Source organism: Bradyrhizobium cedriense (genome assembly GCF_054602315.1).
Genome location: NZ_JBTSWB010000010.1, coordinates 227,741 through 342,364 on the forward strand (window position 1 = coordinate 227,741; position 114,624 = coordinate 342,364).

Consider the following 114,624-nt stretch of genomic DNA (forward strand, 5'->3'; position numbering starts at 1 on the left):
CTGTTTTAGCCGTCTGTCTCTTGCTCTTTATCGCTGCGCTTATACAGGCTGAACAGCAAAGGTGGATGGGCGTCACAGCGCTATTTGCAACGGTGTTTGTCCCGATGACTATCTTTTTGGACCGCTACCGCCGCTCCGTAAAGGCGGTGTTTGATCCTGATAGGTTGACGGCCCGTATCTCTCAAGCGCTATCGACAGCATTCACTGAACTGATGCAGTGCAGGGCCGTGTGGATAGTAGAAGCTGAAGGTCGGACAACGGACTGGAAGCGTAACGCGGGCGCGACAGGTCTAAACAGGCGCAAATTGACATCGCTGCGCTTTGGAAAGCCTGATTGCCTTCGTGGGAGGGCAGCTCTTCCAACGTTTCGTGTCGGCTCTGATCAAATCTATTTGCTGCCGGACGCGGCGCTAATAGTGGTGAAGGGAGCGATCGCGTCCGTTAGCTATCAAGAATTGGAGTTCTCAAGCAACGTTGTACGATTCATTGAGGAAGAGCGTGTTCCTTCCGATGCCACCGTTGTTGATCATACGTGGCGTTATGTAAACAAGTCCGGTGACCCCGACCGTCGCTTCATCAACAATGCGCAACTACCCGTCTGTCTCTACGGGGAACTGACGTTTCACTCGGCAGGTGGCTTGAACTGCAAGCTACAGATATCCAGCGCTCACGCGGCGGAGCCGCTTTACCGGATGATCGAGACCCTGAAGCGCACTCTGGTCGAATTGCCGGCACCCATCACTTACATCAAGACGGCAAAGCGTTGGCCCACCATTGTGTTACTTTCGTCATTTGTATGCGTTGCGCTGATTCAAGCGAGCTTTCTTCAGGGCGATGTTCGTACCAAATTTGCGAACTCAGGCTCTCTTGTCCCCGCAAACGAGAAGCAGCCTTCGGTGTCCCCGCAATTCAGTCGTCAAGAAGCGGAGCCGCCACCAAAGATCACTATGACGAACCCTGCGCCCGAAAAGCAAAGCGTACCACTTGGTTTGAGCCCATCATCTGCACAACCGGATTTACCACCCCCCAACAGCACCCCAAACAATCTCCTGCCGACCCTTGATCTAGGTGAGCCGCAGAACGTGCTTTGGCTTCAATCGCGCTTGAGGGAACTTGGATTTTTGCGCGGCCCAGCGAGGGGTTGGGATTCATTTTCCCGGTCAGCCCTTCGCGATTTCAAGGCAACTAACAATCTCGCTTTGGACGACAGGTGGGACACGCAAACACAGGAATTGCTCGCCTTGGGACCAGCATTGCGGGTCGAACAAACCTTTGTCGGATCGTGGTCCGAATCGGTTTGCGACCCTGGTTCGAAGCCTGACCTTTTCATCAATTCGCGTCGGGCAGTCTCATCTGCCGGCGGTGTTTGTGAGTTTTTGAACATAAGAGCGGCGGCGTCGAGCTGGAGCGTCGCGACTTCGTGCTCTAATGCGGGCGAAAAATGGAAAGCGACCGTCCAGCTAGCCGTGAGTGGAGATAAGCTCGTCTGGATTGGCCGTGATGGTACCCGCACTCAATATGCGCGGTGCCAATGAAATTGTGCTCACAGAGAAATCTGGGGAGGCAGAGAGTTGGTGAGGCGACGCAACGGGATGGCTGTTTGAAGATGCCGAAGGTCACACACCTGAAGGAAAATGTAATGAGACCGCTTCTTGTGCTAGCCGTGCTAATTTCGAGTGTGGCCTCTGTTCGAGCCGAAGATGCGCTCAGCCGCATCGATGTCATCACTAAGTCTGCTCGGGACATGATGCCTGCGATGCCTTCAATGCCATCCGTCTCGATCCCATCGATTCCGGATCTGTCGCTGCTTGATTTTTCCGAGACGACCGGCAGGCTCATGACCGAGTTCAATACCTTTACGCAGCAAATCAGCGACGCGCTGCCGGTCCTCGAGCAGATGGGTTACGAGGTTACGACTTTTAAAGTGACGTGGGGACTTCCGCCAAAGGCCAGATTGCGGCTGAAGTCGAACGGCAACGCGGACGTCCAGAAGGTGAACGCCATCGCTGCGCAGGCCACGAGCGGCGGCGCGCTGATATCTGCTCTTGTTACGAGTGCCGCGACGGCGAAACGCATTCAAAACACCATGAAGCTCGGCACCGCATACCTCGATGTAGAATTCGCTGTGCCACCTCGGGTCAATATGAAATTTGTAAGTCTAAAGACGAACGAGAAGGAGGAATTGCCGCGCGATACCGACGATTTGGAGATCAGTTGCAAATAGAAGAGTTCCTGCGCCGCATCTGGGCCATTTTGGAGAAGCCGTGTTCGACAGTGTAACTGATGGCATTAGGAAGTGGCTGATTAGCGTCTTCGCCTCAGCCGTTAAACACGCCTCCCGTCCAGAAGACCGGGCGGTTGCGATACGATGGCTCAGTCAGTCGCGGGATATTGTCGCGAGCGACATTCGCTCCATTGATAAATTCAAGCAATTGAACGAGCTCATCAACTCGCGCAAGGCTATCGTGGCAGTTGCGAGCAGTGTCTCGGAAGCCGTCTCGAACTACCGCAAATCGAACTTGCCTTGGTCGATGAAGATAGCGCTCCCTGCAACGCTCGCCACCATTCCGTTGGTCGGTGGTCATGCTGCCGGGATTGCGGCATTTGGCGGGGCACTTGGCGTCCCGGTGCTCCTGCTCATTTTTCTAGGGGCCGCCGGCATCACCTCCATCATTGAATCCGTCGTGACAAGCCCAGAGGCCCAAACGCACATTGCCGAAATTATCGACGCGATTGTTTCAGATGAACGGTTGCGTCGGACCAGCGCGCAAATGAAGGCTGCGATGAAGGAGCAGCCGATGGACGCCACCCGTTTCGCAATGCCGGTGACGGAAGTCGCGCTGCGGCAGCATTTACTCGACATGGATCCGTTCAATTTTGAACGACACATCATGAGTTTCTTTGAAAGGGCGGGACTTGAAGCGTGGACCACACGGAAATCGAACGATTTTGGCGTAGACGGTTTTGCCATCCATCCTGACGGACTAATTATCGTGCAATGCAAGCGAAATTCGATGGAAAATAAAGTGGGCCGGCCGACCATTCAACAATTCAAGGGTGTCGCCGAGGAACAAGATGCACACCGTGGCTTCATCATTACGACGTCCAGTTTCACCGAGGAGGCCATCCAATCAGCTGTGCTGACAGACAGGATCGTGCTCATCGCGATGGAGGAGCTGGTGCGTTGGCACGCAGAACCGCCTTCATTTGAATCCTTCATTTGAATTAAGTGCGCCTGCTAGCGATATTCCAGCTTAGTCGGGCTGGCCGCATTGATATTCAACTGATTGAGCAGCGATGGCAGCGGGACAACTAGGGATCGAGTCTATTGCGCAAATTTAGTTTGAGCTTGCAGGGAGGAAAACGTGAAAGGACGGATCCGCCGGCGCGTACAGGTAGAGGCCAATTTATATTTCGAATACGAAGTAGCCCCTCATCGCGCAATATTGGCGCGCCGGACTGAGATCTCGGCTAAGGATCTATCCGAGATAACTTCATCGCCCTGCCAACGAGGAGAGCACGCGATTCAAGGCCTAGAATGCGCGCTGCCAGTGCGCGCGCCGTCCGTGCCGACGGGAATGTATATTCCTTTCAAGCAAGTTCGCCTGAAGGGTCAGGTCAATCCCTTAAAGCCGCCGCTTCACGTTGAGACCGTGCTGATCGGGCGGGCGTTGGGGCAGCAGACCGGATATCTTTCTGGCGTGGGATTTCGAATACGCGATGATGGATATGTCGAGGGTGAGTTTGCCGAGGGAGCTGAGAAATTCACCTCTTTCGAGATCTTTCGAGAAGCGGTACGTTGCCGTTTGGCAAAGATGTCGGACTCGAATTCTGAATGAAGATGAGAGAGTAGTCTTGGGAGATAACGTATGAACAGGCAACTGGCTACCATCTTGTGCGCTGCGGTGTTCGGAGCGTCTTTGGTGCCTTCTGAGTCTTGGGCTCAAGGCAAGACAGTGAAGGCTTGCACCGACGAGTGGAGAGCGGACAAAGCGGGCTTTCAAGCCAAAGGCATTACCGAGAAAGCTTACGTAGCGCAGTGCCGCGCTGGTAGCGCGGCGACGTCAACTGCCGCTCCCGCGGCCCCGCCCCCAGGACCTACAACTACTGCGCCAGCTCCCAGCACGGGGCAGCCGAAAACTGCGAAAGCGTGCGTTGAAGAATGGAGGGCCGATAAAGCCGGGTTTCAAGCCAAGGGTATAACGGAAAAAGCCTACGTAGTGCAGTGTCGTGGCGGAGCTGCAATGACCCCGACTGCTGCCCCGGCGCCCGCCCCTGCGGCTCCGGCTCCTCCACCACCCTCGGCAAACGCTCCGGCCCAGGCGCCTGCGACGACTAAAAGACCTGCACAGGCTCCAGTCGCAAGAACAACTCCTGCGCCGTCGACAGGTACACCATCGGCAGCGGGCCAGTTCGCAACCGAAGCGCAGGCCAAAGCGACTTGTCCGACCGACACGGTTGTTTGGGCGAACTTGCACTCAAGAATCTATCACTTCAGCGGCACTCACAACTACGGAACAACCAAGGACGGCGCATACATGTGTGAACGAGATACCGCCGCTCAAGGAATGCGCGCCGCCAAGAACGAGCAACACCCATGAGCTAAGGAGGACGATGCGGCATTCGTCTGCGTCGTCCGTTCCACTTTGGGCGGCGAGTCAGTGTGAAGTTGCGGGGAGACGGCTCATTGGCAATACTCAACTCTCCTTCGCCGCTCATTCCTTCCGCAACGCTGATGAAGTTTGGCGATAGGTTTACGTCTTCATATGGTGCGCCGATCCTAGATGCGCCGACCGGATTTGGGCGGAATGCGCTGGCGTTCGCTGCTCTGGGGTATGATGTCGTTGCGGTTGATAATGACGTCGATCGACTTAGATCGGCCGAAAGATCAGCAGATGACATTTGCCTCTCAGCTCGACGTTCGAATGCGTGCGGCCGTGTTATTTCGGTATGCGCCGATCTTGCGTGCGGCCGGCTGCCTTTCGCAGACGCCTCATTCTCAGCGGTCCTTTGCATCCACTACGCCGTACAAAGGATCGTTTCAGATTTGGATGCTGCGCTCCAAAACGGCGGTCACATCTACATTGAGACGTTTGGTGGACAAGGACAAAACTATCTAGAACTCCCCAAGGCAGGAGAAATTCGCGATGCGCTTAGGGGATTCGAACTGCTTTTTTACAATGAGCGGTCGGTCGGACCCAGCTCTTATCAGGCAGTGGCGGTAAGGGCACTTGGACAGAAGCGGCGCGCCTAGTGCGGCAGCCCTCCTTCCAGCTCCACCAGGATTTTCATAGTTAATCCAGTGACATATCATGGCCCTCGCAAAAATTGATCCTTTGGCGTATTGCAACTTTCTCAAAATTTGGCTCTACTGCCCAAATTGTGGACAGGGGAATGATGATGCCTCGTGGATCAAAAGCTATAATTTCTTTAGGTGCCGCCCTAGCCTCTCTCACAGGCGCGCAGGCGCTTGGAACGGAAGCGGACGCGGCTATCATCAATACTGACACAATTGTTTCGACCAACGACGTCAGTGCGGCGACCACCCAAGTGAAACCGAGCGGGCATTTCCAGGTCGGTGACGACCTCCTCGGGTTTGTGATGACCAGACAGCCCGACGGGACAATAGTTGCGCAGCATGCGTCGCACGCGTCCCATGCTTCTCACGCCTCCCACGCTTCGCATGCATCAAGCCGTTACTGACCAACGCGCTCCGAAAATTGCGATTGACGTAGATTTTGATTCGAGCGTCCAGGAGCTGGGGCCGTTGGAAGCGGCTGCGTATCGCCTCATCGGAACCGCTACCTGCCAGCTCGAAAGAGTTGGGAATCGATTGGTCTGCCATCTTGCTCTTCAAGATGGCCGCACAAGCGGCGGCTTTTCAATAATTGATGCCGACGCGCTAAAGGTGCGGTTTCTCGACCTGGTAACAGACGAGAACTTGAGGGCGCGCGTGTCGGCAAAAACTGACGGGGTGCGTAACGTCATCTTGGCGCTTGCTTTCGGATCGTTAGCCGCTTCCCAAAACGAGAATTAACACAGAGCGCTGGCTACATATGGCCCGTTTCCTCGCTGCTCAAGCGTTTGGCTCGCCAAGTGATGAGCTCGCGTTACTGCCCTTTCATTTTGAGCGAACCGGGGCTGAGCAATTCCTGGTCTCAAATATGGTGGGCGATTTCATCCGCCTGACACAGGATGAACTCAACAGGTTGGCCGATCTGAAGTTGAAGCCGGGCGACGGCCTTTACGAGAAGGCGTATGCGGCTCATTTGATTACGGGATCGCGTCAGAAGGGGCAGCAGCAGCTCTTAGCCCTTCGCCTTCGAAGCCGAATGTCATTCCTGCGCGAAGTGACGCCACTCCATATGTTTGTCGTGACTTTGCGCTGCGAACACTCGTGCCCCTATTGCCAGGTGTCGCGCCAAAGCACCGATCATTCCCGATTTGACATGAGCGAGGCAACTGCACAGCGGTCGTTGGAGATCGCGTTTCAAAGCAGGTCATCGAGGATAAAGATCGAATTCCAGGGCGGCGAACCACTTCTCAATTTTGGCCTTATCAAGATGATTGTCTCCGCTGCGCAATCAAGATCCGTGGCCGCGGGCAAGAAAGTCGATTTCGTGATTGCGACGAACCTGGCCCTGTTAGACGACGAAGTCTTGGCGTTCTGTAAGGCCAATGAAATTCTGCTCTCGACTTCCTTGGACGGTCCCGCGGACCTGCATAATAAGAATAGGCCAAGATCCGGTGGCAACAGCTATGAGCTGGCCGTAAGCGGCATCCGCCGGGCGAAAGAGGTGCTCGGAGCGGATCGGGTTGGCGCGCTGATGACCACGACCGAAGCCAGTTTGGATCGAGTTGATGAGATAGTCGACGAGTATCTGAAACTTGGCCTGGATGGAATCTTTCTTCGTCCGCTATCTCCATTCGGTTTTGCGATCAAAACAAAACAATACCATCGGTACGACGCCAGGAGCTGGCTGCAGTTTTACAAGCGCGGGCTCCGGCGAATTTTGGACATCAATCATCAAGGGATTCCATTCCGGGAATTCTACTCCTCCTTGCTGTTGACCCGCATGTTGACTGACAAGCCGATTGGCTACGTGGACCTGCGCAGTCCTGCCGGTGTCGGAATAGGAGCGCTAGTCTATAACTATGACGGTAGCGTCTTTGCTTCTGATGAAGGACGCATGCTCGCTGAGACAGGCGATAACACTTTTCGGTTGGGGCATGTGAACGAAGACAATTATCGTTCGCTTGTTCTTTCGGACAAGCTCGTCGATGCAATTTCGACCTCCTTGACGCAATGTGCGCCTGATTGTTCAACTTGCGTCTTCGAAAGTCATTGCGGCGCAAATCCCGTGCATCACCACGCGACGCAAGGCGATGCGCTCGGCATCAAGCCTCTTTCTGATTTTTGCGCTAGGCAGAAGGGAATAATGCATCATCTGCTGCAATTGCTCGACCAATCGCCCCGCGATGCGGCGATCTTGCGTCGCTGGGCCGACGCATGACCCTCCCTTTGTTCGGTACAGCCGCGCTGTGTCGCGGGCTAGAACAGCAGGCGCGATCGGTTGTTCGATTGAGGACGCTCGATGCTGAGCCTCCGAAGGCGGAGACTGATTTCATAATCGTGCGGACAGACGATGACCTGAAGCAGGCAGTTCAGAATAGCGATGAGTCGATTTTCGCCATCGATGACGGCACGGGGCGTTTTCTCTCAGCTGACCGCATGCCGCGCCGCGCGATTACTGTTTCAGCTCAATTTTCGTATCTTGGTGAAGGAGACATCATCGGCGTTCACGCTCCATCGGGCAAATTCCGAACGCTGTATAGGCACAACTCCCGCCACAACTCGTTCCTGGTGACTGAGCGATGCAACAATTATTGCCTGATGTGCTCTCAGCCGCCAAAGGATATTGATGATCGTTGGATTCTGAATGAGATACGTGAGAGCCTGCCCCTCTTAGACAAAGAGACGCGCACACTGACGTTTACCGGCGGAGAACCCTTATCCGATTGGGCCGGCTTCATCAGTATTCTTTCTCAGTGCCGCGATCAGCTTCCGAAGACAGCTATCCAAGTGTTGACCAATGGCCGCGCATTCGCAAACTCGGAAATTGTCGATGCCTGGCGGAAGGTGAACCACCCCAGCCTGATTGCGGCTATCCCGGTCTATGCGGCGGTGGATCACGTACACGACTACGTCGTGCAAGCCAAAGGTGCTTTCGACGAGACCATCCTTGGCATTTTGAAACTCAAAGACAGAGGCCAGCGGGTCGAGGTGCGTGTTGTCTTGCATGCCCAGACCGCACCAATAATTTCACAAACCTGCCAGTGGTTGGCGCGGAATCTTTCCTTCGTTGACCATGTTGCATTGATGGGGCTTGAAAACACCGGATTTGCCATCGCGAACGAGGCGAAACTCTGGATAGATCCGATTGACTATCAGGCGGCGTTAGCTGAGGCGGTAGAGTTTCTCGTCGCGGCCAATGTCAACGTGTCGGTTTACAACCTGCAGCGCTGCGTTCTTCCGCCCTCCGTGTGGCCCTACGCAGTTCAGTCTATTTCTGATTGGAAGAACGCATTTATTGCCGAATGCCAATCCTGCACCGAGAAGACCAGATGCGCGGGCTTCTTCAGTTCGGGTAGGCCTCGGCGAAGCAGAGCGATAGGTCCGATCGGTTAAGCGAAGGCTGTCTAGCGCATCGCCGTTGGGAGAGAAGCATGCGGGGTTTGAAAGCCTGTCTTGCAGGTGCCATTCTTCTTTCGACGTCAATGGTCGCATTGGCGTTCGAGAGCAGTGTCCAACTTTTCGCGGCTGAGGCGGAAGCTCAGAAGCATTGCCCGACCGACGTGGTGGTTTGGGTGAACATCCCCACCGGCATTTATCATCTCAGGGGAATGCGATGGTACGCTAACACGAATCGGGGTGCGTACGTGTGCCAGAAGGAGGGTGATCAAGCTGGATATCGTGCAACACGAAACGGACAGTGATACGCAGTTCTTAGGCCGGCAAGTCTTAGCATTGCGCGCCGAGGGCGCATCCTTGTCGTAGGAAATCCATGTTTGAGATCGTCATCAAGTATATTCTTGGAGAAGCAAAAACGCTTCGGAGTGCGCCGGCTTCCGCTCTGGTCTTGAGCTTTGGCGTGTTTGCCGTCGCTTGGGCTGCTCTGGATTGGCGGTACGCCGCTATCATAGCCAATCGCGACGGGATTATTGCGAGTCGAGACGCAACAATCAATTTGATAACGACACAACGTGATGACTACAAAGACAAATTGGGAGGAGCGTCGCCAGATCAGGCGAAATCAAGGGTGGACGCCTTGGAAAATGCAAACCAAGGTCTATCCGCAAGACTGTCTGAAATGTCGAAGCGGCTGAAGCCGAAATACCCTCTGGAAGATGATGAAAGGGAACGTCTCATTCAGCTGCTTCGCGAAGTTCCGCAGAACAGTAGATTTCACTTCAATATTTTTTGGCCGCAGCTAAATGGAAATCCGCGCAATGCTTATGCAATCGCGGACGTGTTTTCGGCGGCGCAATGGGATGTTTCGGTAAAAAGGGCAGATTCTATTAGTGGCCATGGACTCGTCTTCGCCTTTGGCGCGAGCGCCGCCTCTGATAAATCGAAACGTTCTCCCGAAGCTGTAAAGTTGATCGAGCTATTTGGCCGCGCCAAAGTTGACTGGGCGATTGACACTCTTGCCTCAGTTCCCGAGGAGGGCTTCCTCTTCATTGTGGGCGAACCAAATTAGCCGCTTCGCATCGATCGCAGCAGGTGTCAGCCGTGGCCCGCTACATGCTGGTCGACACTCGACCATGTTGCCGGACTATACGAACATGGAAGAACACACAGGCCATGTTTCTCAGACGGTATTGGGGAAGATATCGCGTTTCAGCGGCGCCGCCAGAGCTGGCGCGTATCGCACGGAACGAAGCGCAGATGGATCACCGTCCTCCAGATCGCGATCCTTGGAAAAAGTCTCCGCTGAGGGCACCATGGCCTCTATCGCTGGGGCGCAGATTGCTCCGACCCATTAAACGTGAAGCGACCTCGTCCCGTCTGGCGCGCATGCGTAGTCCTTTCTCCAGTTCACTATTTGCTCCGACAGGGCCTCCACATGCTTCAAGAGATTCTGGCAAGGTCCGGGCAGACGTCATATCCTGTCCGGCCCCATAGCAGCCAGCACAATGGGGTGCTTTCCGTGCCGCTCTCGGAAAGCTCCCTCTAGCGGAACGAACGCGATGGCGATCGTCGGTCCGCGCCCATCAGCTCCGGCCGTAAACTTCGGCACCGCCGCCGCGCGCAGGGCCGGCGGTCGGATCGACGCCTTCAGGAAGATCGACGACGAGCGAATGGGTCGTCAGGATCAGCTTGGCCACCGACACCGCATTCTCGAGAGCGGCGCAGGTCACCTTGACAGGATCCATGAGGCCGGCTTCGAACATGTCGGTAAATCTGCCGCTCCTGGCATCGAAGCCCGTGCCGGGTTGCTCGGCGACGACCCGTGTCACGATCATAGCGCCATCCTGTCCGGCATTGCCGGCGATGATCGCCAATGGGCGCTTGATCGCGTCGCGGACCAGCATCGCACCGGCTTGTGCGCCATCAACCTCCTGATCCACCAACGGATCGAGCCGCGCTACGACCTGCGCGAGGGCGGTACCGCCACCGGCCACGACACCTTCGCCACGGGCAGCCCGGGCTGCGTTAAGGCCATCTTCGAGGAGTTGCGCCGTGCGTTTTTGCTCGACCGGCGTGGCGCCGCCTGCGAGCAGGAGTGCGGTCCCGCGGGTGAGCTTTGCAAGGCGATCGGCCAGCTTGTCGCGCTCGATATTCTGCGGTGCCTCGTCCCACAGCTTCTGGACCAGTTGCCGCCGCCCGTCGATAGCCGCCTTGTCGCCATTGCCGCCCAGGATCACGGTCGCGGATGCGGATACCCTCGCGCGCGTCGCATTGCCCAGATCGGCGATCGTCACCTCCTCGATCCGGGCACCCAGGTCGCGCGCGATCACCCGGCCACCCGTCATGATCGCGAGATCCTCCATCATCGCCTTGCGCCAATGGCCGAATTCCGGCGGATTGATCGCGACGACGGTGCCGCGTCCTTGAAGCCGAGCCTGCATCACCGCCGCGATGACCTCAGGCGCGATCTCGTCAGCTACCAGCAGCAGCTGACGCCCGCTTTCCTTGAGCTGGTCGAGGATACGCAGGATCGGCTCGGCCGATGGCACTTTGTGGTCGGTCAGCAGGATCGCCGGATTGTCGAGTTCGGCGGCCAGGCTGGAACGGTCGGTCGCCATATGGTGCGATACGAATCCGCGATCGAGCACGAGCCCTTCGTCGACCTCCAGCCGCGTCGGTGAGCCCGGCAACGCATATTCGACATGGACGACGCCTTCGATGCCGACCCGCTCGAGCGCTTCCGCTATGAGCTCTCCCAGTGACGTCTCGGTGGCCGCGACGCTTGCAACCATGCGCAATTCGCCCTGACGCAGCGGCCGAGAGCCCTCTCGCAGTGCTTTGATGACCAGATCGCGGGCGTGGTCCATGCCGGCGACAACGTCGACCGCCTTGTGCGCGTGCTCGACCAGTTTCACGCCGTCCTGCACCAGCGCATTGGCGAGCGCTATCGCGGTCGTGGTGCCGTCACCGGCGATCTCATTGGTCTGGGCGGACACCTCGCGAACAACCTGCGCGCCCAGATTCTCGAACCGGCAGGGCAACTCGATCTCGGCCGCGATGCTGACACCATCGCGCGACACCAGCGGCGTCCCGATCGGGCGATCCATGATGACATTGGTTCCCTTGGGGCCGAGCGTACCGAGGACAGCGCGGGCAAGCTGGTCGACGCCGCGCGCGAGCGCCGCCCTCGCTTCGGCATCGTAAAGCATGATCTTAGCCATCAATCGTCTCCCGTGTGCGCCGCCATCCGTTGGGCGGAGCCTTGTCATTCCGGTCTGGCTAGTGGGATGGCACGCGCCGCTGGCGCGGCCGCCGGCGCGTGATCGTGTCATTCATATTGGAGCGCCTCGTCCATGTCCCCGAAGAGGATCACGGTGTTCTCGTCGATCATCACCATCCGGCCGTAATGGGTGGCGGTGGAAATCTCGAAGATGTGCGGTGTCATCTCGCGGCCGAGCGCCTCGCTGATCTCGGCCATGTCGAAGACGATCTTACCCTCGCCGTCCACGCGGATCATCGCCGGCAGGTAGGTGACCTTGATTCCGGGACGCTTTTCCATGATCTCTGCGATGCAGCGTGCCTCGACGCTGTCGTTCATCGTCACCCCGCATTGATGCGAGATGGTGCGTTCCTGGGTGATGTCCTTGAGCGGCGTGAAGAGCTGCTGCTCGGTGGTAACGGCCATGTTGTGGGTTCCTTTCGTGGCGGGATTATTCGACGGGCTCGGCGACCTGCAGCTCCGGCATCGGAATTTGCGTCGAGAAGACGCCGATCTCCGACACGATCGCCTGCAGGCGGTTGATCGCCGACGCATAAGATTCGGCGAACTGCGCCGATTTCGCCCGAGGCTGTGACCAGATGGGTTGCAGATCGAGCGCCGCCTGGGTCGCGATCGGCGAATATTTGTCAAACCAGTCCTGCAGCAGGCGCCGATTGTCCTCACCATGCGCGGGATCGCGCACGAGGGTCGCAAACAGCTCAACCGTATTGGCAAGGTTGCGCTCGTAATCCGCTTCCGCCGCTGAGATGACGGCGGGCGAGGAATAGTCGTTCTGTGCCGCCGCGACCTGCATGACGAAACCAGAGCGGAACAACTCGCCGACCAGTGGCTCGAATAGCACGTTGACGATGTAATATTGCTCCAGGAAATCCGCGGCGCCGCGTGCAGATTCCACAAGTTCGCGAGCCTTCTGCCAGATCGAGTTCTCCAGCCAATTGCGCTTGCCGGCGTCGACGTCGAAGCCTTCGATGTCGAGCGCGATCTCGCCGAGATAGAGCGTTAGATCCTGCGCCAGCCGCAGCTTGTAGGACGAGTTGGTCAGGATCGCGTTGTTGACCATTTGGGTATAGCCGTAGCGCTGCGCGCGCATCAGCGCGGTGCCCAGGCCATATTCGGCATGCTTGAAGGCACCCAGATGATCTTGCAGTATTTTCACCCACGCCTTGTCGAAGCGCCTCGGTGCGCCGGCGCGCCGCGCGTTGTCGATTACGTTCTTGATCATGCCGCAGATGGTCGACTGGCGTTGATAGTGCGTCCGTTCCCATTCCTGGTCGGGCGCGCGATAGAGGTGCCAGTCGCTGTTCTTCAGCGCGGTCCACTCCTTCGCGTATGTCGGCGTGCCGTCCCCGAAGGAAATGATCCAATTCTGGAGGAGATAGCGTTCGGGGTCCGGCTGGACGTCAACGGTGACGTCCTCGTAATGCGTCGCCCGACGCCCCTTCGGCTCGAAATAATTATAGGCTCGGCTATCCGATCCCGGAAAGGTCTTCGCGCCCGCCGCTGCGGACCTCTGCTCCTGCTCCATCACTCGTCCAGACATCGTCTTCTCCCTCCCTGTCTCTCTCTCTGTTGGGCATTCGGCCTCATGCATGGGTGGCGGGCGTGAACTTGTCGAAATACATCCGGGCCGGGTCGATATCTGCCATTTGCAGGATCGGCAGTGCGGCATCGATCATCGGCGGTGGACCGCAGCTATAGGCGTCCGCTTCCTCGGTATTCTCCATGTCGAGCAGGTGGCGGCGCAGCACGTCGTGGATGAATCCGGTTTCGCCGTTCCACTCCGAATCCGCTTCGACATGTGACAAGGCGGGAATGAACTTGAAGTCGGGCATCCGCGCTTCAAGGCCGGCGAAGACGTCGAGCGCGAACAGATCCTGCGTTGTCCGGGCGCCGTAGAAGAAGCGAACCGGGCGCGTCTCGCCGCTAGCCGCCTGGTCGAGCAGGATCGACATCAACGGTGCCATGCCCGATCCGCTGCCGACCAGGATCATCGGCCCGTCGCGCTGCTCGCGACGGAAGCAAGAGCCATAAGGCCCCTTCACCGTGATCGGATCACCGATCTTCGCCTCGCCGATCGCGGTCGAGAAGGCACCACCGGGATAACGCTTGATGATGAACTCCAGGCGATCGGGCTCACTCGGTGGATTGCCCATCGAATAGGAGCGCGTGATCTCCGCGCCATGGAGCGTCAGGTCGGAAAACTGCCCGGCCCGGAACTTCATCGGCGCGTCCAGATCGATCGCGACGCGAACGATGTCGTGCGTCAGCGGCTCGACGCTCGCCAGCGTTCCGTTGAACGCCTTGACTGCAATCGCGCGCGACAACAGGTCCTCGTCATAGTTGAGCAGCTCGACCTCGACGTCGCTATAGACGAGCGTCCGGCACAGCAGGACCTGACCGCTTTCCTTCTCCGGGTCGGAGAGCGCGAAGGTCGAATATTTGAGCATCTCCACATCCCCTGCGTTGAGGATGCATTTGCACGCGGAGCACTGCCCTTCCTTGCAGCCGTGCGGCAGGGTGAGGCCCTGGCGGAAGGCTGCGTCGAGGACGGTCTCACCTTCCTCCACGTCCATCTCGACCCCGACCGGCTCGAGGCGCACCTTGTGCACCGCCGGCCTGCGCTGAGGCGTTTCCTGTCCCATGATCATTCTCCGTGAGGCAGTCGCAGCGGATGGCGGGGGAGGCGGCGACACCACCTCCCCGGCCGCCGCAGGGGGTCAGATCCGGCGGATCTTGAAACCCTTGCGATAGTCCTCGACATGTTTGGCCCGCGCCTCGGGCGTCAGTTCGCGCAGCGCGAGCAGCGGGCTGCGGATGGTGTGGCCTCGGACATGGTCAAGCGTCCACATGTCCTTCGCCTCGAACGACATGTGCGGCTGAGCGATCAGCGTCTTGCCGTCAGGACGCACGAAGCCCATGTCAACGATGGCGTCGGCGAGATCCCAGCCGTCATAAACCTCTTCCCACTGGCGGCGGCCCGAGAAGCGGCCCATCGCCGGGGTCGGACGGCCCTGATATTCGGCGGCGAACGCTTCCTTGTGGGTCCAACGGTCGACCTCGCTGGCATAGGTGAACAGCTCGCCGTCCACCTCGTCGACGCAGAAGTCCTCGCGGACGACGCATGGCACCAGGCTCGACCAGCAGCGATGCGGATAAACGTAGCCGGTGTCGGCGAAGGTGATGATCTCGCTGCCGGGTTTGGAGAGTTTCTCGTAATTCTCCCACCAGGCGCCGAACTCGTCGTACCAGCCCGGATACTTGGCCTCGAACCATTCGAAGTCGCGCTCGGTCTGCGCCTCGATCCGCCAGAAATTCGCCCACCAGCCGGCCGAGATGGCCTGCGCGACCTTGTGGACATAGCCCTTCTTGACGATGGAATCGAACGCCTCATGGACGTCGTCGTGGTGGATCTTGATGCCGTATTTTTCGAGCGGCAGCATGTAAGTGCGATAATAGTCCTCGAAGATCCAGCGGTGCCACAGCTCCGCGTAGCTCTCCTTATTCTTGTCGCGATTCGTGGTGCCATATTCGATGATCGTGCCGATCATCGCGTCAACGAACATGTGGTTCTGCCAGAAGGAATAGCGAATATCGCGTTCCAACAGCAGATGATTATCTGGCTCCTTCAGGACCGACATCAGCATCGCATGGCCGTTGCCGATATGCCGGCTTTCGTCGCTCTGGACCGAGAGGAACACGGTCGGCAACGCGTAGTCGCCGTTGCGTGCGGCCTCCGACGGCATCGCCACAAACAGCGTGTTGGTGAACGCCGTCTCGGCGGCGACTTGGAGATAGATATTCGACGCGGTGATCGCATCGCCGGTCAGGAAGGCCTCGCCAAACTGCCGCCCGATCGTCGTCGCAGCGCATTTGCCGAACGCCTTCTCAGTGACGTCGAACCCGGCCGGATCGATATAATTCTCCATGTACCATTTCTTGAGGTTCATCTGGATGGTCGAGTGCCGGAACTCGTCCACCATCTGCATCGTGAAGCCGGTGCGCAGATGATCGCCGGGGGCGAGCTGCCCGAGCGGCGCCATTGCTCGGGCGGCCGAGATCTCGGGGAAGGGGATGATCGCCAGGAACAGCTTCATCCATTCAATCCAGCGCGGCTCGACGTTGCGGAACATGTCGCCGCGCAAGGCTGCGTCGAGCGCGCCATAGACGCGATTGTCCTTCTCTTCCTGCATGGGGAAATAGGAACGCAGCACCTGCTTCATCGGGTCGCGGGGCGACTTGCTGATCTTGTAGTCGGTCGGGAACGCCATCGCGTCCTGCACATAGGACGGGGTCCAACCCAGATCGGCGATGAGGCGCGTCGCCTCCCCGATACTGATGCCCTTCTGGCTTGTGATCTTGTTGAGTGTGAGTGCCTCGGTCATCGCTCATCTCCTTTCCCTGGCGCGGCGGGGCGTTTTGCGGTCTGGCTGTGACGCCGTGGCCCGATCATCAGCCACGCCACCCCTTGAGTCCGCTCAGCAACATGCGTGCCAAGGGGAGAAGTGCTGGATTTCCTGGAATAGGTGGAGCGGGGCGCGTCATCGATGCGACACGGCGCGCAACATCATTGTCCCGTCGGTGACGCAGATCTGTTTCGTCCACGCGCGATGCGGGACCGCCGATCGTGTTCTGCACAGAAACGACCTGTTTCCGTCACCCAAGCGCCTCACCTTCCCGCCTGGCATCAAGCATGGCATTCGCCATCGCTTCACCTCCTCCCATCAGCTCATGCCAGCCTGTATCCCAAGCGAACCGCGCGGTGACGAGATGGAGGCCTCATGCCGGTTACCTTGGTTTTGGATCATTGGCGACGCATGAGGTGAACTAAAATCGACCTCAGGACGGGAATCGCGCCAGTCGGGAGCCGCGGCGCGAACATCTCATTTGAAATTGCAATTTGCTTTTCCTTGAGCAATCGCGCGTCGCGCGATCCGAAATCCAGAATCTGGGCCGCCTTCCTGAGTAAGGACAGGTTGGATGGAGGCGTTTTGGATGCTTGCGGCGCAAGGATATATCGCAATTTCGGTCATCTATTTGGTCGTCGCCTGGGTTCATTGGCGGGTTTCAAACAATGCTCACGTTTCGACCAGCCAATCGACGGCGAACGAATCCAATGAGCAAGGAGCCAGAGAATGAACAAGGAGACCCTGATCATCTGCGCGAGTTACGCCGCCATCGCACTGATCTACTTCGCGATGGCGATTGCTCATGCACTGGGCATTTAGAAAAAGCGGGCGAGTGAGAGTGCACTCGCCGGCTTGATTGCTGTCTCTCAGGGCCGGATTTTTTCGGCATTGGTTGGCATTGGCGAGCACCGAACACTGCTCATATAGCCGAGTGCCTCGAGGTCGATGGACGAGTTAACGTCGCGATTCAATCTTGGCATCTCGATGACCTTCGATGTGGACGGCAAGGCATGAGCCAAGGAGAATGTCCGATCCTTCATTCCAGAGGCTTGAGTCTCTTGGATTGCCGGAGGGGAGAACATGACATGTCCTTCCCGATTGGCAAAGGAAGCCCGCGCAGTCTTGATCTGCAAGGCGATCTCGGAAATCTCATTTTGCCTGGTCTTGAGCTCTGCTGTGACTTCCTCTTGCTGCCTCACAAACGAGGCGACAGCCTCTGCTAGCGATTCCGAGCGCGCAGGCTTAAGCGACTGGTTGATCCAGTGCATCTCGGCAACTTCAGATCGCAACTGGAGCGAGAATACGGTCATCGTCATCGTACTCACAATGAGAGCGAAGCCAGCTATTCCAAATCCGAGGCGCAGGCACCACCGCGTCGTGAATACGCGCGCAATCGCGTTTGCAGCAGCGCCGAACTGCCCATATGGGTGGAGTTCTCCCCGAGGCTTCGGATCGCCCTGGGACTTTGCCGTCAGCTCGCGCAAGGCCTGCGGCATTTCGGGGCGCAGTCCCGCTGCTCGCAGCTCCTCTCGAATGACGGCGTCCGGATAATCGAGAACATCCGTATGATCTTCCGGCGGGTTCGCCTCAAGGCGAGCCAAGATCGCTTCGATCAGCGGTTTATCCATGTTTACTCCTCCAATTCAGCGATCTTGGTGCTAGACGGCGGCTTACGCTTGAGGCGCCAGTCGTTCCCTCCGAGCTCCAGAATGATGCGGCGCAAATTCTTCTTGAGCGCGTCCACTTTTTGAGGAGAAACACTCATCGCCTCGGCTATTTCACGCGAGGTTCTGAGGCCCGCGAGCAAATGCATCGCCACCTGGTTGGCCCCTGGGTCCTGTTGTTCGATGAGTTGCGAAAGACCCGCAATCGACAGTGCGTCGTCCTGGGTGGGACGCGCGGGGAAGCGGATCACCGCTTCATCATCGAAATCGAACAACCTTGCGCCTGGTGATCTCATCTGATCGCTGCGAATGCTTCGCATGATGCCGACGAGATAGACGAAGAGCTCATACCTTTTTAGATCAACCGTCCTGGTTGTGAAGCTCCGCGTGATAGCTTCTTGCGCCAGTTGTTCGGCTTCGTGCCGTCTGTTCGCTCGACCGACACTCATCCGATAGGCGACAGCGAGGACTCTTGGATAGAGGTCGTCCCAGTCGATGTCGTCCACCCAGTCCGGTCGTTTTTGCATTCTTCACCGCCTTGATCGAAGCATTCCAATTCCCGCCGCCAATCGGGTTGGCGAACAGCTCAATCTCATTCGGGTAGGCGAGCCTGCGGCACGTTTTCGTCGCCACCAGACCAAATAAATTCGACAAGATAAAAATCTTTGCAAAAACAGTTGCTTGTTCTTTTGGCAAGTCACTGTCGGCCCGACGTGGCGGTGATCCACGTGTTCGGCTTCAACGTGTTCAGCTATGAGCTCTTCGCGAAGGGCACCGTCAAGGAGACGCGCGAGACGATCAACCAGCCAGTCGTCATCGGCGGGCTCCCATCCAGCCGGGCGACATCGTCAGCGCGGATGATGACGGCGTGATGTTCGTTCTGACGGCGACCAGCGCCGCTGTCGTGAAAATCGCAACCGCATGTGACGAGAAGGAAGCGGGAGTCATGAAGGCACTCCTGGACGGTGGCGATAGTCTCGAGCTTTCCGGGATGAAACGGGTGCTTTCCGCCAAGAATTGCACTCGGGACTGAGACCGGGCGTTGCTTTCGCGCCGACGGCACCGGCAAGCGAGAATTGGCGGTGATGAAGGCGGTCACACGGTTTCCTCCGGCGGCAAGAGCATCGCGTATATCCTGCATCACCTGATCGGCTTCGTTTCGCAAAAATGGCCGGCCACGTCATCCTGTTGGATGGCGGGCGTGCTGTCGAAAGCCAAGAGAGACGGAAAGCCGTCCCCGCTCTCCTACCGAGCGGGGCAGGAACTGTCTGGATTAGACCATCCAGCAGGCCAGATTCACTGCGGAAGACCAAACGTGATGCATGGGATCGGAGGCATCGAAGGGCGCTTCAATTCCATCAGTTGCGGTCTTGGAAAATGCAGGCCGCTACGGGCGCAGCCGGAAAGATCGACCGAGCGCCAGGCCTGGTAACCTGGCCAATTGCCAAAGGGTGAATGGCGCTTCGGGTCTTCTCATCAGCCCCTAGGTAGCGCCGTGAAGGGGCTCAGAAGCCATCATCCTGGGCGGGAGAGCCACCAGGGAACTGACGGCAGCGGCTCTGCAAAAGACGCGTTTAGGGATCATTGACGATCCGGAAGATACGTAGACATATCAAATTGACAGCAGCTCCTATGATCTGTATGCGTATCATTTAGCTCTTGAATGATTCGAGAACGTATCATGTCGCGCGCACCGGATCCGCTCCTCAAGGACCTTGGCCTGCGCTTTCGCAAGGCGCGCTTGGCCGCTCGCTTGTCGCAGCAGCAAATCGCGCAGCGGGCCAATATCACCAGGCCTCGCTATCGGGACATCGAAACGGGCGCTGCCGCCGCCCGTGCAACCACGCTTGTCAACGTCGCACGCGCACTTGGCATGGAGATGATGCTGATCCCCCAGGCGATGGTACCCGCTGTTCAGTCGATGCTCCAGCCTGCGGATAGTGATGATGATCATCCTGCGTTCACGTCGGATATCGAAGACGAGGGAGGATCATGAGCGCGACACCCCACGCCGCAGAGCGCATCCAGTCGCTCGATATCTCGTTGAACAATCTACCGGTCGGCACCCTCGTCCGGACGCCGGGCGACTACAACGCGTTCAACCTCTTGCCTTCCTATCGGAGCTTGAACAACCCGCCGATCTTCAGCCTGTCGCTTCGATCGATCGATGGCGGCCTTCGCAGGGACCCGAAACCGATCCGCGGCGCACTTCCACCGTTCTTTGCAAACCTGCTGCCCGAAGAGAAGCTGCGCGAGGCCATGGAAAAACACCACGCCGCGTCAGTCAGGCCGGGCAACGACTTCGATCTGCTCGCAGCCTTGGGGACCAATTTGCCCGGCGCGGTGCGCGCGCTGCCAGGTGATGGCATTCCCGTTTCCATTGGTCCGGAAGCGGAGGGCAACAAGAAGGCGCGCTTTTCGCTCGCCGGCGTGCAGATGAAACTGTCGGTTATGAAAAACACGGGAAAGGAAGGCGGGATCACGCTCGCCGTGGACGATGAACAAGGGCAATACATCGCGAAATTTCCTTCGCTCACGCACATCGGCCTATCGGAGAACGAATTCGCAATCCTCGCCCTTGCGGAAGCGCTAGGAATGGACGTGCCGGCCCGCGAACTCGTCGACAGATCAGAGTTCGCCGGCATACCGGAAGAATTCAACACCATGTCCACGGGCAAGGTCCTGCTTGTCCGCCGTTTCGACCGCGAGGCTAGCGGCGCGCGCGTGCACATGGAGGATTTCGCGCAAGTGTTCGGCCGATATCCGTCCGAGAAATACACCGGCGCAGCCTATCACAACATCGCGGCAGCGCTGAACAGCGGCGTCTCCTTCGATGCAGCCATCGAATTTGTGCGACGCCTCGCCCTCACAGCGCTCACCGGCAACGGTGACATGCATCTGAAGAACTGGTCGCTGCTGTATCCCGGAGATGGCCGGACACCAACACTGTCGCCTGTCTATGACGTGCTTTCAACGATTCCCTACATCCCAAAGGACGGCATGGCGCTCAGCCTTGCCGGCGAAAAGTCGTTCAAGGCGCTGACCCAGGAGCGCTGGCGCAATTTTGCAAACCGCAGCCGCCTTCCGGAAGGGGCCGTGGTGATGGCAGTCGCTGAGACTGCGGCGGTGGCGCGCGACAAGTGGTCGGCTCTTCCGGAACGCGGTGTTGTGCCTGCGCAGGTCCTCGAGCGGATCGATGCGCATGTCGATGAAATGGCAGCCATCCTCGCGCCTTAAGGTTGGCAGGTTTTGGAAACGCACATCCCCCGATCCCGCCATCGCATAAGGGATGTTGCCGAATGCATTCGCTCACAGATTTTCCGGCCAGGCTTCCGGCGTCATGCCAATCAAGAGGCGACGGTCGTTCTCGAAGGCGATCTTCCTTCTGCGGCTGAAGGCGCCGACATTCGCCGGCGCATCAGCTCTTGCCCGATCTCGTCATCGACGTCGGCCCCGATGCGGCTGCGACAATCCTCGTCGCAACGAAGCAAGAAAATGCCGTGTCGATCGATTAGGAGGCCGCGCATCCGATTGACGGCGATAAGAACACCGCGATCCGACCAGCGAGCCGGGTGGAGACCGGCACTCGCGGCGTGCCCGGCAGCGGAAGGCGGCCGGTCCACATCGGAACGGCCGTATGCAGAAACCCGCCGAGCATCGCTGCGAGGTACCCGAACTGCATTTCTTCGAAGGGTCTCCAGCAAATACGCCAGCCAAAGTGGGATCACCACACCGGCATAGATTAACCTCAGCAGGAAGAACGCGGAAGCTGTAGGCCGTCGCGGGACCCTGGTCGTTGTGAAGACGCGGGACCGACATACGAGGCTTCCCCTACTTGGAGTGGGGGCTTGACGGCTTCCATTTTCTCGAACAGCGTTGCAAACATCTGCTCTGGCCTTGCCGACCTGCGGCACCGCCTTGGCTGGCTTGCTGTTGGTCTGCGAGCCGACCACGATCGCCGCCACGTGACTATGGCGTAATGCGGCAGCCACTTCACGCCATAGACGCCGGCCTGATCGGATTTCACGCTCATGTCTTCGCCATTTTTGCCGACGAAGGGAGCCGCGCCGTCGGGCAGCTACTTTTGATGCTCGCGGCATTGTGTCCCCTGTCGGCGGCAACGAGTTTGATGGTGTCTCGCCGGGCTCGAGTTTTGCCAGCGTCGGCTCGAACACTATTATGCCGCCATTTGAATTTTTGTTCAGCGTCCTGACCTCGATTTCGGCCGCAGCAGCGAAGCGCGTCACGGTCAGCATCGCTGCGACATCCAGAAGCAACGTCTTGTGCATCGTGATCTGCTGTCGTCTCGCGTTGACGGACTTCGACGATATCCAGGATGTCAAGAGACCGGGGCGCACGGATGGAGGGGGCGACTCAACCCGAGGTCATTGCCGGGATGAATTCGCGCCGCCCCTTGAAACGTTTGCCGGCCTTCTTAATCTTTCGGCGTCGCGACCGCGGCGATCGGGATGCTCTCGGAGGCCCGCGCATGAAGTCGGGCGCCGGACGGTGTCCGGAGCCTGCTCGTACCCATCTTGCTCCAGGGAGGAATTGGCTGTGAGATATGATTGGACTCCCCTCGGGAGGTCCGCCATCGGCTTCGACCGTCTTTTCGACGTTCTCGACGAGGTCCAGCGGACCACCGAAGAGAGCTATCCCCCTTACAACATCGAACGTCTCGACGAGAACCGTTTCCAGATCACGGTGGCGCTGGCCGGATTCACGCCGGACGAGGTCGCGCTGACGCTCGAGCAGAACGTCCTGACCCTCGAGGGCCGCAAGAGCGAGAAGGAAGAGAAGACCTACCTGCATCGCGGCATCTCGGCGCGCAATGTCAAGCGCCAGTTCACGCTCGCGGAGCATGTCGAGGTCAAGGGCGCCCGCTTCGAAAACGGACTGCTCATCATCGAGCTGCAGCGGGAGGTCCCCGAGGCGATGAAGCCGCGCCGCATCGCGATCGACGGCACCGCTGCGGGCAATGTCACACAGATCGAATCCCGCTTCGCCTGATCGGTCCCGAAAACCTGAAGCGCCGTCCTGGCCTCATGGGCATCGGATGCGACCGCGTCGTGCCTGTCGCTCCGGGCTGCCGAAGGGCTCAAGGCCCGGATGACCGTCGATGAGATCCTGGAAGCGCTCTCGCGCGCTGAACGGCGGCCCGCGGCAATTGCATGCCGGCGGCGCTATCACCGGCCCCGCGTTCGGCCACCTTGTTCCATGACCGATCGAAGCTGCCGTCCGATCCTCGCAGCAAGACGCCGCCCTTACATCTATCTGCATCGCGCAGGATAATGATCGACCCACATCGCAGGCCCTGATCAGACATTCCCGCCCGCCGAAGCCAGGCGAATCTGGCGGCGGCTCGGACTTCCCCCCACACCTCCAAGGGAGCGAGCTGGCTCAACATGATTGAGATCGAGATCGAGCGTCTTGCGCGGAAAATGCCTCTATCGGCTCGATCGATGATCTCACCCATTGCGCCGCGCGATCACCGCTTGGGAACGGCCGAGGGATGCCGGGACGCTCCCGCATCAAATGGACGTTCGCTGCAGACAAGGCCCGCGCCAAAATGGGTCGAAGCAATCCCGGCATTTCCAAAGAGTCATGGTCACTGTGCACAGGCACGCGTGCGGTCGAAGGCGTGGAGCGGTCCCTGGCTGCTGATGTCTGAAAGCAAACGCACGGCTTGTCCGAAGCTCGCCAAGCTATCGCGAACGCGACATTGCACACGGCACATCAGGGGCGATGAAGGCCGCTTTGGCGCTGGCCTCAATCCTGCAATCGCGAAGGCTGCATGTGTAAAGCGGCGTAGCAGCATCAGCAACGCAACGATTCCAGACTGCGATCAGACCCTCTGCCCGTCGCAGGGTGAGCTTCGACGCATGTCCATCTCGGTGTGCCGCTGATGCATGCGCTGTGGCGACATGCCTGAAGCAGATGTCGCACTCGGTCCCCCGAAGGACGGGTGCAAAATTTCTGTGTGTCATCAGCCTTCGTTCGATGATGACGCACATGATGAGGTGATGATGCGATTTGAAGTTCTTACCTGGGGTGCCGCAAGTGCCGCGCTCGTTGCAAGCGGAGCGGTCAATTCAACAGATCTCAAGCCGCCAGCAAAAGACCCGCCGAGACTGTGGAGCTGGAGCGGAGGATATGTCGGCGGACATGTCGGCGGGGGCTACGGCCGGACGTCGTTCAGTGATCCCTATGGCCCGTCAATTTACGGAGACGTCGTTGATACGCCTGCATTCCTGGTTGGCGGCCAGCTCGGCTACAACTGGCAGAGGGACCGCTTTGTGTTCGGCGTCGAACTGGAGGCGAGCCGTGCTGTCTCGGACGGTACAAACACCTGTCTTGCCTTTTCCAGCGTTGCTGTGATCGCAACCTGCAACGCGGGTCCAAGCGTCCTTGCCACGGGAACCGGTCGAGTGGGTTACGCTTTTGGCCCGCACGGCCACACGTTGGCCTATGTCAAAGGCGGAGCCGCTTGGCAAAACAATCGCGGCGCGATCGCCAATCACAACGAATTCCGGGAGGGGAACTTTGCCGGCTTCCCGCGGCATACGACGCGGTTCGATGACGGTCGCTTCGGCGGGACCGTTGGCGTCGGCATCGAGCAGCAGCTCACGCCCGCTTGGTCCGTCAAATTTGAGTACGACTATATGGGTTTTGCCGGCCCTCGTGTGGCGACCCCTCCAACCGTGCAGAGTCCGCCCCTTGCGATCATCCCCGCCAGCACGAGCAGTCTATCCAGCGATTATCATCTTGGTAAGGTCGGCTTGAATTATCACTTTGGCGTCGATCCGAGAGCGGAATGGGCCGATGCGCCGCTGCACGCCGCAACAACGACCGCCGAAGCCAAGCCTGTTCTATCGACAGGCGACTGGTCGCTCGAAGGCGGCTCACGGGTCTGGCTCAGCCGGGGAGCTTTCCAGTGGGACTACACAATTCCGCCCCGGTTTCCAGGAGATGAGAGCGTTCCCAGTTCCAGGCTCACCTATCAGGGGCTTGACGGCGTCTCCGGCGAGTTGTTCGGACGCCTTGACAGCCCCTTTGGGATATTCCTGAAGGGCAATATCGGCCTCGGACGCTTCAACAAAGGAAAGATGAACGATGAAGATTCGAGCATCTCAAGCTGGGCCTATTCCAACACATTATCAGGTCAGGCGAATGGACGGTTCACCTACTACACTGCGGACGCCGGCTACGATCTTCTGCGCGGCAGCACCTACAAGCTGGGCGCATTTGTCGGATGGACCTCCTACGGCCAGAAGTCTGATTCGATAGGTTGCGTGCAGACCGCCTCGCCCTCGCCGGGCCGGGCATGCGCGGGGCAGCGGCAGATCATCGGCAGTCAAGACACCAATTGGAATGCGTCGCGCATCGGACTTAGCGCCGAGGCTTTGGTGCTTGAACGCTGGCGCGTGAGCGCCGACATTGCTTACCTGCCATGGTCTGAGTTCAGTGGTCGCGACAACCATCTCCTCCGCCCAGCGACAACGTTCTACGATCAGCGCGGAGACGGTGGTGGAGGCCTTCAGCTGGAAGGGGCGCTCTCTTACTTTCTCACCAAGAATGTCAGCGTCGGAGTTGGCGGCAGATATTGGTCGATGTGGACCAGAAAGGACAGCAATGTGACCTACAACGCCAATTTGCAGGGCGAGCGAGTTCAGGAGCCTGCTCTTGCGAAATACCGCATGGAGCGATGGGGCACGTTTGTCCAGGCTTCCTACAAATTTGACTGAATCCAGTGGCTCTGCAGGGTGTTTTGACCGGTTGCGTCCGGCGGCCGTCAGATGAGCACCTGTCAGATGAGGACCTGGCAGGCTTTTGGAGTCGGTGAGGACCTTGATACGGCGAGATGTCCTGGGCAGCCTTCCGATGGCCGGCTTTAGTGCCATCTGGTGAGCCGGCGGGCCGACGCGGGAACAGTCCTGCATGTCGGTTCGGCGGGAGGCCTGCGACGCAGCCGGGCAGAGAGGTGGATAAGAGCCAGATACTGCCCCTAAATTGAAAAGCCGAAAGGCGTCCTGCGCAATCTCTCCTGACGACTGGCCGCCATGATCATGAGCAAGTGCATAACGCCTTTATTGATGCTTCTGCTGTTCGCGAAGGCGGCCCTGGCGGCAGACTGTGTCGGACAGGCCAGCGTCATTGATGGCGATACGCTGGAAATACAGGGCATACGCATCCGGCTTTGGGGGATCGATGCGCCGGAAAGCAGCCAGCTGTGCCGGGCTGCTGACAGCAATCTGTATCGCTGTGGCGCGAACGCGGCGAACCTCCTCGATGGTTTCATCGCCCGACGTCTGGTGAGCTGCACCTCGCTGTCCAAGGACCAATATGGCCGTACGGTCGCGACATGTCTGGTCGGGACTGCCGATCTCGGGGAATGGCTGGTCAGCAACGGTCTGGCGCTGGACTGGCCGCGCTATTCCGGCGGCCGGTATCGCGCCGCGCAGCGCGATGCTGATCGTTCAGGTCGCGGGATGTGGGCAGGCAGCTATGTGGAGCCCTGGCTGTACCGCGCGTGCATGCGATCGGGTGGCACACCGGCCAATTGTTCGGATGACGCGAACGCACATCCTTGAATGTGTCCTGGATGCGTCTCGGATGCAGCGAATCAAGGCCCGTGCGGCTTGGCCGGAAAATCAACAATTTGGTTCACTGGCGCGCATTGGGCGACTCGGGGTAAGCCATCGTCCTCGATCTCACGCTTGAGCAAAGGACTAAGATGGTTGCAGCTGCCCGTGAATTGCCAGCTTCAGGTTATGCGCTCGAAGTTGATGGCCGACTCAAGGCCGAATTTGCGACCAGGGATGGGGCCAAGACCGGTGCGGAAGAGCTGAAGAAGCGTTTTCCAATGCTTCGGATCCGAATCTATGACGCAGAGACAAAGACGCGAGAGGATATCTAAAGCGCAATAAGATCGGGCTGAATCGTCATCGCGCTTGAAGTTGTCGTTTGAGCCTGGTCTTCGCGCAAACGCGCTGCCGCGTTTGTCGCGAGGGAAAAGCCGCGGCACAGTTTTTCGGATTATGCTCTGGCGCTCCAGGCGCCTGGTGTCTCATCCCCACCGAGTTTGAGCGGCGTCTCCCTGCGGGACCGGGCTGTCGGCTGCGCTGAAACCCCGGCTTGGCCGGGTTTTCACCCATTCGGGCTTCCATCCCTGACGCGAAGACCGGCGCTCATCCGAGGGATCTGGCGCCGCCACGTTGCTCCTGCAACAGACACAGCGCGCCTGCAACAAACATGGAGAGTGAGAGGGCTGGCCGGGTTCGGCCGACGGGTCGGAGCTGCGAGAGAGGCTTGCAGCGCCCGTCGCGAAAGACCCGCGATGTCCAGACATCCCCAAGCGCGCACCGGCCAGGACCGGGCCACCCTTTATGACGAAATCACCGACAAGATCATCGCCGAGCTGGAGGCCGGCCGCGTGCCCTGGGTTCAACCCTGGGGGACGGAGGCTGCAAAGGCGCCGCTGTCGATGCCAAGGAACGCCGCGTCTGCCCGGCCTTACAGCGGCATCAACGTTCTCATCCTCTGGGGGGCGGTGATCGAGCGCGGCTTTGCGGGCCAAAGCTGGCTGACCTTCCGCCAGGCGCTCGCGCTCGGCGGTCATGTCCGCAAGGGCGAGCGCGGCATCACCGTGGTCTATGCCGACCGCTTCGTGCCGGCCGACGAACGGCGCCGTGCGCGTGAGACGGGCGAGGAGGCACAGGCCGTTCCATTCCTGAAGCGGTTCACCGTCTTCAACACCGATCAATGCGACGGACTGTCCGCCGACGTCGCGGCCACCGCGCCAATGCCGCCGCCGGGCATGATCGAGCCGCAGGTCGAGGCGCTGATCAAGGCAACCGGCATCGATTTCCGCATCGGCGGCAATCGCGCCTTCTATATGCCGGCGGAAGATTACGTGCAGGTGCCGCCGCCGGCGGCCTATTTCGAACCGATCAATTGGCACCGGACCGCGCTGCATGAGCTCGGCCATGCCAGTGGTCATCCTTCGCGCCTCAACCGCGATCTCGGCGGTTCGTACGGCACCCAAAAATACGCGTTCGAGGAATTGATCGCCGAATTGTGCGCAGCGTTTTCCTGCGCTTCACTCGGCATCGTGCCGACCGTGCGGCACGCCGACTATATCGGTTCCTGGCTGGACGTCCTGCGTGAAGACAACCGCGCGATCGTGCGGGCGGCCTCACAGGCGAGCAAAGCCGCGGATTATCTGCTTGGCTTCCTGCCAGCAGATAGTCCAACCGCTTCGGCCGATCGTGCCGAGCCAGATCGTACCGGGGCAGATCAGGAGGCGGCGTGAGCGGCGTTGAGCCGCCAGACAGAGGAAGAGGGCGGCGCCGAGCGCCATGACGGGTTGGAGGTCGAGAGAGAGGCTTTCGGCCGCCCGTCGTGGAGACGAAAAATGACAAAGGCAGTCCAAAAGATCACGCTGTCGCCCTCGCGTGACATTCCCTTCAACAAGCTGGTGCTGAGCCAGTCCAACGTTCGGCGCGTCAAGGCGGGCGTCTCGATCGAGCAGCTTGCCGAGAGCATCGCCCAGCGCACGCTGCTGCAAAGTCTCAATGTCCGCGCCATCGTGGACGAAGAGGGCAACGAGACAGGCATGTTCGAGGTGCCGGCCGGCGGCAGGCGTTACCGTGCTCTCGAGCTCCTGGTCAAGCAGAAGCGTATGTCGAAGACGCTAGCCGTGCCCTGCATTGTGCGCGAGGGAGGCATTGCGGAAGACGATTCCATCGCAGAGAACGATGAACGGGTCGGCCTGCATCCGCTCGATCAGTTTTGTGCCTTCCGGACGCTCCGCGACCTCGGCATGAGCGAAGAGGACATTGCCGCGCGGCATTTCGTGGCGGTGGCAATCGTCAAGCAGCGCCTGCGCCTTGCCTCGGTCTCGCCGAAGCTGCACGAGGTCTATGCCGATGACGGCATGACGCTGGAGCAGATGATGGCGTTCTCGGTGAGCGGCGATCACGCGCGCCAGGAGCAGGTCTGGGACAATGTCAGCCGGTCCGGCTATGATGAGCCGTACCAGATCCGCCGCATGCTGACCGAGAACACCGTGCGTGGGTCCGATCGCCGTGCGCAGTATGTCGGCGTCGAGGCCTACGAGCGCGCCGGAGGACCGGTCCTGCACGATCTGTTCGAGCATGACGACGGTGGCTGGCTCCAGGACGTGGCCCTGCTCGATCGTCTTGTCACGGAGAAGCTCAAGCAGGACGCCGAGGTGATCGCGGCGGAAGGGTGGAGGTGGATCTCGGTGGCCGTCGATTTTCCATTTGGCCACACCAGCGGCTTGCGGGAACTGGAGGGAACGCCGGCCTCGCTCAGCATCGAGGAGCAAGGCACGATCGATACACTCAATGCCGAGCATGACCGGCTCGAAGCCGAGTATCAGGATGCTGACGAACTCCCCGAGGCGGTCGACCAACGCCTTGGCGAGATCGAGGCGGCCTTGCTCGCGTTCGAGGAGCGACCAATGATCTACGATCCAGCCGACATCGCCCGCGCCGGGGTCTTCATCAGCATCGATTCCGACGGACGTCTCTCGGTGGACCGCGGCTACGTCCGGCCGGAGGATGAACAGGCGGTCGTCAATACTGAGCCCGGACAGGGCAGCGCAAATGTTGATGGGGACAATGCCATCGGCCCGGTGCAGCGGACCGCCATCACTGCCGGTGGCGCGCCAACCGAGCCGGCCGAGGAGGATGAGGACGATGCTGCAAGACCATTGCCGGACCGTCTGATCACCGAGCTGACGGCCTATCGAACACTGGCGTTGCGCGACGCGCTTGCCGAACATCCCGCGATCACGTTCCTGGCGGTGCTGCACAGCTTCGTGCTGGCGACCTTCTACAGGTTCGCGTCATCCGCCAGTTGCCTCGAGATCGCGGTTCACACGCCTGCATTTCCGGCCCAGGCTCCGGGATTGAAGGACAGCGCGCCGGCCAAGGCGATCGATACCAGGCACGAAGCCTGGAAGGCGCGGCTCCCCAACGATGCGAAGGAGCTTTGGGATATGCTCTGCGCATTGGACGGCACTGCGCAAGCAGCCCTGTTCGCCCATTGTGCGTCGTTCTCGGTCAATGCCCTCTCTGAACCCGTGAACCGCTATGCCCAGGGGCGGGTATCGGCTGATGGGCTCGCACGCAGGCTCGGCCAGGCCGACGTGCTGGCGCGGGCGGTCAGGCTCGACATGGTGCAGGCCGGCTGGAGGCCGACCGTCGACAACTATCTCGGCCGCGTCACCAAGCCACGTATTCTGGAGGCAGTGAGGCAGGCAAAGGGTGAAGCCTCCGCAGAACTGATCGACCATCTGAAGAAGGCCGATATGGCCAGCGAAGCCGAGCGCCTTCTCGCGGGCACGGGATGGCTGCCGGAGCCACTGCGTCTCACTGACGCCATCCAATCGGCAGACCAGGATGCAGACGCGGGTCCGCTTCCCGAGTTCCTCGCCGGCGATGAGGACGATAGCGGCACCGCAGACGACGTTCAGCCACGCGGCATTGCCGCCGAATGAATGTCCGGAGTCGCACGGCAATCCGCCGTGCGCTTCATTCGAACTTGCTTCCGAAGCCCGGCATCGCGCCGGGCTTCTCGTTTTGGACAGCGGCTGCGGCGCACTTAGAGCCTTTTCCGTTCCGATAGAATCGGAACGGGGCTCCAGAGTCTTGTTTTGACGCGTTTTCTTGGCGCGAACCGGTATCCACTTCGCTCGACAACGCTCCAAGCCTTGCCCGCGGCGTGGCCGCGTCCTCCTCATGCGGTGGAGGCAAGGGGTGAAGAGAGTGAGAGATCGGCCGGGACAGGTTTGAGCCGGTCGGGTCGAGAGAGCGCCCGTCGGCTTGAACCGTTCCCGCTCTCCTCGAAAGCTCAACTCCCATGATCAATCAGTCCTGCTCCGCGACCGCCGCGGCTGCGTCCTCCATCGCCCAGGCCGCGCGGCTTATCCTCTGTGACCTCGAACAGGGCCGGCGCATCGATGCAGCAAAGGTTCTGCGTTCCGCCATGGAAAGCGCCTTCGGCGGCTCGGATGCCGCCGGCGCCTGGCATTGGAAGGCCGCCTATGAAGCCTGTGAGGCGGCAACCGTTCTTTTCCTGCGCAAGCATGGCGCCGCCATGCGAACCAGGGCGGGATCGCCGGCAGCGCAGCTCTCGATGCTGGCCAAGGTCGCAGGCCTGCTTCCAACCCAGACGCGCAGGTCCGAAGATAGCGAGGCGTTTCAGCAATTCTCGACGCCGATCCCGCTCGGCCTTGTCGCCTGCACCGCCGCCGGCATCACCAACACAGACCTGGTGCTGGAGCCTTCGGCGGGCACCGGACTTCTCGCCATCCTCGCCGAGATCTCCGGCGGCACACTTGCGCTGAACGAGCTCGCCGAGACCCGTGCCGGGCTGCTCGACCTCCTGTTTCCAAACGTGATCGTCACGCGCTACGACGCGGCGCAGATCGACGATCATCTCGAGGCGGCTGTTGCCCCGAGTGTCGTGCTGATGAATCCGCCATTTTCGGCTCTGGCCAATGTGGATCGGCGGATGGCGGACGCAGCACTGCGCCATCTCTCCTCGGCATTGTCGAGGCTTCGTGACGGCGGTCGCCTCGTCGCGGTGACCGGCGCAAGTCTCGCCCCCGGCAATCCAGGCTGGACCGACGCCTTCATCCGTCTCCAGGAGCGCGGCCGCGTGATCTTTTCGGCAGCGATCGCAGGGGCGGTTTTTGCCAGGCACGGGACGGCGATCGATACGCGGCTCACCGTCATCGACAAGCAGCCCGCGCCGGACAGAAACGTCTTTCCAGCATCTGCAGGCATGGCGCCGGACGCAGCCACGCTGCTGGCATGGGTCCTCGAACATGTGCCGCCGCGGCTTCCGATTGATTCACCTGTTCTCGCTCCCGTCAGCTCGACTGTGCCGGGTCGGCGATCCGCTTCCGCCTCCACGATGCGTCTCTCGCCCGGTCAGCGGCTCGACCATCCGCAAAGCGTAGAGCTCACCTACCAGACGGTCGACTGGACGCCTCCGGACGGAGCTCATCTGACCGATGCCCTCTATGAGGACTACACCCTGCAATCGATCCGCATTCACGGATCGCAGCCGCATCCGACCAAACTGGTGCAGTCGGCCGCGATGGCCTCGGTTGCTCCGCCGAAGCCGTCGTACCGGCCCCATCTCCCGGTCAACCTTGCTATCGACGGCCTGTTGTCGGACGCCCAGCTGGAAAGCGTGGTCTACGCCGGCGAAGCCCATTCGGCCTTCCTTGCCGGCGCCTGGACGGTCGATGCGACCTTTGACGGTGTGGCAGCTGCGCGCGACGACGCTTCAGATGCCGTCCGCTTCCGCCGCGGCTGGTTTCTGGGCGACGGCACCGGCGCGGGCAAGGGCCGGCAGGTCGCCGGCATCCTGCTCGACAACTGGCTGAAGGGCCGGCGCCGCGCGGTCTGGATCTCCAAGAGCGACAAGCTGATCGAGGACGCACAGCGCGACTGGTCGGCGCTCGGCATGGAGCGGCTCCTGGTCACGCCGCTCTCACGCTTCCGCCAGGGCACCCCGATCCGGCCGTCGGAAGGCATCCTGTTTACCACCTACGCTACGCTGCGCACCGATGAGCGCGGCGAAAAGCTTTCGCGTGTCCGGCAGATCGTCGAATGGTTGGGCTCCGATTTCGACGGAGTGGTCGTTTTCGACGAGAGCCACGCCATGCAGAACGCCGCAGGCGGCAAGGGGGAGCGCGGCGAGCAGGCCGCCTCGCAGCAGGGGCGCGCAGGTCTGCGGCTGCAGCATGCGCTCCCCAATGCACGGGTGGTCTACGTTTCCGCGACCGGCGCCACGACCGTTCACAATCTCGCTTATGCCCAGCGGCTCGGCTTGTGGGGCGGCGAGGACTTTCCGTTCGCCACGCGCGCCGAGTTCGTGGAGGCGATCGAGGCGGGCGGTGTCGCGGCGATGGAGGTGCTGGCACGCGACCTCAAGGCGCTCGGTCTGTATGCGGCGCGTTCGCTTTCCTATGAAGGCGTCGAATATGAACTGATCGCGCATGAGCTCACCCCCGAACAGATCCGTATCTATGATGGCTATGCCGCCGCGTTCAGCATCATTCACAACAATCTCAATGCCGCGATGCGAGCGGCCAACATCACCGGCGAGACCGGGACCTTGAACGCTCAGGCGAAGTCGGCGGCCCGGTCGGCCTTCGAGTCCGCAAAGCAGCGCTTCTTCGGCCATTTGCTGACGTCGATGAAGACGCCTTCCTTGATCTGCGCCATCGAGCGCGATCTTGGGCAGGGGCATGCCGCCGTCATCCAGATCGTCTCGACCGGCGAAGCGCTGATGGAGCGCCGGCTCGCGGAAATCCCGACCGAGGAATGGGGTGATGTGCAGGTCGACATCACACCGCGCGAATATGTGCTCGACTACCTCGCCCATTCCTTCCCGGTCCAGCTTTACGAGCCTTTCACCGACCCCGAAGGCAATCTCTCCTCCCGGCCTGTGTACCGTGATGGTCAGCCCGTGGAGAGCCGGGATGCGGTTGCGCGTCGCGACCGGCTGATCGAGAAGCTTGCCTCGCTCGCGCCCGTGCCCGGCGCGCTCGATCAGATCGTCCAGCGCTTCGGCACTGACAGGGTCGCCGAAGTCACCGGGCGCTCACGCCGGATCATCCGGAAACATGACCGCCTGATGGTCGAGAACCGCGCCGGTTCGGCAAACCTCGCCGAAACCGCAGCCTTCATGGACGACCTCAAGCGCATCCTCGTTTTCTCGGATGCCGGCGGCACGGGGCGCAGTTATCACGCCGAGCTGTCGGCGCGGAACAGGCGTCTGCGGGTGCACTATTTGCTCGAACCCGGCTGGAAGGCCGATGCAGCCATCCAGGGCCTCGGCCGGACCAACAGGACCAATCAGGCGCAGCCGCCGCTGTTTCGCCCGATTGCGACCGACGTGAAGGCCGAGAAGCGCTTTCTCAGTACGATTGCGCGCCGCCTCGATACGCTCGGCGCCATCACCCGCGGTCAGCGTCAGACCGGGGGGCAGGGGCTGTTTCGGCCCGAGGATAATCTCGAAAGCATCTACGGCCGTGATGCTCTGCGCCAACTCTATTTGCTCCTGGTCCGCGGCAAGGTGGATGGTTGCTCTCTTGAGATGTTCGAGACTGCGACCGGGCTGAAGCTCGTCGACGCCAATGGCATCAGGGATGACCTGCCGCCGATCACGACCTTCCTCAACCGTCTGCTGGCGCTGACCATCGCGCTGCAAAACGTGCTGTTCACCGCCTTCGAGCAACTGCTGACGGCGCGGATCGAAGGCGCAATCGCCTCCGGAGTCTATGATGCGGGCCTCGAGACCCTTCGCGCCGAAAGCTTCGTCGTCACGCATCGGCGCACCATCTACACCCATCCCGCGACCAGCGCGGAGACACGGCTGCTCACGATCGTCCAGCGCGAACGCAACCGGCCGCTCACTCTGGATGATGCCCTCGGCCTTCTGTCGGATCGCCGCGCAGTCCTGCTGGTGAACGAGCGTTCCGGGCGCGCGGCGGTGCAAGTCCCGGCTGCGAGCCTGATGCTGGACGACGGCGACATCGAGCAGCGCGCCAAATTGGTCCGGCCCATGGAAAGCCACAATGTCCCGTCCAAGGCCATGGCCGAAAGCCATTGGATGGAGACAGACCGTGAGCACTTCAGTGCAGCCTGGACAGCTGAGCTCGAAGACGTGCCGGCGTTCACCGAGAGCACGATCCACGTCGTCGCCGGGCTGCTCCTGCCAATCTGGAAACGGCTGCCGAAGGAATCGGCCCGCGTCTACCGCCTCCAGACCGACGCCGGCGAGCGGATCATTGGGCGGAAGGTCTCGTCCGCCTGGGTCGCCAACGCGCTTTCGGGTGAGCGGCCGACGTTCGAGCCCGAGGACGTCTTCGCCGCCCTGCGCGAAGGCCGCGCGTTCGTCGAGCTCGCGCAAGGCCTGACACTGCGGCGCGTCCGCGTCATGGGTGCGCATCGCATTGAGCTTGCGGACTTCAACGACACCATGCGCGACCGCTTGCGGACCTATGGACTGTTCAGTGAGATCATCTCCTGGAAGCTGCGCATGTTCGTGCCCACCGATGCAAGCGGGGCCGGCGTGCTGGGCAAGGTGTTCGAATGCTACCCGGTCGAGCGCATCTGCGAACGCGAGGCCGCCTGATGCGGCGCGATGCTTCCGACCTGGCATGCCGCCTCGCGCGCGAGGCCGAGGCTGTGTGCCGCCACTCTCTTTCCAACCGCAAGGGCGAGGGAGGCTGCTGGCTGCCGGGCGATGTGCACAACCGGCCCGGCCGCTGCTCGTTTGTACGGCGCCACGAGTCGCGCAAGCGACCCGCCGGCATGTGGACCGAACAGGGTTCGCGGCGGACGAGCTTGCGCGTTCGCGCTTGGGTGCTGTCTCACAGGCGATTGACAGCTCTTGCGCAACCAGCTGCCAGCGCAGTCGGGGAGGTTGCGTGATGACCCGCGACGCTTCTGAACTGGCGCGCCGCCTCGCCCGTGATGCCGAGGCAGTCTGCCGCCAATACCTGTCCAATGGACGGCGCCAGGGCCGCTATTGGATCGTCGGCGACGTCCGCAATACACCCGGCCGCTCGATGTTCGTCCGGCTCAGCGGAGCGGACTCCGGTCCCGGCGCGGCCGGGCATTGGCGAGATGCTGCCTCAGGCGAACATGGCGATCTCCTCGACGTGATCCGCGAGAGCTGCGGTTTCGTCGAGTTTCGCGATGTCGCAGGCGAAGCACGACGCTTTCTGAGTCTGCCGCCCGCCGAACCGCGCCGCAGCCCAAAGCGCACACCCGTCGCCGCCGGATCGGCGGAAGCGGCACGGCGGCTCTTCGCCATGTCGCAGCCGATTCGCCGCACGCTTGTCGAGACCTACCTCGGCCATCGTGGCATCAAGGCTGTCCACGATGCGGGCAGGCTGCGGTTTCATCCGCGCTGCTACTATCGCCCGGACGACGGTTCGCCGACCGAGACCTGGCCGGCGATGATCGCTGCCGTGACCGATCTTGCCGATCGCATCACCGGCGCACATCGCACCTGGCTCGCGCCGGACGGCTCTGGCAAGGCGCCGGTCGACACGCCGCGGCGGGCCATGGGCGGCCTCCTCGGCCATGCCGTCCGCTTTGGCGCGGCCGACGACGTCCTCGCTGTCGGCGAAGGTATCGAGACGATGCTGTCGCTACGCTGTGCGCTGCCTGCCATGCCGATGGCGGCCGCGCTCTCGGCCAACCATCTTGCCGCGCTTCTGCTGCCGCCGGCGCTGCGCCGGCTCTACATCGCCCGCGACGCCGATGCCGCGGGTGACACAGCGGTCGCGGCATTGACCCATTGCGCCGAAGCAGCGGGCATCGAGGCGCTTGTCCTGTCTCCGCAGACGGGCGACTTCAACGAGGACCTGCATGCATTCGGCCTCGGCGCTCTGCGGGCGGCACTGCGCATCCAGCTCGCGCCGCAGGATGCCGTTCGGTTTATGCTGTTCGCTGATGCCGGGACGGTGTGACCGATCGACCTGCGGCGCCGCCGGCAATTGGGCAGATCATGTCGTGTTGTCGATTGTGTTGCGGACCGCAGTCGTGCCGGGTCGAGCGCTGCAGCCGGCCTTGCCCACCTCTGCCGGCATGCGCGGTGCAATGCTCGGTAGCGATTCCGAGCTACAGCGACCGCGGCGCTACCGAATTTGGTAGGTCAGCTCTGACCAAAGCAGAACAGTTGATGGTCGTCATCGACCTGCGGTTTGTGCTACGCGACGCCTGAGGAAAGGGGTATCTGATGGCGTGGGTATACATACTTCTGGCGGACATATTCGAGGTCGCATGGCCCTTCGTTTTGAAACGCTCGATCGGGCTTCCGAAATGGACAACAGTTTTGTTTGGGGTGGTCTTTGCGCTTCCGATTTTTCTTCTGTTGGGTGAATCTGTAAAGTACTTGCCGGCTTCGACGGTTTACGCGGGCTTCGCCGGAATTGCGACCGTGGGGACGGCGATTGTTGGCATTGCGTTTTTCGGTGAGAGCGCAAATCCTGCGCGCCTGTGTTCGGTCATGTTGGTTGTTGTCGGTCTGGTCGGCGTGAAGCTCTTTTCGGAATGATCTGCACTTAATATTCGTGGACGGATCATCGGCATATTCGTGGACGGATCATCGGCCATGGAGAGCCGAGGCTGTCCTTTGCTATCGATGCGCGCACATTGCGGAAGTTGACGCGCTATGGAAATCCGCATCCCGGATGACAAGAGTAGAAGACAAGAGTTGAAATGTCGCAGCCCGCAGACATCCCGGAAAAGACCCGCTTCCAGCCGGATCTGATGTTGCTGGCTTTCAAAGGGTGCATTCAACCCTGATTTGCAACGCTGTTGCTGAGCTCCTCTCGGAAAACGTCGAGGGTCCTCTCAATCCGGGTCTCTTGCGTGGTCGGTCGTCAAGGCGACGCTCGATCGATCGCAGGCGCTCGTCGGTGGTGGTGCTGACGTCGGTGCGCCGTGGCAAGTCCTGGTGTCATGTTCTGGCGTCAAGTCCTGGCGTTCAGTCCATTTGGGTTTTCGTTGCTGCCGCGTTGCCAGACGGAGTATGGATCGGCAAAAGAGAGATGCGGCCTGCAGGGCTGTGGCCATGAGCCGCCGTCCTTGCGCCGGCTCAGCGCGGTGTCGCTCATGCTCGCTCGATCCGTCGCATCGGGCGACGGTATTGCGTCAGATCGGACCGACAGCAGCGCGCACGCCGCCGCTTCCTTCGCGTTCAGGCCGGCGCAGACTGGCCTTCGCCCGCAGCGTCGCTGCGGTAGCGGCCGGTCGAGGTCTGGTAGTACTGCGCGCGCATGGCGGCCATGGCCTCGATCAACGGTCCCCACGGTGCGGGAAAGCGTTCTTCCGCCATCACCCGGTTCAGCATGCGCGTATGGCCGGCCAGCTCGTCGTTGAGGAACTCTGCCACAGGCATAGCCGGATAGCGCTGCAGCAGCAGGATCGCCACGTTGTCGGCCTCGCCGGCCGACCTGTCCTTGTCGCGCCCATGCAGATCGTTCTGCAGGCGCCCTATCGCGCAGACGAGCCGCAGGGCCTGGCGAAACGCCGGACGCGCGCGCAAGATCGCCATGTCCAGCCCCCACAGCAACGACAGGCAACAGAACACGTTCGCGTAGGCGATCGAATCGATGCCATTGTGCAGGTACTCGGCGTAGGACCAGCGTTCCGCCCCCGCCGCTTGCGCATGTCCGGCGCGCAACGCCGCGCAGTAGCGCAGGGTATCGTCGAGAAGCTGAGCATAGTCGCGACGATCGTAGGCGAGCGCGGCCAGCGAGGCGCGCAGCACAGCGCAGCCCTCGAATCCGGGGAGCGCGCACCGCACGCCCTGCGTCAGCGCCTGCTCCACCGCGGCGAGCTGCTCCGGCGCGATCAGGCCAAGGTCGTTGCAATCGTCGAGCCAGAACAGCAGCGCCAGTTCGCGATAGAACGCCACGATCAGCGTTTCGTCCTGCGGATCGCGGCCGGTGCGGGCGCTGATGTCGCGCAGGCTCGGGTGGATGCGCTGCAGGATGTACTGGCCGCCCCTGACCGCTTCCACGGCATGCTCGTCGGCGAACCCGGTCAGGGAACGCCCCCACTCCAGCACCTGCTGCAGCGCGCGTTCGGTCTGGATCATGGCGCCGCTCCTGCTCCCTCGGCCAGGACGCGCCGCCCCCAACGAAGCGCCAGCCACAACCCGGCGAGTTCGGCCACGCGCACGACCCGGGTGGGGCAAAACAGTTCCTTACCGATCCAAAGCGGCGTCTGCGGCAATGCATGCGCCGCATGGCGGGCGAGCATCCACGCCAGCGCACGCGCCACCGCCTGCGCGATGCGCCGGCGCCCTGTCGGCTCTTCGCTCCTGTCCATCACGTGCAACGAAAACAGCGCATAGGCGGTTTCCTCGAATGTGGAGGCGCGACCGGCGCCCCAGCCGCCGTCGTCGCGCTGCGCCTGCAGCAGCGCCGCCAGCGCGCGTTCGTCGCGCCACTGGGGCTTGCCTTGCGCCAGCGCAGCGACCGCATGCGCGGTGGGATACAGCCACGAGGCGTGCCATTTTTCGTTGTCCCATAGACCGTGCGGGTTGCGATGGGCCTCGACGTAGGCGCTGGTGCCGGCGGCGGGCCTTCCCAACAGTCGCAACGCATGCAGGGCATGGATGTTGGTCGACACCGAGGCGTTGCGCTCGCCGGGGAAGGTGACAAACAGCTCGCCGATTTCGAAATGGCGCAACGCATCGACCGCCGGGTCGCGGCCGGCAAGGCGCAGGACGCACAACGCGATTGCGGTGTCGTCCGCATCGGCCGCGAAGTGCACGGCCGGGCCCAGACCGCGCACGCCCAGGCGGGCGTCGAGCTGCGCGACGATCACGCGCACCGCCTCGGCGAGCGCGGGATGCGCAAACAGCCCGGCCAGATCCAGGGTGTACAGCGACCAGCATGGCTCGAACACATTGATCGGCCAGACGTTGGGAACGACACCTTCGATGCCGCTGCGCGTCGCCCGCGATGCCGCCTGCAGATACGCGTCGGCGCGCTCGACCTGCGGGGTGCTCCCCTGTGTCACGGCGTGCGCACGCCACGCGGCGGTGGCCGCCGGACTGATGCCGATGCTGCCGTCGTCATCCGGGCATGCGGTGGTCGGCGACGTCCCCCAGGCTTCCCAGGAGTGCAGCAACGGATGGCCGCTCGGCAATGTCGCCGCGGCCCCCAGCTCGGCCTCCAGCTGGCCCAGGCGCGCGTGCCGCAACGGCAACAGCGCCGGGTGGCGCGGAAACGCCACGCCGCCCGGCAAGGATGCGGCCTCGCCGCAAAGTTGCGGCAGGATCAGCTCCGCACCGATCGGCGCGTCTTCCGGCACCGCATGCGCGTAGGGATCGGGGTGGCGCTGGAGAAACCGGGTTGCAGCCTGGACTGCGTCGGCTGCGCCGGGACGAGGATCGGCACGCTGCAATGCCAGCAACGCCGCCCATGTGGGCGCATGGCGGAACAGCGGGAAGTCCGCACTTCCCCATCCGCCATCGGCCTGTTGCTGTGCGATGAGCCAGGCGTATGCGTCCTGCCGACCGGTGACGTCGCCGTAGAACTGCAGAGCTCGCGCCGTGTCGTAGACGGACGGACCGACGCTGCCGCCATCGCTCATCTCGCGCAGCAGGTGGCGCAATTCGGAAAGGATCTGTTCGGACAGCGCGTTCACGCGGGATCTTCCTTCTGCAAACGGTTGACGAGAACCAGGATCGGGCAGACGCCGTGCACGTCGCGGCCCGGCGCATGTTTGGCGCAGAGAGGACGCGCCAGCGCCGGTTCGACCCGTTTTGCGCCGTCCTCATCCAGATCTCCGCAGCAGCCTGGCTGGATGCGCCGCGCGCCTGCGCGCGCAATCCGCCCAGCGCGGAAACGCAAGTGCGCTCGTCGTGTAGCGTCGAACCGGTCTGCATGTTGGTCATGTCCTTTTCCCGAGAGACGGTCTCGGCGAGCGGCGAGCCGCCGCGGTGTTGCCGGCGTCGCGCGCGCCGGGTGCAGCAATGCCGCGCGTCGCCGGTGCCGCTGCCTCGCCACAGGGGGCGTGCGATGTCGGCTCATGAGAATCCGATGCGGATTGTCATGGACGGATGCGCGGTCGGGTAATAGCGCTGGCCCTTTTCGACGCCGCTCAGCAACCGCGGCCGTACCCCGGCCTTGTGCATGGTCAGCGCCAAGGCGATAGAGAACTGCACCAGTTCCAGCCATACCAGGTGGTAGCCGATGCAGACGTGTGGGCCGGTGCCGAACTGCAGCATGTCCACCGGCCGGATCGGCTCCGTGCGTTGCAGCCATCGCGCCAGGCGGAACTGATCAGGCGCCTCGTGCAGCAGCGCCGAGGTCGAGAAATGCAGCAGCGGGATGCACAGATCGGTGCCCGCGGGAATGCGCCGTTGGCCGAGTTGCAAGTCCTGCAGCGCGCGACGCGGCAGGACCGTGGTCGCCGGATGCATGCGCAGCGTCTCGCGGAACAGCGCCTCGGCGACCGGACATTGCGCCAGGTCCGCGTGCCGGGTCGGCACCGTCCCCACGTGTTGCGCCTCCTCGACCAGGGCGTCCCACAGCATAGGCTGCCGCGCCAGCTCGATCACCATCCAGGCCATCGTCGAGGCGGTGGTGTCGTGACCGCCCAGCAGCAGCAAGCGGATATTGGCGACCAGGATGTCATCGGAGAGCGCATCGTCGCTGCGATCGAAGGCGCTCACCATGTCGGTGATCAATCCGGTGCGCGCGGCATGCGCGCGCGCGTTGCGGACGTACTGGCGCAACTGCGTGTCGATCCAGTCGCGAGCGGCGCGACCACGCCGCAAGGGCAGTCCGGGCAGGTCGACCGGGGGCGCGACGATCAACTGCAGCAGTTGCCGGTACTTGCGATGCCATCCCGGCAGGTCCTGCGCGGGGATTCCCATCAGGCTGAAGATGAGCTTGAGCATCAGGTCGCCGGTTTCGCGCAGGATGGTGACGTCGCCGCGGTCGCGCCACGCCTGCACCCGCGTCCGGATGACGGGCGCGAACAGATCGCCAATGCCCGCCTGGGTCAGCCCCTTGGGCAGGAACGCCGCCTTGATCGCATCGCGCGCCTGCCGGTGCGCGCCGCCGTCCTGGGTGACCAACGTTCCGCGAAACAATTCTGGCGCGATGTCTTCGATCAGCGCGGAGGACACGTCCTTGTGCCGGAGCAGTGCGAACGCATCCGGATCCACGCAGGTCATCAGCTGTCCGGCAGGGCCGAAATCCAGCCAGAAGTGGCTGCCCAGCGTCCGTTCCGCGCGCCGCAGCAGGCGCGGCAGATCGCAGACGATGGCGGGAAGATGCCCGACCAGGGGAAAAGCGCCGGGCACGACCGGGATGTCGCACCGCAGCCGGTGCCGACGGTCCAGCGGGTTGAGCAAGATGTCCATCAGAGCCGCGCCGCCGTGGCCGCTTCGGCGGTGTCGCCGGCAGGCCGCGCGGCGGGGGTGTTGCCGCCGTCGGCGTATGTCGGCAGATGCGCCAGCATGCCGCCGTCGACGCACACCACCTGGCCGGTGATGAACGCAGCATCGTCGGAGAGCAGGAACGCCGCCAGCGCGGCCACGTCCTCGGCGCGGCCGACGCGCGGCAGGAGCTGGTGCCGGCGCAGATGCCGTTGCATGCACGCGTCCAGCTTGGCGAGGAGACGCTCGGTCATGATGAGACCCGGCGCAACCGCGTTGCAGCGGATCTGCGCATGACCGTACTGGGTGGCGAGCGAGGCCGACAGCATGTTGATCGCCGCCTTCGACGCGGCGTATGACGTCAGCGCGGTGTCACCGCTGAGCCCCTGGCACGACGACATGTTGACGATCGCGCCACCGCCGCGGGCGATCATCCGTGGGATGGCCTGCCGGCAGCAGAGCAGCGTGCCGCGCAGATTGGTCGCCATGGTCTGATCCCAGACCGCCAGGTCCAGGTCGAGGATCGCGCGGTCGCGCGGGGTCAGATGCATGGCGCTCGCGTTGTTCACCAGCAGGTCGACCCCGCCGAAGCGCCGCTCCGCCGTCTCGAACAACGTTGCCACCGCCTGCGCATCGGCGATGTCCATGGCCAGAGCCAGCGCGTGGCCCGCTTCGGCCGTGATCTGCGCGGTGCAGGCGATGGCCGCCGAGCCATCAATGTCGGCCACCACCACTCTGCCGTCCTCGCGCGCGATGGCGAGGGCGCATGCCTTGCCGATGCCGGCGCCGGCGCCGGTCACCACGGCCACCTTGCCTTCAAACCGTCCCATCGTGCCCTCCTGGATTGCGTTGGTCTTTCGCGGCGTGCCGCTCGGCCTCCGCCGGAGAAGCCGCGGGGTCGGCGCTGGCGCGCTCGTCGTCGCCAGCGTCGCTTTCGATGATCCGAATGGCGGCGACCGGGCACTGGCTGGCCGCGAGCCGCACGGCGGCGTGCAGCGCCTGCGGGACCGTCGCCACGCACACTTCGGCCACGCCGTCCGGCTCGCGCTGGCGAAAGGTGCCCGGCAGCGTCAGCACGCACTGCCCGGTGGTCCCGCACAGATCCTGGTCGACCACGACGCGCATCTCAACCTCCCTTCGCATGCAGCCGCACCGGCAGCGCGCGGAACGTCCTCAGGAACGCGGAGGGCTCCCGGGTCGGCTGCTCGGCCAATGCCAGCGTGGGGAAGCGCGCCTGGATCCGGGGCAGGCTCTCGGCCAACTGCACCCGGGCCAGTTGCGCACCGAGGCAGAAGTGGATGCCGTGGCCGAAGCTCAGCATGATCTTCCCGTCGGTCGACATGCCAGGACTGGTGCCGTAGAACCGCGCCGGATCGAAGCGGTCGGGATCGGCGAAGGCGTCCGGGTCGCGATTGCCGGCCGCGATCAGCACGCGCACGTCCGCGTTCTTCGGGATCACCACGCCGCCCAGTTCGATGTCGCGCTGGGCGATGCGCGGAATGGAGCTGAACATGGCGGGCGCGTCGCAGCGCAGGACTTCTTCGACGAATGCCTTCACCCCCAGGGCGTCTCCCTGCAGCCAGTGCCGCTGTTCGGGATACGCCAGCATCGCCAGGACCGCATGGTCGATGGTCGCAGCCGTGGTGGCGAAGCCGCCCAGCAGCATGCCCCACAGCATGCTGATCAACTCCGCATCCGACAGCGTGTCGGCATCGTCGTCGTGTGCGCCGACCAGCATCGACACGATGTCGTGGCGGGGATCGGTGCGCTTGCGCCGTATGAGGTCGCCGAAATAGGCCTTTACCCTGGCGCTCGCCGCGTCCGCCGCGGCGAGCTGGGGATCGCTGGCGTGCGGGCTCAGGCCTTCCAGAATGGCGCCGATGCGGGCGGTGAGCCCGAACATGTCGTCCTGGGGCATGCCGAACAGTTCGGCGAAGACCAGCATGGGCAAGGCCAGCGCGAATTCCCGATGCAGGTCCACCGCCTCCCCGCGCTCCAGCGCGCCCGCCATGCCGTCCAGGCGCGCTGCGACGATGCGCGCGATGCTCGGCCGCAGGTTGTCGATCTGGCGCATGGTGAAATCGCGCGAGACCAGCCGGCGCAGACGCGTATGCGTCGGTGGGTCCTTCATCGCGAGCGTGGACGCCAGCAGATTGAGCGACAGGCTGGTCGCCGCACGCGGGAAATAGCGCGCCAGTTCGTCCGGCGCCGGTCCCCGAAACGCATCGCCCGTGGCCTCGAGCGCCCAGGAGATGTCGGCGTGGCGGCTCAACAGAACGAGGCCCGATGCTGCGCGATGCACCGGATCGTGCTCGCGCAACCACCGCATGAACGGATACGGGTCGTGGATCCACGCTGGCGATGCCAGTTCGGCGAACGCGTCCCGGCATGCTGCCCTGGTGTCTGGCACGTCCATCTCGGTTACCTGTTGGCTGGCCGATCTGACCGGCGCGCGCCAGGCGCGCCGGCAAATTGCAGAGACGATCGCGATCGCCGGCGGCGTCCACGCATCACCAGAGCACCGGGAACTCCTCGAACCCGCCAGTGATGATCTCCTTGCGCAACTTCAGTTCTTCGGGCGCCACAGCCAGGCGCAGCGCGGGAAAGCGCTGGAAGATCGAACCGAACACCAATTTGAGTTCGAGCCTCGCCAGCGCCACGCCGATGCACTGGTGCGGCCCGGACGAGAACGCCAGGTGCGGCTTTCCGTCACGTCCGATGTCGAAGATGTCCGGGTCGTCGAAATGGCGCGGATCGAACGACGTCGCCGGCAGGCCGACCAGCACCTTGCTCTCCGCGGGAATATGCACGCCCGCGATGGTCACGTCGGTCCTCGGATAGCGCATGATGCCGTCCCAGCCCGCGCCCGGCGGGTACATGCGCAGGATTTCCTCCACCGCCTTATCCAGCAGGGATGGATCGGCGACCAGGCGTTCGCGCTGTTGCGGATGGCGGAGCATCGCCAGCAGGCCGAATTCGATTTGCGCGACGGTGCTCTCGTGCCCCGCCACCAGCATGCCCGCGGCGAGGCCAATCGCCTCTTCCTCGGTCGCGTTGCCCTGGTCGACCGCCGCGAGCAGATCCGTCAGCAGGTTGTCGCCCGGATCCTGGCGCTTGTCCCGCAACTTGCGGCGAATGTAGGCGCGCAGTTCGTCCCAGGCCAGGCGTGAGGCGCTGCGCGGGCCGCTTTCATGCTGGTGCGTCATCACCTCGTCGGACAGCCCGGCGAAAAAGACATGATCCTCGTAGCGCACGCCCATCAGCGCGCTGATGACCATGGCCGGAAGTGGAAAGGAGAGGAGGCGCCGCAGGTCGGCGGGCTGGGGCTGGGCCGCCAGTGTCTCGAACAAGTGCGCGGCGATCGCTTCGGCGTGCTGCGCTAGCAGCTTCGTCCTGCGGTTACCGAAGGCCGGCGCCACGATCGTGCGTAACCGGGCATGCTCGCCCCCCTCGTGCGAGACCAGCCATCCCGGCGAACCGAGAATCACCGAATCCGGGGTGACTGCCGCCGGCGGCATTCCCGCGGGCCGGAACGCCGCGTCGGACAGTACCGCCTTGGCCTCGTCGTAGCCTGTCACCCACCAGCCTTCGTGCCCGGACGGGAAGCGCACGCGGTGAAGCGGACCCTTGGCGCTTAGCGCCAACATCTCGGGCGAGGGCTCGATGTGATCGACGCGCCACATCGGCAGCGTCGGCAAGGGTTGTTCGGATATCAAGGGTTGTTCGGACATCAAGGGTTGTTCGGACATGGTGGCACTTCACTCTCTCAGCGATCGAAGGGCGGAAGGTGACCGGCAGCGCTGCGGGCGGCGAATGACGCAAGACGGCATGTCAACGACGTCCTCCACAGCGATGGTCAGTGCCAGATCCTCCAGCCGCACGAAGAGCGCGGGGAAGACCCATCGCAATTCCAGGCGTGCGAGCTGCGGCGCCCAGGCAGACATGCGGCCCCTAGCCGAACGGCAAATGCGGGTTGTGCCGGCGAGTGACATCGAACCTGTCGTCATCGCCACAGATCGACTGAGCATGAGGATTGGTGAAGGCGGTTCGACCGTACCGCCCGCCGACGTGTCCGCCAATATAGCCTCCGGATCAGTCCCACACCGCCGGTGACAGTTTCACGCCTGGCTCAAGGTCTGTCGCTTTGGTTGCATCGCTCGCGACGGGCGCAATTGTTGTGGCTTCCAAAAGAAGAACTCCAGATCGCATCCAACACTTCCCTGCATTTTCCCGGTCCATAACCGAGCGCCAAGTCATTGCCACAGCAAACCGCCAGGACGGACCAGACGCGAACAGCGACGCGCGCCGTGTCCGTCCCGAAGACCATCGCACTGCGATTGGTGATGATGCCGTGAACAGAGCAAATCGCGTGCCGAGGTGAATTCGCAGGCTCATCAGGCACTTCGTAGCGGCGCGTCATGTCAGGTTTCCGGCATTGCGTCTCAATGCCGACAACCGGCGCAGCAAGTGCCGACAAAGGCCTGCTCTTGCGGAAGATGCGCGAGCATGTCGTCGAATATTTTCAAGGCGGCGGTCACAAGTCAGATCGATGGTCTGTCGAGATTGCCGAGAACAGAGCAACTGTCATGCCGGGTAAGAAAATGCTGATACTCCAAGCACCAAGCATGATCACCAAGCATGATCACCACGGATGAGCATCGAATCGACGGCAATGGACGCAAAGCTGACAATCATGTGCGATTGCGCGCATTCTCAGGCGAGTTCGATCAGTTGGGATTGCTCGGCGGCAGCACACCGCGGGCTGCTTTTAGGTCCTGGAAACGGCATGACGCGAACGCCGCGTGCTGCATTTGTAAGGTGCTCGACCTGATTAGCTCGCAGATTGCTGGGTTGTCCTTCAGACTGGTCGCTCAGAGATTTGACGGTGGTCATCCGTATCTGGCCGGTGACACAATGTCCGCAACTCAACCTTTGAACCTCGGGGCTCGCACCGGCGAGGCGCACCCGTCGCCGCCATTGAAGCATTCACTGCGAATGCTCTGGTGGCACACCAATTGCTAATTGGGTCCCAGATCCCTGACCGGTCAGTCGTTCCGGTCCAAGCTCCAGTGGCGACTATCACCCATGACCAATAGCTTGAGATGTCAGCCCATCTGCGCAAGCTCTTTCGTGCAAAGGGTAAGACGAACAGACATCGTCGCCTTTATCCACCGCTAAGCTGAAGGAGTCGATTATCAAAGGTTCGAGCTTCGGCCGTCCCATCGGGCTCGACGGTTTCTCGATTAGAAAAGTGTCATGAGCCGCCGGCGTCGCCGCGTCGGCTGATGAGAATTCTCGGCCCGATTGTTGAGAGATTTGTGCCAGCGATGTTCGACGTGAAACGCCCATCTTCGCCCTCGTCGCGGCGTACGAACGGAGCTTGTCAGCGATCATCACGCGCGGCGGCGTGCCGGCGGATTTGAAGAGCTTCGTCATGAGCGGCTGCGCAGCGCGCCAGTCTCTTCGGCTTTGGATCAAGACGTCGAGGACGACGCCATTCTGGTCGACAGCGCGCCAGAGCCAATGTTGTTTGCGCGAACGAGATAACGAATTCGTCCAGATGCCATGTCGCCGCGAATAGGCGTGCGCCGGGGGATCCCGATGGGAGAACGCCTAGCCGAATTTACGTCCCCACTGAGCCACGGTTTCATCGGTCACACCAATGCCACGCGCCGCCAGCGTTTCCTCGACCATGCACCGGTAGAATCACGCCCAATTCCGGTTTTTGTCTCAAAAGTGGAGCTGCGATATGGTGTCGAGTCACCCAGCCGCTGTGGATGATGGTAGCGACGAACTCATCGAGCAGGCGTTGCGAGCCGCGATGGGTGGTGCTCTCAGTCCGGTGTCGCCGACTCATCTGCGGTCAGCGCTGGAAGCGGCAGTGTTTCCAGGAGGCGCCCGGGTGCGCCCCAAGCTCTGCTTGAAGGTCTTCAATGCATCCGGCGCCAGCCATCCGGAGCTGGCTGCAAGGACTGCGGCAGCAATCGAATTGCTGCACTGTGCCTCGTTGGTTCATGACGACCTGCCTTGCTTCGATAACGCCGCGCTGCGCCGTGGCAAACCGGCGGTACACCGGCTATTCGGAGAGCCGACCGCCGTTCTGGCGGGCGATGCCTTGATCGTGGCCGCTTTCAAACACCTAAGCCGGCAGGCTGCGCGGGCACCTGAGTTGGTCGCCCGCATGATCGAGGTGGTCGCGGAGGCGGTCGGCCCCAGTCATGGGCTGATCGCCGGACAGTCGATGGAGGTCCTGACGCAGGTCCCAATCGACCGCTATCACCATTACAAGACCGGCTCCCTGTTTGTGGCGGCGGCCACGTGCGGCGCCCTGACAGGTGGTGCTGACCCGGCCCCATGGGCGAAGGTGGGGGAACTGCTCGGGCATGCGTACCAGATCGCCGACGACATCGCAGACACGGTCGGCCGTGCCGAGGTGCTTGGCAAATTGCCTGCCGTGGACACGCAACTGAATCGACCCAATATCGTTCGCAGCCAAGGGCTGGATAGCGCAGCCGCCAAATTTTACGCCTATCTCGACCAGATAAGTGACACCATTCCTGCCGGCCCTCACAAAGGGTCCTTCGTTGACTGGCTGAACCAGGCGCTTTGCGAGGGCATAGCGGGCCCGGGAAAAGCCGGACTGATCCAACAAGCGGCGCCGGAATGCGCCCAACCTTGATGAGAAATGAGTTACAGCAACGAAATCTGGCCGTTGGTTCCATCATGGCTGGATGCGATCGACATCGAGGCAAAATGTTTCTGATCGCCGTGCTGAAGTCTCACGGGAAAAGCTGGAGCGCAGGCGCTCATTGCTCGTGCAGAAGCGCGGCTTGCGACACTCGGCTGGGTCAAAGTCAATCTACAAGTGGTCTATCCAACTCAGCCTTGCGCGCACAACTCGTGCCCGAGGACGCGCACGCGTTCACCCGCGTCCAAGGGGCGCGACGGGATAGCGCCAAGCGATTTGAACGATATCGTCATGACCGGTCATTGCGTGGGCAGCCCTTGCCGGGCACGGCCGCGCCCAGGGCCTTCTAGAGGGCGATCGGACGGCAAGCGGCCCGGCCCGGCAATGGCAGAGGCGCGGCTATTTTCCGCCGGCGCTCACGCGCCTTTGCATCGCGAAACAAAATAGCCGCGCCTCTGCCATCCTCCGCTTCGCTCCGGCCCGTCGGCCGACGCCTCCGGGTTCTGGTCCGTTCCGCCCGCCGTCTGGTGATCGCCACGAAGGCCGCGATGGGCGCGGCCGAACGGCAAAGGACCCCAAGCCATGATGACCGAACACGACGACAGCCAGTTCGAACCGCCGCACGGCTCATCACCGACCGATCATATCCTCAACGAGCTTCAGCTCTATGGCCATCGTCCCTTTCACGACGAGCCTGACCCAAGGCCGCTCCCGGAAGCCAAGGCCATCACAGGCGCGATCGCCGACATCTTTGATGCGCTGGTGGCGACCTTGAGCGACACACGGCTTGAACCCGACCTCGAAGATCTCCTCTGGTCGACCGTCAATCTCTTCCATCGCGCCACGGGCCGCATCGAGCGCGAACTCGACGACAACGAAAAAGCCCAGCAACAGAGCCAGCGCGAGCAGAATGGATCGGAGGTGCGATCGGTCGAACTGGAAAGGCTCACGGCCGAAGGCGTCACTCTGATCGAACGCCGCAACGCCATGGAGCTGTTCCGCGATCTGGCGACTGAGCAATTCGAGCTTCATGCCGGCGCGCCCTGGCGCCCCCGGTCCGGGTCATTCGTCAATCATCGCACGCTGACCTCTGCGATGATCGATAGCCGCGATTTCCTGGCAGCCAAACGTCGCGCGGACACAGAAGCGTTGCTGCCGTCGGGACCCAAGATCGCGCTCACCGGTGGACTTGATTTTGACGACGTCTCACTGATCTGGGACCGCCTCGACAAGGCCCATGCCAAGCATCCGGACATGGTGCTGCTGCATGGTGGCTCGCCGAAGGGCGCCGAGCTGATCGCCGCCAAATGGGCGACCAACCGCAAGGTTCCCCAAGTCGCCTTCAAGCCGGACTGGACCAAGCACGGTAAGGCAGCTCCGTTCAAGCGCAACGACGCCATGCTTGCAGTGCTGCCGATCGGTCTTATGCACTTTCCGGGCACCGGGATACAGGACAACCTTGCCGACAAGGCCAGGAAGCTCGGCATTCCCGTCTGGAAGTTCGGCGGCGCGTAAGCGCCGTCGCCCATTGGCGCTTCTTCGTCGAGGACCAAGTTTCGCCAGCGCAGATCAGTGAAAGATTCTCTGATGCGGCCGTATGGCACACGAGCGAAAAGCTTTGGTTGTTGTCCGATTCGACGGACGAGGCCCGTACTCGCACAGCGCTGCATTCTGCGCTATATTCTCATCGCGCCGTGGTGGTGGTGGAAGGCGCGAGCGTCATGTCTTTTGTCGCGGAGTCACCACCATGCTTATCATCGCACTCGCTCTCAATATGCTTGGCATCGGCCTGTTCTGCTGGCTGGGTCTCACCCTTGCTGTCTACGCGCTGCCATGTTTCGTTGCGCTTTCCGCAGGATTGGCGGCTGTCCACGGTGGCGCAGGCACTGCCTCCGCTGCTCTGGTCGCAATTCTTGCCGGCGCCGTGACCGTTCTCATCGGTCAAACCGCCCTGATCTGGGCTCGATCCACCTTCGTGCGCGCGGTGATTGCCGCAGCGTTCACCGTCCCGGCGGCTGTCGCGGGCTATCACCTCGCTCATGGCCTGTCGCAACTCGCGATGCCATCCTCACCTTGGCAGGATATCTTCAGCTGGATGGGCGCTCTTGCCGTCGCCGGCATGGCGTGGAGACGGATAACCAGCTTTGCCGAGCCTCCGGCATTGGGCGAGGCTTTGCTGGAGGAACATCAGTAGCCCCTCTCGGCCGAGACGCGACAGGAATGAGCCTTGGGTCTGGACGGCTCTTGGGTCTGGACGGCTCTTGGGTCTCGACGCTGAGGCTGCTCAGGTCCAGGCGTTGGTTGGGTCGACGAGCCTGAGCGAGAGATAGTCGCGGCGTTCTCGAAGGCTTTGTCACCCGGCACCTGACCTCCCGGCGGAAGGCACCAGCCAGGAGCTTCTCATCGCGGCTGGTTCACGGCAATCGCGTTCGCCGTTTTTTCGCTTTTGCGTCCAACTCTACGCCTGAGCGCTGCGACCCCTTGTGCAGCCCAACCGAGCGGCGCCACACCTTCTTCCGGGGTTGCTGTTCAGCGCACGGACCACCTGGCCTCTTGATGGCTCGATCTGGCCGAAGAGCGGCTGCGCCTCGATCGCCTGAACGCAACGCCAGCGGGGCGACTTTCTTCCCCTGGGCTACGCCCATTCCTCGCGAGGCAAGAAAGTCGCCCCGCTGGCGTCCTCCGCTGCGCTGCGGCCCGCGGGCGGGTGCGTCGTCGATCGTCTTCGGCCTGTAGATCGCCATCGAGGCCGCGGTGGTCGCGGCTCGAAACCAGCAAAGGAGAAGTAACATGGCTACCATCGGTTCTTTCAAGAAGATCGGCAGCGACTTCCAGGGCGAGATCGTCACCCTCAGCCTCCAGACCAAGGGCGTGCGCATCGTGCCCGAGGCCAACCGCAGCAACGAGAACGCCCCGAGCCACCGCGTCTTCGTCGGCCGGGCCGAGATCGGGGCCGCCTGGTCGAAGCGCTCCGAGGAGGGCCGCGACTATCTCTCGCTCAAGCTCGACGACCCCTCGTTCAACGCACCGATCTACGCGAACCTGTTCGCCGACGAAGACGCCGACGGCTTCAGCCTGATCTGGTCGCGGCCGCGCAAGAACGGCGACTGAGGTCGCCAAAAAGCCCCGCCCGGTTCGCCGGGCGGGGCTTCTCAATTCGAGGTCACTATTAGTTCGGACACATTGCAGCCGGGTCGAGCCGCTCGGCTCCCCACCGGCTATTCAGTCTGCCGCGCGTCTTTTGTTGGCACACGTGCCAGACGGCCGGGTCAAAACGGCCGCCGCCTCAACTCCTAAACTGCGCCAAGTCGATCGACGACGTCGATGGCCCGCCGCATAGCTGTGGCGTGTATGCGTTTGAATTCTTTGGACGGGCTTTCGCTTCGCCGCATATCGGCACGAGGAGATCCAGACGATCAGCATGGAGGCACGCCGCAGGGCCTTCCCAGAACCGCCCGAGGTCTGAAGGGGCGAAAGCTAAACTCTATCGATCGACTTTTTGATCTCAGCGAGTATCTGCTCGAATCTCGGCCTACCGGCGTAATAAAGTGCGCTGCTGCGCTCGTAGGCGTCGGTGTAGAGTGCGCGCGTTTTCGCGTCCCTCAAGATGAAGGCTTCGTTCTCAGCAATGTTCTGATTGTCGTCCTTGCGAAAGCGCGCCTGCTTGTGGGTCTTGTAGGCATCAGTGCCAATAAACTTCTGAACCTCAGGCCGTCGCAGCAGCTCATGTATATCGTAGTAGTGGCGCATGAATCCGACCGGATCGCTACGGTCGGCCTGCTGCTTGCGGAATTTCGTAGAGACCGTTTGCAGTTTTTCGACAAAAGTGTAGCCGGGGTCGTAGCAGGGAACCGCTTTGACTCGGTTGTCGGTGACATCCACATTGCTAGCAACGGCCCGGTCGTAAAGCCAGGAATTGATGTCTTTTGGCGTGTTTGGAGCCACGGTGTCGAAGCCGACCTCCAGCAGGACGCCTTCGCGCAGACCTTCCATGGCCTCGACGACCGTTGTGTAGTTCAGCTTGATGCCCGCGCTCCGATAGTTCGGCACATCATCGAACTCGGTGTCCCTTTCGACTGTTGGAACGCCGTCGATCCTGATCGTCTGCGTCAGCCAGTCGTAGAAGTCGGTCCGTGTCTTGATTTGCGCTGCACTGTTCTGATTCTTGCCCGATTTCACATCCCGGTCCTTCGGAGGCTCAATTAGGATATCGATATCCTCTGAAAACCGGTTGATGATCTGATGTCCCTTGGAAAGAGACGTGCCGCCCTTCAGCTGGAATGTGAAGCCAAGCTGCTGAAGCCCGTAAAGGCAATGCATGATCCAGTAGTCTTTTTCGACGAGTGCGGGATCAATCCCCTTTTCTTCCGCCACGATCCGGATCAGGTCGGCAAACTGCGGATGGTTGTGGAGGAAATCACGCGGCATTCAGTTCGTCCGCTGTCAGCACACGATCGAAGAACTTCTTCGTTCTTTCGTTTCCATAATCGCGAACCGCGCGGCGCAAGCGCCGCCGGTCGGTTGATGCCGCACGCTGCATCACCCGCTTCAAGACCTCATCTTTGGCTTCCGCAAGCTGATCGACGTTGTTGACGAGGTCGACAAGCAGAAACTCCTTCGTGAGCGACTTCGGAAAGCGCGGCTTTACGCGAAACGCGAACTTGCGGTTGCCAAGCTGAAACTCGCCGTGGCGCTTGTGATTGTAAACGACCGTCTTGTCATAGAGCTGCGTCGTTCCCACACCGAGGCTGTTGTAAGCATTGGGGGAGGCCAGCAGAAACGGATCGTTCTTGAGGAAAGCGCCGACCATTTCCTTGTCGGAAGCCGGCGCCGGGCCGAACGCGGTTTCCTTCGGATAGGCGTAAAGTCCGCCCGAAAGCTTCTTGAGCATGCCGCTCTCAACCAGCTGCTTGAGGTGCCGATCGACGGATGTCGACCAGCGGGCCAAATCCGCGCGCCGATAGGCTTGGCCGGGCTTCAGACGCTTCTTGAGGATATCGAGCTTCGTCATGGCTTGGAGTATAAGTCAGAACCGACTGTTTTTGCAAGTTATGTTATTGAAAAATCATGCAGAGATCAGATGTAAGTAATTGAAAATTCTAGTATTTTTATGATGTCGGCCTAGCGCCAGGACAATGAACCGAACTCTTGCTCGAGCTCGGTCCGGAAGGCTCCTACGTCAAAGACACAGAGCTTCCGAACGCTCGGGCGTTCGCCGGCGAGACGTCTAGCAGTTTCAAGCATCGTATGACGTGAGCGTCCCGTACATTCATGCCGCACGCGCCCATCGATCCAGCTTTCCTCACCGCCCTCGCGGCGGTCAATACTGCGATCGCAGCACTCGTGTGGGCGATCCGTCGGCGGCCGTAAATTGGCGACTTCCTGCGTATAGCCTCTCACGCAGCCATATGTGGGGTGCCTGTGTCAGGAAGCCTTTGGGCGTCCTATCCTCTCCTCCTAACCGGTCTCATTGCTGCATTCAGTCCCGCGTGCCGCCCGCTTTCGCGAGGGTGGCCGTGGCGCATCGGCCGCTATCGATGAGATATTTGATGGAGTTCTCGTAGTGCTTGCCGACACTGTAGCTGGTGGCCAAAGGTCCTCCTGTGCTCATAGCCAGGAGCTTCTCATCGCGGCTGGTTCACGGCAGTCGCGTTCGCCGTTTTTTCGCTTTTGCGTCCAACTCTACGCCTGAGCGCAGCGATCTCTTGTGCAGCCCAACCGAGCGGCGCCACACCTTCTTCCGGGGATGCTGTTCAGCGCACGGACCACCTGGCCTCTTGATGGCTCGATCTGGCCGAAGAGCGGCTGCGCCTCGATCGCCTGAACGCAACGCCAGCGGGGCGACTTTCTTCCCCTGGGCTACGCCCATTCCTCGCGAGGCAAGAAAGTCGCCCCGCTGGCGTCCTCCGCTGCGCTGCGGCCCGCGGGCGGGTGCGTCGTCGATCGTCTTCGGCCTGTAGATCGCCATCGAGGCCGCGGTGGTCGCGGCTCGAAACCAGCAAAGGAGAAGTAACATGGCTACCATCGGTTCTTTCAAGAAGATCGGCAGCGACTTCCAGGGCGAGATCGTCACCCTCAGCCTCCAGACCAAGGGCGTGCGCATCGTGCCCGAGGCCAACCGCAGCAACGAGAACGCCCCGAGCCACCGCGTCTTCGTCGGCCGGGCCGAGATCGGGGCCGCCTGGTCGAAGCGCTCCGAGGAGGGCCGCGACTATCTCTCGCTCAAGCTCGACGACCCCTCGTTCAACGCACCGATCTACGCGAACCTGTTCGCCGACGAAGACGCCGACGGCTTCAGCCTGATCTGGTCGCGGCCGCGCAAGAACGGCGACTGAGGTCGCCAAAAAGCCCCGCCCGGTTCGCCGGGCGGGGCTTCTCAATTCGAGGTCACTATTAGTTCGGACACATTGCAGCCGGGTCGAGCCGCTCGGCTCCCCACCGGCTATTCAGTCTGTCCGCGTGTCTTTTTCTTGGCGCCTGCGCCTGGCGGCCGTCTCAACAGGTCTGCTGCTTCGACTCCCAAACTGCGCGCCAGCCGGTCGACAACGTCGATGCCCGCCGCATAGACGCTGCGTTCGAGTGAGCTGATATAGGTGCGGTCAATTTCTGCTCGATGTGCCAATTCCTCCTGCGACAAGCCGCGAGCTTGTCGTAGCTTGCGCAAATTGATTGCAAGTATCCCGCGTATATCCATACGCGAGACGGCGCGTCCTTGAAGAGTATTTTTCCACGGAGTATTCTCGACAAAACGCTCGCACGGAAGCCTACAACCAAATCTTTACGCTTCTGCTCCTTCCGGCCGGCGTGTTAGAATTTGTCAAATCTGAGGCGTGGAGTTTCATGAGGAAGCCGCCGCTCGATCCCGACGTCGCCGACGCTGCCCCCGCCGATCAAGCTCTGACGGTCTATGACGAGCAGCACGTGGTGACGTACACGCGCCTTTTGCAAGCCGAAAGCGAGGGGGCCGACTGGCGGGAGGTCGCGCGAATAGTGTTGCATATCGATCCGGAGCGCGAACCTGATCGCGCGCGAAATGCATACCTGTCTCATCTTAAGCGCGCTAAGTGGGCTACTGAACAGGGACGTTTCTTGCGCGGTGCCGGGTCAAACTAGGAAAATCTAACCGGTGAAGTGTTTGTCAAGAACACGATCTTCTTCTGCTCGTTGGTGGTCACTTTAGAGCACCGCGTGGTGCCAAAGTAAGGACTTCCTACAACCCAATCGATCAGAATTATTGCAGCGCAATCCTTGTTATCCAACCGGACAAAGGGGCGTAAGCAATGCCGACATTCGACTGGCGGTCGCCGGATTCGTACAAGAGCCTACAGGACGCTGAAATCACCGACATCGCCTGGGAATTTCTTCGCCGAAACAAAGACTACCAACGCGACTACGAAGAGAACGTGAGAAACAGCCCGGACGGCGAAGTATCTCCGGAGTTCAGGAGGAGGTGGGGCATCTGCTTTCGCCCATGACCCGCAGATATCCTTCGAGGAACAGGTCGTCATGTGGGCGCCTGAGGTTTTGCCGACGGTCGTTCCAATCGCGGTGATCGCGTCGACGGTCAGTGGGGACAGCGCTCTTCGGCTGCTGCTCGATCTTGCTGCTGGCCGGGCGCGGCGTGCCTCCGATGGCTGGCACGCTGTGCTACGGATAGGCGTCGGAGAGCATCGCGTCTGGCTGAAGGATCTGCCGGCCGCCGGCGCCAATTGCGCAGTTCAATTGGCATTCGACCGCGATTTCGACGCGCGCGCCCTTGCAGCGCAGCGGCTGTGGCGCGCGATGAATGAACGCGCTGTCGGTCCGGCCTCTCACGGATTGTCAAAGCAGAAATGCGAACGGCTGTGCGCCGCCATTCAGGCGCTCGACGCCCATGACGCCGGCGGCACGTATCGGATCATTGCCGAAGCTCTCTTCGGCAAGAAGCGCATTCCCGATCGTGCCTGGAAAACGCACGATCTGCGCAATCGTACAATTCGTCTCGTGCAGAGAGGCCTCGCATTGATGCGAGGCGGTTATCGCGAATTGCTGCGCCCCAAGCACAAGAACAAATAGCCGCCTTCAATTATATTTGCGCCCAGTTGAAACCCAAGCTTCCGCGATGGGTTCTGACGGGCGGGGCATCGCTCGTAGAGGCGGCTTCCGGCGGCGACGCTTGGGCGCAGAACGCCGAACGGTGTGTGGCTGGCATTAGAAATGAGGAACGCCCCTTCTACCAGGAGCCACTCAGAACGCGTTGGCATTCCTTGGCTCGATCGATCAACTTCGTGGCCAAGCGCTTGATGATGGTCTTGTCGAGCCCCTCCGCTTCCGCGGTAGCGCAGACATCGGAGACATTGTCGGGAAGCAACTCAGCCAGAGAATTCAATCCGGCAATCATTTTGTCGGCGTCGAGGCGGGTTTCGCGGGCGAACTTCTGCCATTCGCGCGCACCAATCTGGCTAAGCTTGTACTCGCCGCCGATCTTCATCGCGAGCTTCATTTTCTGAAACTCGACATCGTCATAGGGAAGGGTGCTGGCGATATCGTAGAGCGGTGCAAGTCGCACTGTAGGACCGCTGGCGAGGAGCAACGAGTAGTTCTTGGCGTGTGCATCGGTACCGCCGATGAGCCAGTTGAAGCCGAAGGCATCGATGAAAGTATTGAGGTCATCCACGCTATTGGTGGAGTAGGTGCGTAGGAGTTCGATAATGTCGGCGGGGCCTGGTCCGCCCTCGCTTTGGTATTTCTTGGTTGGCATGATGCCGCGTGCCTGGCAGATGTCCTCTTGATGGACGCGAACGATGTCATTGCCGCTGAATTGCCGGTCATAGCGTTCGACGACAATGGCGATTTCGTTCTCAAATCGCATGACCTTTGTTTCGGCGACGGGTAAGCCGAGATTGCGCGCGAGATTGAGGCAGATATGTTCGTTCTCGGCATGGCCGTCGAAATGGCCGGTCGGGGGTTTCAAGATATGAGTTGTCGGGATTCGTCCAGAGGGAATTCCCCATCGGTCCTTTTGCAGAAGCAGTGCAGTTTTCGGCTGAGCCCCGGCGAGACTGAATTGCCCCGTATCGCCCGGCAACCGCCATGCGGCGTGATCCTCTCTCAACGCATGCAAACGTTTGGCAATCGCGGCTTCGTCAAGCCATTCAACTTTGTCGTCTGCACCACTTTGTAATACCTTCAAACGATCGGGGGTGACGAACTGAATGGCGCCGGCGCAATCCTCGCCGACATGGGAAATCAGGGCAAACACGTTGCGGCCCGAGACCTGAAATTTCTTGGCCCAACGATCGAGGACGCGCTCGTTGTCCGGCAGAAGGCCCCATAGAAAGGCTCGCACAGCGGCGGGACCGTGCTCCTCGGCCGCGAGTGGCATGGAGAGCGAAATCGGATACGCGCCCCTCGCTTCGCGCCAATTGGTGTCATAGACAAAGGTAAGGCGGCTGCGCGTGTCGTTATGCACATGGCCGACTTCCTTCCCGTCCAAGAGGACGACGAGTTCGTTTGTCATGCCCTCCTCTTCCTGGCTTTGGCCACGATTGCGTTGATATCGACGCCGGACTTTTCTGAACTGCGGCTGTTGGATTGTTCGCTGCTTGCGTCCAGGCGGATACCGAGAGCATCAAGTGCGCGGAGCACCAGGCCGAGTTCGGCGCGTGCGTGGCCATGTTCGACTTCGATGACCCACTGACGGCTGACACCAATACGCTTGGCGAAGCTCGACTGGTCGAGCTTGAGTCGCTTGCGCCTGTCTCGAATGATGGCCCCGAGATCGGTGGATGTGCGGACAAGCATGGTGCGCCTGGAATGTCGTCGTTCGCTTACATTAGCATATGTCAGCGTTCGGCGACAATATGAAATGTCAGCGAGCGACGACACGGAAAGATGTTGCCGTTCGACGACATTGATCGCGTTGAAAAATGGGAATAATATATATTACTATCAGATGGTTATACCAAAACGAGGCTCACCAGGAACATTGGCAGCTAAGGGCAACGCGGCGGCCCAGCAAAGAAAAATTGGCTGGAAAATCGTCTTCCATGGGTGAAGCCAAACGCAAGACAAATCAGTGGCGAGCATTTCTGGCGGCGCATCCCTCATGCGCCTATCGCGGCGGTCTGGCGACGCCGTCAGCCGGGAGATGGATGCCCAATTGACCGCCTCGCTACCGCGCGACGAGACAGTGATGCCCGATGGCCTTCCGACGGATGGCACGCCATCCTCCGTGAAGGCGCAGTGGATCATCGCGTGTGGCTCAAGGATCCGCCCGCCGTTGGTGTTCGCGACGTAGCACAGTTGCCGCTCGACGGCGACTTTGAGGCACGCGCATTGATCGCGCGCCGGCGATGGCGCGCGATCAATGGGCGCGCCGCGAGATCTGCCTTTCACGAATTGCCCGAACAGAAACGCGAGCGGTTTGGCGTCGCCATCCATGCGCAGCACGCGCACGCGGCCGGCAACACTGACCGAGCGATTGCCGAACTCTTGTTCGGCAAAAAGCGCATCCCCGATCGCGCCTGGAAAACGCACGATCTGCGCAGTCGAACCATTCGTCTCGTGCAGACTGGCCTCGCGTTGATCCGCGGTGGTCATCGCGAACTGCTGCGTCCCAAGCGCTAAGAACAGATAACGCCCTCGGTGGCGGGTATCGAAAATCTACCCCACAAACATCGGCATCCCCCCTCGCGAGCCTTCTGCGCGATCGTGACCGTCGACGCGCCGCCGTTCGCCCCGGCGCTCCAGATGGTCACGGAGCCTCTCACATGTCCGATCCAAACGCCGATCCGCCGCCTCGATACCTGCGTACATCCGAAGCCGCACGCTTTTTAAGTTTGTCTGGCCGCACGCTGGAGAAACACCGCACGTATGGCACCGGTCCCGAATATCACAAGATCGGCGGCCGCGTGGTCTATTCGGTTGAGGACCTGACGGCGTGGGCCAAGCTGGGCAAAAAGAAATCGACGTCCGATCCCGGCAAGGGGACCGTGCTGCCTGCCAAGAAGCATCCGAGCCTGCGCCCGTATGCGGGCCAGGAACGCCGCTGATCGTCAGGAAAAGAGCACTGGCGATGCGAAGCAAGCACTTATCCGAACGCGATCAACTGGAACTGTTTCGGGCGCTGCCTGGCGATCTCGCGCCGCGCGATGCGCAGGATCTGATGGCTTATCCGTTCTTTTCGCTGGCAAAGACGAAGCGCGTTGTGCCGATCGATTTTCGTGCTGGGGCAATCTCCATACGTGTCGAGGCCGTACTGGAACATGGCATGGCGACAATCTGGGATGCAGATGTCCTGATCTGGGCCGCCTCGCAGATTGTGGAAGCGCGGGATGCGGGCTTGAAGACCTCCCGCCTGATGGCTGCCACCCCGTACGAGATTCTGACGTTCGCCGGCCGCGGCACCAGCTCGCGCGACTACGACCGCCTGAAGGCCGGCCTCGACAGGCTGCAATCGACGACCGTGTTGACGTCGATCCGCCAGATTGCGGAACGGCGGCGGCATCGCTTTTCCTGGATCAACGAATGGAAGGAGACGGCTGACGCCAACGGACGCCCGTTCGGGCTCGAACTGATCCTGCCCGATTGGTTCTATTCCGGTGTGATCGATGACGCGCTCGTGCTCACGATTGATCGCGCGTATTTCGATCTCACGGGCGGACTTGAGCGCTGGCTCTACCGTCTCGTGCGCAAGCACGGCGGCCGGCAGCAGGGCGGCTGGAGTTTCGATCTTGTGCATCTCCATGCCAAGTCCGGCAGTCTCTCGCCACTCAAGCATTTTGCCTACGACGTGCGCCAGATTGTCCAGCGTCAGGCATTGCCTGGCTACCAGCTCGTGCTCACGGGCGATCGCGACGGCGCCGAGCGGCTGAAGTTCGCGCCCGCGCCCATCGATCCATTCACCGAGAGACTTCGCAAGCGCGGTCTCCTTCCGGAATCGGGAGGCAACAACCTGTGAATCAGCTCGTGCTATCGGGGACCGCAACCCTCGTGCCATCAGGGACCGGATCCTCGTGCTATCGGGGACCGAAAGCAGATCCAAGTCCTTGTCCGTTAGCGCTTTCCGGCGGCCGTAACTCTTCTAACCAGAAATCCTTCGGATTTCTTCTAACGGACCGCGCCTTCGCGCCTCTGAGGATAACCACCGAGGTCGGCCTGTTCTGCCTCGCCGCAGTGAGGGCGAGGACCTGCTGTCGCAATTCCGCTCCCGCCAGGCAATCAGAACCTCTCTGCACTCGGAGTGCATCATGAACAATTTCACCGAAGTCGAACTGCTTTGGCTCGAGAAGCGCATTGAGAACCGCATCCGGTTCGGCCACTCCGTCGAGGAGAGAAATCTCGATCGTCGCCGGCGCGTGCTGGCCTTTGCGCCGGGCAGCATCTTCGCGTTCGTCCGCTGGACATCAAACGACTTCGGAACGGCAATCTCACGGATCGACATCCTGCGCGCGGTCGCACCGGGACAACGATGCGCCACGGTGCCCTATGTGAAACCCGGCGCGGACATTCTGCTGCGCCTGTCCGGCTGGCCCAAGGTCGAACGGGTGCTTCAATTGATCGACGCTGTCGAGGCACTCGACATCGATCCCGCGGACGCTGCGCCCGATTACTGGCACCACGTTCATAACCGCATGTCGGTCAATGAAAACCCTCGCCCCTACACGAAAGCCAGACACCAAGCGTGGCTTCAACGGCAGAGGACCATGCGATGACAGGTCCGTGGAAGATCTTGATCACGACGTTCGTCGGCGCTGCTGCCGTTCTCGCACCGATGGTTCTCGACCTGACGCCACTCTACGTCTGGAATGCGTCTGGGAGCGTGCCGATCGGCCTGTATCGTTTGCAGCCTGCGGAAAAGCTGTTCGTGACGGAGCTCCTCGCCGTTCAGCCGCCGGAGCCGCTCGCAACCTTCCTCGACATGGGCGGCTATCTGCCGGCCGGGATACCGATGCTCAAACGCGTGCTGGCGCTTCCGGGGCAGACCGTCTGCAGAACCGGGCTCGCAGTGACCGTCGACGCGATCGACATGGGCGAGGCACGAGATCGCGATGGCCGCGGCCGTCCGCTTCCGAAGTGGCAGGGTTGCCGCGTTGTCGGCGAGGGCGAACTCTTTGTCATGAACTGGCAATCCGCCGACTCGCTGGACGGAAGATATTTCGGCTTTCTGCCGGCATCCGCCGTCCTTGGGCGTGCGCTCCCCGTGTGGACCTGGGAGGACTGACCGTGCGCGTGTCGGGACCCCGATCTGCTATTCCGCTGTTCGACCGAACGTTGCACCATTCCTCCGTCCCGGCCAACGATCGCGGAGCCGTCGCGCGCAAAGCCGGCCCAGAGTCTGCCCCGGACTTCGTCCGCGGGCGGCCGATGGGCCGGCGCCAGGCGACCTTAGCCGGGAGGAGCACGAACACGCCGGCATGCGGGCGTTCCGTCGGGACGGGCGTTTGCGCTGTTGTCGTGTTGTTCCTGGCGCTGACGATGGGTGACGCCGCTGCCTTCGCCGCGACACGATCCGCAGAGCACACGGCGAGATTTCGTACTCACGACCCGTTTGCGGACTTCATCGGCGAGGCCTCGCGTCGTTTCGGCGTACCGGTGTACTGGATCCGCGCAGTCTTGGAGCTCGAAAGCGCTGGCGATCCGCGCGCCAAGTCCCCGAAAGGCGCCATGGGGCTGATGCAGATCATGCCGCAGACCTGGGCCGAACTGCGTCTGCGATACGCTCTTGGCAATGATGCCTACGATCCTCACGACAACATTCTTGCTGGTTCGGGATATCTGCGCGAACTGCACGACCGTTACGGTTCGCCGGGTTTCCTGGCAGCCTACAATGCGGGACCTGGTCGCTACGAAGAATATCTCGCCGGTCGAGCATTGCCGGCTGAAGCTCAGGCCTATCTGCAGAAGCTTGCCCCCATCATTGGCGGCGACGTTGCTGCTTCCAGGGCAGTCGTCAACTTGCGGCCGCCGGCGGGGACGCTCTTTGCTGTGCTCTGCGAAACCTCAAAAAGCTTCGCCTCGCCGCCGCCCCGCTACGTGCCAGATCGTGCTCCAATCGCAATCTCCGGCCATGCCAGTTCGGCCATTGCGCCCACCGCGACGGGCCTGTTCGTCACGAGATCTGATGCGGAAGGTCGGTGATGAGCGAACGCGTGAGCTCGCATGGATTGGCATATCCTGGAGAGGAATGGACGGCAGGGCGCGGGCATTGGGAAGGCACGACGGTAAGCGTCCGGCGGCTGCTCATCAGGCAGCTCGTGACATTATCTCGCAGTTTCCAGGTTCACTGGCGCCCCGTGACGGACATTCGGTTTGCATTCGAAACGCTGCAACACGATCATGACGCCAAGACGTTCGGGGGAGCTACTGAAGGACCCTCGGTCACGCGGCGAGAGTTCGCGGAGGAGCGTGATGTTACGTGCTGATGGCATACGGGCGATGCCTTCGGCCCGCGCTCTACTCGTCGCTTCGCTCCTCACCGAGCCACCCTGCGGGTGTCTCGGCCCTTCGGGTCACGATCGCTATCGCAAGCGCTCGCTTCGCTCGCAAGCAGTGGGGTCTTCGCAAGTCAACTGCCAGGTCGCGGCGGCTCTGTCGCAATCAAGCGGCCATCAGCCGGAATGTTCGAGCAGGCGCAATTGGAGCATCCAGCGCAATGACACGAGGAGGAAGGTGTGCAGGAGTCGGGCGGTTACGGCATGACGGCAGGACGGCAGGAGTTCGCGGAGGAGCGCGATCATAACGTGCTGATGGCACATACGGGCGATGCCTTCGGCCCGCGCTCTACTCGTCGCTTCGCTCCTCACCGAGCCACCCTGCGGGTGTCTCGGCCCTTCGGGTCACGATCGCTATCGCAAGCGCTCGCTTCGCTCGCAAACGGTGGGGGCTTCGCAAGTCAACTGCCAGGTCGCGGCGGAGGAAGGTGTGCAGCAACCGGACGGTTACGCACGACGGCAGGACGGCGAGATAAAAGGGGCTCGCCGGTCGAACCGCAAGCCATTGGCATGGCTTGGGTTCTGGCGTGCCGGTCGGTCGGGGCGCGTGCCGCGCCGTCCATTTTGAACAGCGCAATCAAGGAGATTTTCGGCACTGTAGCGGCCTTGGCGCCTTTCGAGGTCCGGCAATGACCCCGCGTGACAGCGATCTGCGCATTCGGCCCGGGCGCATCCGCAGCACCCGCGCGCCCAAGCCGAAGAGCTTCATCAACCAGGTGCTGCGTGCCGCGAAGAAAGCCGGACACACGTCGGGTCAAGGCAGGTTTGGCAGGCGTTCTGCGGCCTATGGGCGCTCGACGTTTGGCCGCGGCCGGCTGTCCTTTGGTCGCAGCCGGTTGTTCAGTCCGACGCGGCGCGTTGTGGTGAAGGCGCGCATCGTGCGTCACAAGGGACGTTCGTTCCGCTCGGCGCCGTTGACGGCTCATCTTTCATACCTCAAGCGCGACGGCGTAACCCGGAACGGCGGGCTGGCCGAGATGTTTGATGCTGGCGGCGATCGAGCTGACGGTGCGGCCTTCGCAGAACGATGCGAGGGCGACCGCCATCATTTTCGATTCATTGTCTCGCCCGAGGATGCCGGCGACATGACTGACCTCAGGGCCTTCACCCGCGACCTCGCCAAACAGATGGAGATCGATCTCGGAACGCGGCTCGAATGGGTGGCCGTCGATCACTGGAACACGGACAACCCTCACGTCCATCTTCTCGTTCGTGGCGTCGATGACACAGGCGCAGACCTCGTGATCTCCCGCGACTACATCAGCCGCGGCCTGCGCTCACACGCCGAGGAGTTGGTCGCCATCGAACTGGGTCCAAGACCTGAGCATGAAATCCGCAACGCGCTGGAGAGAGAGGTCACTGCAGAGCGATGGACGCGGCTCGACCGGGAGATCTGGCACGTCGCCGACGAAACCGGCTCTATCGATCTTCGCCCCGACAATCCCGGCAGTTCCGATCCCGAAATCCGGCGCCTGATGGTCGGCCGCCTTCAGCACCTGGAGAAGATGGGCCTTGCTGCGTCAGCTGCGCCGGGGGAGTGGATGGTCGGGCTCGAGGCTGAACGTAATCTCCGCGACCTCGGCATGCGCGGCGACATCATCAAGACGATGCATCGCGCCTTTACCGAGCGTGGGGAGGTGCGCGGGGTTGCCGACTATGTCATCGAAGGTGGACTGCCGACGTCCCAGATCATCGGACGGCTGGTCGATCATGGATTGCATGACGAACTGACCGGCGAGGCCTACGCCCTGATCGATGGAACAGACGGGCGCGCGCACCACGTCCGGTTCCGAGGAATCGAAGCTTTCGAACATGCGCCCTCCGTCGGCGGTATCGTCGAGGTCCGGCGCTTCGGTCCGGCCGATGATCCGCGCCCGACATTGGTCCTTGCCACGCGTTCTGATCTCGATCTTGGTGAGCAGGTCACCGCGAAAGGCGCCACCTGGCTCGACCACCGGCTGGTGGAATCCAACCCCATGCCGCTCGCCATGGGCGGCTTCGGTCGCCAGGCGCGCGACGCCCTCGAAGCTCGCACCGAGCATCTGGTTCGGGAAGGTCTGGCGCGGCGGCAGGGCCAGCGCATCACATTCCAGCGTGATCTCCTGAACACGCTGCGCGGGCGCGAGCTGGACGAGGTGGCAGCAAGACTCTCGGCGCGGACCGGCCTGCCCCACGTGAAGGGCGCCGCCGGCGAGCACGTGGCGGGCATGTATCGTCAGCGGTTGACGCTCGCCTCGGGGCGTTACGCCATGATCGACGACGGGCTCGGATTTCAGCTGGTGCCCTGGTCGCGCGAGCTCGAGAAAAGGTTGGGCCAGCACGTTGCGGGCACCACGAAGGAGGGCGGCGGGATCGAATGGAGCTTCGGCCGGAAGCGCGACCTCAGCCTGTAGCTATCGTTGTCAATTGTTTGAAAGGTGTTCGGGATGTCCGGAACCAAAATCCTGTGGGGACAGGTGATTGTCGTCGGCCTGATCGTCTTGCTCGCCATCTGGGGAGCGACCGAGTGGACGGCTTGGCGGCTCGCCTATCAGCCGGAGCTTGGGCGGCCGTGGTTCGCGTTGTCGGGCTTCAAGATCTACTACCCGCCCGTCTTCTTCTGGTGGTGGTTCGTCTACGACGCCTATGCCCCGCAGGTCTTTGTCGAGGGTGCATTCATCGCGGCCTCGGGGACTTTTGTCTCGATCGCCGCCGCGATCGGCATGTCGGTGTGGCGGGCGCGCGAGGCCAAGAATGTCCAGACCTACGGCTCGGCGCGGTGGGCCGATCCGCCGGAGGTGCAGGCGGCCGGACTCTTGGGCGGGGACGGTGTCGTGCTTGGCAGGTTGGCGGAGGATTACCTCCGCCACAACGGACCGGAGCATGTGCTCTGCTTTGCGCCGACCCGGTCCGGCAAGGGCGTTGGCCTGGTTGTTCCTTCCCTCCTCACGTGGCCAGACTCGGCCATCGTGCACGACATCAAGGGCGAGAACTGGCAGCTCACGGCCGGGTTTCGGTCCCGACATGGCCGGGTGTTGCTGTTCGATCCGACCAATCCAAAATCGTCTGCCTACAACCCGCTTCTCGAAGTACGCCGCGGCGAATGGGAGGTTCGGGACGTCCAGAATGTTGCGGACGTGCTGGTCGATCCGGAAGGGTCGCTCGACAAGCGGAATCACTGGGAGAAGACCAGCCACTCGCTGCTTGTCGGTGCCATCCTGCACGTCCTCTACGCAGAGCCCGACAAGACGCTCGCCGGGGTCGCGGCGTTTTTGTCGGACCCGAAGCGCCCGATCGAGGTCACGCTGAAGGCGATGATGACAAGCTCGCACCTTGGTGAGCAGGGGCCACATCCGGTTGTCGCCTCAACCGCGCGAGAACTGTTGAACAAGTCCGAGAACGAACGTTCTGGCGTGCTCTCGACCGCGATGTCATTCCTTGGACTTTATCGGGACCCGGTGGTGGCGCAGGTCACGAGCCGATGCGATTGGCGGATCGCGGACCTGATTGCCGATGCTCGTCCGACGACGCTCTATCTTGTCGTGCCTCCGTCCGACATCTCCCGGACGAAACCGCTCATACGTCTCGTGCTCAATCAAATTGGCCGTCGCATCACCGAAGATCTGCAAGCCAGGAACCGCCGCCACCGCGTCCTGATGATGCTGGACGAGTTCCCGGCACTGGGGCGTCTCGACTTTTTCGAGTCGGCGCTCGCGTTCATGGCCGGATACGGGATCAAGGCCTTCCTGATTGCGCAATCGTTGAACCAGATCGAGAAGGCCTACGGCCCTAACAATGCGATTTTGGACAATTGCCATGTCCGCGTGAGCTTCGCAACAAACGACGAGCGGACCGCAAGACGGGTTTCGGACGCGCTTGGGACTGCGACCGAGATGCGAGCCATGAAGAACTATGCCGGGCATCGGCTGAACCCTTGGCTTGGTCATCTGATGGTGTCACGGCAGGAGACCGCACGCGCCTTGCTCACGCCGGGCGAGGTGATGCAGCTGCCTCCCACCGACGAAATTGTAATGGTGGCCGGGACGGCGCCGATCCGAGCCAGGAAGGTGCGCTACTACGAAGACAGACGCCTTGCCGAGCGCATTCTCCCACCGCCAGAGCCGGCCAGGCTCGGGCGGTCTTCCCGGGAAGATCGTTGGTCCAGCCTCAAGCTCCCCGTGAGGAATGACGCAACCGTCCGGACCGAGGAGTCCGAAACCGATGCCGCCAACAGCGGTCTGCGCCGGGAACCCGAGCTTCCTGACCACGTCGCCATCGTCAAAGAGACAACCGATGTCACGCCGACAGAAGAGTTTGCCGTGCTCGACGACGACGATGAGGCCGTGCGTCAAGCCCGGCTTCTTCGCCAGCAGATGCGGGGCGCGGCCCGCCAGGCGGCGCTTGACCCGAACGACGGCATTGATCTGTGAGGTCCCATGCGCAACCGCATGAACGTGTATTTTCCGCCGGAGCTTCTGAAGCAGATCTCCGACCTTGCCGATCGCAAGAACCTCTCACGATCGTCCATCGTCGAGGCGGCCGTCATTTCGTTTCTGTCACCCGATGGAGGGGACCGCAGAGAGGCGGCGTTCGCCCGCCGTCTCGACCGGTTGTCCCGGCAAGTGCAGCGACTTGAGCGGGATGTCGGGCTGACGGCCGAGACCTTGGCCCTGTTTGTTCGGTTTTGGCTGACGATCACGCCTCCCTTGCCGAACGAGGCCCAGGCTGCCGCTCAGATCAAGGGACGCGAGCGCTTCGAAGGCTTCGTCGAGACATTGGGCCGCCGCCTGCAAAAGGGCCAGAGCTTCTTGCGGGAGATTCCGGACGATATCGTTCATGGAGTGCCCGAAGATTCCCCCAACTGAGATTGCGCCCGCGTTGCTGGCTGCTCCGGCCTTTCTCTTTTTACGCCAGGCTACGACGGAGATGATCGCCTCGTTGCAGGAAGGTCGGTGGTGGTTTTTCTAATCATCCCCATCCGAGGGCGCTGTTTTGGCCCTCGATCGGTGGGGGCAGGCAGTGGCAATCCATTCTCTTCAGTCGGAGGCGATCTCGCGCGGCGCGCGGATGCTCCGCAGCGCGCTGGGGCCCGCCATCGCGCGCTATCTCGAAGACGACGCGATCGTCGAGGTGATGCTGAATCCTGACGGGCGGTTGTGGATCGACCGGCTCTCCAGCGGACTGACGGACACGGGTGAACAACTCTCCGCCGCCGATGGCGAGCGCATCATTCGCCTGGTGGCGCATCATGTGGGCGCCGAGGTCCACGCCGCCGCGCCCCGTATTTCTGCTGAACTCCCCGAGACCGGAGAGCGGTTTGAAGGCCTGTTGCCGCCTGTCGTCGCGGCACCGGCGTTCGCCATTCGCAAGCCCGCCGTCGCGGTCTTCACGCTCGACGACTATGCCAGGGTCGGCATCATGACGTCCGATCACGCCACGGCACTGCGCCAGGCCGTCGCCTCGCGCAAAAACATCCTGGTCGCTGGCGGCACATCGACGGGCAAGACCACGCTCACAAATGCATTGCTTGCCGAGGTCGCGAAGACCGGTGACCGGGTCGTGCTGATCGAGGACACCCGCGAGCTGCAATGCAAAGCACCGAATCTGGTCGCGTTGCGCACCAAGGATGGCGTGGTCTCGCTCGCCGATCTCGTGCGCTCCTCGCTTCGACTGCGTCCAGACCGCATTCCCATTGGCGAGGTGCGGGGCGCTGAAGCGCTCGATCTGCTCAAGGCCTGGGGAACCGGTCATCCCGGCGGTGTCGGCACCATCCATGCGGGCACTGCGCTCGGCGCCTTACGCCGGCTGGAGCAGCTCATCCAGGAAGCCGTGATGACCGTGCCGCGCGCCCTGATCGCCGAAACCATCAACGTCGTCGCGGTCCTGTCCGGGCGCGGTGCCGAGCGCCGGCTTGCCGAACTCGCGCGTGTCAACGGCCTTGGAGCCGCCGGAGATTACAGCCTTTCACCAGCAGGAGACTTCACATGAGCAATCGAAACATGAGCAATCGAAACCGAGTTCCGCATTGGAGCGTTTCCGTCGCCGCACTGGGTGCGGTCCTGTTCATGAGGACGCCCGCCTGGGCCGCGGGCTCCAACATGCCCTGGGAGCAGCCGCTCAATCAGATCCTGCAGTCGGTCGAAGGACCGGTCGCCAAAATCATCGCCGTGATCATCATCGTCGTCACGGGCCTGACGCTTGCCTTTGGCGATTCCTCGGGCGGCTTTCGCAGGCTGATCCAGATCGTGTTCGGGCTTTCGATTGCGTTTGCAGCCTCGAGCTTCTTTCTGTCGTTTTTCTCATTCGGCGGCGGCGTGGTGGTGTGATGGACGAGCCCGTCGCAGGATTTATCGCGCCGGTGCATCGGGCTCTCACGGAGCCGATCCTGATGGGCGGAGCGCCCCGGTCGGTTGCCATCGTTAACGGGACGCTCGCCGCGGCCCTTGGGCTCGGATTGCGCTTGTGGATCGCCGGTCTCCTGCTCTGGGCCATCGGGCACGCGGCGGCGGCATGGGCTGCCAAGCGAGACCCGGCCTTCGTCGAAGTAGTGCGCCGTCACCTGCGCGTCCCAGCCCATCTCAACATCTAGAGGTCTCCCATGATGAATCTCGCGGAATACCGCCGATCGAGCACGCGGCTTGCCGATTTCCTGCCTTGGGTGGCCCTGGTCGACGCGGGCATCGTCCTGAACAAGGACGGCTCATTCCAGCGAACGGCCAGATTCCGCGGACCGGACCTCGACAGTGCCGTTCCGGCCGAACTCGTGGCGGTGGCCGGTCGTCTCAACAACGCTCTGCGCCGCCTCGGATCCGGCTGGGCCGTCTTCGTGGAGGCGCAGCGCCATTCCGCGGGAGCGTATCCGCCCAACACATTTCCGGACGTCGCATCCGCGCTGGTTGATGCCGAGCGCCGGGCGCAGTTCGAGGAAGAGGGCGCCCATTACGACTCGAGCTATTACCTGACCTTCGTTTACCTGCCGCCGGTGGAGGATGCGGCCAGGGCGGAGCGGCTTCTTTATGAAGGCAGCAGTCGCACGCCAAGTGCCGACGCGCGCGAGGTGCTCAGCGGCTTTGTCGACCGAACCGACCGCGTGCTGCAGCTTGTCGAGGGCTTCATGCCGGAATGCGCCTGGCTCGACGACGAGGCGACGCTGACTTACCTGCATTCGACGATCTCGATCAAACGGCATCGGGTTCGTGTGCCCGAGATCCCCATGTATCTCGACGCGCTGCTCGCTGACCAGCCCTTGACCGGTGGTCTCGAGCCGATGTTGGGCACAGCGTGCCTGCGCGTTCTGACCATCGTCGGATTTCCGACAGCGACCACGCCCGGAATTCTCGACGACCTCAATCGTCTCGCTTTTCCGTACCGCTGGTCGACCCGGGCGATCATGCTCGACAAGACGGATGCGACAAAGCTCCTGACGAGAATCCGGCGGCAGTGGTTCGCCAAGCGGAAGTCAATCGCCGCGATCCTGAAGGAGGTGATGACCAACGAGGCCTCCACGCTTCTCGATACCGACGCTCACAACAAGGCGATGGATGCGGACGCGGCGCTTCAGGAGCTTGGTTCGGACCAGATCGGAGAGGCCTTCGTGACGGCGAGCGTAACCGTTTGGGGCCGGGATGCGCGCTCGGCCGACGAGAGATTGCGGCTGGTCGAGAAGGTCATTCAGGGGCGCGACTTCACCTGCATGATCGAGACGGTGAATGCCGTCGAAGCGTGGCTCGGCAGCCTGCCTGGACATGTGTACGCCAACATCCGGCAGCCGCCCCTCTCGACCCTCAACCTTGCTCACATGATTCCGCTGTCGGCGGTGTGGTCCGGAGAGGCGCGTGATCATCATTTCAACGCTCCGCCCCTGTTCTTTGGCAAGACGGAAGGGGCAACCCCCTTCCGTTTCGCGCTTCACGTCGGCGACGTCGGACACACGCTTGTGGTTGGCCCGACCGGTGCCGGCAAGTCGGTGCTGCTGGCGCTGATGGCGCTCCAGTTCCGCCGCTATCCCCGGTCTCAGGTCTTCGCCTTTGATTTTGGAGGCTCAATCCGGGCGGCAGCCCTCGCGATGGGCGGCGATTGGCACGATCTTGGCGGTGCGCTGTCGCAAGACGCGTCCGAACCGGTCGCGTTGCAGCCATTAGCCTGGATCGACGACACGGCGGAACGGGCCTGGGCTACCGACTGGGTTGCCTCGATCCTTGCCCGCGAGAAGATCGAGATCACGCCGGAGGTGAAGGATCATTTATGGTCCGCGCTGACCTCGCTCGCGTCAGCGCGCCTCCCGGAGCGGACCCTGACAGGGCTGTCCGTTCTGCTCCAGTCGACGACCCTGAAACGCGCGTTGCAACCCTATTGCCTCGGTGGGCCCTATGGTCGCCTGCTCGATGCAGAATTCGAACGAATTGGCGAGGGAGCAGTCCAGGCGTTCGAGACCGAAGGACTGATTGGAACGGATGCGGCGCCCGCGGTGCTGGCCTATCTGTTCCACCGCATTGGCGACCGCCTCGATGGCAGGCCGACGCTGATGATCGTCGACGAAGGCTGGCTTGCGCTTGATGATACGGATTTTGCCGGCCAGCTCCGCGAATGGTTGAAGACGCTGCGCAAGAAGAATGCGTCTGTGGTTTTCGCCACACAGTCTTTGTCGGACATCGATGGATCTGACATTGCTCCTGCCATCATCGAGAGCTGCCCGACGCGATTGCTTCTGCCGAACGAGCGGGCGATCGAGCCTCAGATCAGCGCGATCTATCGCCGTTTTGGGCTCAACGATCGCCAGATCGAGCTCTTGAGCCGCGCGACGCCGAAACGGGACTACTACTGCCAATCCCGGCGCGGCAACCGCATGTTCGAGCTCGGGCTCGGCGAAGTCGCGCTCGCCTTTGCGGCTGCATCATCCAAGACAGACCAGGCCGCGATCGACCGATTGGTTACAGAGCACGGCCGCGAGGCCTTTGTGCCGGCCTGGCTCCAGCACCGCGGTGCGGGTTGGGCCGTGGACCTCATGTCCAATCTTGGCAATCTGGAGAAGTCGCAATGAGCCGTCGACGTCTCGGTCTGGTGATCAGCATCGTTGCTGCCTCTCTTCTGGCAACCACGCCTGGCAGGGCGCAATGGATCGTCTTTGATCCCAACAACTACGTCCAGAATGTCCTGACCGCAGCACGAGAGCTGCAGCAGATCAACAATCAGATTACCTCGTTGCAGAACGAGGCGCAAATGTTGATCAACCAGGCGAAGAACCTGGCAAGCCTGCCCTATTCCTCGCTGCAGCAGCTCCAGAGCTCCATTCAACGCACCCAGCAGCTGCTCAGCCAGGCCCAGCGCATCGGCTATGACGTGCAGCAGATCGACCGGGCCTTTGCCACCAGCTACGGACCGGCAACCGCCAGCCAATCCGATTCCGCGTTGATCGCAGGTGCGCAATCGCGCTGGCAGGACTCGGTCGCGGCGTTTCAGGACGCGCTTCGTGTGCAAGCCGGCGTTGTCGGAAATCTCGACACCAACCGCATTCAGACTTCGGCACTGGTAAATTCAAGCCAGGGTGCAAGCGGCGCCCTGCAGGCCACGCAAGCCGGCAACCAGATCCTCGCACTCCAGGCGCAGCAGCTTGCCGACATGACCGCCGCCGTGGCCGCGCAGGGCAGGGCTCAATCTCTGGAATCTGCGCGACGCGCCGCTGCTCAGGACCAGGCTCGCGAGCAGCTTCGGCGCTTTCTGACGAGCGGTCAGGGTTATCAATCCTCCAACGTGCAGATGTTTCATTGATGAGCGACCAAAAGGCCTTCCAAGCATTGTCGCTCGCCATCACGGTGGTTGGCGGAGCGGCACTCATCGTCGCATGCACGATCGAGCTACGCGGTCCGGACAAAGTCATGGGTCCGAAGCCATCGAGCGCAACAGCCCGCAGCCCCATGGAAGCCGATCTCACCCGCTGCCGCACCGTGACATCAGAGCATTCTGCGGCATATCAGGATTGCCAAAGGATCTGGGCGGAGAACCGGCGCCGGTTCTTCGGCCAAGGGGTGAGCTCGACCGGTCCCGCTGTCAACGATCGAGCCAGCTCGCCGTTGCTGTCAGCGCCGAAAGATCAGAGCCGAATGCCTCAAGGCGATCCTTCCGTCGCATCACCCGAGGGAGGTTATCAATGACGGGCACGGGAATTATCGATCAGTTCCTCGAGACCTTCACCCGCTATATCGACAATGGCTTTGGGCTTGTAGGCGGCGAGGTGGGTTATCTTGCGACAACGCTGGCTGCGATCGATATCACCCTGGCCGCCCTGTTCTGGAGCTGGGGCACGGATGAGGACATCGTCGCGCGGCTCGTCAAGAAAACCCTGTTCGTCGGTGTCTTCGCCTACCTGATCGGCAATTGGAATAATCTTGCCCGCATCGTCTTCGAAAGCTTCGCCGGTCTCGGATTGAAGGCCTCAGGTACGGGCCTTTCGGCAGGCGATTTCGTTCACCCTGGAAAAATTGCACAAGTCGGGCTCGATGCCGGCCGGCCGATCCTGGATTCGATCTCAAACCTGATGGGCTACATCAGCTTTTTTGAGAACTTTGTCCAGATCGTGGTCCTGCTGTTCGCCTGGGCCGTCGTCCTGCTCGCCTTCTTCATTCTGGCGATCCAGCTCTTCGTCACACTGATCGAGTTCAAGCTGACAACGCTGGCGGGGTTCGTGCTGCTTCCGTTCGGCCTGTTCGGCAAGACGGCGTTTGCGGCCGAACGCGTCCTTGGCAATGTCGTGTCGTCCGGCATCAAGGTGCTGGTGCTGGCCGTGATCGTCGGTATCGGCTCGACCTTGTTTTCCCAGTTCACCGCCGGCTTCAATGGCGGCCAGCCGACGATCGAAGACGCCATGACTCTGGTCTTGGCCGCGTTGTCCCTTCTGGGCCTTGGAATCTTTGGACCCGGAATCGCCAACGGACTGGTATCCGGTGGTCCCCAACTCGGTGCGGGCAGCGCGGTCGGTACGGGACTTGCGGCCGGCGGGATGGCTGCAGCCGGAGCTGGCCTGGCTGCCGGCGGCGTCGGCCTCGCCGGTGGAGCGATCGCAGGTGCGGCGCGGGGCGGCAGCGCGATCGCAAGCGGCGCGGCGGCCGCCTATCGGAGCGGCGGCATAGGTGGTGTTGCCGAGGCTGCTGCTTCAGCTTCTGTCAGTCCGCTCCGCAGCGCCTCCGCGGCGATCCATAGCGGCAGCCGGTCCACCAGCACCACCTCTGCCAGCTCGGACGAAGGTCCGCCGGATTGGGCGCAGCGGATGAAACGCGCGCAGACCATCAGCCATGGCGTTTCGGCGGCAACTCATGCCGTTCGGTCGGCAGACCATGGTGGAAGTGGCAGTTCGATCGATCTGTCTGACGGAGGGCGCTAGATGTCAAAGTGCCCGTTTGCCGAGAAGCCGCGCCAATGCGCCCACAGGACTGACCAGCCAGGTTCAAGCGCGCGCCCTGGTCGGCGCACCTGGCATGCTCCGGCTTGGCAAGCTCTGGTGCTGGTTTCTCAAGCCCTCTCGTTGAGCCTGACGCCCGCGCTTCTCTGGCAGGTCACGCATGACCCGTCCGCGTCAGTGAGAGCGCCACCGCACGTGAGCCAACAAGTGTTCGAGATGTCGGCGATGCAAGATCGGCCGGACGCTTTCCTGACGCTGCCTCTCATGCATTTGCTGCCTGACCTCCGGGGTTTGAGCTCAAGCGTTCGCAGACGGCAATGCAGGGCCTGCCGTGTCTCGCGCTGCCTCTGCGTGTTCAGACACCTCGTGCGCGTCGAGCAAGCGACGTGATTGCACCTCCGCCCGCGCCGGCTGGCGATCGAGCAAAATGTAAATCTCAATTCCATTTCTTGGGGAAATGACTGATGTTCAAGAGGTCTTCGGTTCACTACGGGCGAACGCCCGCGCCGGTGACGCCCTACCAGAAGGCGGCGCAAGCGTGGGACGAGCGCATCGGCTCGGCACGCGTGCAAGCCAGAAACTGGCGGCGGATGGCATTCAGCTGCCTGACGCTCTCGTGCGGCCTTGCAGGAGGGCTGGTCTGGCAATCCGGCCAAGGAACCATCACGCCGTGGGTCGTCGAAGTCGATCGTCTCGGCCAGGCCCAAAGAATAGCTCCCGCGACCACCGATTTCGAACCCAGCGATGCTCAGATTGCCTATCACTTGGCTCGCTTTATCGAGGACGTCCGCGGTTTGCCGGCAGACGGCATTGTCCTGCGCCAGAACTGGCTCAGGGCGTACGACTTCACCACCGACCGCGGGGCCGCCGCCCTGAACGAATACGCCAGGAGCAATGATCCATTCTCAAGGCTCGGAAAGACACAAGTCTCAGTCGAAGTCTCAAGCGTGATCCGCGCCTCAACGGAAAGCTTCCGCGTCGCCTGGGTTGAGCGCGGCTACGAGAACGGATCGCTTGGTTCAACGGAGCGCTGGACCGCCATTCTCACGATCGTCATCCAGGCCCCTCGCGATGCCGATCGGTTGCGCAAGAATCCTCTCGGCATCTACGTCAATGCAATCAGCTGGTCGAAGGAGCTCGGGCAATGAAGCCGCAATCCTCTCAAGTCCCGACTGGTCTCTCTCCAGGGTTATCGGGCAGGGCGGCCGTTTCAGTGCTCGCAGTCCTCGCCTGCATGCTCGGCGCCTGCTCGACCTATATCCCGCCCCAAATCACCTATGATTCCGACGTGCCGCCACTGCCGCCGCTACCAGCCGATGTCGATGATCGGAGCCGTCCACTCCACGTCCCGCCCGCCTGGAAGCCGGCGCTCGGCGGCAAATCGGGGGCAAAGGAGGAGGCCGAGCCGGTGGACAGGGTCGAAGCGGCCAATAGCGCAGCTCGCGTCCAGCCACGCAAACGCGGGTATTTCAACGCCGCGCAGATCTACAGCTTCAGTCCCGGTGCCCTGTACCAGGTCTACGCAGCGCCGGGTCAAATCACGGACATTGCGCTGGAGGAAGGCGAACAGCTGGTCGGGTCCGGCCCGCTCGCGGCCGGTGACACCGTGCGTTGGGTCGTCGGGGATACCGAGAACGGAAGCGGGGACGCCCGCCGCGTCCATGTCCTGGTGAAGCCGACGCGCGCCTCGATCGAGACGAACCTCGTCATCAACACGGATCGGCGCACCTATCTGATCGAGCTTCGCGCGCGCGAAAAGCCCTACATGCCGTTGGTTGCGTGGTACTACCCGCAAGATCGGCAGGGGAAAAGACAATCGGCACCTTTGACGCCTGCTTTGCCGGACATCACGCAGCGCAGGTTCCGTTACCGTATCGAAGGTGACAACGCTCCCTGGCGGCCCATTGCGGCCTACGATGATGGTCGCAAGGTCTACATCGAATTCCCGCAAGGCATCGTACAGGGCGAAATGCCGCCCCTGTTTGCCCTCGGTCCTGACGGCAAGACCGAGATCGTCAACTATCGGGCCTATGGCAATCTGCTGATTGTCGATCGGCTGTTCGCAGCCGCCGAACTCCGCCTGGGCGGAGAGCACCAGCAGAAGGTCAGAATTGTCCGGACCGACGGGAGCTCGACATGACCGACCGTCAGGATGAAGAACAACCGGCCGGCACGCAGCGGCCGTCTCAGGAGCAGACAGAGCCGTTTCGGCTCCGCCCAGAATACCCGCGCGTGACTCGCCTTTCGCGCAAGGTCCTGTTGACCGGAAGCTCGCTGGCAGTACTCCTTGTTGCCGGTGCGACCTTCTGGGCGCTGCAGAAAAATCAGGCACGCGGTCCCAGGCCAGAAGAGCTCTACAGCACGGACCATCACAATGTTGCGGAGAGTATCACTGCGCTTCCGCAGGATTACACGATGGTGCCACGCCAGGTGCCGCAGCTGGGCCCACCGCTTCCAGGCGACCTTGGCCGCCCGATCCTCGCTGCTCAGGGGAAGCCGGCCGGTCCCGCGACAGGTTCGGCCGATCAGGAGCGGCAGCGGGAGAACCAGGAGGCAGAGGCGGCGCGCATCAGCCGTCTCTTTGCTTCCACGAATACGCGAGAGGCCTCAAATCCGATAGGCGTCGGGCAAGCCGTTGATCGCGCGAACGTGGCTGCACCGACGCTCAACAACGAGGAGGGAGCTGCGCAGAATGCGCAGGACCGGAAGCTTGCGTTCGTGAATGCCGCCGTGGACAGGCGTACCACGAGTCCGGATCGAATCACGAAAGCTGCTTCACCTTATGTGGTGCAGGCAGGAACGGTCATTCCCGGAGCTCTGATCACGGGCATCCGCTCCGACCTGCCGGGACAGATCACGGCGCAGGTCACCGAGCACGTGTATGACACGCCGACGGGTCGGTTTCTGCTGATCCCGCAGGGTGCGCGTCTCATAGGGGTCTATGACAGCCAGATCAGCTTCGGCCAGTCACGTGTGTTGCTGGTCTGGACGCGGCTGATCATGCCCAACGGACGTTCCATTGTCCTCGAGCGGCAGCCCGGTGCGGATCCATCGGGGTATGCGGGGCTTGGAGACGAGGTCGACAACCACTGGGGCGAACTCTTCAAGGCAGCCGCACTTTCGACCTTCCTGGCCGTCGGCACAGAACTGGGAGCTGGCTCCGACACAAACAGCAACGATAGTGCGATCATTCAGGCGCTGCGACATGGTGCATCGGATTCGCTCAACCAAACTGGACAGCAAGTGGTCCGGCGCAGTCTCAACATCCAGCCCACACTCACTGTCCGGCCCGGGTTTCCGATCCGCGTCAACATCAACCGTGACCTCGTTCTGGAGCCATATAAAGGGTGATTGCACATGCCAAAACTCAAAATCGGCGCGATACCAGATGAAAAGCCCGTCAAGATCAGTCTTGATTTGCCGGCGTCCGTGCATCGCGATCTTGTTGCCTATGCCGAGACCCTTTCGCGTGAATCGAGCCAATCTGTAGAGGCCGCCAAGCTGATTGCGCCGATGCTGGCGCGGTTCATGGCCACCGATCGCGGTTTCAGAAAGCTTAGGCGTTCAAGTCATCCCTCTGCCGTTGAAGGCGGTGAAGGATAGCGTTCGGCCAACAGATCCAGGAAGCGCGTAAGCGCCGGGTTCTCATTGTCCTTTCGCCAGTACGCGTTAAAGCCCATACGGCTTGGTCCAGAACCGTCCTGGATTTCCCGATACACCACGCCGGTGAAGTTGGCCCCCACGTCAGCTTCAAGGACCAGACTTATTCCAAGCCCCAGGCTGACGAGACTCTTGATGATGCCTCGGCTGACATCATGCCGCTCGATCTTTGGCCGCCTCTCATTGGCAACCAGCTTTGAAACCAGCAGCTCTTTCAAATCGCTTCCCGGATCGCGTTGGCTTAGAAGAACTGTCTCGTTGTGAAGATCGGTCCAGTGGATAGCGTTGCGGGTGAGCAGAGGGTGATCCTTTGGAAGCACAATGAGAATGCGCTCGCTCCAAACCGGCAGCCTCTCCTGACCGGATAGCGTACGTCCTCCAGGAACGACGGCGACATCGATGGTGCCAATGCGAACAGAATCCATCAGACGCGTGCGCGGCTGTTCGGCTGTGGTGAGTGCGACCATGGGAGTTCGCGTCCTGAACTCCGCGAGGGTGGCTCGCAGATTGCCTGCAGATATCGAGGTGCAGAAACCCACGGAAAGGTGGCCCGCCTCGCCGCGGCCGCTCGAGCGGCCCGTTGCGACCAGCGTGTCGAGCTGCTCAAGGATCATTCGCGACATTTGCAGGACCGTTCGCCCGGCGGGCGTTGGCGCAACTCCGCCGGTCGAACGATCAAAGAGAGCCACTCCGACCAGGTGCTCAAACTGACTGATCGAGCGACTGAGCACCGAATGCTGCACGGCCAGGCATTCGGCCGCCTGTCGAAAACTTCCGCAGTCTGCCGCAGCAACCGCCGATCGCAGATGATGAAGACTGATATTGGTCGATTGAAAAGGGCGAGACATGTTTCTTGAGATCGCGATCGCTAATGGTTGGGAGGTTGAGCGGCTGAATGCGGCACCTCTACGCAGCTTTCAGCGCCGGCTCCCAGAGCACAGGTGAGCGGAGTGTTCCGGTGTCGCGGACCCGGGATAGTGCGGCCGCCGAAATCTCCAGATAGCCAGCGACTGCTTGGGTGTTTCCCAATACCCTTGCCTGGCCCGCTCGCCGCAGGGGCCACCCGGCGCGTCGCAAGATGCGCTCCATCCGGGCGTCGGTCACCGTGATAATTTCTGTGAGCCGCCTCGAAAGGCCGAATTCGATCATGCCGGCGAAGAGCTCGTAGGTCGCGCTGGTCAGCCCGCGCATCGTTCCGCGCGCTCCAGTGTCAACGTCCAGCGCAAAACGGCTGCTTTCCCAGACCGAGGGAATCGCCTTAAAGGGCTGTCCATCGAGCAGCACAGGGAAGGTATCGCGCAACATCGTCGGTCCGGTAGATGGAAGCAGCCGTACGCAGCCCTGAACGCTATAGTTGCTCGATCGCTGAATCAGATAGACGGGACCAAGTGCATCGAATTCATCGATTTCCATATCCCCGCTGGTCTGAACGTCCCATGCAAGTCGTTCCTTGAAAACCCGGTATCTAAGTCGGTGCATCTCACAAAGGTCTTCAGCAAAGGCTCCATAGAACTCCTGTGTGATGATCTGCATCATTGATTGTGCCTCCAAAGCCGCAAGGGCGGGTATTGAAGGGGAATTGTCGGCGAAGTGCAGCCTCCTCAGTTAAGGAGGGTGTGATACCGAAACCGACGCACGCATCCGGCGCCCCCGGAAACAGCCGGACCGTGCGGCACGAGCATATTTGGTCGGTCCTCGCCCGTAGCGTCGCCGAACAATCTCAGAGCACTATCGACGAGTTTTTACTGTCGGCCTATATGGAGTGGCTAGAACTCGGGAACGAGACCTAGAGTCTGAGGGGACTATCGAGGGTGAAACACACCATGTCAGAAATCTCATGGCGGCAGGATGGGGTCGATCCTGGCTGGTTCATCGCTGAAGGCATCGGATCAGTCCGAAGCACGGCCAGCTACGGACGATCAGGAGGCTGGTGGTTCCTTCCTGCCTGGTTGCCCGACATTGAAGAGAACGACATCGGACCATTCAGGACAAAAGCTTCAGCATTAAAAGAAGCCGAACGTCTGGCTGCCGCCCAAGTTCAAATCGCCGGGAATTAATCGCGGTTTAGCGGCACGGGGGTGATGCCGGAACATCGTTTACCCTCGTTAGCTCATCTTGGTCGGCAAGCTGATGGACTCAAGCCGCATGGCGACGCTCTGAAGGCGCCAATTCCAAGGTGGAAGTGCTAGATGCGTTTGGCGGGATGACCCGGCAGACGGGCCAGTATGTCTGCGAGCCAGGCCTGGGGATCGATGTCGTCGAGCTTGGCGGAAGCGATGACGGTGTAGATGGCCGCGGCGCGCCGGCCGCCCGCACCTAGGTCTTCCGGCGAGCGGCAACAAAACGCGCGACTGCCTGGATCGTCGATCGAACGCCCAGCTTGGCCTTGGCGTTGTCCAGGTGAAATGCGACCGTATGGTGAGAGATGCCCATGATGCGGCCAATCTCCCAGGAAGACTTGCCCTGCGCGGCCCAATTCAGACATTGGATTTCTCGCCGAGAAAGCGTGACACCATCAATCTGATCGCGGGCGCGCAGCTTACGTTGTGCATGTGCATGGAAAGTCGTTGCTATAAAGGGAAGTACACGAGCATGCCGGCGTACGGAACGTCCGAAGGACGCAGCTCGGTCGCTGGCGGCAAATGTGACCGCGGCAACAGCGACGCCGCTCTCGTGAATCGGAACGGTGAAGCCGCAGCGAATGCCAAATCGGGCGGCCTCCTCGAAAAGCTGACGCGCAGGCTCCGAATGTACTTCTGGCCCGAGACCAAGGCCCCATTCAAAGGCCTTGTCCCGGCGAAGGGATTGGATGATCACGGGATCGAACCGATGATACTGCTGCTGGACGTAATGCGAGGTCCAACTTGATGGATAGGTCGAAATCAGAAGCGGCATCGCACCTGGTTTGGAAGGCAGAACGAGGTAGGCGAAACAACACAGATCGAGCGCGGCAGCAGTTTCGGCCATCCCCAGCCTAAGGTCGTCGACATCGGTACTTTCGATGAGTTGATCGATGAAAGCTTGGAAAACGTAACGCATTGTCCTTCTCGCTGCAGGCACTCGAAAAATCACACGTTTGACTTTCGCCTCAATCGGCAAACTCAGATCGGGCTCTCACGTCTTAATCACTTCATGCCACACGGACAACGCCTGGATGCAATCAGGATAATGCGCAATTGCGGTGAAATCTGAGCGCTTGCCTCCAATGATGAGATCAAGTCGTACAAGGTCAAGTCGTGCTTGATATCTTGTGATTGTTTTGATGCGGCGGCCCATAGCCGCGCGATCGCAGTGGCAAACAGTTTCCGCTCGACACGAGAATTCGGTCCGGTCATCCGCCACTTACGGCTGCTCATCGACGATTGCCATGACGGTCTCGTTCGCTGCTTTGAAATCCTGCGTGATTGCACAAAGAATCGCGGAATTTCAGCGCGACTTGGCTCCACTTTCGCAAGTTTGCACCGCGATTCCCACTAGAAGGGGGCCGTCCAAGAGGAGATTCCAAATGAAGGTCGGTGTTCCCAAGGAGATCAAGACGCACGAATACCGCGTGGGCCTGACTCCTGGGGCTGTCCGCGAATATGTGGCCGCAGGCCACAGCGTGCTGATCGAGACCACGGCCGGTGCTGGCATCGGCGCAACAGACGAACAGTACCGCAAGGCTGGCGCGACGATTCTGGGGTCGGCTCACGATGTATTCGCATCGAGCGAGATGATCGTAAAGGTCAAGGAGCCCCAGCCTTCGGAATGGACCCAGCTGCGAGAGAACCAGATCCTCTTCACATATCTGCATCTGGCGCCGGACCCGGAGCAGGCTAAGGGCCTTATAAAGTCCGGATGTACCGCCATTGCCTACGAGACCGTGACTGGTCCGGCTGGCGGGCTTCCGCTGCTTGCGCCGATGAGCGAAGTTGCGGGCAGGCTTGCGATCGAAGCCGCGGGTGCGGCGCTGAGGCGGTACGCAGGCGGGCGGGGGTTATTGATCGGCGGCGTGCCCGGTGTGCAGCCGGCCCGTATCGTTGTGATCGGAGGCGGGGTTGTTGGTGCACATGCCGCTCGGATGGCGGCGGGATTGGGTGCCGAGGTCACGATCCTCGATCGTTCGATTCCCCGGCTTCGCGAACTGGACGAACTATTCGAGGGGCGCGTTCGCACCAGGTTCTCGACCATAGAAGCCGTCGAGGAGGAAGTATTTGCAGCGGACGTTGTCATCGGGGCGGTGCTCGTTCCCGGCGCCAGCGCGCCGAAGCTGGTCAGTCGCGGTATGTTGAGCTCGATGCGCAAGGGCTCCGTCATCGTGGACGTAGCTATCGATCAGGGCGGATGCTTCGAGACCTCGCGTCCGACGACGCATGCGGATCCAACCTACGAGGTGGACGGCGTCATTCATTACTGCGTCGCCAATATGCCCGGAGCTGTCCCGCTCACCTCAAGCCAGGCATTGAACAACGCCACGCTGCCCTTTGGTTTGACTCTCGCCAAGAAGGGATTCGCAGCCGTGCTCGAGAATCCACATCTGCGCGCAGGCCTCAATGTCTATCGGGGCCGGCTAACTTATAAGGCCGTGGCCGAGAGTCTCGGCCTACCCTTCTCACCGATCGAACAGGCCGCGGCCTGATCCCCAGAGGCTCCTTAGGGGGCGTTTTCCTCCCTCACTTGGGCCACTCCTTCGGGAGTGGCCCTTTTTTGAGGGAGGGATGGCACAACTCTACGCAAGACAGCCCTCCGAAGGCAAAGGTCACTCGTTCGAATCGTGTCGGGTGCGCCATTAAACAAGGGATTTTCGTGCGTTTGCCGGTTTAGGCGAAACTCGGTGTCACCAAAGTATCACCACGCGGCGACACCCCTTAAGGGATCACGTGGTCACTTGAGATGCGGTCCGCGCCCGCCCTGTCCGAGGTGGTCGGGCGCGAAATCCGGAATCATCAACGACGCGAATTGATCGAGGTTTCGTCGATCGCCCGTCGCCCGTCTTCATAAAGCGCGAGCCAGCGCGGATCGCCGCTCCCCACCCAACCCGGCTCGCGCGGGTTCGGCACGAGATGCGGCGAGATTTCATTGAGCGCCTGGGCACGGCGCGTGATTTCGATACAGCCGGGATAATACCGCTCGTGGCCCCGAAGCATTTCAGCGTGACCGCAGCAGGTCTTGAAGGTAGCGCTCGTTCTCGGGAACGCCTCCTTCCTGCGCCAGCGAGGGCGACGGCACGTGGGCCTCAGCGATGCAACTGGACTCGAGGCAGACATAGCACTTCTCCGATTTGAGGCGGGTTGGTGTGCGGCCGGCGGGCCGCTGGGCGTTTTTTTGCCGCAAGCCAACTTGGCCGTCCCGGCGGGAGTGGATGCATGGTTAAGCCTGCTATCCGAGTGCGGAAGAGCTAGAGCTCCGCCTGCCGCGACTTGCGAGGCAATAGTGACCGCCCTTGTGCAGCTATCCACGACCCGGCGCAGGCTCCGCAGCAAATCAGTGCATGCACCGCAGCGCGCGGCGAGGCGGGTTAACGCGCTGCAATTTGCTTTGGCTCGATCGGTGGCTCGAGACCATTTTCGTCAGCAAAGGGATGGTTCGGATCATCGCAGTCGCAGTCGCATCGGTGGCGGGCGATCGGCCCAAAGTGCTCCGCCAGCGCCAATCCAGCATCGGTTTTTCGGTTGTTTTTGGCCGCCTTGCTCCCTTGAATCGTGATTGTGAGAGCAAAATCCAAATGCGCTTTCTCACCGTTCTCCCCATCATTTGTCACGACGAGGATGTAACCCTCGTCTTGTAGAGGGAGATCACCATAGCGCGCTGTGCGGAAGCCGCAGTAATAGCGACGTTTAGGCCCTGGCGGCGGCGAACCCGACCTCTCGTTCTGTATGGCGGCGATCCCACAGCCAATTCTATGAACTTCCGTGTCTTCCGGAGCCATACGACGCAGCACACCTGATTGATGTGAAGCTCCGTCCGGAGCAGTTCGCTCGAACTGCCAGAGCAGCTCGTCAACGTGAACCCTGTCTCGAAAGAAACGGGGATAAATTACGCACCGTGAAATCTGATCGTCAGGCGCCAACTCGACGGGCATCTAAGAGCTCGAATTGAAATCAAGCAACTTAAACGTTTTGACATCGATCGAGTCAACTATTTTGATCCGCTTCTTCTCTCTCCGTACAACATATCCGAGCTCACCATCGGTTATCGTGATCGCGTATGTTGTGCCTCCCAGCGACCAAAGCATAACCACGGCCTCGGAGCCGTTCGATGTGACCATCGGAGGCGCGTAGTTGTGGCGCTCAAGTTCTTTCAACACTTGCAGCGCGGTACCCACAGCGCCTTGCTCAACCGGTTCGTAACCTCCTTCGCCGCGCTCCAGCTCCTGCAGATGAGCTTCAATCTCCCGATAATACCCGGTTGGGGCACGAGGAGCGGCATCCGTTGAACTCTCAGATACCCTGCGGCCATCGGTGCGAACATAGAGCATCGGTATAGCGTTGGCGCTGCTGTCAGCAGAGTGGATCAATCGTCGATGAACAATCCGATCGCTTTGATACTGCTCCCATCGGCCGTGAGGCCAAGATGATCCGGCGTGGTACACGTCCTGAGCTGACGACGGTGTGCTGCTTTGATTTAGCGACAGCGAATCCTTCGGAGCATCCGTCGAGGAGGTTGTGTTTAGGAACGCTGTGATCATTCGAAAGCTTTTCTGCCAAGCGCGGAAATTGAAATGATAGAGTCAGCCAATTCGGATAAAATTTCGGGCGCTTGCGCTGGATCGAAGGTTGAGGTCTGTAATGTGTTGAGGTCGATCTTCCAACTCACAGCGTCTACAGCTTGAAATAGCTGAGGCGTCGCTCCACTCTGGGCAACGTTAAATCTAAGAAGTTGCATCTGACTTTGTGACCAGGTGCAGATCCTATTAATCATCACCGAAGGAACACATTTCAATGAATCGCGCACGTTGAACTGATAAATTGCATCAGACGCTTCGCGCGGAAACGACGCTTCGGATGCTTCTGTGATTATAGACGTCGCATTTCCCTCTGTTTTGGCAAGAAGGGAGAGAACTATCGCCAATCTTACTGGCCTGACCTTGGTGCTCAGCTTTGCAGCATAACCGGACACTTGCTTTACCGATTTTCCAAAATCCTCAAGAACAGGAATTTCGGTCGAAGGTGGCGATTCAACGGGGGTTACGTTGACTACAGAGTCAGGCGATTGCATCAAAACGTCGATACGCCCGATTTGCGAGGCGACCGTTACGTTGACACCATCCCTTACGCCAGCTGCGGTGGTTTGGGCGGCGGGGTTCTGAGCGAGCCGATTGAAACTGTCTGGGCTTTCAGAGCCGAACAACTCCATCCACAGCGATAGCGCATCCGGCTGTGGCACTCCTGGCTGCGAAAAGATCACAGCCTGAACTAAATCCGCCTGCCACAGCATAAAACACCCGTTCGAAGATTGTACCCTTCCGGGTAGCATATACGAGTTAAGACGCTTTGAAACGGCTTCCCGGCAGCAATAGGGCGAGCCGTTCGGCTATATCCAACAACATCTGGGGTTAAGCGCTGCCTCGACCGACTACATAGGCTGGTGCACATCGATCCAAGCTATAGCCGCGCCAGTGAGCGCCCGCAACCACCCATGGTTGTAACGTGGGGTTAACCACCTCGGCCATCTAGATGCCAAGGCTTCCGGTAGCTGCGACGGCATGCTCTCCGCACGCACTCCCACGGTACGCATACGACGAAGGCCGCCTGATTGACACATGCGCGCGAGCGCGGCGAGTTCTACGATGGCGTTGCGTGAAGGTCAGGCGGCTTGCTGATCGGCGGACTTGCCGGCTTGGTGCAGGAGCTTCCATTCCCAGGGCAGCAGTTCGCGCAGCCGCGACGCGGGAAGATCGGCGATCCGGGCGAGGACGTCGGCGAGCCAGGCCTTTGGATCGACGTCGTTGAGGCGGCAAGTCGTGATCATCGTCAGCATGATCGCGGCACGGTCGGCGCCACGTTGGCTACCAGCGAAGGTCCAGTTGCGCCTTCCCAAGGCAATGCCTCTCAATGCACGCTCAGCGCAATTGTTGGTCAAGCAGATCCTGCCATCGTCGAGGAAGCGGACGAAGTCGTCCCAGCGCTTGAGCATGTAGTTCATGGGCTTCAGGACCTCGGCGGAGCGCGAGAGGCTTTCTCGCTCGCGGAGCAGCCAGTCATGCATGTCGTCGAGCAGCGGCTTGCTCCGCTCCTGGCGCACGGCACGCCGCTCGTCGGCACTACGGCCGTTGATGGCGCGCTCGATCTCGAACAACGCATCCAGACGCCTGACCGCCTCCAGCGCGATCGGGGAGACCGGTTTGCCCTTGCGGCCTTCCCGGGCGGCTTTCTCGATGTCAGCCAGCTCGAAGAATCCCCGCCGCGCATGGGCCAGGCAAAATGCCGGCGTGATCGGCATTGCTTTCCTTTTTGGGTCGAACAACGGCTCGAAGCCGCCATAGCAATCCGCCTGCAGAATGCCGGCGAAGGCGGCCAGATGCTTCTGAGGATGTTCGCCCCGTCGGTTGCCCGAGGCATAATAGACCGCCGCCGGCGGCGCAGGCCCGGCGAACGGCCGGTCATCCCGCACATAGGTCCAGATCCGGCCGGTCGTGCACTTGCCCTTCGCCAGGATGCGGATGGTGGTGTCGTCGCCATGAAGGCGCTCGGCCGCGAGTACATGATGCTCGATCAGCTGGAACAGCGGCATGACGGCGAAGGTTCCGTGGCCGACCTGGTCGGCCAGCGTCGACAGCGGCAGGTCGATCCGTTCAGCCTTGAAGCGCACGCTCTGGCGATTGAGCGGGATATGCATGCCGAACTTGTCGAACAGCATTGTCGCCAGCAATTGCGGACCGATGAAGCCGCGCGGCGTGGCATGGAACGGTGCCGGCGGCTGGCTGATCTTCTCGCAATCGCGGCAGGTGAACTTCTCGCGTACCGTCTCGATCACCTTGAAGCGACGCGGGATCTCCTCCAGCGTCTTGGTCACATCCTCTCCGACCTTCGCCAGCCGAGATCCACCGCAGCAGGCGCAGCTCGTTGGAGCCTCAATGACGACGCGCTCGTGTTCGATGTCGTCCGGCCATGGCTGGCGAACCGGCCGCTTGCGCATGAAGAGGCGAACGTTCTGCGTCTTCGCTGCTGCGGCCTGCGCGGCAAGCTCATTCTCGGTCGCCGTGGTGGCGAGTTCTTCGAGCTCCAATTCCAACTGCTCGAGTAAACGCGCCGTGCGCTCGGAGCGCTGCCCGTGCAGTTCGCGTTTGAGCTTCTCGATCCGTAGCTCAAGATGAGCGATCAGCACCTCGCTGTGCGACAGCTCCGCCCGCGCGTTGGCGGCATCCGCGACTGCCACGTCGCGTTCAGCCTGCAACGCCTCGCGCTCGGCCAGCAGAGCAAGGTAGGCTCTCGTGAGATCCGAAGGAAGGTCGTCCGGCTTCGATGTCATGACGCCATTGAATCAGATCGAGCATCAGATTCAAACCCAAAACGATTATCCGACCCGCGTCGGCCGCTGGGTTTCTTGCGGATTGCGCCAATCGATCCCGGACAGCAGATAGCTCAACTGCGCCAGCGAGATCGTTACCGCTTCACCGGCAACCGATGGCCAGATAAACTTTCCTCTCTCGATTTTTTTGTGAACAAGCAGGCTCCCTGACCATCGTGCCAGATCACCTTCACAAGATCGCTGCGGCGACCGCGGAAGACAAACAAATGACCGCTGAGCGGTTCTTTGTGCAGCACCTCCTGCACTTGGAGGGCCAGCGACGGAAAGCCTCTGCGCATATCCGTGTAGCCTGTCGCCAGCCACACTCGCACATTCCCTGGCACAGCAATCATCGGCGTCCAAGCACATCGAGGACCCGCGCCAGCGCCTCCGGATCGACGTGTGCATCCACCCGGATGCACCGTCGGTTGCCGAGATCGATCTCTATCAATCCAGTACGTGCGGCTGCCGCCGAGCGAACTCGGCCATCAACCGTAGGCAAAAGCTTCGCAGTTTCTTCAGTCGAGGCCGCTACGGCGGCGATCTGCACCGGCGTAAAAGATGGTACAATTTGTTCCGATGTCCGTGCTTGTCGACGCCAGGTAAACACCAGGCTGGCCGCTACTCCGTTGCGCCGCGCAACCTCAGTTACCTTCGCGCCCGGTGCCAGCGTCTCCTCGACAATCCGTGCCTTGTCGTCCTGCGACCAACGCCGCCGCCGCTCCAGCCCGCCCAAAACCTCGACCCGCATCGCCTGATGACCTTAAAGCTAGACTTAAGGTCACACGCTTCGCGAATTACCAACCCTCACGCAAGACGGCCCCCATCGGAGGCGTACCTCCCACGTGGGGGAAAGCGGAAAGAAATCATCACCCCTCCCGCAATCCGCTGTTCGGTCAGAGCACCCTCATGATGTAGTTGCAGACGATCGATATTTATCTGCCACCACTTTGCGAAACTTCAATCAGACGCTCATGCGCGAGCCCGCGCCTCGGCCCTGGCAGTGCACTCGACAACCCAAGCACCGCACGAGGATCGGCATCGCCACGACGGACAACGGGAAAGCTCGCCGTCTGGATTAGAGCCTCATCCTCCCGTTCAAGCTCAACCAACTCGGTCAAGACGGCTTTGAAGCGATTCGCGCGGTCCGCGTCCGTCAACCCCTCACCCTTGATGTTCACGACCGATCGAGCGAACGAAGCCGAGCGTCTGGATAGAGCGGTGCCCCAGGCTGCTATTTCACACACCCATCATCGCTGATGCGAGCGCCGTGCGTCGGCATCAGGCCTGAAGACGTGTACCACTTCGCACTCGAGCGTCATCGGTTGCGGCGAGATCGAGTTGCGGCCGAGACCGTCATAGCGATCCGGCAGCTGGCTCGATGCTCGCCCAGGAAGCCTCCGTCAGACGTAGGAAGTTCATAAGAAGCACGTGCCCTTGTTCCGTAAGTATCGATTCCGGGTGGAACTGCAGACCAAATGTTGGTTGGAAATGATGTGCGAGCGCCATGATCTCGCCCTCATCCGAACGCGCCGTCACCGTGAGATACGGCGCGGATGCCTCATTCAGCTCAACAACAAGAGAATGGTAGCGCCCGACGCGAAGTTGGGATGGGAGCTTCTCGAACAGCCCTCGACCATCATGCGTGACATACGAGGACCGACCGTGCATAGGGCGACGTGCACGCGCGACGCCTCCGCCGAAAACGGTTCCGATACACTGGTGTCCGAGGCAAATTCCGAGAATTGGAACGCGACCTGAAAGCTCGCGAACGACGGCCGTGGATATTCCGGCCTCAAGTGGAGTGCACGGACCCGGTGAGATGACCACTGCGCGCGGCTTCAAGCCAACAAGGTCCCTGACGCTGATCTCGTCGTTCCGGACCACCTGCGTTGCCTCACCAAGATTGCGGAAATAGCGGGCAATGTTGAAGACGAAGGAATCGTAGTTGTCGATGATGACAATCAAACTGCACCGGATCGTTCAGCACGAAACGCATCGAAGATGCGCTTCGCCTTGGCCAGCGTCTCCTCGTATTCGGCCTCTGGGTCCGACATCGCCGTTATCCCGCTGCCTGCATGAAAGACAGCCACATCACCGTCGATCGTTACAGTGCGAATCGCAATGTTTGTGTCCATGTGCCCGTTAAAGCCGATAAAGCCGATCGCCCCGCAATAGAGCTCGCGTGCCACACGCTCGATTTCCGCTATGATTTCCATCGAGCGCACCTTTGGCGCTCCGGTAATGGAGCCGCCGGGAAAGCAAGCGCGAAGTAAGGTAACGGCGTCCTGGTCTCCTGCAAGTTCACCCGTAACGACCGACACGAGGTGGTGCACCGAGGCATAGGATTCGAGGTCGCACAGCGCTGGAACTTCGATCGAACGCGCAGTGCAGACACGTGACAGATCGTTGCGTAGGAGGTCGACGATCATGACGTTCTCGGCGCGGTCCTTTTCAGACGCAACGAGGATTTCACCTCGGCGTTGGTCTTCCTTCCAATCAGCGGAACGCGCGATCGTGCCCTTGATGGGGCGTGTTTCGACCCGGCCTCCACCGAGCTTCAGGAAACGCTCCGGCGAGCTCGATGCGACGGTCAGCTTGCCATAGCGCAGAAGCGCCCCAAAAGGTGCGGGGTTCGATGATCGTAGCTGGCTGTAGAAGGTGAGGGGGTCGAAGGAAGTCGCCACCCTGGCGCTGAAGCGCTGCGCAATGTTGGCTTGGAAGACGTCTCCGGCCAGAATCAAGCCGACGACGCGCTTGACCGCCGCAACATAGTCCTCGCGGCTGAAGTTCGAATGCCAGGCGCCCACGCTGCCGGAGGATGTATCCCGCGGCGTCTCTGGGTTGGCAAGCAGTGCTGCAAATTCGTCGGCTCGACGGCGTGCACGCTCTACGCGCCGTACAGGATCCTGCTCCGGCCACCCTGTGGAAATGATCCAGCATTTGTTGTGCCGGTGGTCATAGCTCACGACTACATCATAGAAATGCAGGAGCGATTGGGGCAATCCCTGCCCGGGAATTGCGGGCGTCGGCAAGTGCTCTAACGTCCTGTTCAGATCGTAAGCAAGGAAGCCGGCTGCGCCTCCCTGGAACGGGGGGAGATCGGAGCGATGCTCTTGCAAATAGTTGGCGAGAAGGGCGCGAAGAGCTTCCCACGGGTCGCCCTCAAGAGGCTCTCCGTTCCAACGCGCCTGTCCGTCCGCGACCATAAAGGTACTGAACGGATCGCAGCTCAGATATGAATAGCGGCCGAGCAATTCATGCTTGGCCGCGCTATCGAGAAACGTAAGCTGCGGGCGATGAGCCAGACATCGCATCGCCATGACGGGTTCGATCCACGGCAGCTCGCGGACGTGCACTGGGCTGTCAGTCACCGATGACTTGCCTGCTGTGAGATGTGTTCAGATTGTGATCCCGAGCCGACCGAGAGCTGGTCTGGGACCCGGGGACCCTTGAGGCCGATTGTCAGGTTAGCCCCCGCCAGTCGGCTCGAGGCGCCGAGCAACTTGACCTGTTGCAGCCGTTGAGGCCAAGCGCGCATCCGTTGATACGGTGTAATCGGCCGCAAACCGCAGCTCGCGGAGCGGTCGCACCCGGCTAATCGATTCCTGGTATAGGTCGTGAGCCCTGTAGGCTGCGAGTTCCCTCTCATTGTCGAACTCACCGTAGACCACTACGTCGATATCGTTGCCGAACTGGTCGGTCTTGCGATTGCGACCAACCTCGAGCAGGCGTGCATGTGGGATTGTGGTGAGAACTGACAGGCCTTCGATCATTTCGTCGATCTGGGCCTTATCCTTGGCGGTAAACAAAACGATGTGACGAATCATGATGGACCTGGGGTGATAGGGAAGTAGGCGCATAACTATCTTGGCCTTGAGCGCGCTGCAACATTACCGCAGCGGGTCGCAATCGCCGCAACGGCCTTGCTGCTGGACCTTCTGCTAGTGCTCAAGCCCGCGCCATTTGCGGCCCGTGGCCGCGGTCCAGGCCAGAGGCCAGCGCGCGCGCTCCAGATCCCGCGACGTGAGCCGCGGGCACTTAGGCGGTCATCGTTGCCTCGGTGTCAGGTGCAACCGCCCTCAAACCCAGCCACATGCCATCGGTCTTGCAGTTCTTCTTGTTGGGATCTCCATAGACAAAGGTGCCCCGTGAATTCGTCGTTCGTCCATGCGCGTAGCGGTGGTCAACAGCACAACCCGGCTCTCCCGGGAGGCAGTAGCCGCTCATGAGGTGCGACCCACATCGGCTTTTTGACGCGGTTGATGGTCGAGGCACGTGAGCGCTCCAGCTTTGTCAAGACGGCATCGCGATCGGGCCGACCACGACCTGCGCGACCGCTCGAGACATCATCCTCTATAGGCCCGTCACGCGCAGCCACTCTAGGGGGTGCAGAAGCACCTTTGGGCGACCGATTTACGATCGGGCTGAGCTGGTCGGATGTCAGCCGATCGTCCCTCTGCGGTAAGGCCGCTATGCCGGACCAATAGTCGATTTCTGCGATGAATTTCTGCGCTAAATAGAGAAACGTCGCATGACGTATGCGCTGCCAGGACGGAGATTGGCGAATTTCTTCTAGAACAAAGAGATAAACTTTGCGCTTATCGACGGTGCCCGATCGAACGGTGGGCAGGTCAAGGTCAAAGCAACGAGTGCAGGCGGAAATGGATGCCGAAGCGCGACGCGGATTGAGCTACGTCGCGCCCCGCCGCTCGTCGCAAGCCTGAGCCCTCCAACGCGCAATGGGAGATGCAGGAATTGGAGACGGACATGTCCAAAGACCATCAAAAACTTCAGCGCAACACCGTCAAACGGTGCGCCATTTGCGCCGGAAAGTGTGGCCTTATTCGTTACTACTCTTCGCGAACCGCCCTCTGCTCAAAGAGGTGCGTTGAACACTTCAAGTCCCGTTGCGAAGCGGACAGCAATTGGTTGCGGCAATTACCCGCCGCCTGAGCGGTCATCGGCGGCAGAGACGGCACCCGATTCGGAGGACGCGTCTCCTACTGCGGTCCGGAGTGCCGCATGTTTACTGCGGCGCCGAAATCGTTGACGTCGAACAGCGCGCGACAATCTCGCGAGCTGCGCACCGACCGCAGGGAAGGCGTGAATCTCCATCATGAAGTTTGTATTGGTCAATCACAGGGCCCCGCTCAACAGGGCGGTCTGCACCGCGTGCGCGGAAGTTCTCGGTACCGGATACCTGCGGGACGTGTCGACGCAGAGGCCGTACTGTGGTTACGATTGCTACCTTCGCTACGAAGCCAGGAGCCTGCTGATGCCCTGGCTGAAAACGTCATGTGCCGAAGCGGATGCCTCGAAGCGTCACGCCTCGCCGCTCGAACTCATGACGTCGTTTGCCGCAGCATCCTACTGGTGTTCGATCTCACTTGCAGCCTTGCGGGTGGGGGAGCTCATGGCCGTAGAGGTGTCCAACACTGTGCGTGAGGGCACATGGACGTTTGGTTCACCCCCGTGGCGCGGCTACGGAGGCGGCCCCAGCCCGCCGCAATGAGGTCCGCTGAGCTTGATGCGTCGATACAGATACCAAGAAGCAGCTCCGTTATTGCAAGCTGGTTTCAGGAATACCAAAAATGGCGGAGCATAGCTTCTGGCGCTTCTCGCGAACGTTGCATCGCGCGATCAATGACCGGCATTTTGAGGACATCGAGGCCCTCCTCGACGAAGAGGTCGACTGGGCGCTCTATGGTCCGATCGACATGTTTCCATTTCTCGGCGCTCGGCATGGCAAGCACGCCGTGCTCGACGTCATCCGGGAGATCTCTGACAATGTCCAGATTCGCCGTTTCGACCGCGAGAGGACTATGCTCGGCGTCGATTCCGCAGCCTCCATGCTGCGCTGTTCCCTGGCGGCGCGCAAATCCGACAAGTCCATCTCGCTGCGCGCGGCGCAGTTCGCTCAGTTCAAGGCCGGCGGCCTCATCAGCATGCGTGTGCTCGTCGACACCTTTGATCTCGTCGAGCAAGCACTTGGCCGGAAAATTCATCTCCCGAAGATGACAAACTGAGATGAGGGGCGCCAGCGGGTCTCTCCCTCTCGTGGGGTCGACGATGGCGCGTGCGCGATGCTTACGCCGGACGCGATCGCGTCTTCAGGGTGATGACGGCGATCGGCGTCAACGTCGAGAACTTCGTAAACGGACCGGAAGCCTCTTCCGGTCAGGAGGCGGGAAGGGCGAGGCGCTCAATGGTTTGAATGTGACGCGCGAGCAGGGTGCAGGCTTGATCGACGTTGCGGGCTCGCAGTGCCTGCAGAATCAGCCGGTGATCCTGATTGGACCGCGGTCGCCAGCCGGCACTTCGCGCCATTGCAAACACCAGCCGCGAATTTGCAAGCTGCAGTCCATCGAGACTAGCGAGCAGGCGCGGCATTGCGCAGGGCGAAACCAGCGCGTGGTGAAAGGCGCGGTTGGCCATTTCAAAATCCTCAATTGTCTCGGCATTATCTCCTTCAATAAGGGCGAGCTCGATCCCCGCCAGATGAGCCGCTGTAAGCTTTGGAGCCGCATTGCGCAATGCGACCACTTCGAGCGCGGCGCGCATCTCGGCGATCTCCCTCACCGACTTGGTGTCGAGAGGAGCAACCCGCACGCCGCGACGGGGCCGAGCTACGACAAGGTGCTGGGCTTCCAGCTGCCGAAAGGCCTCGCGGACCGGAACGTGACTGGAATTGAATTGCCGCGCGACATGATCCTGCCGGAGTGGAGCGTCTGGCTGCAGCGCGCCGCTGATAATGCGTTCGCCGATCGAGTCGGCGATGCGGCCGGCAACCGTCGTGTTCTCGTCCATCACCATAGATTATCTACCAGAAAAACGAATGCGCTCACTTAGGACATCCTCTAGCATTGGTCGAGGGTAGTTATCATAGATAATCTCTCGCTTAATCTATGACTGATCGTGAATGGGGGGCGTGGCTCTGATGGTTGCTGCTGTGGACGTGAAGCGAAGCGATGGAGCCAACAGCCCGCAGCTCCGCGGAGACTGGACGCGCGCCGAGGTTGAAGTGCTCTATGGCCTGCCGTTTGCCGAGTTGATGTTTCAGGCGCAGAGCGTTCATCGGGCCAACTTCAATCCAAACCACGTCGAAACCGCAAGCCTGCTCAGCATCAAGACCGGCGGCTGTCCGGAGGACTGCGGCTACTGCTCGCAGAGCGCGCATTACGATACCGGGCTGAAAGCCACCCGCCTGATGAATCGAGCCGATGTGGTCGCGGCCGCGCAACGTGCCAAGGACGCTGGAGCGACCCGCTTCTGCATGGCCGCGGCTTGGCGCAGTCCAAAAGACCGCGATCTTGATCAGGTCTGCGACATGGTCGGTGCGGTCAAGGGTCTCGGCATGGAGACCTGCGTCACGCTCGGGATGCTGACGCCGAAGCAGACTGCGCGGCTCTCAGAGGCCGGTCTCGACTTCTATAACCACAACGTCGATACCTCGGCGCAGTTCTACGGCAAGATCATCACCACGCGCACCTTACAGGACCGGATCGCCACACTTGCACATGTGCGCGAGGTGGGCATCAAGGTCTGCTGCGGCGGCATTATCGGCATGGGCGAGCTCGTCGAGGATCGCCTCGCCATGCTCGTCCTGCTTGCCAACCTACCCAGCCATCCGGAAAGCGTTCCGATCAACCTGTGGAACGAGGTCAAGGGCGTGCCGGTGAATGACACCGCAGAGCGCCCAGACCCCATCGCGCTGGTGCGTCTGGTCGCGACGACCCGCATCATGATGCCCAAGAGCGTGGTGCGGTTGTCCGCTGGACGTCAATACATGAGCGATGAACTGCAGGCGCTGTGCTTCCTAGCGGGCGCAAATTCGATCTTCATCGGCGATGTGCTGTTGACCACCAAAAACTCGAAAGCCGACCGCGACACGAATTTGCTGGCCCGGCTCGGCATCACGTCCCGACTCAACGAACACAGCAGCGCGCATGCTGCGCGCCAATTCCATCGAAGGTGACCAATGCAGATTACGCTGATGAAGGGCAAAATCCACAACGCCTCCGTGACTGAAGCCGATCTGCACTATGAAGGCTCGATTTCGATTGACCATGCGTTGTTGGACGCTGCGGGGTTCTTGATTAACGAACGCGTCGAAATCTACAACATCGACACCGGAGGGCGCTTTGCCACCTATGTGATCGAGGCGCCCCGGGGGTCCGGCATAATAGGGCTGAATGGTGCGGCCGCGCGACTTGCGATGCCTGGAGATAGGGTCATCATTGTTGCGTATGCCTCCTTCGATGAGGCGGAAGCAAAAGCGTTCGAGCCGCGCGTCGTGCTGGTCGACCGAGAAAACCGCATCCGGTCAGGTTGAAAACCAAAAGATCGGTCTTGGAGCCATTGTCCTTGGCGACCAATGGAAGTTCGCGCAACGATCCTAACAGCGAAGAATGAACTCAATCCATATGCCTAAAGTTGTCGACTATGCCGCGGCCTTGCGTGCGCTGAAAGAAGACGATCAGCTGCGCAAACTTAAGCCGCGCGCAGGTATCGATTTCGTATCGAACGACTATCTCGCGCTCGCGTGCGCGCCGCGTATGAAAAAGGCTGTTGTGGCGGCGCTCGAGGCTGACACACCGATCGGAGCGGGTGGGTCGCGGCTTCTGCGCGGCAATTGCGAGGAGCACGAACGTCTCGAAGCAGAAGCGGCACAGTTCTTTGGAGCCGAGACGGCGCTCTTCTTCAGCGGCGGGTATGTCGCAAATTTTGCTGTTTTGACAACGTTGCCGCAGCGCGGCGATCTACTCGTTCTGGATGCTCTCGTGCACGCGAGCATCCACGAAGGCGCGCGGGCTGGCCGGGCCGACTTTCGCATAAGCGCCCATAACGAGCCTCAGTCGGTCGAAAACACAATCCGCGACTGGCGCGCCCAGGGCGGAATGGGCCGGGTCTGGATCGTGGTTGAAAGTCTCTACAGCATGGATGGCGACTTCGCGCCGCTCGAAGACCTCGTCGCTATCGCGGACCGGCACGACGGGTTCCTGATGGTCGATGAGGCCCATGCCACAGGCGTCTACGGGGAGCTGGGACGAGGACTCGCCGCCTCCTACGAGGGGCGAGGAAATCTGTTGGTCGTTCATACCTGCGGCAAGGCGCTGGGCGCTGCAGGCGCGCTGGTCACGGCGTCAACGGCCATGCGCGACTTCATGGTCAATCGCTGCCGCCCGTTTATCTTCGCCACAGCGCCCTCACCATTGATGGCCGTTGCCGTGCGGGAGGCCCTGTTAATCCTGCAGCAGGAACCCGAGCGGCAGCTGCGTCTGGCCAAGCTTGTCGCGTTCACGCATCGGGAGATCGGCGTGCGCGGCGGGCAAATTCCTTCGGCCTCGCAGATCGTGCCCTATATCGTTGGCGACAACGGGCGGGCGATGCGGCTCGCATCGAGACTGCAGGCTCGCGGTTTCGATATCCGCGGAATCCGGCCGCCAACCGTTCCCGCGGGCACGGCCCGTTTGCGAATTTCACTGACACTCAACGTCGGGGAGGATGACGTGCGTGCAATGCTCGATGCGCTGTTCGAGGAGACGAGAGGTGAAGCCCGATGAGCCAGCAGATCGTCGTGACAGGCACAGATACCGGGATCGGAAAGACGGTCTTTTCCGCGGGCCTCGCGAATCTCCTCGGCGCGAACTATTGGAAGCCGATTCAGGCCGGCCTCGAGGGAGAGACCGATACTGAGGTCGTAACCCGGCTGGGCAGTATCTCAGCCGATCGGATCGTGCCGGAGGTTTACCGCCTTCGGACGTCCGCTTCTCCGCACTATTCCGCCGAAATCGACGGAGTTCGCATCGACGCGGATTCGCTCCATGTGCCGCAGACCGGCGAGCGACCGCTCGTGATCGAGGGTGCCGGCGGGCTCATGGTGCCACTGAACGGCAGTACACTTTATATTGACATCTTCGAGCGTTGGCGGCTCCCCGTCCTGCTTTGCGCCAGCACGCGACTAGGGACGATCAATCACTCGCTGCTCTCGATCGAGGCTCTGCGAAAACGCCAGATCCATATTCTTGGGATAGCATTCATTGGCGAAAGAAATGCAGAATCTCAGAGTGCAATTCGTGAGATGGGTCGGGTGCGTTGGTTGGGGCGATTGCCCTGGCTTTCGCCCCTCACACCAGACACGCTGCAGGACGAGTTCAAGAGCTCGTTCCGAGCCGATGATTTCAGGCCATGATGCCAATCAACATGACCTCAATCCAAGAAGTCGTCGATCTGGCATCGGTTCACGCAACACGCGCTTCTGGATGACATCACCAAGCTTACGGTCTCAAAAAAGGTTGGTTTGAGTCTCGGCTCATGGTCATAGACCCTGCTAATGGTGAAGCTCGTCGTGTCCCCTTCAATCCGCCGCTCGAAGCAAGATACATGTCGGTGGACGGCTGCTTCGCGGGCAACTGCCTCGTTCTGAACACGGGCGAGGATGGCGCTCTACTGGAGAATATTCCGCCAACGCTGGATTAGTTCTTTTTGATCTTCACTTCAGCGGCAAGGCCGGTTTTCCGACGATGCAAGAGAGTATGGGTTCGGGGCAGCAACATGAATGTCGATTATCAGCGCTAGCTTCGCAAGGCATATGTAGAAAGCAAGTAGAGGAGCAACAATGCGCCGCGGCTACGACGACCAGATCAATGCCTTTATTGCGGAAGCAATGAATGAGCACGATTTGCGAGAGCGATCGGGTGTGCGTTGGCGAGGGCGAGTGCCCGGGCTGGGTCCTCTTATTGCAAACACGCCACAGCCTGCGTTTAAGGCCTCATTCCGTGCTGATGATTTCAGGTCATGACACCAAAGAAGAGGTCGGCGATCTGGCATCCGTTCACGCAACACGCGCTTCAGGGCGAGATGACAAAGGTTCTGCGTGGCGACGGTGCTTATCTCTACACCGCGGATGATCGCCGTATCATCGATGCAATCTCATCCTGGTGGGTCGTGACCCACGGTCATTGCCAACCGCACATTGTCCGCGCGATTCAGGAGCAGGCGGGCAAGCTCAACCAGATCATCTTTGCCGGCTATACCCACGATCCGGCTGAGGAGATTGCGGCGCTACTCTTGACGCTCGCGCCCCGTGGGCTCGACCATGTCTTCTTCTCCGACAGCGGCTCTACCAGCGTGGAAGTCGCCTTGAAAATGGCAATCGGCTATTGGAATAATATCGGCGAGCCGCGGACACGCATTGTCGTGATGCAACATTCCTATCACGGCGATACAATTGGGGCGATGTCGGTGGGGGCCCGGGGCGTGTTCAATGACGCATACGGGTCCTTGCTATTCGACGTTACGGCAATTCCGTTCCCTGCGGAAGGCCGTGAGCAGGCAACCCTCGATGCGCTCGAGTCCGCATGCCGAAACGAAAGTCCCGCAGCCTTTATTGTGGAGCCCTTGATTTTGGGAGCAGGCGGGATGCTGATGTACCCCGCTTGGGTGCTAAGGGAAATGAAGCGGATTTGCGAGGCCTCTGGCGTCCTGTTCATCGCCGACGAGGTCATGACGGGCTGGGGCCGTACCGGAACGCTATTCGCCTGCGAGCAGGCCAATATCACGCCAGACATCGCCTGCTATTCGAAAGGCCTCACCGGAGGCGCGCTCCCACTGGCTGTGACGCTCTGCCGCGCGGATATATTCGACGCGCATTACTCAAAAGATCGTATGCGTACGTTCTTTCATTCGAGTTCATATACAGCGAATCCGGTGGCCTGCGCCGCCGCAAAAGCGAATCTGGATCTGTGGCAGGATCAGGAATCTCGCCGGCGCGTCGCGTCTGTCGCCACGATGCAAGCGCATGCAATCGAGCCGTTCCGCGCCGACCCGCGCTTTGCAAACGTCCGTCGGACCGGCACCATCACAGCGCTCGATTTGAAAACGAGCGATCCGGGGTATCTGGCAAACATCGGTCCGAAGCTTCAGGCCTTCTTCGAGGGCCGAAATCTCCTGCTGCGACCACTCGGCAACACGATCTACGTGATGCCACCTTATTGCGTCACGGAGGTCGATCTTGATCAGATCTACGCCGGTATTAGGGATGCTGCCGATGCGCTAGCTTGAAGGTGCGGCTCGAGCGCGAGCTAATGGAACCCAGCTGCTGCCGTAAGATGAATATGCTGGCCGAACCCGAACCTGCCGGTAGCTTTGGCAAAGCATCCGAGCCGCTGTCGCAGATATGCCCGATGCCGGGCCCGACGCTCGCCTGATGCGGTACCGCGCTGTCGCGGTGGTGGCCGGCGCGATGCCAAGTCGCTTCGCGGAAATGTGGTGACTGGAAAGCTTCCGCTTCTGATGATTGCGCAATCATGAGACGTTTCTATCTGCCCGCCGCTGGCTTTGGAAACGTGCCTTTCCGTGTCGCCTCCACCATTGACAGTCGTCTCTCACCTTCCGTAGGAAGCCTCGAGTTGGGGACGCGGGCGGTTGAGCGATCGGGATCTTAGATGAGCCACATTTCGGAGCAGCCTGTTGAACGTGTCACGATTCCAGTTCTGCAGCGATGCAAGGAGGAGGGGCGCCGTATCGTCATGACCACCGCTTACGACGCGGTTACGGCGCGCATCGCCGATCCCATCGTCGATGTCATCCTCATCGGGGACAGTGTTGGCAACGTCTGCCTCGGATTTGACAACACGCTGCCGGTCAGTATGGCCATGATGAACCATCACCTGGATGCTGTTGCGCGCACGAGAGCGCGTGCCTTGCTCGTTGCCGATATGCCCTTTCTCAGTTTTCACCTCAGCATTGAGGAGACGATACGCAACGCCGGGGGCTTTCTGCAGCGAGGCGCGACAGCGGTTAAGCTCGAAGGCGGAGCGAAGCGCATCGAAATGGTCCGTGCCCTGGTCGATTGCGAAATCCCTGTGATGGGGCATCTGGGCCTCACGCCGCAGAGCGTCAATGTCATGGGTGGTTTCAAGGTGCAGGGCCGGAAGGCCGACGACGCTCTGCGCCTGCTCGACGACGCCCACCGTCTGCAAGAGGCCGGATGCTTCGCTCTGGTGCTGGAGGGCGTCCCGGCAGAGCTCGCCGCGCGCGTGACGGAATTCCTGACGATACCGACCATTGGAATTGGCGCGGGTCCCAGTTGCTCGGGCCAGGTGCTCGTGTTCCACGATGTGCTCGGATTGACTAAAGGTCATCGGCCCAAATTCGTTCGCGCCTATGCAGAGGGTTTTCAGCTGTTGCAGGAGGCGCTGTCGCGCTGGGCCGCAGATGTCCGCAGCGGTGCGTTCCCGGGACCGCAGGAGTCCTACGGGCTTCCCCAAGGTCTTGGCGAAACGATCGCAAGCTGGGCTCCCACCTAACCTGAGGTACAGCAAAGCAATGCAGACCATCACGACAGTCGCCGAACTCCGTCGCGCTCTTTCAAACGCCCGAAGGGCCGGTCAACGCGTCGGATTCGTGCCGACCATGGGCTATTTGCACGAAGGTCACCTGGCGCTGGTCGAGGCGAGCCGGGCGCAATCTGACGTCACCGTTCTCAGCATCTTCGTGAATCCCATTCAATTCGGACCGAACGAGGATCTCAGCACCTATCCGCGTGACTTCACGCGCGATGAGAGGCTGTGCCGCGACGCCGATGTTGCCATCGTCTTTGCGCCGGATGCCGGCGAAGTCTATCCGGCTCAATTTGAGACCTTCGTCGAGCCGGGCGGCCTGGCAAAACCACTCTGCGGAGCGTTCAGGCCGGGGCACTTTCGCGGTGTCGCGACGGTTGTTTGCAAACTGTTCAACATGGTGCAGCCGGATGTCGCGTTTTTCGGACAGAAAGATTTTCAGCAATGCACGGTCGTGCGTCACATGGCACTTGATCTCGATCTTCCGATCGAGATCGTTACCGTGCCGACGGTCCGGGAAGCGGATGGGCTCGCGATGAGCAGTCGCAACCGCTATCTCAGCGAGGAAGAACGTCGGCGGGCCCGTGCCATCAGCCGTGGACTGTTCGCCGCAGCGGACAAGTTTCGCTCAGGAGAACGTGACGTCGAAAAGCTGCTTGCAATCGCCAAAGGGCATTTGAACGAGGTCGATCGGCTGCAATACCTTGAGCTTGTCGACCATGACACGCTCAAGGCCGCCGAAAGTCCGCTACGCCGCCCGGCGGCATTGTGTGTCGCAGCCTATGTAGGCTCGACGCGGCTGATCGACAATGTGCTCCTGGCGTGACCGACTTCCTAGCACCAGCACGAGCGGATTGGGTGCGGTGAAATCCGTCGGTAAATTTGCGCGAACGCGGAATTTAAGCGCTTAGTCCAGTTAAATTGCATTAATCGGCATTCAGATGTCGTTACTATGCAGGGCTAGGCGCAACTCCGTTTTACGAGCCGACGTTTGGCGGGCCCGGCAACAATGACATCGTCAAATCCCTCTCAATTCCGGTGATGCGGCATAGGAGCAGGACACGGCAAGCCATTTCTACCGGTTCCGCATGGGCGCGTATGCCGAGACATTGTTTCAGCGCAGCAAGCGCGAGCAGCAGCAAATGATTTGGCCGCAATACAACTTGATGCTGGCTCGGGAGTGAAGTCGTGCGATCCGAGCGCTGGTCTATCGCGGCGGAGCAGCCAGTTCGGCATGAACAGGGCGCAGCCAAAATCGCCCGTAGAGGTGAGACGACCCTCGACGACCTCAAAAAAGCGGCCGCGAAGCGTTTCCCGAAGCGCCATCCATGTGGCGGCAGGCGTGAACAATAGCAAGTTGTCGTTCTCTGAAAATCCTGGTGAGCTGTCCACTGAGCCAAACCCCAGCGTCTTCATGTTCTCCGACACAAGCCGATCATGCAGAGAGTTGTAACGCGACCGGCTGCGTCGTGCCCGTGCTGCTGGAAGAAAAGTGTTCGCCTATAATCGCGAATTCAGAATTCAGAAATCAATCTAAATTAGCAAGCCTCTCATCGACGAGCACAGCAGGCCAGCTCCAGTTCTGCTCGATACTGAATAACCGTTCGTCGGATCAGCGACAGCCAGCACCGTATCGGGCGCATAAAACTCATCACGGGGTACAATGACCGGCGTAGCGAGCAGACTTATCGGGCAGGTGAGGAGTTGGCGGGGCTTCCGCGTTGGGTTGCGCGGCCAAATGGCACTGCTCGGGATTTCGGGAGTTCTTGTCACAGGTGCACTCTGCGCTGCCGCCCTGAACTACGCGAGCCTGGTCCAGGGCGAGGCGAATGACAGCAACAAGTTCAAAGCTCATGTCGCGTCGTTGTCACAAGGCTTCCTGGAGTCACGACAAATCACGAGCGACTTCCTGCGCAAGCCCAGCGAAATGGCGATCACGAAGTATGCGAAGAGCCATGAGGAGCAACTCGCAGACTTGAGCCGGGTCGAAGCATTTGTGTCGACGCTGCCCGACGCCGACCCACGGAAGGAAGCGACCGCGTTGCGATCTGTGATCAGTCTCTACGCGACGCGCTTTCAAAACGTCGTCTCCGCGCAGCGCAACCTCGGCTTCAACGAAGACGATGGATTTCAGGGCAAGCTGCGCAAGGCCGTGCACGCCGTCGAGGAACGTCTAGCCGACCTGAACCAGCCACGCTTCACGATCTTGATGCTGACGATGCGCCGGCACGAGAAAGACTTCATTCTCCGTGGCGAAGACAAAGATGGCGATCGACTGGCCGACGGGGAGGCGGAATTCGAAACCGCACTTGCGCAGGCGAGCCTACCCGCGGAGCTGAAATCCCAGCTCCTCGAACTGATCCGCGCATACAAGTCGAGCTTTGTGTCGTTCATGGTGACACAGCAGGCGCTGAGCGATCAGGCCGACGATCTCGGACAAATCTACGACCGCATCAGCCCGGCGCTCGCAAAGATTATGGCCGCCGCTGACATGCACTCGCGGGCTGCCGAAATGCAAGCTGAACAAATTCAGCGGAAGCTGGTTTGGTTGATCGGGCTCGCAACGCTACTCGTTGGCCTGTTCGCATTGCTGTTCGGCCGGCGCGTCGCAAAGACAGTCGCTTCGATGACGGCGGCCATGCGCAAGCTCGGCGACGGCGGGTTCGACGTCGTTCTGCCAGGCCTTGGCCGTAAGGATGAACTTGGCGAGATGGCTGAAGCGGTCGAACTGTTCAAGCTGAAGGCGCGCGAGAGGGCGCAAGCCGACATCGATGCAAAGGCCGAACAGGATCGTAGCGCCGCCGAGCAGCGGAAGGCGGATATCGCTCGGCTCGCCGGCGAATTCGAGACCGCAGTAGGCAAGGTTATCGATACGGTCTCCTCTGCCTCCTCCGACCTTGAAGCTTCCGCCCGCAGCCTTACCTGCACGGCTGATCACAGCCGGCAACTCTCGGTCGAAGTCGCCAGCTCATCGGAGCAAGCGTCTGGCAATGTTCAGCTTGTCGCGACAGCGACGGACGAAATGGCGGCAACGATCGCCAACATCGGCCGGCAGGTCGAAGAGGCCGCCGATATCGCGCGCGAAGCGGTTCGCAGGGCCGAACTCAGCGACCAGCGCATGGTCGGTTTGGCGGCTGCGGCGGAGCGGATCGGCAGCGTGGTCCAGCTGATCGCCACGATTGCGCGGCAGACCAATTTGCTCGCACTGAACGCGACAATTGAAGCGGCGCGCGCCGGAGATCTCGGCAGAGGTTTCGCGGTTGTCGCTGATGAAGTGAAGTCTCTCGCAACGCAAACGGCGCACGCGACCGTCGAGATCAGCGAGCACATTCACGGCATTCAGACGGCAACGACTGACTCGGTCGGCGCAATTGCCGATATCGGCGTCATTATCGGTCGCATCTCGGAGATCGCCGTGACCGTGGTCAACTCCATCGCTGAGCAGGGGGCAACGAGCAAGAACATCGCGTCCAACTTGCAGGAAGCGGCCGCCAGAACTAGCCAGGTGGCGGCGAGCGCCATTGAAGTGACCAACGGCGCAAAGGAGACAGGAGGGGCTTCGATGCAGGTGCTGATGTCTGCCAAACTGTTGTCTGGGGAAAGCGCGCGGCTGAGGCGCGAGCTCGGCAGTTTCCTCGGGAGGGTCCAGGCGGCTTAAGCCGACACCTCAACGTCACGAGCCGCCGGAGCTGGAACATCGATGCGTTTTCGAAGATTGCTCCAGTTTGCCTTAAGGCAAGGGGGCGGGCGAAAGCGTCTTCACGTGCGCGATCAATGCCCTCGCACGTCCTGTCCTTCGAGCAACCGCCTGCACAGGCGATGACCCGTAGCCCCTCTCATCGCCGTCCATGTTCCATGTTTGATCGCTCCTGCTCCAGGGCTTCCATACCGTTTCGATGCAGCCAAAGAAGCGCCCTTGCGAGCTGACGAAGATCGTTTCGGCTCGCACCAACGGGCAGTCGTCGTGCGCGACGAAGAGCATCCGCAGCTTGCTTCTCCAATCGCGATAATTCCCGCTCTGTCATCGTCACTTGACCGATCTACACTCACTCATAATGCACTTGCTGAGTTGGCCCAACGGCACTCGTGCGCGGACTCGGACAGACAGCAGTCGCAGATCTCAAGCATGCCGGCAGAGCAATCTGCGCCCGCGCCATGTTTGCAGGCTAGGGTACGTTGACGGGTGGCAGGGGCGCGGTCGGTCCCGGCACGAAACCATCCTGGTGCCGGCCATGGACCGCCAGCGCAATTGCAAAGGTCACAAGGAGAATGATGAGGCCACGCATGGCAAAGAGCTTACTCCGGTAGCCGTATCGAATTTATGAAACACCTCGCACTCCGGTGCTTGAGGATCGGCGTGCAAACCCCGCGACCTCTAAATCAGACGAGCATGTCGGGCCGCAGGGACAGACCGGCTTAGGTTCGTCCTTCTGGAGTCTCGACGCCCTCTTGTTGAAAAGCCGCGCGCGATCGCCTCAGCGCGCCGGAAAAAGGCATGTCTTCCTGACAACAGCAGGAATAGTACACGCGATTCGAATAATCATTTGTGCGTTCGTCGGTCAAACCCTGAAGGCAGCAATGGGGCTCATGGTCTTCGCCGCAACTGAAAGCGATGTATGCCCAATCACGACTTCGTCTCGGGTAGCCTCCTGGCACTGACCGCGGCCGGCGTTGCGCTGCTCTGCTCGAGCCTGCTTGCCTTGGTCTTGATCTAAAGCCAGTGGGCCGGCTTTGGTTTCGTGCCTTTGCACATGTAGCGGCGTCATCGGGCGCCTTTTTGATGCGAATCTGCCGGTGAACTCGGCTGGTTAGCCGCGAATGACTAAGGTTATAGCGAGACAACAAGTTCGTCGAATGTATACGGCGGAGGGAAAATGATCAGATCAATATTCGCGGCGTCTTTGCTGACGTGGTCCGTTGGTGCGGCGCAAGCGCAATACCTCGGTACGGGTTCTAACCCAAACAACCACGGTGTTTCAGGTTACACCCGCAGCAATGGGACTTATGTGCAGCCGTACACCGCAACAAATCCGAATAGCACTCAGCGCGACAACTACGGCACCAGCGGCAACTATAATCCGAACAACGGCACATTTGGCCATCGCTCGGCGCGCTACTGACGAAAGTCGCTGCGATGGCCAAGTCAACGCGTAACACCCGTAGGCCTTGGACGCCCCAGGACATTCGGCAACTCAAAGGGCTGGCAAAAGGCAACGCACCCACGCGCGTTAGCGGGCTCAAGCTCGGCCGGACCGAGACCGCAATCTACGGGAAGGCGTCGTCGGAGGGCAACTGCCTCAGTCCCACAAACCAAAGCCCCTACAATCGCAAGAAATGTTTGACTTAGCGGTATGTCCCAGTGAGCGCATTAAGTCCTAAGGCACCTGGGCCGAGCGCAATGGCAAAGATGCGCTTGCACAAGGCGGCCTCACGGCTCACTGTCGCTGCGACAGCGCTGCTCACCGGGATCGCCGTGACAAACGCGGCCGATTGCTCACGCAAGGATGCGCTTGGCACTTCGCGCGTGCTCGCTGTCGACGCAAAAACCTATCCCCGCGTCGGCTTGAAGAGCTTTCCGCAGACCTTGCCGTTAGCCGACCATGAGGTCGTGCTGACGTTCGATGACGGACCGAGGCCCCCGAACACGCAGAAGGTGCTGGCCGCGCTCGCGCAAGAGTGCGTGCGAGCCACCTTCTTTCTCGTCGGCAGGTCCTCCGCCGAATTTCCCGACCTTGTCCGGCGTATCGCTGCCGAGGGTCACACCGTCGCGCACCATAGTTGGTCGCATCCGATGATGTCTCAGATGAGCTTCGAGCAGGCGATGGAAGACATCGACCGCGGAATCGCGGCCGACGAGATGGCGCTCAACGGCACCCCATCCAAAGCGCCCTCAACGCCGTTTTTTCGCTTTCCCTATTTCGACTCGACGCCAGCCACGCTCGACCTTCTGCAGTCACGTGGCATCCTCGTCCTTGGCGCCGATCTTTGGGCGGAAGACTGGGAGAATATGACCCCGGAGCAGGAATTGAAGAAGGTGATCGAGCAACTCGAGATCACCAAAAAGGGAATCATTCTGCTGCACGATCCGCAGGCGTGGACGGCAGCTATGATGCCCGCGTTTCTGCACTACCTGCACGACAAAGGCTATCGGATCGTACACTTGGTACCGGCTACTGCCCCGATCCAGACGCAGGCCGACGGAGCGCATTGACGCTGCGGGCCGGCTTCTTACGGGTTCCCGTTCGGAAACTTGGACTACGTAGAGTGCGGCTGGGGCGGCATGCGAAGGGTGATCTCCGCATTAAGCGTCGCCGAGATCGCCATCGGCTCCGTGATTATCGCCAGCACCACAGGCCAGGCGCTGTCCTCACTTAGGACACCCGCAAATAGATACCGCAATTCAAATTAGGACAGGAACTTTTGCCTAAGTGATATTTTTCTGACGCTCTGATGCAACGTTCTGAGAGAGGGGGACCGAGCCTTCGATTAGTTGAACCCATCAGGAAACAACAACGCCGCTCGCTTAAATGATCGCGAGCGGCGTCGCTCCAGCCCCGGGAGGGTGATGCAAAATCCCGGCGGCCGTTAAACTAGCACAATGCGTGCCAAAATAAATGTATCGAGGCGGGACACTCGGGGCGGCAGCTCTGGAACGCAATACAATAGTCACAGTTCCGCGCCCGGCGTGGTGTTGTTCATGTGACGGGAACCGTGTTTGGCAGCATCGGCCCTGATGTGGAATAGATATCGTGCATTCAGTGCACTGGCGAGGCGGGCAACGCCGTGCCGGATCTCCCATTAAGTCCAGCATATTCCGAAAACAAACCCGACTCGCCGTTTTCGCGTCTCCTCGCCCATTCTCGCATAGACCGGAAACAGGATAAGTGCCGACGCCACTGTGTCGGACGTTTCGTGCGATTGCGTCTTCCTGCGCCGCATTGAGTTTCTTGAACTAGGCTACCACATGGAGCGCGGCCTCGGAGCCCTGTACTTCGATAGCGTCACCAAGAATGTTCAGTGAAGCAAGGCTGAGCGGCGCTGCGCGTTCTTTCGCCGCAGCTTTCTCACGTGACGCTCGCAGGCGCCGGATGGTAGGAAGTTGGCCAGCGCCGCTTGCTCAAGCGTTGGCGAGTGCCGATCGGTAAGGCGCTTGGCCGCGCGGAAAGCGTGGATGAGCTCCGGCGGAACCACACAGACCCAGCCAGCGTGAGAGCGTTCCGAAATAGATGATGTGAGCCGCCAAATGGTTTCTGTCTGCAAGCCTTCTCCATCGACCGGGACGAATTGACCGCGGCCCGAGCCAGGCTGCTGCGGAGCTTGCACACCAATCCTTCGCCGAGAATACGGTGCAAAATATGTGCGCGCGGTGGATCGCTTGGTCGAGGATCGCAAGGGTCTGCTTGCATTGAATGATTTTTATGCTGAGCATTGGATCCACTTGTGAGCCACCCATCCGTTCGAAAGTGTGTTCGCCACAAAAGCGACACAGGACGGTCCGGACCAAGGGATCGTTGTCGCCACAGACGGCGAGCCAGCCGGCGTTCAAGCTGATCGATGCAGCCTCGAACACTTGGCGTCGCTTGAAAGGCGCAGACCAGTTGCTGAAACCAATCGCCGCTGTCAAATTCGCCGACGCCATCGAGGTCATTCCGTACCCGGAAAAGCGACGCCGCCTGATCGGCTCCGTCGCCCAGAATCGGGCATAGCGCTCCTGTCAGGTTGAAGCTTGCAATCGGGCGCTGGATTGGGCAGCAGGTGGTGCGGCTGCAAGTCGAGTTTGTATCGAGCAGGAGATGCGTTCTCGCTCGGACAACACCAACTGGAGTTGGACAGGATGGACTTAAACCCCATGAAGGTGGCGGGGCAAAAGGCCAATGCCTGCGCACAAACGGACTCTCCAGAACGCGTGACTGCGGGCATCACTGCAGTTCCGCCGAGCGAGTCGGGAGTCGGTCCGCCGCGTGCTGATGAGGTTCATGAATCAAGCTTATGTAAGACACTTGGTTGGGAGAGGAAGAAGATAGAGGAACTTCCTGCCGGAACAAAGTTCAATCACGCAAACAAAGGTGGAGTGTGGATCGGCGCCGGTCAAAGTGGGCATTCGGGCGAAGCCATTTGGATGACTTCAAAAAACGATGTGAACGCAGCGCACGGCTATGGAGGTCGTTCTGGAAAATACTTTGTCATCGAGGCGAAAGAACCGCTTAAATTAGCGGTCATGGACGAACAATGGGTTTACGTTGAGCATGACGAGCTAGGCCCGTGGGTTGCGATGGCGCAGAAATATCACGTCGATGGCGTGAAGACGGAATATGGAAGCTCGTACGAAATTGTTTTGTTTGACAGAAGCAAGATTATCCCTGTGGCGGAACGTCTTCTGGGCGAGCAATGCACTGCAGTCCGCTCCGGGGACGAGCCAAATCTGGAGGTCATTGGACGGGAGATGGAAGGGGCCTCGACATTGCCAACTGGCGATCATGCAGCGTCGTTCTCAAGTTTCGACGGTCGATGGCCAGTGGGGGATTTCGGACATATCGTCGGCCTGGGCTGGAATCACGGCGCCCAGCCGGCCCCCGACATCCTAATCGGCGCACTGTCCAAAATCGGCGTCATCGCGAGGCCGTTTCATCCAGAGGCAAATCTGTATATCCGCGGTCAGCACTACACGGCACAGTTGGGACCAGGGAGAAGGGAGCCGACCCCAAACAATCCGCTAGGCTTTAACGTCATTCTGATCTCTCGACTTAAAAGCTGCTAAGCAACCTGCTTGAGTTGAAGTCTAGGGGGAAGGAGATGGGCCATCGATCGCGCTGTGCACAGCCAGCCCGCGCGAGGGGGATCGTTTTTCCAAATTGCCTTTTTCGGGCGTGAGAGCTGGCACCGGAAGTCTGGACGAGCGACAAGTGGAGCTTCTGCCTGACGGTGGGCAAGACTGTCCCGCGGATCAGGAGAGATGATGAGAACGCGATCCGTGCCGTACATACGCTGTTCGCTTAGGATTGCACTACTCTGAAGCGAGTGGAGGTGCGGCACAGCTTTCTGGGTGATCGGTTCCCTTCGTCGCCGCGACGGCCGGTCGCCAACCGCCACATCCCGAACAGCTCGGACATGAGTCATGAATCAACCGAACGGCAAGCCGCGTTATCGTTTTTGGATTTGTTTCCCCGCCCGCGGCGAGATTTAAAATCTTTTCGGCAAGGCATGCTTTTAAGGAACACGTCCGCGCCGGTTCCGGCATCATTTGGACAGCATCGTCCAGGACGCGTCTCAACACGGCACGCAGGTGAGCATCTGAATTCGCAGCTGTCATGGGGCCAATCCAGCGGATAAAATCTGTGCGCGTTGGCTTCGGCTCTCAGCCCGTGTTCCCGAGAAGATCCGTCGAAGCCCACCGTTCGATAGTCCCGTGTCGTCTAGTGATCGGTGCAGTCGGCTTGGTTGCCGTCACACCCGACACATACAAGAAACATGTTTAGCGGAAGTGACACCGAAGCTTGAAATGCGATTTCTTTGTTGGGTTTGCTTGGTCCAGAACGAAGCCGAGAGGGAGTTGGGTAACGACCGACCGAATCCCAGCAAATCGTGCCGCCTGCAGCTCTGTTCAAGAGCACGTGGTCGACGTGATCAATAATCTCCTCGCGGCGACATTTTTCTGCATAGATTATCCGAACCGGCCGAGTAACGTCGAATGCAAGCAGCTCGTTTGGGTAAGGGCGACGTCACGCGGACGCTTATTCGGCCGCAGAGTCGTTTCCCAAGAACTGCTCAGAACCTTGTCGCACTGGCGCAGCAAAGGCCAGGGCGTACCTATCCCACGTGGCGCGATGCGGCGAGCTGGGCTGGCAGGCCGCGCGTTTGATCGACAACACCGTCTGAACCGGACTTACGAACCTGTGTGGGTAAAGCTAACGCCGGAGACGAGCTCTACCACACCACCAAGGCGTCTTTTACAAGAGTGACCATAGTCAGCTGCTCGTCGATGCCCCGACTGACGCAGAAAGGCATGACATTACCCACAGAAGCCAAACCGAGCTCGCCGCCTTCGACCGCGCCTTTCTTGTTGGAGAATGTTGGGCCAGTCTGGGCCGATCCAAGCTCGCTAGCGATGTAAAGCCCGCAAAGCTCGACGTCGGCGGATGGTGCAGGAGCTTGGCATCATGTGACGGCGTGGTGTTTGGTCCGATCAGCCAGATGTGGTTGGAGGTGAGAAATGTCAGTCCCTCGGCAAACAGCTCTGACAGCCGAGCCGGCTAATTCTCCGTCCGGTTGGTCGGCACGATGATCCCTCGTGTGGCCAGGCAGTTTAGCACCGTGTCGGCCAAGCGCTCTGGCTGCTGGTTCAGGGTTGTCAAATGGATCTCCGGCGCGCTCGGCGCCTCGTAGGGCGCATCGATGCCGGTAAAATTCTTGATCGTGCCTGATTTCGCCTTGGCGTAGAGCCCCTTCGGATCGCGCCGCACGCATTCGCCGATCGGCGTGTCAACAAAGACCTCAATGAATTCGCCGTCGCCCACGAGATCGCGAACCATGTCTCGCTCGGCCTTGTAGGGCGAGATGAACGAGCAGATCACGAGCAAGCCACTATCGACCATCAGTTTGGCCACCTCGCCGGCGCGGCGTATGTTTTCAACCCGATCGGATTCGGTGAAGCCGAGATCTCGATTGAGACCGTGCCTGAGATTGTCGCCGTCCAAGAGCATGGTGTGATACGACATCGCAAACAGCTTCTGATCGACGAGGTTGGCGATGGTCGATTTGCCCGCGCCGGAAAACCCGGTAAACCAGATGATGCACGGTCTTTGGTGCTTCAGAGCGGCGCGCTCCTTCTTGCCAAGTGAGAGCGGCTGCCAGGCTATGTTGGCGGCACGCCGCAAGGGGAAGGCAATCATGCCAGCGCCGACGGTCCGGTTGGTGTCGCGGTCGATCACGATGAAGGAACCGGTGCGCCGATTCGCTTCATAGGCATCGAAGGCTGCCGGCAGTACGGTTGCAATATTGCAGAAGCCGATTTCATTGAGGCTCAAAGTGCGGGCTGCCACGTGAGCGCCGGTGTTGACGTCGATCCTGTATTTCATCGCGGTCATGCTGCCGGACGCAATCGATTGCGTGCCGATCCGGAAGGCATAGGACCGGCCCGGGACCATATCCTCCTGGTCCATCCAGATCAGGTGGGCGGCAAACTGATCAGCGACCTCCGGTCGTTCCGTCGGCTTAGCGATGATATCTCCGCGGCCGATGTCGATCTCGTCAGTCAGTGTAATGGTCACCGCATCGCCGGCTTCGGCGCGCTCAAGGTCGCCATCGTACGTCACGATCTGCTTGACGCGCGAATTGCGTCCCGACGCAGGAATGACGATTTCGTCGCCGACGGCAATGCTGCCGGAGACCACCGTTCCAGCGTAGCCGCGGAAATCCAAATTCGGCCGGTTCACCCATTGGACCGGGAAACGGAAGGGCAAGCTGGCCGTCTCGGACTGGATGTCGATATTTTCGAGATAGTCCAGCAGGCAAGGGCCATGATACCAGTCGGTATTGCGGGACAGGCGGATGATGTTGTCGCCGTATCGTGCGGAGATCGGGATAGCCGCGATGGACGTGAAGCCGAGGTTCGAAGCGAATTCGACATAGTCGTCCAAGATGCGATCAAACACGTCCTTGCGGTAGTCGACCAGATCCATCTTGTTCAGGGCCACGATCACGTGCCGGATGCCCAAGAGCGAGCAAATGTAGGAGTGGCGCTTGGTTTGCACCAGGACGCCCTTGCGCGCATCGATCAGGATGACGGCGAGCTGGGCGTTGGAGGCGCCGGTCGACATGTTACGCGTATATTGTTCGTGACCGGGCGTATCGGCCACCATAAACGATCGGCGCGGCGTGGTGAAGAAGCGATAGGCGACATCGATGGTGATGCCCTGTTCGCGTTCAGCTTCGAGCCCATCGACCAGCAGGGCAAAGTCGATATCATCTCCGGTTGTGCCGTGCTTGACGCTGTCGCGCGCAAGGGCCTGCAGCTGATCCTCATAGATCGCCTTGCTGTCGTGCAGAAACCGGCCGATGAGCGTCGACTTTCCATCGTCCACCGAGCCGCAGGTGATGAAGCGCAGCTGGTCCTTGCTGTCGGTGAAGGTGAGCTCTCGCAGCGCATCAGTATCCATTCAGAAGTAGCCTTCCCGCTTCTTTTTCTCCATCGATGCGGCTTCGTCGGTATCGATCAGCCGTCCCTGACGCTCGGAGAGCGTCGCGACCTGCATTTCCGCGACGATGTCCTTGATGGTGGCGGCGTCAGACTCGATGGCGCCGCTCAGCGGATAGCAACCAAGCGTGCGGAAACGAATCATCTTAAGCTCGGGCGTCTCATTCGGAGCCAAGGGCAGGCGCTCGTCATCCAACATGATCAGAGCGCCATTGCGATGGACCACCCACCGCTTTTTCGCGAAATAAAGCGGAACGACCGGAATGTGTTCCAGCATGATGTATTCCCAGACGTCGAGCTCCGTCCAATTCGAAATGGCAAACACGCGCATTGTCTCGCCTTTCCGGCTGCGAGTGTTGAAGAGATTCCACAGCTCCGGCCTCTGGTTGCGCGGGTCCCAAACATGTCCCTGCGAACGGAAGGAGAAGATGCGCTCCTTAGCCCGGCTTTTTTCCTCATCGCGCCGGGCGCCCCCGAACGCCGCGTCATAGCCGTAAAAGTCGAGCGCCTGCTTGAGCGCGTCTGTCTTCATCACCTGCGTGTGCAGCGTCGATCCGGAATCTATCGGGTTGATGCCGCGCCCGATCCCGTCCTGGTTCACATGAACGATCAGGTTGATGCCGAGACGCTGGGCCGTCTCGTCGCGAAAGCTGATCATCTCGCGAAACTTCCAGGTCGTGTCGACATGCAACAGCGGAAACGGGACCTTCGCCGGATAGAAAGCCTTCTGCGCCAAGTGCAGCATGACGCCCGAATCCTTGCCGATCGAATAGAGCATTACGGGTTTGCTGAATTCGGCAACGACCTCGCGCATGATCTCGATGGACTCGGCCTCCAGCCGCCGCAGATGCCGCGGCAGTGCGCGCGTCTGTGGTTTAGTGATATCTTGTGCGTTCATTTTGAATATCTGCGGTTCCCCGCGCGACAAGTCGCCGTTTCGACAATCTAACTTGCCATAGCTCATGGGGCCGCTCTCAGGGTCCGTAACGTTGAACAGCATTCACGCCGATTATCCGCGCGAGCTTTCGAAACTCATCCAGATCAAGTGTCTTGCTTACGTGTAGCTTTCGTTTCCGTGCCGCGCCGAGCGGTCGAGAACGGAAAGTAGAAAAGTGGCACCATGAACGAAGCATCTGACCCGAGTGCTCGAAGCCATTGGTTATGAGATGAGGAGATCAAGATCAACACCTGAAGCGGTTGTCTCTATTCAAATTCTGGATGTGCTCCATCGATACAATCGATTTTACCAGTTGTACGAAATGGCGGATAACAAACGCTCAGTTGGAGAGATAGACCATCAGGCCGATTTGCCTCGTATTCATGTGAGCGCCGTCTCGGATAGCGGTCGTCGGTTCTTGACGCGCTTGCCATCGCGCAGCTTTTCGACGAACGTC

General features: G+C 60.9%; 102 protein-coding genes and 4 pseudogenes (1 of these 106 running past the window's edge). 66 read left to right on the forward strand and 40 right to left on the reverse strand.

What is annotated here, in order from left to right:
- The 10 genes from ACYCVF_RS33215 to ACYCVF_RS33260 form a co-directional block, all read left to right on the forward strand.
- Positions 1-1,535, forward strand: the 3' portion of a protein-coding gene (locus ACYCVF_RS33215) for a DUF4236 domain-containing protein (RefSeq protein WP_459607098.1). The gene continues 370 nt to the left of window position 1, outside the view; only the last 1,535 of its 1,905 coding nucleotides appear in the window; its start codon lies off the left edge, out of view; the stop codon is at positions 1,533-1,535.
- A gap of 104 nt (positions 1,536-1,639) precedes the next feature.
- Positions 1,640-2,224 (forward strand): hypothetical protein, encoded by a 585-nt coding sequence (locus ACYCVF_RS33220; RefSeq protein ID WP_459607100.1) that lies wholly within the window; start codon positions 1,640-1,642, stop codon positions 2,222-2,224.
- 40 nt (positions 2,225-2,264) lie between these two features.
- On the forward strand, positions 2,265-3,224 hold the full coding sequence (locus ACYCVF_RS33225; protein WP_459607102.1) for a restriction endonuclease: 960 nt from the start codon (positions 2,265-2,267) through the stop codon (positions 3,222-3,224).
- Positions 3,225-3,365: 141 nt separating this feature from the next.
- Positions 3,366-3,839: a hypothetical protein gene (locus tag ACYCVF_RS33230; RefSeq protein WP_459607104.1), complete on the forward strand. Its 474-nt coding sequence runs from the start codon at positions 3,366-3,368 to the stop codon at positions 3,837-3,839.
- A gap of 848 nt (positions 3,840-4,687) precedes the next feature.
- A complete protein-coding gene (locus tag ACYCVF_RS33235; protein WP_459607106.1) occupies positions 4,688-5,254 on the forward strand; it encodes a class I SAM-dependent methyltransferase in 567 nt (188 codons plus the stop codon).
- Between the two features lie 146 nt (positions 5,255-5,400).
- Positions 5,401-5,703: a His-Xaa-Ser repeat protein HxsA2 gene (gene hxsA2 / locus ACYCVF_RS33240; RefSeq protein WP_459607263.1), complete on the forward strand. Its 303-nt coding sequence runs from the start codon at positions 5,401-5,403 to the stop codon at positions 5,701-5,703.
- Positions 5,657-6,037 (forward strand): hypothetical protein, encoded by a 381-nt coding sequence (locus ACYCVF_RS33245; RefSeq protein WP_459607281.1) that lies wholly within the window; start codon positions 5,657-5,659, stop codon positions 6,035-6,037. The genes hxsA2 and ACYCVF_RS33245 overlap by 47 nt, the downstream gene beginning before the upstream one ends.
- Positions 6,038-6,056: 19 nt before the next feature.
- A complete protein-coding gene (gene hxsB, locus ACYCVF_RS33250) occupies positions 6,057-7,514 on the forward strand; it encodes a His-Xaa-Ser system radical SAM maturase HxsB (protein ID WP_459607107.1) in 1,458 nt (485 codons plus the stop codon).
- On the forward strand, positions 7,511-8,689 hold the full coding sequence (hxsC, locus tag ACYCVF_RS33255; protein ID WP_459607109.1) for a His-Xaa-Ser system radical SAM maturase HxsC: 1,179 nt from the start codon (positions 7,511-7,513) through the stop codon (positions 8,687-8,689). The genes hxsB and hxsC overlap by 4 nt, the downstream gene beginning before the upstream one ends.
- A gap of 376 nt (positions 8,690-9,065) precedes the next feature.
- Positions 9,066-9,761, forward strand: a complete 696-nt coding sequence (locus ACYCVF_RS33260) for a tail fiber assembly protein (protein ID WP_459607111.1) — start codon at positions 9,066-9,068, stop codon at positions 9,759-9,761.
- 514 nt (positions 9,762-10,275) lie between these two features.
- On the opposite strand, the gene groEL is transcribed toward ACYCVF_RS33260, so the two are convergent.
- The 7 genes from groEL to ACYCVF_RS33295 all read right to left on the reverse strand — a co-directional run bounded on the left by groEL (position 10,276) and on the right by ACYCVF_RS33295 (position 18,569).
- The gene (groEL, locus tag ACYCVF_RS33265; RefSeq protein ID WP_459607113.1) at positions 10,276-11,913 is read right to left on the reverse strand and encodes a chaperonin GroEL; all 1,638 of its coding nucleotides are present in this window, start codon (positions 11,911-11,913) and stop codon (positions 10,276-10,278) included.
- A 107-nt stretch (positions 11,914-12,020) separates the two neighbouring features.
- The gene (locus tag ACYCVF_RS33270; protein ID WP_459607115.1) at positions 12,021-12,377 is read right to left on the reverse strand and encodes an MmoB/DmpM family protein; all 357 of its coding nucleotides are present in this window, start codon (positions 12,375-12,377) and stop codon (positions 12,021-12,023) included.
- A 25-nt stretch (positions 12,378-12,402) separates the two neighbouring features.
- Positions 12,403-13,512 carry an aromatic/alkene monooxygenase hydroxylase subunit beta gene (locus tag ACYCVF_RS33275; protein ID WP_459607116.1) on the reverse strand — a complete coding sequence of 370 codons (1,110 nt, stop codon included), beginning with the start codon at positions 13,510-13,512 and terminating at the stop codon, positions 12,403-12,405.
- Positions 13,513-13,555: 43 nt separating this feature from the next.
- Positions 13,556-14,614, reverse strand: a complete 1,059-nt coding sequence (locus tag ACYCVF_RS33280; RefSeq protein WP_459607118.1) for a 2Fe-2S iron-sulfur cluster-binding protein — start codon at positions 14,612-14,614, stop codon at positions 13,556-13,558.
- Between the two features lie 75 nt (positions 14,615-14,689).
- Entirely contained in the window at positions 14,690-16,354 is a 1,665-nt protein-coding gene (locus ACYCVF_RS33285) for a ferritin family protein (protein ID WP_459607120.1), read from the reverse strand.
- An 890-nt stretch (positions 16,355-17,244) separates the two neighbouring features.
- Positions 17,245-18,006: a hypothetical protein gene (locus ACYCVF_RS33290; protein ID WP_459607122.1), complete on the reverse strand. Its 762-nt coding sequence runs from the start codon at positions 18,004-18,006 to the stop codon at positions 17,245-17,247.
- Between the two features lie 2 nt (positions 18,007-18,008).
- A complete protein-coding gene (locus ACYCVF_RS33295) occupies positions 18,009-18,569 on the reverse strand; it encodes an RNA polymerase sigma factor (RefSeq protein ID WP_459607124.1) in 561 nt (186 codons plus the stop codon).
- 150 nt (positions 18,570-18,719) lie between these two features.
- Between ACYCVF_RS33295 and ACYCVF_RS33300 the strand changes: the two genes are divergently transcribed.
- The 3 genes from ACYCVF_RS33300 to ACYCVF_RS33310 all read left to right on the forward strand — a co-directional run bounded on the left by ACYCVF_RS33300 (position 18,720) and on the right by ACYCVF_RS33310 (position 21,279).
- Complete coding sequence (locus ACYCVF_RS33300) at positions 18,720-18,914, forward strand: hypothetical protein (RefSeq protein WP_459607127.1); 195 nt, start codon at positions 18,720-18,722, stop codon at positions 18,912-18,914.
- Positions 18,915-19,723: 809 nt separating this feature from the next.
- Complete coding sequence (locus tag ACYCVF_RS33305) at positions 19,724-20,038, forward strand: helix-turn-helix domain-containing protein (RefSeq protein ID WP_459607129.1); 315 nt, start codon at positions 19,724-19,726, stop codon at positions 20,036-20,038.
- Positions 20,035-21,279, forward strand: coding sequence for a type II toxin-antitoxin system HipA family toxin (locus ACYCVF_RS33310; protein ID WP_459607130.1), 1,245 nt, complete (start codon positions 20,035-20,037; stop codon positions 21,277-21,279). Before ACYCVF_RS33305 ends, ACYCVF_RS33310 begins: the two co-directional genes overlap by 4 nt.
- A 110-nt stretch (positions 21,280-21,389) precedes the next feature.
- On the opposite strand, the gene ACYCVF_RS33315 is transcribed toward ACYCVF_RS33310, so the two are convergent.
- Positions 21,390-22,331, reverse strand: coding sequence for a hypothetical protein (locus ACYCVF_RS33315; protein WP_459607132.1), 942 nt, complete (start codon positions 22,329-22,331; stop codon positions 21,390-21,392).
- Between the two features lie 268 nt (positions 22,332-22,599).
- Between ACYCVF_RS33315 and ACYCVF_RS33320 the strand changes: the two genes are divergently transcribed.
- The 9 genes from ACYCVF_RS33320 to ACYCVF_RS33360 all read left to right on the forward strand — a co-directional run bounded on the left by ACYCVF_RS33320 (position 22,600) and on the right by ACYCVF_RS33360 (position 37,158).
- Complete coding sequence (locus tag ACYCVF_RS33320) at positions 22,600-23,052, forward strand: Hsp20 family protein (protein ID WP_459607133.1); 453 nt, start codon at positions 22,600-22,602, stop codon at positions 23,050-23,052.
- A gap of 914 nt (positions 23,053-23,966) precedes the next feature.
- Positions 23,967-25,787 (forward strand): outer membrane beta-barrel protein, encoded by a 1,821-nt coding sequence (locus ACYCVF_RS33325; protein ID WP_459607135.1) that lies wholly within the window; start codon positions 23,967-23,969, stop codon positions 25,785-25,787.
- Positions 25,788-26,102: 315 nt separating this feature from the next.
- On the forward strand, positions 26,103-26,633 hold the full coding sequence (locus ACYCVF_RS33330; RefSeq protein WP_459607137.1) for a thermonuclease family protein: 531 nt from the start codon (positions 26,103-26,105) through the stop codon (positions 26,631-26,633).
- Between the two features lie 143 nt (positions 26,634-26,776).
- The gene (locus ACYCVF_RS33335; RefSeq protein WP_234685167.1) at positions 26,777-26,959 is read left to right on the forward strand and encodes a hypothetical protein; all 183 of its coding nucleotides are present in this window, start codon (positions 26,777-26,779) and stop codon (positions 26,957-26,959) included.
- Positions 26,960-27,379: 420 nt separating this feature from the next.
- Complete coding sequence (locus ACYCVF_RS33340) at positions 27,380-28,354, forward strand: ArdC family protein (protein WP_459607139.1); 975 nt, start codon at positions 27,380-27,382, stop codon at positions 28,352-28,354.
- 102 nt (positions 28,355-28,456) lie between these two features.
- Complete coding sequence (locus tag ACYCVF_RS33345) at positions 28,457-30,568, forward strand: ParB/RepB/Spo0J family partition protein (RefSeq protein ID WP_459607141.1); 2,112 nt, start codon at positions 28,457-28,459, stop codon at positions 30,566-30,568.
- A 362-nt stretch (positions 30,569-30,930) separates the two neighbouring features.
- Positions 30,931-35,226 carry a strawberry notch-like NTP hydrolase domain-containing protein gene (locus tag ACYCVF_RS33350; RefSeq protein ID WP_459607142.1) on the forward strand — a complete coding sequence of 1,432 codons (4,296 nt, stop codon included), beginning with the start codon at positions 30,931-30,933 and terminating at the stop codon, positions 35,224-35,226.
- A gap of 298 nt (positions 35,227-35,524) precedes the next feature.
- Positions 35,525-36,571, forward strand: coding sequence for a DUF7146 domain-containing protein (locus ACYCVF_RS33355; RefSeq protein WP_459607144.1), 1,047 nt, complete (start codon positions 35,525-35,527; stop codon positions 36,569-36,571).
- A gap of 269 nt (positions 36,572-36,840) precedes the next feature.
- Positions 36,841-37,158 (forward strand): DMT family transporter, encoded by a 318-nt coding sequence (locus ACYCVF_RS33360; protein ID WP_459607146.1) that lies wholly within the window; start codon positions 36,841-36,843, stop codon positions 37,156-37,158.
- Between the two features lie 645 nt (positions 37,159-37,803).
- On the opposite strand, the gene ACYCVF_RS33365 is transcribed toward ACYCVF_RS33360, so the two are convergent.
- From ACYCVF_RS33365 to ACYCVF_RS33405, 9 genes and pseudogenes are all read right to left on the reverse strand, one after another.
- Positions 37,804-38,706: a terpene synthase family protein gene (locus tag ACYCVF_RS33365; RefSeq protein WP_459607148.1), complete on the reverse strand. Its 903-nt coding sequence runs from the start codon at positions 38,704-38,706 to the stop codon at positions 37,804-37,806.
- Positions 38,703-40,265 carry a hypothetical protein gene (locus ACYCVF_RS33370; protein WP_459607150.1) on the reverse strand — a complete coding sequence of 521 codons (1,563 nt, stop codon included), beginning with the start codon at positions 40,263-40,265 and terminating at the stop codon, positions 38,703-38,705. Before ACYCVF_RS33370 ends, ACYCVF_RS33365 begins: the two co-directional genes overlap by 4 nt.
- 77 nt (positions 40,266-40,342) lie before the next feature.
- A pseudogene (locus ACYCVF_RS33375) lies at positions 40,343-40,641 on the reverse strand (polyprenyl synthetase family protein); the annotation flags it as partial.
- Between the two features lie 6 nt (positions 40,642-40,647).
- Positions 40,648-41,991, reverse strand: coding sequence for a cytochrome P450 (locus tag ACYCVF_RS33380; RefSeq protein WP_459607152.1), 1,344 nt, complete (start codon positions 41,989-41,991; stop codon positions 40,648-40,650).
- Complete coding sequence (locus tag ACYCVF_RS33385; protein WP_459607153.1) at positions 41,991-42,836, reverse strand: SDR family oxidoreductase; 846 nt, start codon at positions 42,834-42,836, stop codon at positions 41,991-41,993. The genes ACYCVF_RS33380 and ACYCVF_RS33385 overlap by 1 nt, the downstream gene beginning before the upstream one ends.
- Positions 42,823-43,131: a ferredoxin gene (locus ACYCVF_RS33390; protein WP_459607155.1), complete on the reverse strand. Its 309-nt coding sequence runs from the start codon at positions 43,129-43,131 to the stop codon at positions 42,823-42,825. Before ACYCVF_RS33390 ends, ACYCVF_RS33385 begins: the two co-directional genes overlap by 14 nt.
- 1 nt (position 43,132) lies before the next feature.
- Positions 43,133-44,422: a cytochrome P450 gene (locus ACYCVF_RS33395; protein ID WP_459607157.1), complete on the reverse strand. Its 1,290-nt coding sequence runs from the start codon at positions 44,420-44,422 to the stop codon at positions 43,133-43,135.
- 94 nt (positions 44,423-44,516) lie between these two features.
- Positions 44,517-45,719: a cytochrome P450 gene (locus tag ACYCVF_RS33400; protein ID WP_459607265.1), complete on the reverse strand. Its 1,203-nt coding sequence runs from the start codon at positions 45,717-45,719 to the stop codon at positions 44,517-44,519.
- Positions 45,720-46,135: 416 nt separating this feature from the next.
- Complete coding sequence (locus ACYCVF_RS33405) at positions 46,136-46,426, reverse strand: hypothetical protein (protein ID WP_459612953.1); 291 nt, start codon at positions 46,424-46,426, stop codon at positions 46,136-46,138.
- 218 nt (positions 46,427-46,644) lie between these two features.
- Between ACYCVF_RS33405 and ACYCVF_RS33410 the strand changes: the two genes are divergently transcribed.
- Positions 46,645-47,028 carry a hypothetical protein gene (locus ACYCVF_RS33410; RefSeq protein ID WP_459607160.1) on the forward strand — a complete coding sequence of 128 codons (384 nt, stop codon included), beginning with the start codon at positions 46,645-46,647 and terminating at the stop codon, positions 47,026-47,028.
- 224 nt (positions 47,029-47,252) lie between these two features.
- Here the strand turns inward: ACYCVF_RS33410 and ACYCVF_RS33415 are convergent.
- Positions 47,253-47,700: pseudogene (locus ACYCVF_RS33415) on the reverse strand (IS6 family transposase); the annotation flags it as partial.
- Positions 47,701-47,755: 55 nt separating this feature from the next.
- On the opposite strand from ACYCVF_RS33415, the gene ACYCVF_RS33420 reads away from it, so the two are divergent.
- From ACYCVF_RS33420 to ACYCVF_RS33435, 4 genes are all read left to right on the forward strand, one after another.
- Entirely contained in the window at positions 47,756-48,685 is a 930-nt protein-coding gene (locus tag ACYCVF_RS33420) for a polyprenyl synthetase family protein (RefSeq protein WP_459607162.1), read from the forward strand.
- A gap of 594 nt (positions 48,686-49,279) precedes the next feature.
- Positions 49,280-50,209, forward strand: a complete 930-nt coding sequence (locus tag ACYCVF_RS33425) for a DUF2493 domain-containing protein (RefSeq protein ID WP_459607267.1) — start codon at positions 49,280-49,282, stop codon at positions 50,207-50,209.
- 232 nt (positions 50,210-50,441) lie between these two features.
- Positions 50,442-50,888 carry a hypothetical protein gene (locus ACYCVF_RS33430; protein WP_459607164.1) on the forward strand — a complete coding sequence of 149 codons (447 nt, stop codon included), beginning with the start codon at positions 50,442-50,444 and terminating at the stop codon, positions 50,886-50,888.
- Between the two features lie 596 nt (positions 50,889-51,484).
- Complete coding sequence (locus ACYCVF_RS33435; protein WP_459607165.1) at positions 51,485-51,805, forward strand: DUF736 domain-containing protein; 321 nt, start codon at positions 51,485-51,487, stop codon at positions 51,803-51,805.
- A gap of 366 nt (positions 51,806-52,171) precedes the next feature.
- Here ACYCVF_RS33435 and ACYCVF_RS33440 read toward each other — a convergent pair whose 3' ends face one another.
- Positions 52,172-53,122 carry a nucleotidyl transferase AbiEii/AbiGii toxin family protein gene (locus ACYCVF_RS33440; protein WP_459607167.1) on the reverse strand — a complete coding sequence of 317 codons (951 nt, stop codon included), beginning with the start codon at positions 53,120-53,122 and terminating at the stop codon, positions 52,172-52,174.
- The gene (locus tag ACYCVF_RS33445; RefSeq protein WP_459607169.1) at positions 53,112-53,585 is read right to left on the reverse strand and encodes a hypothetical protein; all 474 of its coding nucleotides are present in this window, start codon (positions 53,583-53,585) and stop codon (positions 53,112-53,114) included. Before ACYCVF_RS33445 ends, ACYCVF_RS33440 begins: the two co-directional genes overlap by 11 nt.
- A 1,123-nt stretch (positions 53,586-54,708) precedes the next feature.
- On the opposite strand from ACYCVF_RS33445, the gene ACYCVF_RS33450 reads away from it, so the two are divergent.
- Positions 54,709-55,029: a DUF736 domain-containing protein gene (locus ACYCVF_RS33450; RefSeq protein WP_459607165.1), complete on the forward strand. Its 321-nt coding sequence runs from the start codon at positions 54,709-54,711 to the stop codon at positions 55,027-55,029.
- 107 nt (positions 55,030-55,136) lie between these two features.
- On the opposite strand, the gene ACYCVF_RS33455 is transcribed toward ACYCVF_RS33450, so the two are convergent.
- Positions 55,137-55,388, reverse strand: coding sequence for a helix-turn-helix domain-containing protein (locus tag ACYCVF_RS33455; protein ID WP_459607170.1), 252 nt, complete (start codon positions 55,386-55,388; stop codon positions 55,137-55,139).
- Between the two features lie 146 nt (positions 55,389-55,534).
- Here ACYCVF_RS33455 and ACYCVF_RS33460 point away from each other — a divergent pair, with 146 nt between their 5' ends.
- The 3 genes from ACYCVF_RS33460 to ACYCVF_RS33470 all read left to right on the forward strand — a co-directional run bounded on the left by ACYCVF_RS33460 (position 55,535) and on the right by ACYCVF_RS33470 (position 56,749).
- Entirely contained in the window at positions 55,535-55,807 is a 273-nt protein-coding gene (locus ACYCVF_RS33460; RefSeq protein ID WP_459607172.1) for a DUF2285 domain-containing protein, read from the forward strand.
- A 167-nt stretch (positions 55,808-55,974) separates the two neighbouring features.
- The gene (locus ACYCVF_RS33465) at positions 55,975-56,169 is read left to right on the forward strand and encodes a transcriptional regulator domain-containing protein (protein WP_459607174.1); all 195 of its coding nucleotides are present in this window, start codon (positions 55,975-55,977) and stop codon (positions 56,167-56,169) included.
- 247 nt (positions 56,170-56,416) lie between these two features.
- Entirely contained in the window at positions 56,417-56,749 is a 333-nt protein-coding gene (locus ACYCVF_RS33470) for a DUF2285 domain-containing protein (RefSeq protein WP_459612954.1), read from the forward strand.
- A 157-nt stretch (positions 56,750-56,906) separates the two neighbouring features.
- On the opposite strand, the gene ACYCVF_RS33475 is transcribed toward ACYCVF_RS33470, so the two are convergent.
- Both ACYCVF_RS33475 and ACYCVF_RS33480 read right to left on the reverse strand, forming a co-directional pair.
- On the reverse strand, positions 56,907-58,193 hold the full coding sequence (locus ACYCVF_RS33475; protein ID WP_459607178.1) for a type II toxin-antitoxin system HipA family toxin: 1,287 nt from the start codon (positions 58,191-58,193) through the stop codon (positions 56,907-56,909).
- On the reverse strand, positions 58,190-58,477 hold the full coding sequence (locus ACYCVF_RS33480) for a helix-turn-helix domain-containing protein (protein WP_459607180.1): 288 nt from the start codon (positions 58,475-58,477) through the stop codon (positions 58,190-58,192). The genes ACYCVF_RS33475 and ACYCVF_RS33480 overlap by 4 nt, the downstream gene beginning before the upstream one ends.
- A gap of 453 nt (positions 58,478-58,930) precedes the next feature.
- Here ACYCVF_RS33480 and ACYCVF_RS33485 point away from each other — a divergent pair, with 453 nt between their 5' ends.
- The 20 genes from ACYCVF_RS33485 (at position 58,931) to ACYCVF_RS33580 (ending at position 78,145) form a co-directional block, all read left to right on the forward strand.
- A complete protein-coding gene (locus ACYCVF_RS33485; RefSeq protein WP_459607182.1) occupies positions 58,931-59,302 on the forward strand; it encodes a DUF2285 domain-containing protein in 372 nt (123 codons plus the stop codon).
- Between the two features lie 143 nt (positions 59,303-59,445).
- Positions 59,446-59,727 (forward strand): helix-turn-helix transcriptional regulator, encoded by a 282-nt coding sequence (locus tag ACYCVF_RS33490; RefSeq protein WP_459607183.1) that lies wholly within the window; start codon positions 59,446-59,448, stop codon positions 59,725-59,727.
- A gap of 23 nt (positions 59,728-59,750) precedes the next feature.
- Entirely contained in the window at positions 59,751-60,635 is an 885-nt protein-coding gene (locus ACYCVF_RS33495) for a replication initiator protein A (protein ID WP_459607269.1), read from the forward strand.
- Positions 60,636-60,924: 289 nt separating this feature from the next.
- Positions 60,925-61,389, forward strand: coding sequence for a DUF2840 domain-containing protein (locus tag ACYCVF_RS33500; protein WP_459607185.1), 465 nt, complete (start codon positions 60,925-60,927; stop codon positions 61,387-61,389).
- Positions 61,386-61,898 carry a S26 family signal peptidase gene (locus ACYCVF_RS33505; RefSeq protein ID WP_459607186.1) on the forward strand — a complete coding sequence of 171 codons (513 nt, stop codon included), beginning with the start codon at positions 61,386-61,388 and terminating at the stop codon, positions 61,896-61,898. The genes ACYCVF_RS33500 and ACYCVF_RS33505 overlap by 4 nt, the downstream gene beginning before the upstream one ends.
- 254 nt (positions 61,899-62,152) lie before the next feature.
- Complete coding sequence (locus tag ACYCVF_RS33510) at positions 62,153-62,815, forward strand: lytic transglycosylase domain-containing protein (protein ID WP_459607188.1); 663 nt, start codon at positions 62,153-62,155, stop codon at positions 62,813-62,815.
- Positions 62,816-63,797: 982 nt separating this feature from the next.
- Positions 63,798-65,561 (forward strand): relaxase/mobilization nuclease domain-containing protein, encoded by a 1,764-nt coding sequence (locus ACYCVF_RS33515; protein ID WP_459607190.1) that lies wholly within the window; start codon positions 63,798-63,800, stop codon positions 65,559-65,561.
- 33 nt (positions 65,562-65,594) lie between these two features.
- A complete protein-coding gene (locus ACYCVF_RS33520) occupies positions 65,595-67,577 on the forward strand; it encodes a conjugal transfer protein TraG (protein ID WP_459607192.1) in 1,983 nt (660 codons plus the stop codon).
- 6 nt (positions 67,578-67,583) lie between these two features.
- The gene (locus tag ACYCVF_RS33525; RefSeq protein ID WP_459607194.1) at positions 67,584-68,012 is read left to right on the forward strand and encodes a ribbon-helix-helix domain-containing protein; all 429 of its coding nucleotides are present in this window, start codon (positions 67,584-67,586) and stop codon (positions 68,010-68,012) included.
- A gap of 202 nt (positions 68,013-68,214) precedes the next feature.
- Complete coding sequence (gene trbB / locus ACYCVF_RS33530) at positions 68,215-69,135, forward strand: P-type conjugative transfer ATPase TrbB (RefSeq protein WP_459607271.1); 921 nt, start codon at positions 68,215-68,217, stop codon at positions 69,133-69,135.
- 77 nt (positions 69,136-69,212) lie between these two features.
- Positions 69,213-69,473 carry a TrbC/VirB2 family type IV secretion system protein gene (locus ACYCVF_RS33535; RefSeq protein ID WP_459607273.1) on the forward strand — a complete coding sequence of 87 codons (261 nt, stop codon included), beginning with the start codon at positions 69,213-69,215 and terminating at the stop codon, positions 69,471-69,473.
- Positions 69,473-69,736 (forward strand): VirB3 family type IV secretion system protein, encoded by a 264-nt coding sequence (locus ACYCVF_RS33540; protein ID WP_375859681.1) that lies wholly within the window; start codon positions 69,473-69,475, stop codon positions 69,734-69,736. The genes ACYCVF_RS33535 and ACYCVF_RS33540 overlap by 1 nt, the downstream gene beginning before the upstream one ends.
- Positions 69,737-69,745: 9 nt before the next feature.
- Positions 69,746-72,187 (forward strand): conjugal transfer protein TrbE, encoded by a 2,442-nt coding sequence (gene trbE / locus ACYCVF_RS33545; RefSeq protein ID WP_459607196.1) that lies wholly within the window; start codon positions 69,746-69,748, stop codon positions 72,185-72,187.
- The gene (gene trbJ / locus ACYCVF_RS33550; RefSeq protein ID WP_459607198.1) at positions 72,184-72,915 is read left to right on the forward strand and encodes a P-type conjugative transfer protein TrbJ; all 732 of its coding nucleotides are present in this window, start codon (positions 72,184-72,186) and stop codon (positions 72,913-72,915) included. The genes trbE and trbJ overlap by 4 nt, the downstream gene beginning before the upstream one ends.
- A complete protein-coding gene (gene trbK-alt, locus ACYCVF_RS33555) occupies positions 72,915-73,298 on the forward strand; it encodes a putative entry exclusion protein TrbK-alt (protein WP_459607199.1) in 384 nt (127 codons plus the stop codon). The genes trbJ and trbK-alt overlap by 1 nt, the downstream gene beginning before the upstream one ends.
- On the forward strand, positions 73,295-74,524 hold the full coding sequence (gene trbL, locus ACYCVF_RS33560) for a P-type conjugative transfer protein TrbL (protein ID WP_459607201.1): 1,230 nt from the start codon (positions 73,295-73,297) through the stop codon (positions 74,522-74,524). Before trbK-alt ends, trbL begins: the two co-directional genes overlap by 4 nt.
- Positions 74,525-75,006: 482 nt before the next feature.
- The gene (gene trbF, locus ACYCVF_RS33565; RefSeq protein ID WP_459607203.1) at positions 75,007-75,690 is read left to right on the forward strand and encodes a conjugal transfer protein TrbF; all 684 of its coding nucleotides are present in this window, start codon (positions 75,007-75,009) and stop codon (positions 75,688-75,690) included.
- A gap of 86 nt (positions 75,691-75,776) precedes the next feature.
- The gene (trbG, locus tag ACYCVF_RS33570) at positions 75,777-76,682 is read left to right on the forward strand and encodes a P-type conjugative transfer protein TrbG (protein WP_459607275.1); all 906 of its coding nucleotides are present in this window, start codon (positions 75,777-75,779) and stop codon (positions 76,680-76,682) included.
- Positions 76,679-77,893: a TraB/TrbI/VirB10 family type IV secretion system protein gene (locus ACYCVF_RS33575; RefSeq protein ID WP_459607204.1), complete on the forward strand. Its 1,215-nt coding sequence runs from the start codon at positions 76,679-76,681 to the stop codon at positions 77,891-77,893. The genes trbG and ACYCVF_RS33575 overlap by 4 nt, the downstream gene beginning before the upstream one ends.
- Positions 77,894-77,899: 6 nt before the next feature.
- Positions 77,900-78,145, forward strand: a complete 246-nt coding sequence (locus ACYCVF_RS33580; RefSeq protein WP_459607206.1) for a DUF2274 domain-containing protein — start codon at positions 77,900-77,902, stop codon at positions 78,143-78,145.
- Here ACYCVF_RS33580 and ACYCVF_RS33585 read toward each other — a convergent pair.
- On the reverse strand, positions 78,112-79,050 hold the full coding sequence (locus tag ACYCVF_RS33585; RefSeq protein WP_459607208.1) for a LysR family transcriptional regulator: 939 nt from the start codon (positions 79,048-79,050) through the stop codon (positions 78,112-78,114). The genes ACYCVF_RS33580 and ACYCVF_RS33585 overlap by 34 nt on opposite strands.
- Positions 79,051-79,108: 58 nt before the next feature.
- On the reverse strand, positions 79,109-79,738 hold the full coding sequence (locus tag ACYCVF_RS33590) for an acyl-homoserine-lactone synthase (RefSeq protein WP_459607210.1): 630 nt from the start codon (positions 79,736-79,738) through the stop codon (positions 79,109-79,111).
- Positions 79,739-80,013: 275 nt separating this feature from the next.
- Here ACYCVF_RS33590 and ACYCVF_RS33595 point away from each other — a divergent pair, with 275 nt between their 5' ends.
- Positions 80,014-80,259, forward strand: coding sequence for a hypothetical protein (locus ACYCVF_RS33595; RefSeq protein WP_459607212.1), 246 nt, complete (start codon positions 80,014-80,016; stop codon positions 80,257-80,259).
- A 48-nt stretch (positions 80,260-80,307) separates the two neighbouring features.
- On the opposite strand, the pseudogene ACYCVF_RS33600 reads toward ACYCVF_RS33595, so the two are convergent.
- A pseudogene (locus ACYCVF_RS33600) lies at positions 80,308-80,513 on the reverse strand (transposase domain-containing protein); the annotation flags it as partial.
- A 5-nt stretch (positions 80,514-80,518) separates the two neighbouring features.
- Positions 80,519-81,241: a helix-turn-helix transcriptional regulator gene (locus ACYCVF_RS33605; protein WP_459607214.1), complete on the reverse strand. Its 723-nt coding sequence runs from the start codon at positions 81,239-81,241 to the stop codon at positions 80,519-80,521.
- Positions 81,242-81,707: 466 nt separating this feature from the next.
- Between ACYCVF_RS33605 and ald the strand changes: the two genes are divergently transcribed.
- Complete coding sequence (ald, locus tag ACYCVF_RS33610) at positions 81,708-82,820, forward strand: alanine dehydrogenase (protein WP_459607215.1); 1,113 nt, start codon at positions 81,708-81,710, stop codon at positions 82,818-82,820.
- A gap of 307 nt (positions 82,821-83,127) precedes the next feature.
- On the opposite strand, the gene ACYCVF_RS33615 is transcribed toward ald, so the two are convergent.
- The 10 genes and pseudogenes from ACYCVF_RS33615 to ACYCVF_RS33660 all read right to left on the reverse strand — a co-directional run bounded on the left by ACYCVF_RS33615 (position 83,128) and on the right by ACYCVF_RS33660 (position 91,521).
- Entirely contained in the window at positions 83,128-83,328 is a 201-nt protein-coding gene (locus tag ACYCVF_RS33615; protein ID WP_459607216.1) for a hypothetical protein, read from the reverse strand.
- Between the two features lie 371 nt (positions 83,329-83,699).
- Complete coding sequence (locus tag ACYCVF_RS33620) at positions 83,700-84,263, reverse strand: hypothetical protein (protein ID WP_459607217.1); 564 nt, start codon at positions 84,261-84,263, stop codon at positions 83,700-83,702.
- Entirely contained in the window at positions 84,264-84,869 is a 606-nt protein-coding gene (locus ACYCVF_RS33625) for a hypothetical protein (RefSeq protein ID WP_459607219.1), read from the reverse strand.
- A complete protein-coding gene (locus ACYCVF_RS33630; protein WP_459607221.1) occupies positions 84,866-85,618 on the reverse strand; it encodes a hypothetical protein in 753 nt (250 codons plus the stop codon). Before ACYCVF_RS33630 ends, ACYCVF_RS33625 begins: the two co-directional genes overlap by 4 nt.
- A gap of 369 nt (positions 85,619-85,987) precedes the next feature.
- Complete coding sequence (gene tnpC / locus ACYCVF_RS33635) at positions 85,988-87,652, reverse strand: IS66 family transposase (protein ID WP_459607222.1); 1,665 nt, start codon at positions 87,650-87,652, stop codon at positions 85,988-85,990.
- 45 nt (positions 87,653-87,697) lie between these two features.
- Positions 87,698-88,044, reverse strand: a pseudogene (gene tnpB, locus ACYCVF_RS33640) (IS66 family insertion sequence element accessory protein TnpB).
- Positions 88,041-88,442 (reverse strand): IS66-like element accessory protein TnpA, encoded by a 402-nt coding sequence (tnpA, locus tag ACYCVF_RS33645; protein WP_459607223.1) that lies wholly within the window; start codon positions 88,440-88,442, stop codon positions 88,041-88,043. Before tnpA ends, tnpB begins: the two are co-directional and overlap by 4 nt.
- A 605-nt stretch (positions 88,443-89,047) precedes the next feature.
- The gene (locus ACYCVF_RS33650; RefSeq protein WP_459607225.1) at positions 89,048-89,659 is read right to left on the reverse strand and encodes an anthranilate synthase component II; all 612 of its coding nucleotides are present in this window, start codon (positions 89,657-89,659) and stop codon (positions 89,048-89,050) included.
- On the reverse strand, positions 89,656-91,065 hold the full coding sequence (pabB, locus tag ACYCVF_RS33655; RefSeq protein ID WP_459607227.1) for an aminodeoxychorismate synthase component I: 1,410 nt from the start codon (positions 91,063-91,065) through the stop codon (positions 89,656-89,658). The genes ACYCVF_RS33650 and pabB overlap by 4 nt, the downstream gene beginning before the upstream one ends.
- Before the next feature lie 96 nt (positions 91,066-91,161).
- Complete coding sequence (locus tag ACYCVF_RS33660) at positions 91,162-91,521, reverse strand: Dabb family protein (protein ID WP_270163303.1); 360 nt, start codon at positions 91,519-91,521, stop codon at positions 91,162-91,164.
- A 1,764-nt stretch (positions 91,522-93,285) separates the two neighbouring features.
- Here ACYCVF_RS33660 and ACYCVF_RS33665 point away from each other — a divergent pair.
- Positions 93,286-93,720 carry a nuclear transport factor 2 family protein gene (locus ACYCVF_RS33665; RefSeq protein ID WP_234685218.1) on the forward strand — a complete coding sequence of 145 codons (435 nt, stop codon included), beginning with the start codon at positions 93,286-93,288 and terminating at the stop codon, positions 93,718-93,720.
- Positions 93,721-93,871: 151 nt separating this feature from the next.
- On the opposite strand, the gene ACYCVF_RS33670 is transcribed toward ACYCVF_RS33665, so the two are convergent.
- On the reverse strand, positions 93,872-94,507 hold the full coding sequence (locus ACYCVF_RS33670) for a GntR family transcriptional regulator (RefSeq protein ID WP_459607229.1): 636 nt from the start codon (positions 94,505-94,507) through the stop codon (positions 93,872-93,874).
- A gap of 124 nt (positions 94,508-94,631) precedes the next feature.
- Here ACYCVF_RS33670 and bioB point away from each other — a divergent pair, with 124 nt between their 5' ends.
- The 12 genes from bioB (at position 94,632) to ACYCVF_RS33730 (ending at position 109,795) form a co-directional block, all read left to right on the forward strand.
- Positions 94,632-95,669, forward strand: coding sequence for a biotin synthase BioB (gene bioB / locus ACYCVF_RS33675; protein WP_459607230.1), 1,038 nt, complete (start codon positions 94,632-94,634; stop codon positions 95,667-95,669).
- A gap of 3 nt (positions 95,670-95,672) precedes the next feature.
- Complete coding sequence (panD, locus tag ACYCVF_RS33680) at positions 95,673-96,026, forward strand: aspartate 1-decarboxylase (protein ID WP_459607231.1); 354 nt, start codon at positions 95,673-95,675, stop codon at positions 96,024-96,026.
- 76 nt (positions 96,027-96,102) lie between these two features.
- Positions 96,103-97,257 (forward strand): 8-amino-7-oxononanoate synthase, encoded by a 1,155-nt coding sequence (locus ACYCVF_RS33685; RefSeq protein ID WP_459607233.1) that lies wholly within the window; start codon positions 96,103-96,105, stop codon positions 97,255-97,257.
- Positions 97,254-97,886: a dethiobiotin synthase gene (bioD, locus tag ACYCVF_RS33690; RefSeq protein WP_459607235.1), complete on the forward strand. Its 633-nt coding sequence runs from the start codon at positions 97,254-97,256 to the stop codon at positions 97,884-97,886. Before ACYCVF_RS33685 ends, bioD begins: the two co-directional genes overlap by 4 nt.
- A gap of 605 nt (positions 97,887-98,491) precedes the next feature.
- Positions 98,492-99,757 (forward strand): adenosylmethionine--8-amino-7-oxononanoate transaminase, encoded by a 1,266-nt coding sequence (locus tag ACYCVF_RS33695; protein ID WP_459607237.1) that lies wholly within the window; start codon positions 98,492-98,494, stop codon positions 99,755-99,757.
- A 383-nt stretch (positions 99,758-100,140) separates the two neighbouring features.
- Entirely contained in the window at positions 100,141-101,004 is an 864-nt protein-coding gene (gene panB, locus ACYCVF_RS33700; RefSeq protein ID WP_459607239.1) for a 3-methyl-2-oxobutanoate hydroxymethyltransferase, read from the forward strand.
- Between the two features lie 19 nt (positions 101,005-101,023).
- Complete coding sequence (panC, locus tag ACYCVF_RS33705; RefSeq protein ID WP_459607241.1) at positions 101,024-101,863, forward strand: pantoate--beta-alanine ligase; 840 nt, start codon at positions 101,024-101,026, stop codon at positions 101,861-101,863.
- A gap of 912 nt (positions 101,864-102,775) precedes the next feature.
- The gene (locus ACYCVF_RS33710; RefSeq protein ID WP_459607243.1) at positions 102,776-104,695 is read left to right on the forward strand and encodes a methyl-accepting chemotaxis protein; all 1,920 of its coding nucleotides are present in this window, start codon (positions 102,776-102,778) and stop codon (positions 104,693-104,695) included.
- A gap of 1,216 nt (positions 104,696-105,911) precedes the next feature.
- Complete coding sequence (locus ACYCVF_RS33715; protein WP_459607245.1) at positions 105,912-106,157, forward strand: hypothetical protein; 246 nt, start codon at positions 105,912-105,914, stop codon at positions 106,155-106,157.
- A 278-nt stretch (positions 106,158-106,435) separates the two neighbouring features.
- Positions 106,436-107,248, forward strand: a complete 813-nt coding sequence (locus ACYCVF_RS33720) for a polysaccharide deacetylase family protein (protein WP_459607247.1) — start codon at positions 106,436-106,438, stop codon at positions 107,246-107,248.
- A 1,300-nt stretch (positions 107,249-108,548) separates the two neighbouring features.
- Complete coding sequence (locus ACYCVF_RS33725) at positions 108,549-108,743, forward strand: hypothetical protein (protein WP_459607249.1); 195 nt, start codon at positions 108,549-108,551, stop codon at positions 108,741-108,743.
- A 143-nt stretch (positions 108,744-108,886) separates the two neighbouring features.
- The gene (locus ACYCVF_RS33730; protein WP_459607251.1) at positions 108,887-109,795 is read left to right on the forward strand and encodes a hypothetical protein; all 909 of its coding nucleotides are present in this window, start codon (positions 108,887-108,889) and stop codon (positions 109,793-109,795) included.
- A gap of 1,492 nt (positions 109,796-111,287) precedes the next feature.
- On the opposite strand, the gene cysN is transcribed toward ACYCVF_RS33730, so the two are convergent.
- Positions 111,288-113,192, reverse strand: coding sequence for a sulfate adenylyltransferase subunit CysN (gene cysN / locus ACYCVF_RS33735; RefSeq protein WP_459607253.1), 1,905 nt, complete (start codon positions 113,190-113,192; stop codon positions 111,288-111,290).
- Positions 113,193-114,128, reverse strand: a complete 936-nt coding sequence (gene cysD, locus ACYCVF_RS33740; protein WP_459607277.1) for a sulfate adenylyltransferase subunit CysD — start codon at positions 114,126-114,128, stop codon at positions 113,193-113,195.
- Positions 114,129-114,624: the final 496 nt, after the last annotated feature.

What these genes read in the sequence shown, in the direction of transcription:
- ACYCVF_RS33220 (WP_459607100.1), top strand. Translation starts at nt 1,640, where the DNA reads ATGAGACCGCTTCTTGTGCTAGCCGTGCTAATTTCGAGTGTGGCCTCT.
- hxsA2 (WP_459607263.1), top strand. Translation starts at nt 5,401, where the DNA reads ATGCCTCGTGGATCAAAAGCTATAATTTCTTTAGGTGCCGCCCTAGCC.
- ACYCVF_RS33245 (WP_459607281.1), top strand. Translation starts at nt 5,657, where the DNA reads ATGCTTCTCACGCCTCCCACGCTTCGCATGCATCAAGCCGTTACTGAC.
- hxsB (WP_459607107.1), top strand. Translation starts at nt 6,057, where the DNA reads ATGGCCCGTTTCCTCGCTGCTCAAGCGTTTGGCTCGCCAAGTGATGAG.
- hxsC (WP_459607109.1), top strand. Translation starts at nt 7,511, where the DNA reads ATGACCCTCCCTTTGTTCGGTACAGCCGCGCTGTGTCGCGGGCTAGAA.
- ACYCVF_RS33260 (WP_459607111.1), top strand. Translation starts at nt 9,066, where the DNA reads ATGTTTGAGATCGTCATCAAGTATATTCTTGGAGAAGCAAAAACGCTT.
- groEL (WP_459607113.1), bottom strand. Translation starts at nt 11,913, where the DNA reads ATGGCTAAGATCATGCTTTACGATGCCGAAGCGAGGGCGGCGCTCGCG.
- ACYCVF_RS33270 (WP_459607115.1), bottom strand. Translation starts at nt 12,377, where the DNA reads ATGGCCGTTACCACCGAGCAGCAGCTCTTCACGCCGCTCAAGGACATC.
- ACYCVF_RS33275 (WP_459607116.1), bottom strand. Translation starts at nt 13,512, where the DNA reads ATGTCTGGACGAGTGATGGAGCAGGAGCAGAGGTCCGCAGCGGCGGGC.
- ACYCVF_RS33280 (WP_459607118.1), bottom strand. Translation starts at nt 14,614, where the DNA reads ATGGGACAGGAAACGCCTCAGCGCAGGCCGGCGGTGCACAAGGTGCGC.
- ACYCVF_RS33285 (WP_459607120.1), bottom strand. Translation starts at nt 16,354, where the DNA reads ATGACCGAGGCACTCACACTCAACAAGATCACAAGCCAGAAGGGCATC.
- ACYCVF_RS33290 (WP_459607122.1), bottom strand. Translation starts at nt 18,006, where the DNA reads ATGGATAAACCGCTGATCGAAGCGATCTTGGCTCGCCTTGAGGCGAAC.
- ACYCVF_RS33295 (WP_459607124.1), bottom strand. Translation starts at nt 18,569, where the DNA reads ATGCAAAAACGACCGGACTGGGTGGACGACATCGACTGGGACGACCTC.
- ACYCVF_RS33305 (WP_459607129.1), top strand. Translation starts at nt 19,724, where the DNA reads ATGTCGCGCGCACCGGATCCGCTCCTCAAGGACCTTGGCCTGCGCTTT.
- ACYCVF_RS33310 (WP_459607130.1), top strand. Translation starts at nt 20,035, where the DNA reads ATGAGCGCGACACCCCACGCCGCAGAGCGCATCCAGTCGCTCGATATC.
- ACYCVF_RS33315 (WP_459607132.1), bottom strand. Translation starts at nt 22,331, where the DNA reads ATGCACAAGACGTTGCTTCTGGATGTCGCAGCGATGCTGACCGTGACG.
- ACYCVF_RS33325 (WP_459607135.1), top strand. Translation starts at nt 23,967, where the DNA reads ATGCCTGAAGCAGATGTCGCACTCGGTCCCCCGAAGGACGGGTGCAAA.
- ACYCVF_RS33330 (WP_459607137.1), top strand. Translation starts at nt 26,103, where the DNA reads ATGATCATGAGCAAGTGCATAACGCCTTTATTGATGCTTCTGCTGTTC.
- ACYCVF_RS33335 (WP_234685167.1), top strand. Translation starts at nt 26,777, where the DNA reads ATGGTTGCAGCTGCCCGTGAATTGCCAGCTTCAGGTTATGCGCTCGAA.
- ACYCVF_RS33340 (WP_459607139.1), top strand. Translation starts at nt 27,380, where the DNA reads ATGTCCAGACATCCCCAAGCGCGCACCGGCCAGGACCGGGCCACCCTT.
- ACYCVF_RS33345 (WP_459607141.1), top strand. Translation starts at nt 28,457, where the DNA reads ATGACAAAGGCAGTCCAAAAGATCACGCTGTCGCCCTCGCGTGACATT.
- ACYCVF_RS33350 (WP_459607142.1), top strand. Translation starts at nt 30,931, where the DNA reads ATGATCAATCAGTCCTGCTCCGCGACCGCCGCGGCTGCGTCCTCCATC.
- ACYCVF_RS33355 (WP_459607144.1), top strand. Translation starts at nt 35,525, where the DNA reads ATGACCCGCGACGCTTCTGAACTGGCGCGCCGCCTCGCCCGTGATGCC.
- ACYCVF_RS33360 (WP_459607146.1), top strand. Translation starts at nt 36,841, where the DNA reads ATGGCGTGGGTATACATACTTCTGGCGGACATATTCGAGGTCGCATGG.
- ACYCVF_RS33365 (WP_459607148.1), bottom strand. Translation starts at nt 38,706, where the DNA reads ATGATCCAGACCGAACGCGCGCTGCAGCAGGTGCTGGAGTGGGGGCGT.
- ACYCVF_RS33380 (WP_459607152.1), bottom strand. Translation starts at nt 41,991, where the DNA reads ATGGACATCTTGCTCAACCCGCTGGACCGTCGGCACCGGCTGCGGTGC.
- ACYCVF_RS33385 (WP_459607153.1), bottom strand. Translation starts at nt 42,836, where the DNA reads ATGGGACGGTTTGAAGGCAAGGTGGCCGTGGTGACCGGCGCCGGCGCC.
- ACYCVF_RS33390 (WP_459607155.1), bottom strand. Translation starts at nt 43,131, where the DNA reads ATGCGCGTCGTGGTCGACCAGGATCTGTGCGGGACCACCGGGCAGTGC.
- ACYCVF_RS33395 (WP_459607157.1), bottom strand. Translation starts at nt 44,422, where the DNA reads ATGGACGTGCCAGACACCAGGGCAGCATGCCGGGACGCGTTCGCCGAA.
- ACYCVF_RS33405 (WP_459612953.1), bottom strand. Translation starts at nt 46,426, where the DNA reads ATGACGCGCCGCTACGAAGTGCCTGATGAGCCTGCGAATTCACCTCGG.
- ACYCVF_RS33410 (WP_459607160.1), top strand. Translation starts at nt 46,645, where the DNA reads ATGATCACCACGGATGAGCATCGAATCGACGGCAATGGACGCAAAGCT.
- ACYCVF_RS33420 (WP_459607162.1), top strand. Translation starts at nt 47,756, where the DNA reads ATGGTGTCGAGTCACCCAGCCGCTGTGGATGATGGTAGCGACGAACTC.
- ACYCVF_RS33425 (WP_459607267.1), top strand. Translation starts at nt 49,280, where the DNA reads ATGACCGAACACGACGACAGCCAGTTCGAACCGCCGCACGGCTCATCA.
- ACYCVF_RS33430 (WP_459607164.1), top strand. Translation starts at nt 50,442, where the DNA reads ATGCTTATCATCGCACTCGCTCTCAATATGCTTGGCATCGGCCTGTTC.
- ACYCVF_RS33435 (WP_459607165.1), top strand. Translation starts at nt 51,485, where the DNA reads ATGGCTACCATCGGTTCTTTCAAGAAGATCGGCAGCGACTTCCAGGGC.
- ACYCVF_RS33440 (WP_459607167.1), bottom strand. Translation starts at nt 53,122, where the DNA reads ATGCCGCGTGATTTCCTCCACAACCATCCGCAGTTTGCCGACCTGATC.
- ACYCVF_RS33445 (WP_459607169.1), bottom strand. Translation starts at nt 53,585, where the DNA reads ATGCTCAAGAAGCTTTCGGGCGGACTTTACGCCTATCCGAAGGAAACC.
- ACYCVF_RS33450 (WP_459607165.1), top strand. Translation starts at nt 54,709, where the DNA reads ATGGCTACCATCGGTTCTTTCAAGAAGATCGGCAGCGACTTCCAGGGC.
- ACYCVF_RS33455 (WP_459607170.1), bottom strand. Translation starts at nt 55,388, where the DNA reads ATGGATATACGCGGGATACTTGCAATCAATTTGCGCAAGCTACGACAA.
- ACYCVF_RS33460 (WP_459607172.1), top strand. Translation starts at nt 55,535, where the DNA reads ATGAGGAAGCCGCCGCTCGATCCCGACGTCGCCGACGCTGCCCCCGCC.
- ACYCVF_RS33465 (WP_459607174.1), top strand. Translation starts at nt 55,975, where the DNA reads ATGCCGACATTCGACTGGCGGTCGCCGGATTCGTACAAGAGCCTACAG.
- ACYCVF_RS33475 (WP_459607178.1), bottom strand. Translation starts at nt 58,193, where the DNA reads ATGACAAACGAACTCGTCGTCCTCTTGGACGGGAAGGAAGTCGGCCAT.
- ACYCVF_RS33480 (WP_459607180.1), bottom strand. Translation starts at nt 58,477, where the DNA reads ATGCTTGTCCGCACATCCACCGATCTCGGGGCCATCATTCGAGACAGG.
- ACYCVF_RS33490 (WP_459607183.1), top strand. Translation starts at nt 59,446, where the DNA reads ATGTCCGATCCAAACGCCGATCCGCCGCCTCGATACCTGCGTACATCC.
- ACYCVF_RS33495 (WP_459607269.1), top strand. Translation starts at nt 59,751, where the DNA reads ATGCGAAGCAAGCACTTATCCGAACGCGATCAACTGGAACTGTTTCGG.
- ACYCVF_RS33500 (WP_459607185.1), top strand. Translation starts at nt 60,925, where the DNA reads ATGAACAATTTCACCGAAGTCGAACTGCTTTGGCTCGAGAAGCGCATT.
- ACYCVF_RS33505 (WP_459607186.1), top strand. Translation starts at nt 61,386, where the DNA reads ATGACAGGTCCGTGGAAGATCTTGATCACGACGTTCGTCGGCGCTGCT.
- ACYCVF_RS33510 (WP_459607188.1), top strand. Translation starts at nt 62,153, where the DNA reads ATGGGTGACGCCGCTGCCTTCGCCGCGACACGATCCGCAGAGCACACG.
- ACYCVF_RS33515 (WP_459607190.1), top strand. Translation starts at nt 63,798, where the DNA reads ATGACCCCGCGTGACAGCGATCTGCGCATTCGGCCCGGGCGCATCCGC.
- ACYCVF_RS33520 (WP_459607192.1), top strand. Translation starts at nt 65,595, where the DNA reads ATGTCCGGAACCAAAATCCTGTGGGGACAGGTGATTGTCGTCGGCCTG.
- ACYCVF_RS33525 (WP_459607194.1), top strand. Translation starts at nt 67,584, where the DNA reads ATGCGCAACCGCATGAACGTGTATTTTCCGCCGGAGCTTCTGAAGCAG.
- trbB (WP_459607271.1), top strand. Translation starts at nt 68,215, where the DNA reads ATGCTCCGCAGCGCGCTGGGGCCCGCCATCGCGCGCTATCTCGAAGAC.
- ACYCVF_RS33535 (WP_459607273.1), top strand. Translation starts at nt 69,213, where the DNA reads ATGAGGACGCCCGCCTGGGCCGCGGGCTCCAACATGCCCTGGGAGCAG.
- ACYCVF_RS33540 (WP_375859681.1), top strand. Translation starts at nt 69,473, where the DNA reads ATGGACGAGCCCGTCGCAGGATTTATCGCGCCGGTGCATCGGGCTCTC.
- trbE (WP_459607196.1), top strand. Translation starts at nt 69,746, where the DNA reads ATGATGAATCTCGCGGAATACCGCCGATCGAGCACGCGGCTTGCCGAT.
- trbJ (WP_459607198.1), top strand. Translation starts at nt 72,184, where the DNA reads ATGAGCCGTCGACGTCTCGGTCTGGTGATCAGCATCGTTGCTGCCTCT.
- trbK-alt (WP_459607199.1), top strand. Translation starts at nt 72,915, where the DNA reads ATGAGCGACCAAAAGGCCTTCCAAGCATTGTCGCTCGCCATCACGGTG.
- trbL (WP_459607201.1), top strand. Translation starts at nt 73,295, where the DNA reads ATGACGGGCACGGGAATTATCGATCAGTTCCTCGAGACCTTCACCCGC.
- trbF (WP_459607203.1), top strand. Translation starts at nt 75,007, where the DNA reads ATGTTCAAGAGGTCTTCGGTTCACTACGGGCGAACGCCCGCGCCGGTG.
- trbG (WP_459607275.1), top strand. Translation starts at nt 75,777, where the DNA reads ATGCTCGGCGCCTGCTCGACCTATATCCCGCCCCAAATCACCTATGAT.
- ACYCVF_RS33575 (WP_459607204.1), top strand. Translation starts at nt 76,679, where the DNA reads ATGACCGACCGTCAGGATGAAGAACAACCGGCCGGCACGCAGCGGCCG.
- ACYCVF_RS33580 (WP_459607206.1), top strand. Translation starts at nt 77,900, where the DNA reads ATGCCAAAACTCAAAATCGGCGCGATACCAGATGAAAAGCCCGTCAAG.
- ACYCVF_RS33585 (WP_459607208.1), bottom strand. Translation starts at nt 79,050, where the DNA reads ATGTCTCGCCCTTTTCAATCGACCAATATCAGTCTTCATCATCTGCGA.
- ACYCVF_RS33590 (WP_459607210.1), bottom strand. Translation starts at nt 79,738, where the DNA reads ATGATGCAGATCATCACACAGGAGTTCTATGGAGCCTTTGCTGAAGAC.
- ACYCVF_RS33605 (WP_459607214.1), bottom strand. Translation starts at nt 81,241, where the DNA reads ATGCGTTACGTTTTCCAAGCTTTCATCGATCAACTCATCGAAAGTACC.
- ald (WP_459607215.1), top strand. Translation starts at nt 81,708, where the DNA reads ATGAAGGTCGGTGTTCCCAAGGAGATCAAGACGCACGAATACCGCGTG.
- ACYCVF_RS33615 (WP_459607216.1), bottom strand. Translation starts at nt 83,328, where the DNA reads ATGCTTCGGGGCCACGAGCGGTATTATCCCGGCTGTATCGAAATCACG.
- ACYCVF_RS33620 (WP_459607217.1), bottom strand. Translation starts at nt 84,263, where the DNA reads ATGCCCGTCGAGTTGGCGCCTGACGATCAGATTTCACGGTGCGTAATT.
- ACYCVF_RS33625 (WP_459607219.1), bottom strand. Translation starts at nt 84,869, where the DNA reads ATGATCACAGCGTTCCTAAACACAACCTCCTCGACGGATGCTCCGAAG.
- ACYCVF_RS33630 (WP_459607221.1), bottom strand. Translation starts at nt 85,618, where the DNA reads ATGCTGTGGCAGGCGGATTTAGTTCAGGCTGTGATCTTTTCGCAGCCA.
- tnpC (WP_459607222.1), bottom strand. Translation starts at nt 87,652, where the DNA reads ATGACATCGAAGCCGGACGACCTTCCTTCGGATCTCACGAGAGCCTAC.
- tnpA (WP_459607223.1), bottom strand. Translation starts at nt 88,442, where the DNA reads ATGCGGGTCGAGGTTTTGGGCGGGCTGGAGCGGCGGCGGCGTTGGTCG.
- ACYCVF_RS33660 (WP_270163303.1), bottom strand. Translation starts at nt 91,521, where the DNA reads ATGATTCGTCACATCGTTTTGTTTACCGCCAAGGATAAGGCCCAGATC.
- ACYCVF_RS33665 (WP_234685218.1), top strand. Translation starts at nt 93,286, where the DNA reads ATGGCGGAGCATAGCTTCTGGCGCTTCTCGCGAACGTTGCATCGCGCG.
- ACYCVF_RS33670 (WP_459607229.1), bottom strand. Translation starts at nt 94,507, where the DNA reads ATGGTGATGGACGAGAACACGACGGTTGCCGGCCGCATCGCCGACTCG.
- bioB (WP_459607230.1), top strand. Translation starts at nt 94,632, where the DNA reads ATGGTTGCTGCTGTGGACGTGAAGCGAAGCGATGGAGCCAACAGCCCG.
- panD (WP_459607231.1), top strand. Translation starts at nt 95,673, where the DNA reads ATGCAGATTACGCTGATGAAGGGCAAAATCCACAACGCCTCCGTGACT.
- ACYCVF_RS33685 (WP_459607233.1), top strand. Translation starts at nt 96,103, where the DNA reads ATGAACTCAATCCATATGCCTAAAGTTGTCGACTATGCCGCGGCCTTG.
- bioD (WP_459607235.1), top strand. Translation starts at nt 97,254, where the DNA reads ATGAGCCAGCAGATCGTCGTGACAGGCACAGATACCGGGATCGGAAAG.
- ACYCVF_RS33695 (WP_459607237.1), top strand. Translation starts at nt 98,492, where the DNA reads ATGACACCAAAGAAGAGGTCGGCGATCTGGCATCCGTTCACGCAACAC.
- panB (WP_459607239.1), top strand. Translation starts at nt 100,141, where the DNA reads ATGAGCCACATTTCGGAGCAGCCTGTTGAACGTGTCACGATTCCAGTT.
- panC (WP_459607241.1), top strand. Translation starts at nt 101,024, where the DNA reads ATGCAGACCATCACGACAGTCGCCGAACTCCGTCGCGCTCTTTCAAAC.
- ACYCVF_RS33710 (WP_459607243.1), top strand. Translation starts at nt 102,776, where the DNA reads ATGGCACTGCTCGGGATTTCGGGAGTTCTTGTCACAGGTGCACTCTGC.
- ACYCVF_RS33715 (WP_459607245.1), top strand. Translation starts at nt 105,912, where the DNA reads ATGATCAGATCAATATTCGCGGCGTCTTTGCTGACGTGGTCCGTTGGT.
- ACYCVF_RS33720 (WP_459607247.1), top strand. Translation starts at nt 106,436, where the DNA reads ATGGCAAAGATGCGCTTGCACAAGGCGGCCTCACGGCTCACTGTCGCT.
- ACYCVF_RS33730 (WP_459607251.1), top strand. Translation starts at nt 108,887, where the DNA reads ATGAAGGTGGCGGGGCAAAAGGCCAATGCCTGCGCACAAACGGACTCT.
- cysN (WP_459607253.1), bottom strand. Translation starts at nt 113,192, where the DNA reads ATGGATACTGATGCGCTGCGAGAGCTCACCTTCACCGACAGCAAGGAC.
- cysD (WP_459607277.1), bottom strand. Translation starts at nt 114,128, where the DNA reads ATGAACGCACAAGATATCACTAAACCACAGACGCGCGCACTGCCGCGG.